The sequence below is a fragment of the Bacillus sp. ABA4_010 genome, from assembly GCF_056159105.1.
This window is the reverse complement of the sequence record NZ_JBSWUN010000003.1, coordinates 1,210,484-1,325,826: the sequence shown is the minus strand read 5'-3', so window position 1 is coordinate 1,325,826 and position 115,343 is coordinate 1,210,484. Positions and strand designations below refer to the sequence as shown.

General features: G+C 40.9%; 110 protein-coding genes, 4 pseudogenes and 3 riboswitches (2 of these 117 running past the window's edge). Of the genes and pseudogenes, 33 read left to right on the top strand and 81 right to left on the bottom strand.

Translation table 11 applies throughout. From position 1 onward, the window contains the following. A protein-coding gene (locus ACXAEO_RS07710) for a bifunctional diguanylate cyclase/phosphodiesterase (protein WP_474879889.1) crosses the window boundary here: on the top strand, positions 1-2,477 show its 3' portion. It extends 424 nt beyond the left edge of the window; the window shows 2,477 of its 2,901 coding nt (coding positions 425-2,901); its start codon lies off the left edge, out of view; the stop codon is at positions 2,475-2,477. A gap of 124 nt (positions 2,478-2,601) precedes the next feature. Next, the gene (locus ACXAEO_RS07705) at positions 2,602-3,156 is read left to right on the top strand and encodes a CBO0543 family protein (RefSeq protein WP_474884029.1); all 555 of its coding nucleotides are present in this window, start codon (positions 2,602-2,604) and stop codon (positions 3,154-3,156) included. Positions 3,157-3,158: 2 nt separating this feature from the next. On the opposite strand, the gene ACXAEO_RS07700 is transcribed toward ACXAEO_RS07705, so the two are convergent. The 16 genes from ACXAEO_RS07700 to ACXAEO_RS07625 form a co-directional block, all read right to left on the bottom strand. Continuing rightward, complete coding sequence (locus tag ACXAEO_RS07700; protein ID WP_474879888.1) at positions 3,159-4,661, bottom strand: aminotransferase class V-fold PLP-dependent enzyme; 1,503 nt, start codon at positions 4,659-4,661, stop codon at positions 3,159-3,161. Between the two features lie 123 nt (positions 4,662-4,784). Continuing rightward, positions 4,785-5,372, bottom strand: coding sequence for a TetR/AcrR family transcriptional regulator (locus ACXAEO_RS07695; RefSeq protein WP_474879887.1), 588 nt, complete (start codon positions 5,370-5,372; stop codon positions 4,785-4,787). A gap of 42 nt (positions 5,373-5,414) precedes the next feature. Then, a complete protein-coding gene (locus tag ACXAEO_RS07690; protein WP_474879886.1) occupies positions 5,415-6,287 on the bottom strand; it encodes a DMT family transporter in 873 nt (290 codons plus the stop codon). A gap of 431 nt (positions 6,288-6,718) precedes the next feature. Further along, entirely contained in the window at positions 6,719-7,447 is a 729-nt protein-coding gene (gene nagB, locus ACXAEO_RS07685; RefSeq protein WP_474879885.1) for a glucosamine-6-phosphate deaminase, read from the bottom strand. A gap of 146 nt (positions 7,448-7,593) precedes the next feature. Continuing rightward, on the bottom strand, positions 7,594-8,541 hold the full coding sequence (locus ACXAEO_RS07680) for a shikimate dehydrogenase family protein (RefSeq protein ID WP_474879884.1): 948 nt from the start codon (positions 8,539-8,541) through the stop codon (positions 7,594-7,596). 19 nt (positions 8,542-8,560) lie between these two features. After that, a complete protein-coding gene (locus ACXAEO_RS07675) occupies positions 8,561-9,532 on the bottom strand; it encodes a phosphotriesterase family protein (RefSeq protein ID WP_474879883.1) in 972 nt (323 codons plus the stop codon). A 47-nt stretch (positions 9,533-9,579) separates the two neighbouring features. Beyond that, positions 9,580-10,566, bottom strand: coding sequence for an ABC transporter permease (locus ACXAEO_RS07670; protein WP_474879882.1), 987 nt, complete (start codon positions 10,564-10,566; stop codon positions 9,580-9,582). Positions 10,567-10,595: 29 nt separating this feature from the next. Continuing rightward, entirely contained in the window at positions 10,596-12,077 is a 1,482-nt protein-coding gene (locus ACXAEO_RS07665) for a sugar ABC transporter ATP-binding protein (protein ID WP_474879881.1), read from the bottom strand. Between the two features lie 71 nt (positions 12,078-12,148). After that, positions 12,149-13,165 (bottom strand): substrate-binding domain-containing protein, encoded by a 1,017-nt coding sequence (locus ACXAEO_RS07660; RefSeq protein WP_474879880.1) that lies wholly within the window; start codon positions 13,163-13,165, stop codon positions 12,149-12,151. A gap of 64 nt (positions 13,166-13,229) precedes the next feature. Then, complete coding sequence (locus ACXAEO_RS07655; protein WP_474879879.1) at positions 13,230-13,886, bottom strand: bifunctional 4-hydroxy-2-oxoglutarate aldolase/2-dehydro-3-deoxy-phosphogluconate aldolase; 657 nt, start codon at positions 13,884-13,886, stop codon at positions 13,230-13,232. A 55-nt stretch (positions 13,887-13,941) separates the two neighbouring features. Next, a complete protein-coding gene (locus ACXAEO_RS07650; protein WP_474879878.1) occupies positions 13,942-14,877 on the bottom strand; it encodes a phosphoglycerate dehydrogenase in 936 nt (311 codons plus the stop codon). Positions 14,878-14,894: 17 nt separating this feature from the next. Further along, positions 14,895-15,545 carry an HAD family hydrolase gene (locus ACXAEO_RS07645; RefSeq protein WP_474879877.1) on the bottom strand — a complete coding sequence of 217 codons (651 nt, stop codon included), beginning with the start codon at positions 15,543-15,545 and terminating at the stop codon, positions 14,895-14,897. A 17-nt stretch (positions 15,546-15,562) separates the two neighbouring features. After that, positions 15,563-16,153 carry a glucose-6-phosphate isomerase gene (locus tag ACXAEO_RS07640; protein ID WP_474879876.1) on the bottom strand — a complete coding sequence of 197 codons (591 nt, stop codon included), beginning with the start codon at positions 16,151-16,153 and terminating at the stop codon, positions 15,563-15,565. After that, positions 16,128-17,687: a xylulokinase gene (xylB, locus tag ACXAEO_RS07635; RefSeq protein WP_474879875.1), complete on the bottom strand. Its 1,560-nt coding sequence runs from the start codon at positions 17,685-17,687 to the stop codon at positions 16,128-16,130. The genes ACXAEO_RS07640 and xylB overlap by 26 nt, the downstream gene beginning before the upstream one ends. Before the next feature lie 24 nt (positions 17,688-17,711). Further along, positions 17,712-18,455, bottom strand: a complete 744-nt coding sequence (locus ACXAEO_RS07630) for a GntR family transcriptional regulator (protein WP_474879874.1) — start codon at positions 18,453-18,455, stop codon at positions 17,712-17,714. A gap of 332 nt (positions 18,456-18,787) precedes the next feature. Beyond that, positions 18,788-19,606: a histidinol-phosphatase gene (locus ACXAEO_RS07625; protein ID WP_474879873.1), complete on the bottom strand. Its 819-nt coding sequence runs from the start codon at positions 19,604-19,606 to the stop codon at positions 18,788-18,790. Positions 19,607-19,780: 174 nt separating this feature from the next. On the opposite strand from ACXAEO_RS07625, the gene ACXAEO_RS07620 reads away from it, so the two are divergent. Then, on the top strand, positions 19,781-20,818 hold the full coding sequence (locus tag ACXAEO_RS07620; RefSeq protein WP_474879872.1) for an STAS domain-containing protein: 1,038 nt from the start codon (positions 19,781-19,783) through the stop codon (positions 20,816-20,818). Between the two features lie 54 nt (positions 20,819-20,872). Here ACXAEO_RS07620 and ACXAEO_RS07615 read toward each other — a convergent pair whose 3' ends face one another. The 5 genes from ACXAEO_RS07615 to ACXAEO_RS07595 all read right to left on the bottom strand — a co-directional run bounded on the left by ACXAEO_RS07615 (position 20,873) and on the right by ACXAEO_RS07595 (position 25,456). Next, positions 20,873-21,763: an acyl-ACP desaturase gene (locus tag ACXAEO_RS07615; protein WP_474879871.1), complete on the bottom strand. Its 891-nt coding sequence runs from the start codon at positions 21,761-21,763 to the stop codon at positions 20,873-20,875. A 232-nt stretch (positions 21,764-21,995) separates the two neighbouring features. Further along, positions 21,996-22,385 (bottom strand): M67 family metallopeptidase, encoded by a 390-nt coding sequence (locus ACXAEO_RS07610; protein WP_474879870.1) that lies wholly within the window; start codon positions 22,383-22,385, stop codon positions 21,996-21,998. Positions 22,386-22,416: 31 nt separating this feature from the next. Beyond that, positions 22,417-22,629 carry a hypothetical protein gene (locus ACXAEO_RS07605; RefSeq protein WP_474879869.1) on the bottom strand — a complete coding sequence of 71 codons (213 nt, stop codon included), beginning with the start codon at positions 22,627-22,629 and terminating at the stop codon, positions 22,417-22,419. A gap of 34 nt (positions 22,630-22,663) precedes the next feature. Then, on the bottom strand, positions 22,664-24,058 hold the full coding sequence (locus ACXAEO_RS07600) for a hypothetical protein (protein WP_474879868.1): 1,395 nt from the start codon (positions 24,056-24,058) through the stop codon (positions 22,664-22,666). A 159-nt stretch (positions 24,059-24,217) separates the two neighbouring features. Further along, positions 24,218-25,456 (bottom strand): BMQ_0737 family morphogenetic spore coat protein, encoded by a 1,239-nt coding sequence (locus tag ACXAEO_RS07595; protein ID WP_474879867.1) that lies wholly within the window; start codon positions 25,454-25,456, stop codon positions 24,218-24,220. A gap of 164 nt (positions 25,457-25,620) precedes the next feature. Between ACXAEO_RS07595 and ACXAEO_RS07590 the strand changes: the two genes are divergently transcribed. The 4 genes from ACXAEO_RS07590 (at position 25,621) to ACXAEO_RS07575 (ending at position 29,341) form a co-directional block, all read left to right on the top strand. Continuing rightward, positions 25,621-26,841 (top strand): hypothetical protein, encoded by a 1,221-nt coding sequence (locus tag ACXAEO_RS07590; protein WP_474879866.1) that lies wholly within the window; start codon positions 25,621-25,623, stop codon positions 26,839-26,841. 55 nt (positions 26,842-26,896) lie between these two features. Continuing rightward, entirely contained in the window at positions 26,897-27,763 is an 867-nt protein-coding gene (locus ACXAEO_RS07585) for a hypothetical protein (protein ID WP_474879865.1), read from the top strand. A 431-nt stretch (positions 27,764-28,194) separates the two neighbouring features. Further along, complete coding sequence (locus ACXAEO_RS07580) at positions 28,195-28,788, top strand: replication-relaxation family protein (RefSeq protein WP_474879864.1); 594 nt, start codon at positions 28,195-28,197, stop codon at positions 28,786-28,788. 181 nt (positions 28,789-28,969) lie between these two features. Then, complete coding sequence (locus ACXAEO_RS07575) at positions 28,970-29,341, top strand: helix-turn-helix domain-containing protein (protein ID WP_474879863.1); 372 nt, start codon at positions 28,970-28,972, stop codon at positions 29,339-29,341. 75 nt (positions 29,342-29,416) lie between these two features. On the opposite strand, the gene ACXAEO_RS07570 is transcribed toward ACXAEO_RS07575, so the two are convergent. Then, positions 29,417-29,863 (bottom strand): hypothetical protein, encoded by a 447-nt coding sequence (locus ACXAEO_RS07570; RefSeq protein ID WP_474879862.1) that lies wholly within the window; start codon positions 29,861-29,863, stop codon positions 29,417-29,419. 348 nt (positions 29,864-30,211) lie between these two features. On the opposite strand from ACXAEO_RS07570, the gene ACXAEO_RS07565 reads away from it, so the two are divergent. Then, positions 30,212-31,090: a glycosyltransferase family 2 protein gene (locus ACXAEO_RS07565; protein ID WP_474879861.1), complete on the top strand. Its 879-nt coding sequence runs from the start codon at positions 30,212-30,214 to the stop codon at positions 31,088-31,090. 75 nt (positions 31,091-31,165) lie between these two features. After that, positions 31,166-31,594 (top strand): hypothetical protein, encoded by a 429-nt coding sequence (locus ACXAEO_RS07560; protein WP_474879860.1) that lies wholly within the window; start codon positions 31,166-31,168, stop codon positions 31,592-31,594. A gap of 69 nt (positions 31,595-31,663) precedes the next feature. Here ACXAEO_RS07560 and ACXAEO_RS07555 read toward each other — a convergent pair whose 3' ends face one another. Next, complete coding sequence (locus ACXAEO_RS07555; protein WP_474879859.1) at positions 31,664-32,392, bottom strand: glycosyltransferase family 2 protein; 729 nt, start codon at positions 32,390-32,392, stop codon at positions 31,664-31,666. A 236-nt stretch (positions 32,393-32,628) separates the two neighbouring features. Here ACXAEO_RS07555 and ACXAEO_RS07550 point away from each other — a divergent pair, with 236 nt between their 5' ends. Then, positions 32,629-34,401 carry a glycosyltransferase gene (locus ACXAEO_RS07550; RefSeq protein ID WP_474879858.1) on the top strand — a complete coding sequence of 591 codons (1,773 nt, stop codon included), beginning with the start codon at positions 32,629-32,631 and terminating at the stop codon, positions 34,399-34,401. Positions 34,402-34,472: 71 nt separating this feature from the next. On the opposite strand, the gene ACXAEO_RS07545 is transcribed toward ACXAEO_RS07550, so the two are convergent. The 7 genes from ACXAEO_RS07545 to ACXAEO_RS07515 form a co-directional block, all read right to left on the bottom strand. Then, the gene (locus tag ACXAEO_RS07545) at positions 34,473-35,219 is read right to left on the bottom strand and encodes a sulfotransferase domain-containing protein (protein ID WP_474879857.1); all 747 of its coding nucleotides are present in this window, start codon (positions 35,217-35,219) and stop codon (positions 34,473-34,475) included. A 50-nt stretch (positions 35,220-35,269) separates the two neighbouring features. Continuing rightward, positions 35,270-36,535: a glycosyltransferase family 2 protein gene (locus tag ACXAEO_RS07540; protein ID WP_474879856.1), complete on the bottom strand. Its 1,266-nt coding sequence runs from the start codon at positions 36,533-36,535 to the stop codon at positions 35,270-35,272. 30 nt (positions 36,536-36,565) lie between these two features. Then, entirely contained in the window at positions 36,566-37,462 is an 897-nt protein-coding gene (locus ACXAEO_RS07535; RefSeq protein ID WP_474879855.1) for an NAD-dependent epimerase/dehydratase family protein, read from the bottom strand. Further along, complete coding sequence (locus tag ACXAEO_RS07530) at positions 37,459-38,286, bottom strand: dTDP-4-dehydrorhamnose reductase family protein (RefSeq protein WP_474879854.1); 828 nt, start codon at positions 38,284-38,286, stop codon at positions 37,459-37,461. The genes ACXAEO_RS07535 and ACXAEO_RS07530 overlap by 4 nt, the downstream gene beginning before the upstream one ends. Next, positions 38,287-39,273: a polysaccharide biosynthesis protein gene (locus tag ACXAEO_RS07525; protein WP_474879853.1), complete on the bottom strand. Its 987-nt coding sequence runs from the start codon at positions 39,271-39,273 to the stop codon at positions 38,287-38,289. Further along, positions 39,266-40,357 (bottom strand): non-hydrolyzing UDP-N-acetylglucosamine 2-epimerase, encoded by a 1,092-nt coding sequence (wecB, locus tag ACXAEO_RS07520; RefSeq protein ID WP_474879852.1) that lies wholly within the window; start codon positions 40,355-40,357, stop codon positions 39,266-39,268. Before wecB ends, ACXAEO_RS07525 begins: the two co-directional genes overlap by 8 nt. Before the next feature lie 144 nt (positions 40,358-40,501). Then, entirely contained in the window at positions 40,502-41,365 is an 864-nt protein-coding gene (locus ACXAEO_RS07515) for a peptidoglycan-binding protein (protein ID WP_474879850.1), read from the bottom strand. A gap of 219 nt (positions 41,366-41,584) precedes the next feature. Here ACXAEO_RS07515 and ACXAEO_RS07510 point away from each other — a divergent pair, with 219 nt between their 5' ends. After that, entirely contained in the window at positions 41,585-42,355 is a 771-nt protein-coding gene (locus ACXAEO_RS07510) for a sulfite exporter TauE/SafE family protein (protein WP_474879845.1), read from the top strand. Between the two features lie 77 nt (positions 42,356-42,432). Here ACXAEO_RS07510 and ACXAEO_RS07505 read toward each other — a convergent pair whose 3' ends face one another. Beyond that, positions 42,433-43,506, bottom strand: a complete 1,074-nt coding sequence (locus ACXAEO_RS07505) for a GGDEF domain-containing protein (RefSeq protein WP_474879843.1) — start codon at positions 43,504-43,506, stop codon at positions 42,433-42,435. A 173-nt stretch (positions 43,507-43,679) separates the two neighbouring features. Then, entirely contained in the window at positions 43,680-44,297 is a 618-nt protein-coding gene (locus ACXAEO_RS07500; protein WP_474879840.1) for an HD-GYP domain-containing protein, read from the bottom strand. A gap of 34 nt (positions 44,298-44,331) precedes the next feature. Further along, positions 44,332-44,415, bottom strand: a riboswitch (cyclic di-GMP riboswitch). 351 nt (positions 44,416-44,766) lie between these two features. On the opposite strand from ACXAEO_RS07500, the pseudogene ACXAEO_RS07495 reads away from it, so the two are divergent. Then, positions 44,767-45,819: pseudogene (locus tag ACXAEO_RS07495) on the top strand (cache domain-containing protein); the annotation flags it as partial. Next, on the top strand, positions 45,820-46,767 hold the full coding sequence (locus ACXAEO_RS07490) for a methyl-accepting chemotaxis protein (protein WP_474884027.1): 948 nt from the start codon (positions 45,820-45,822) through the stop codon (positions 46,765-46,767). It abuts the pseudogene before it with no gap. 66 nt (positions 46,768-46,833) lie between these two features. Here the strand turns inward: ACXAEO_RS07490 and ACXAEO_RS07485 are convergent, their stop codons facing one another. The 3 genes and pseudogenes from ACXAEO_RS07485 to ACXAEO_RS07475 form a co-directional block, all read right to left on the bottom strand. After that, on the bottom strand, positions 46,834-47,781 hold the full coding sequence (locus ACXAEO_RS07485) for a methyl-accepting chemotaxis protein (RefSeq protein ID WP_474884025.1): 948 nt from the start codon (positions 47,779-47,781) through the stop codon (positions 46,834-46,836). Beyond that, positions 47,773-48,786 (bottom strand): annotated as a pseudogene (locus ACXAEO_RS07480) (HAMP domain-containing protein); the annotation flags it as partial. The pseudogene ACXAEO_RS07480 and the gene ACXAEO_RS07485, both read right to left, overlap by 9 nt. Positions 48,787-48,937: 151 nt before the next feature. Further along, the gene (locus ACXAEO_RS07475; protein ID WP_474879837.1) at positions 48,938-49,279 is read right to left on the bottom strand and encodes a hypothetical protein; all 342 of its coding nucleotides are present in this window, start codon (positions 49,277-49,279) and stop codon (positions 48,938-48,940) included. A 428-nt stretch (positions 49,280-49,707) separates the two neighbouring features. Here ACXAEO_RS07475 and ACXAEO_RS07470 point away from each other — a divergent pair, with 428 nt between their 5' ends. Beyond that, positions 49,708-50,106, top strand: coding sequence for a cytidine deaminase (locus ACXAEO_RS07470; protein WP_474879833.1), 399 nt, complete (start codon positions 49,708-49,710; stop codon positions 50,104-50,106). Positions 50,107-50,176: 70 nt separating this feature from the next. Here ACXAEO_RS07470 and ACXAEO_RS07465 read toward each other — a convergent pair whose 3' ends face one another. The 6 genes from ACXAEO_RS07465 to ACXAEO_RS07440 form a co-directional block, all read right to left on the bottom strand. Continuing rightward, positions 50,177-50,464, bottom strand: coding sequence for a hypothetical protein (locus tag ACXAEO_RS07465; protein WP_474879830.1), 288 nt, complete (start codon positions 50,462-50,464; stop codon positions 50,177-50,179). A gap of 71 nt (positions 50,465-50,535) precedes the next feature. After that, a complete protein-coding gene (locus ACXAEO_RS07460; protein WP_474879827.1) occupies positions 50,536-50,910 on the bottom strand; it encodes a hypothetical protein in 375 nt (124 codons plus the stop codon). Between the two features lie 86 nt (positions 50,911-50,996). Next, positions 50,997-52,112 carry a GerAB/ArcD/ProY family transporter gene (locus tag ACXAEO_RS07455; RefSeq protein WP_474879824.1) on the bottom strand — a complete coding sequence of 372 codons (1,116 nt, stop codon included), beginning with the start codon at positions 52,110-52,112 and terminating at the stop codon, positions 50,997-50,999. A 29-nt stretch (positions 52,113-52,141) separates the two neighbouring features. Further along, positions 52,142-52,375, bottom strand: a complete 234-nt coding sequence (locus tag ACXAEO_RS07450; RefSeq protein WP_474879821.1) for a hypothetical protein — start codon at positions 52,373-52,375, stop codon at positions 52,142-52,144. Position 52,376: 1 nt separating this feature from the next. Then, positions 52,377-53,570, bottom strand: coding sequence for a Ger(x)C family spore germination protein (locus tag ACXAEO_RS07445; RefSeq protein ID WP_474879818.1), 1,194 nt, complete (start codon positions 53,568-53,570; stop codon positions 52,377-52,379). A 24-nt stretch (positions 53,571-53,594) separates the two neighbouring features. Then, positions 53,595-55,172 (bottom strand): spore germination protein, encoded by a 1,578-nt coding sequence (locus ACXAEO_RS07440; protein WP_474879815.1) that lies wholly within the window; start codon positions 55,170-55,172, stop codon positions 53,595-53,597. A gap of 289 nt (positions 55,173-55,461) precedes the next feature. On the opposite strand from ACXAEO_RS07440, the gene ACXAEO_RS07435 reads away from it, so the two are divergent. Together ACXAEO_RS07435 and ACXAEO_RS07430 are read left to right on the top strand one after the other, a co-directional pair. After that, positions 55,462-55,896 (top strand): DUF1641 domain-containing protein, encoded by a 435-nt coding sequence (locus ACXAEO_RS07435; protein ID WP_474879812.1) that lies wholly within the window; start codon positions 55,462-55,464, stop codon positions 55,894-55,896. 50 nt (positions 55,897-55,946) lie between these two features. Then, on the top strand, positions 55,947-57,131 hold the full coding sequence (locus ACXAEO_RS07430; RefSeq protein ID WP_474879810.1) for an NAD(P)/FAD-dependent oxidoreductase: 1,185 nt from the start codon (positions 55,947-55,949) through the stop codon (positions 57,129-57,131). Positions 57,132-57,192: 61 nt separating this feature from the next. On the opposite strand, the gene cyoD is transcribed toward ACXAEO_RS07430, so the two are convergent. From cyoD to ACXAEO_RS07410, 4 genes are read right to left on the bottom strand one after another with little or no spacing between them, the layout of a single operon-like run. After that, positions 57,193-57,498: a cytochrome o ubiquinol oxidase subunit IV gene (gene cyoD / locus ACXAEO_RS07425; RefSeq protein WP_474879808.1), complete on the bottom strand. Its 306-nt coding sequence runs from the start codon at positions 57,496-57,498 to the stop codon at positions 57,193-57,195. 1 nt (position 57,499) lies between these two features. After that, entirely contained in the window at positions 57,500-58,099 is a 600-nt protein-coding gene (gene cyoC, locus ACXAEO_RS07420; protein WP_474879804.1) for a cytochrome o ubiquinol oxidase subunit III, read from the bottom strand. Next, the gene (qoxB, locus tag ACXAEO_RS07415; protein ID WP_474879802.1) at positions 58,099-60,054 is read right to left on the bottom strand and encodes a cytochrome aa3 quinol oxidase subunit I; all 1,956 of its coding nucleotides are present in this window, start codon (positions 60,052-60,054) and stop codon (positions 58,099-58,101) included. Before qoxB ends, cyoC begins: the two co-directional genes overlap by 1 nt. Positions 60,055-60,083: 29 nt before the next feature. After that, on the bottom strand, positions 60,084-61,010 hold the full coding sequence (locus ACXAEO_RS07410; RefSeq protein ID WP_474879798.1) for a ubiquinol oxidase subunit II: 927 nt from the start codon (positions 61,008-61,010) through the stop codon (positions 60,084-60,086). Between the two features lie 291 nt (positions 61,011-61,301). Here ACXAEO_RS07410 and ACXAEO_RS07405 point away from each other — a divergent pair, with 291 nt between their 5' ends. Together ACXAEO_RS07405 and ACXAEO_RS07400 are read left to right on the top strand one after the other, a co-directional pair. After that, entirely contained in the window at positions 61,302-62,036 is a 735-nt protein-coding gene (locus tag ACXAEO_RS07405; protein WP_474879795.1) for a polysaccharide deacetylase family protein, read from the top strand. Between the two features lie 360 nt (positions 62,037-62,396). Beyond that, complete coding sequence (locus tag ACXAEO_RS07400; RefSeq protein ID WP_474879792.1) at positions 62,397-62,582, top strand: YolD-like family protein; 186 nt, start codon at positions 62,397-62,399, stop codon at positions 62,580-62,582. A gap of 46 nt (positions 62,583-62,628) precedes the next feature. On the opposite strand, the pseudogene ACXAEO_RS07395 reads toward ACXAEO_RS07400, so the two are convergent. Both ACXAEO_RS07395 and ACXAEO_RS07390 read right to left on the bottom strand, forming a co-directional pair. Further along, positions 62,629-64,254, bottom strand: a pseudogene (locus ACXAEO_RS07395) (terpene cyclase/mutase family protein); the annotation flags it as partial. Beyond that, positions 64,254-64,505 (bottom strand): hypothetical protein, encoded by a 252-nt coding sequence (locus tag ACXAEO_RS07390; RefSeq protein WP_474879790.1) that lies wholly within the window; start codon positions 64,503-64,505, stop codon positions 64,254-64,256. The gene ACXAEO_RS07390 and the pseudogene ACXAEO_RS07395, both read right to left, overlap by 1 nt. 220 nt (positions 64,506-64,725) lie before the next feature. On the opposite strand from ACXAEO_RS07390, the gene ACXAEO_RS07385 reads away from it, so the two are divergent. Beyond that, positions 64,726-65,163 (top strand): CHRD domain-containing protein, encoded by a 438-nt coding sequence (locus ACXAEO_RS07385; protein ID WP_474879786.1) that lies wholly within the window; start codon positions 64,726-64,728, stop codon positions 65,161-65,163. Positions 65,164-65,224: 61 nt separating this feature from the next. On the opposite strand, the gene ACXAEO_RS07380 is transcribed toward ACXAEO_RS07385, so the two are convergent. From ACXAEO_RS07380 to ACXAEO_RS07330, 11 genes are all read right to left on the bottom strand, one after another. Next, on the bottom strand, positions 65,225-65,983 hold the full coding sequence (locus tag ACXAEO_RS07380) for a sugar phosphate isomerase/epimerase family protein (protein WP_474879782.1): 759 nt from the start codon (positions 65,981-65,983) through the stop codon (positions 65,225-65,227). An 84-nt stretch (positions 65,984-66,067) separates the two neighbouring features. Further along, positions 66,068-67,036: a sugar phosphate isomerase/epimerase family protein gene (locus tag ACXAEO_RS07375; protein ID WP_474879779.1), complete on the bottom strand. Its 969-nt coding sequence runs from the start codon at positions 67,034-67,036 to the stop codon at positions 66,068-66,070. Between the two features lie 110 nt (positions 67,037-67,146). Continuing rightward, positions 67,147-68,160 carry a Gfo/Idh/MocA family protein gene (locus ACXAEO_RS07370; RefSeq protein WP_474879776.1) on the bottom strand — a complete coding sequence of 338 codons (1,014 nt, stop codon included), beginning with the start codon at positions 68,158-68,160 and terminating at the stop codon, positions 67,147-67,149. Positions 68,161-68,173: 13 nt separating this feature from the next. Then, a complete protein-coding gene (locus ACXAEO_RS07365; RefSeq protein ID WP_474879774.1) occupies positions 68,174-69,199 on the bottom strand; it encodes a Gfo/Idh/MocA family protein in 1,026 nt (341 codons plus the stop codon). A gap of 217 nt (positions 69,200-69,416) precedes the next feature. Then, positions 69,417-70,139, bottom strand: a complete 723-nt coding sequence (locus ACXAEO_RS07360; RefSeq protein WP_474879771.1) for a ThuA domain-containing protein — start codon at positions 70,137-70,139, stop codon at positions 69,417-69,419. A gap of 139 nt (positions 70,140-70,278) precedes the next feature. Beyond that, a complete protein-coding gene (locus ACXAEO_RS07355) occupies positions 70,279-71,313 on the bottom strand; it encodes a LacI family DNA-binding transcriptional regulator (RefSeq protein WP_474879768.1) in 1,035 nt (344 codons plus the stop codon). 163 nt (positions 71,314-71,476) lie between these two features. Continuing rightward, positions 71,477-72,517: a LacI family DNA-binding transcriptional regulator gene (locus ACXAEO_RS07350; protein ID WP_474879765.1), complete on the bottom strand. Its 1,041-nt coding sequence runs from the start codon at positions 72,515-72,517 to the stop codon at positions 71,477-71,479. 285 nt (positions 72,518-72,802) lie between these two features. Further along, positions 72,803-73,858, bottom strand: coding sequence for a phosphatidylglycerol lysyltransferase domain-containing protein (locus tag ACXAEO_RS07345; RefSeq protein WP_474879762.1), 1,056 nt, complete (start codon positions 73,856-73,858; stop codon positions 72,803-72,805). A 338-nt stretch (positions 73,859-74,196) separates the two neighbouring features. Further along, positions 74,197-74,436 carry a hypothetical protein gene (locus ACXAEO_RS07340; protein ID WP_474879760.1) on the bottom strand — a complete coding sequence of 80 codons (240 nt, stop codon included), beginning with the start codon at positions 74,434-74,436 and terminating at the stop codon, positions 74,197-74,199. A 36-nt stretch (positions 74,437-74,472) separates the two neighbouring features. Further along, positions 74,473-74,745: a hypothetical protein gene (locus ACXAEO_RS07335; protein ID WP_474879757.1), complete on the bottom strand. Its 273-nt coding sequence runs from the start codon at positions 74,743-74,745 to the stop codon at positions 74,473-74,475. A gap of 118 nt (positions 74,746-74,863) precedes the next feature. After that, complete coding sequence (locus ACXAEO_RS07330) at positions 74,864-79,114, bottom strand: cation-translocating P-type ATPase (protein WP_474879754.1); 4,251 nt, start codon at positions 79,112-79,114, stop codon at positions 74,864-74,866. A 164-nt stretch (positions 79,115-79,278) separates the two neighbouring features. Here ACXAEO_RS07330 and ACXAEO_RS07325 point away from each other — a divergent pair, with 164 nt between their 5' ends. Then, entirely contained in the window at positions 79,279-79,728 is a 450-nt protein-coding gene (locus ACXAEO_RS07325) for a hypothetical protein (protein ID WP_474879750.1), read from the top strand. A 74-nt stretch (positions 79,729-79,802) separates the two neighbouring features. Here ACXAEO_RS07325 and ACXAEO_RS07320 read toward each other — a convergent pair whose 3' ends face one another. From ACXAEO_RS07320 to ACXAEO_RS07295, 6 genes are all read right to left on the bottom strand, one after another. After that, positions 79,803-80,162, bottom strand: a complete 360-nt coding sequence (locus ACXAEO_RS07320; protein ID WP_474879746.1) for a hypothetical protein — start codon at positions 80,160-80,162, stop codon at positions 79,803-79,805. A 254-nt stretch (positions 80,163-80,416) separates the two neighbouring features. Further along, positions 80,417-80,626, bottom strand: a complete 210-nt coding sequence (locus ACXAEO_RS07315; RefSeq protein ID WP_474879744.1) for a hypothetical protein — start codon at positions 80,624-80,626, stop codon at positions 80,417-80,419. 301 nt (positions 80,627-80,927) lie between these two features. After that, the gene (locus tag ACXAEO_RS07310; protein WP_474879741.1) at positions 80,928-82,619 is read right to left on the bottom strand and encodes a methyl-accepting chemotaxis protein; all 1,692 of its coding nucleotides are present in this window, start codon (positions 82,617-82,619) and stop codon (positions 80,928-80,930) included. A 183-nt stretch (positions 82,620-82,802) separates the two neighbouring features. Further along, a riboswitch (cyclic di-GMP riboswitch) is annotated at positions 82,803-82,888 on the bottom strand. Positions 82,889-83,080: 192 nt separating this feature from the next. After that, positions 83,081-84,088: an ABC transporter substrate-binding protein gene (locus tag ACXAEO_RS07305; RefSeq protein WP_474879738.1), complete on the bottom strand. Its 1,008-nt coding sequence runs from the start codon at positions 84,086-84,088 to the stop codon at positions 83,081-83,083. A 31-nt stretch (positions 84,089-84,119) separates the two neighbouring features. Beyond that, positions 84,120-84,878 (bottom strand): ABC transporter permease, encoded by a 759-nt coding sequence (locus tag ACXAEO_RS07300; protein ID WP_474879735.1) that lies wholly within the window; start codon positions 84,876-84,878, stop codon positions 84,120-84,122. Continuing rightward, positions 84,811-85,653: an ABC transporter ATP-binding protein gene (locus ACXAEO_RS07295; RefSeq protein ID WP_474879732.1), complete on the bottom strand. Its 843-nt coding sequence runs from the start codon at positions 85,651-85,653 to the stop codon at positions 84,811-84,813. Before ACXAEO_RS07295 ends, ACXAEO_RS07300 begins: the two co-directional genes overlap by 68 nt. A 582-nt stretch (positions 85,654-86,235) precedes the next feature. Here ACXAEO_RS07295 and ACXAEO_RS07290 point away from each other — a divergent pair. Next, on the top strand, positions 86,236-86,859 hold the full coding sequence (locus ACXAEO_RS07290; protein WP_474879729.1) for a YitT family protein: 624 nt from the start codon (positions 86,236-86,238) through the stop codon (positions 86,857-86,859). 423 nt (positions 86,860-87,282) lie between these two features. Then, entirely contained in the window at positions 87,283-87,873 is a 591-nt protein-coding gene (locus tag ACXAEO_RS07285) for a hypothetical protein (protein WP_474879727.1), read from the top strand. 40 nt (positions 87,874-87,913) lie between these two features. Here the strand turns inward: ACXAEO_RS07285 and ACXAEO_RS07280 are convergent, their stop codons facing one another. The 5 genes and pseudogenes from ACXAEO_RS07280 to ACXAEO_RS07260 all read right to left on the bottom strand — a co-directional run bounded on the left by ACXAEO_RS07280 (position 87,914) and on the right by ACXAEO_RS07260 (position 91,752). Beyond that, positions 87,914-88,402, bottom strand: coding sequence for a methyl-accepting chemotaxis protein (locus ACXAEO_RS07280; protein ID WP_474884022.1), 489 nt, complete (start codon positions 88,400-88,402; stop codon positions 87,914-87,916). A 276-nt stretch (positions 88,403-88,678) separates the two neighbouring features. Continuing rightward, positions 88,679-89,140: pseudogene (locus ACXAEO_RS07275) on the bottom strand (protoglobin domain-containing protein); the annotation flags it as partial. A gap of 93 nt (positions 89,141-89,233) precedes the next feature. After that, positions 89,234-89,317: riboswitch (cyclic di-GMP riboswitch) on the bottom strand. Positions 89,318-90,041: 724 nt separating this feature from the next. Next, positions 90,042-91,109 (bottom strand): M14 family zinc carboxypeptidase, encoded by a 1,068-nt coding sequence (locus ACXAEO_RS07270; protein WP_474879725.1) that lies wholly within the window; start codon positions 91,107-91,109, stop codon positions 90,042-90,044. Positions 91,110-91,401: 292 nt separating this feature from the next. Next, positions 91,402-91,548, bottom strand: coding sequence for a hypothetical protein (locus ACXAEO_RS07265; RefSeq protein WP_474879723.1), 147 nt, complete (start codon positions 91,546-91,548; stop codon positions 91,402-91,404). A 36-nt stretch (positions 91,549-91,584) separates the two neighbouring features. Further along, positions 91,585-91,752, bottom strand: coding sequence for a hypothetical protein (locus ACXAEO_RS07260; RefSeq protein WP_474879720.1), 168 nt, complete (start codon positions 91,750-91,752; stop codon positions 91,585-91,587). A gap of 340 nt (positions 91,753-92,092) precedes the next feature. Between ACXAEO_RS07260 and ACXAEO_RS07255 the strand changes: the two genes are divergently transcribed. The 4 genes from ACXAEO_RS07255 to ACXAEO_RS07240 all read left to right on the top strand — a co-directional run bounded on the left by ACXAEO_RS07255 (position 92,093) and on the right by ACXAEO_RS07240 (position 95,094). Further along, positions 92,093-92,836 (top strand): IclR family transcriptional regulator, encoded by a 744-nt coding sequence (locus ACXAEO_RS07255; protein ID WP_474879718.1) that lies wholly within the window; start codon positions 92,093-92,095, stop codon positions 92,834-92,836. Between the two features lie 13 nt (positions 92,837-92,849). Continuing rightward, positions 92,850-94,037 carry an MFS transporter gene (locus ACXAEO_RS07250; RefSeq protein ID WP_474879716.1) on the top strand — a complete coding sequence of 396 codons (1,188 nt, stop codon included), beginning with the start codon at positions 92,850-92,852 and terminating at the stop codon, positions 94,035-94,037. A 14-nt stretch (positions 94,038-94,051) separates the two neighbouring features. Then, entirely contained in the window at positions 94,052-94,507 is a 456-nt protein-coding gene (locus tag ACXAEO_RS07245) for a heme-degrading domain-containing protein (protein ID WP_474879713.1), read from the top strand. A 236-nt stretch (positions 94,508-94,743) separates the two neighbouring features. Then, positions 94,744-95,094: a winged helix-turn-helix transcriptional regulator gene (locus ACXAEO_RS07240; RefSeq protein ID WP_474879711.1), complete on the top strand. Its 351-nt coding sequence runs from the start codon at positions 94,744-94,746 to the stop codon at positions 95,092-95,094. A 401-nt stretch (positions 95,095-95,495) separates the two neighbouring features. Here the strand turns inward: ACXAEO_RS07240 and ACXAEO_RS07235 are convergent, their stop codons facing one another. From ACXAEO_RS07235 to ACXAEO_RS07225, 3 genes are all read right to left on the bottom strand, one after another. Next, on the bottom strand, positions 95,496-95,684 hold the full coding sequence (locus ACXAEO_RS07235) for a zinc-binding dehydrogenase (RefSeq protein WP_474884019.1): 189 nt from the start codon (positions 95,682-95,684) through the stop codon (positions 95,496-95,498). 15 nt (positions 95,685-95,699) lie between these two features. Beyond that, complete coding sequence (locus ACXAEO_RS07230) at positions 95,700-96,668, bottom strand: LLM class oxidoreductase (protein ID WP_474879708.1); 969 nt, start codon at positions 96,666-96,668, stop codon at positions 95,700-95,702. Positions 96,669-96,736: 68 nt separating this feature from the next. Continuing rightward, on the bottom strand, positions 96,737-97,939 hold the full coding sequence (locus ACXAEO_RS07225; protein WP_474879704.1) for an MFS transporter: 1,203 nt from the start codon (positions 97,937-97,939) through the stop codon (positions 96,737-96,739). Positions 97,940-98,334: 395 nt separating this feature from the next. Between ACXAEO_RS07225 and ACXAEO_RS07220 the strand changes: the two genes are divergently transcribed. From ACXAEO_RS07220 to ACXAEO_RS07200, 5 genes are all read left to right on the top strand, one after another. Further along, on the top strand, positions 98,335-99,591 hold the full coding sequence (locus tag ACXAEO_RS07220) for a DUF5068 domain-containing protein (protein ID WP_474879702.1): 1,257 nt from the start codon (positions 98,335-98,337) through the stop codon (positions 99,589-99,591). 425 nt (positions 99,592-100,016) lie between these two features. Beyond that, a complete protein-coding gene (locus tag ACXAEO_RS07215; protein WP_474879700.1) occupies positions 100,017-100,568 on the top strand; it encodes an ECF-type riboflavin transporter substrate-binding protein in 552 nt (183 codons plus the stop codon). 74 nt (positions 100,569-100,642) lie between these two features. Continuing rightward, on the top strand, positions 100,643-102,355 hold the full coding sequence (locus ACXAEO_RS07210) for an ABC transporter ATP-binding protein (protein ID WP_474879698.1): 1,713 nt from the start codon (positions 100,643-100,645) through the stop codon (positions 102,353-102,355). Continuing rightward, positions 102,346-103,173: an energy-coupling factor transporter transmembrane component T family protein gene (locus ACXAEO_RS07205; protein WP_474879695.1), complete on the top strand. Its 828-nt coding sequence runs from the start codon at positions 102,346-102,348 to the stop codon at positions 103,171-103,173. The genes ACXAEO_RS07210 and ACXAEO_RS07205 overlap by 10 nt, the downstream gene beginning before the upstream one ends. A gap of 552 nt (positions 103,174-103,725) precedes the next feature. Further along, positions 103,726-103,872: a BH0509 family protein gene (locus ACXAEO_RS07200; protein WP_474879693.1), complete on the top strand. Its 147-nt coding sequence runs from the start codon at positions 103,726-103,728 to the stop codon at positions 103,870-103,872. A 250-nt stretch (positions 103,873-104,122) separates the two neighbouring features. Here the strand turns inward: ACXAEO_RS07200 and ACXAEO_RS07195 are convergent, their stop codons facing one another. The 3 genes from ACXAEO_RS07195 to garR are packed head-to-tail and all read right to left on the bottom strand — an operon-like array spanning position 104,123 to position 107,815. Continuing rightward, positions 104,123-105,475: a GntP family permease gene (locus tag ACXAEO_RS07195; RefSeq protein WP_474879690.1), complete on the bottom strand. Its 1,353-nt coding sequence runs from the start codon at positions 105,473-105,475 to the stop codon at positions 104,123-104,125. Between the two features lie 22 nt (positions 105,476-105,497). Further along, a complete protein-coding gene (locus ACXAEO_RS07190; RefSeq protein WP_474879686.1) occupies positions 105,498-106,922 on the bottom strand; it encodes a four-carbon acid sugar kinase family protein in 1,425 nt (474 codons plus the stop codon). Further along, on the bottom strand, positions 106,919-107,815 hold the full coding sequence (gene garR / locus ACXAEO_RS07185) for a 2-hydroxy-3-oxopropionate reductase (RefSeq protein ID WP_474884018.1): 897 nt from the start codon (positions 107,813-107,815) through the stop codon (positions 106,919-106,921). The genes ACXAEO_RS07190 and garR overlap by 4 nt, the downstream gene beginning before the upstream one ends. Before the next feature lie 490 nt (positions 107,816-108,305). On the opposite strand from garR, the gene ACXAEO_RS07180 reads away from it, so the two are divergent. Then, entirely contained in the window at positions 108,306-108,920 is a 615-nt protein-coding gene (locus ACXAEO_RS07180; protein ID WP_474879682.1) for a GntR family transcriptional regulator, read from the top strand. Between the two features lie 131 nt (positions 108,921-109,051). On the opposite strand, the gene ACXAEO_RS07175 is transcribed toward ACXAEO_RS07180, so the two are convergent. The 3 genes from ACXAEO_RS07175 to ACXAEO_RS07165 form a co-directional block, all read right to left on the bottom strand. Then, positions 109,052-109,726 carry a GTP cyclohydrolase II gene (locus ACXAEO_RS07175; RefSeq protein WP_474884017.1) on the bottom strand — a complete coding sequence of 225 codons (675 nt, stop codon included), beginning with the start codon at positions 109,724-109,726 and terminating at the stop codon, positions 109,052-109,054. Between the two features lie 89 nt (positions 109,727-109,815). Beyond that, positions 109,816-110,913, bottom strand: a complete 1,098-nt coding sequence (locus ACXAEO_RS07170) for an FAD-dependent monooxygenase (protein WP_474879679.1) — start codon at positions 110,911-110,913, stop codon at positions 109,816-109,818. A gap of 43 nt (positions 110,914-110,956) precedes the next feature. Continuing rightward, positions 110,957-111,808 (bottom strand): VOC family protein, encoded by an 852-nt coding sequence (locus ACXAEO_RS07165; RefSeq protein ID WP_474879675.1) that lies wholly within the window; start codon positions 111,806-111,808, stop codon positions 110,957-110,959. Between the two features lie 772 nt (positions 111,809-112,580). On the opposite strand from ACXAEO_RS07165, the gene ACXAEO_RS07160 reads away from it, so the two are divergent. After that, on the top strand, positions 112,581-112,727 hold the full coding sequence (locus ACXAEO_RS07160) for a BH0509 family protein (RefSeq protein WP_474879671.1): 147 nt from the start codon (positions 112,581-112,583) through the stop codon (positions 112,725-112,727). Between the two features lie 312 nt (positions 112,728-113,039). Here ACXAEO_RS07160 and ACXAEO_RS07155 read toward each other — a convergent pair whose 3' ends face one another. The 3 genes from ACXAEO_RS07155 to ACXAEO_RS07145 all read right to left on the bottom strand — a co-directional run. Next, positions 113,040-114,071 carry a LacI family DNA-binding transcriptional regulator gene (locus tag ACXAEO_RS07155; RefSeq protein WP_474879669.1) on the bottom strand — a complete coding sequence of 344 codons (1,032 nt, stop codon included), beginning with the start codon at positions 114,069-114,071 and terminating at the stop codon, positions 113,040-113,042. A 226-nt stretch (positions 114,072-114,297) separates the two neighbouring features. After that, entirely contained in the window at positions 114,298-115,263 is a 966-nt protein-coding gene (locus tag ACXAEO_RS07150; RefSeq protein ID WP_474879667.1) for a sugar ABC transporter substrate-binding protein, read from the bottom strand. A 49-nt stretch (positions 115,264-115,312) separates the two neighbouring features. Further along, a protein-coding gene (locus ACXAEO_RS07145; RefSeq protein WP_474884014.1) for a sugar phosphate isomerase/epimerase family protein crosses the window boundary here: on the bottom strand, positions 115,313-115,343 show its final stretch. 953 nt of this gene lie beyond the right edge of the window; only the last 31 of its 984 coding nucleotides appear in the window; its start codon lies beyond the right edge, outside the window — the gene reads right to left on this strand; it ends in the stop codon at positions 115,313-115,315.

Genomic DNA, 115,343 nt, shown 5'->3' with positions numbered 1-115,343 from the left:
TTAATGTGTTAATCGCCCATTTAGGGATTTTATTGTTCGACTCTGTTTTACGCTCAAAGTCCCGACTGCAAGTATCCTTTCGGGAAATTTTATTTAATTTGCTGTTGCTGTTCTTTTTAGTCCCCCTTCTCTCCTTTTTGGTTTTCATTGGAAATGAGGAGATTGAAAAAGTACAGGAAGACATTGAAGAGCGAATTGACGATACAGCCAATGCGCTTATCATTCAAATGAATAACTTATACCATCGTCATGCCGCGCCTCTTACAGGCATTGCCAACAGCCTTGGAGTCATGGAAAAACGAGATGCTAGTTCCCTTCAATCGGATTTAATGATGGTCCAGCAATCTTTTCCTTCTTTTAAAATTGTCTATGTAACAGACGAACATGGAGAAGTGATGAGTAAACAATCGCGTTATGCTTTGAGAGATTATCCACTTAACTCTTTGCTCTACCCGTTCAAGCAAACGATGAACGGCCCATTTTTATCGAATGTGTTTGCAGCTGACCCATCAGCTTCCACCCCATTTGTTGCTATAAGCGTGCCGATTGAAAAACAAGGCTTTTTTAAAGGGTATGTGGTCGGCTATATTAAGCCTGTTACTTTTTTACAGACGATTCAAGAAACGGTAAAAGGAAATACGAAAGTCACATTTGTCGACCAGCAGGGACATGTCATCGTCTCCAATGATCGACAACAAAAGACGGTAGCACCAATCATCCATTCAGATGATGTTCTTTCGTTCGATCGTCTTCATAGTATGTATACAGATGGCGGGATTCCAGATTTATGGGAGTGGACTGAATTTTCATACAGCCGGCAAGTTCTCATCGGCTCTGAAGTTCCGTGGAAAGTGTATATTGAAGTACCGGTAAGTGATTACAAAAAAGAATTGTACGAAAAATACATTGGCTTGTTGTTTGCGGCGTTTCTTTTCTCCACCATTGCGTTGCTTTGTTCGTACATGCTGAGCTACTGGATTCAAAAGTCGCTTAAAGAAGTAGCGGCGTTGACGACCAATTTACCGGAAAAAATTCAACGCAACGAGAAAATTGATTGGCCGCGTGCATTCATTGCGGAAATTACGAGCATTATTGAAAATTTTAAAAGCACAGAGAACAAACTACAAAACATGTTCACTGAAGTCGTGGAAGCACATAAGCACTTAGAATATTTAGCTCACTATGACCCATTGACCAATGTCCATAATCGCGCTTACGTATTAAGTGCTTTTGAGAAAATGGCGACCGCCTCTTCTGCTAATGCGAACATTGCTATCTTTTTTATTGACCTTGACCGTTTTAAAATTGTTAATGATACGCTTGGACATCAAGCAGGGGATGCTTTACTCATTGATGTCGCCGAACGTCTGAAAGCGGTCTGCGGGATGCCTCATATTATTTCCCGCCTTGGAGGCGATGAGTTCATGATTCTGATTCCAGAGCTGAACGATTCAAGCGAGGTGGAAGCTCTTGCGCAAAAAATGGTGGAGGCTCTTTCAAATCCGTACTATTTAACAGGCGGCGAATATCATTTAACAGCAAGTATTGGCATTAGCATGTATCCCGACGATGGAGAAGATATTCATACATTAATCAAAAATGCTGACTTAGCTATGTACGTGGCAAAGGATAAAGGGAAAAACAATTATCAGTTTTATGATCAATCCATTCAGCACTCTATGTTGAAAAAGGTGGAGATTGAAAATGAATTGCGTCACGCGATTGAACGTCAAGAGCTGCATTTATACTATCAGCCGCAAATCGACTTAAAAACAGGAGAAATCATTGGTGCTGAAGCTTTATTACGCTGGATTCACCCGACTCTCGGATTCGTTTCACCAGCTGATTTCATTCCCATCGCCGAAGAAACTGGACTAATTATCGATATCGGAGAATGGGTGTTAGAAACGGCCTGCCATGAAGCGAAAACATGGCATAATGCGGGATGGGATTCATTAAATGTGTCTGTCAATATTTCAATGAAGCAATTTATGCATGATAACTTAATCCCTTCGATTACGTCCGCCCTGCAAGCAAGCGGTTTGGATGCGCGTCATTTGAAAGTGGAAATTACAGAAAGTATTGCCATGTCACAACCGGAAATGGTTCAAGAAAAGCTTCGTCTGCTTAAAAAGTTTGGTGTTGAATTGGCGCTTGATGATTTTGGAACGGGTTATTCATCGCTTCATTACTTAAAGAATCTTCCGGTTGATTTCTTGAAAATTGACCGTTCTTTCATTCAAGATATTCATGCTAAACAAAATGATGTGGCCATTGTGAAGGCACTGGTAGACATGGCCCACAGTCTCGGAATGACCGTTGTCGCTGAAGGGGTCGAAAGTAAAGACCAACAACAGACCCTTCAAGATATTGCTTGTGATCAACTGCAAGGGTTTGTGTTCAGCAGACCGCTTCCAGGGTTGCAACTGCAGGCACTGTTTCAAGAAAATCTCTCGATGGTTTCATCAACCGCTTAAAGTAAAGCCGGCCGTCATGCCCCTAGGGTATAACGACCGGCTTTTATTAAACATTCGGATAGAAAAGAAGAAATTTGTATAAAATAATGTCATCATCTGTTTGTTCAAAGGATTGAGTGTATTGATGAATCAACATAACTTAATGAAAAGCGAAGATTTCTTAAAGAAGACGATTTCATTGCGTGAACGCCATTGGCAGGAAGAAGCGGTTTTTTCCTTTAGCTGGTGGTTTTTATTGTTTTCTTTTCTACTCTTACTAATTGTCTGGCTCAAGGTTGTAGACAAAAGCAAGCTTAGCAGAATCTTGCTGGTCGGGACATTTACGTTCATTATTGCCAGCTTTTTAGATATTTTAGGAGCCGAGTTTCTTTTATGGGACTATCCGGTCATGCTTTTTCCATGGGGACCGCGCCTATTAGCGGTCGATATTATGATTGCGGTTTTTTATATGCTCGTTTATCAGTTTTTTACAAGATGGCGTTTCTTTCTCATGGCCGCCTTTCTATTGTCCATGCTGTTTACATTTGTATTTGAGCCAATTGCCGAATGGTTGAACATCTATCATGTCATTGCTTGGAAAAAATGGTATTCCTTTTGTCTCTATATTGTCATTTTGGCACTCGTGAAAGCACTCGTCGATTGGATTTACAAGTTTCAAGCCCGTTTTTCCGAAGAGTGAACTCATTCGTTCAAGCGAAAAAGGGCGTCTATATCCCCTCTTTGATGATGAACATAAAAATAATCATTGCTAGTCGGGTCATATACATAATCGTTCTTCCATTGTTCAATCTGTTTGATAATTTGGTTCATTGCGTGGAGGAATCCATAGATTTCTTCATTCGTCATCGTTGGATGAAGAGAAAAGCGAATCCATCCAGGCTTTAAGGATAAATCCCCTTCGTCAATTTTATCCGTAATAATTTTCGAGTGCTGCTGGTCAAGATTGAAGAGGAAATGTCCGTACGTACCGGCACATGAGCATCCGCCCCGTACTTGATAGCCGAACCGATCATTTAAGAGTCGAACAATGAGATTGTAGTGAATGTTTTCCACACAAAACGAAACAATCCCTAACCGGTTGTGTTTCCTTTCTTCTAAGACGTGTATTCCGTGGATTGCCTTTAAACCTGAGAGAAGAATGTGAAGCAATTCTTTTTCCCGTTTGATTATGTTAGACACACCCATTTGTTCTTTTAATTTCACACATAATGCAGCTCGTATTCCTTGCAAAATGCCAGGTGTTCCCCCGTCTTCTTTTATTTCGATATTAGCTACATATTGATGCTCTCCCCATGGATTGGTCCATGTCACCGTTCCACCCCCTGGATGATCCGGTATTTGATTTTGATACATTCTCGAATCAAACACGAGGACGCCGCTTGAACCTGGTCCTCCTAAAAATTTATGGGGAGAAAAGAAAATACCGTCCAGCTTTTCCATCGGGTCTTTTGGATGCATATTAATGTCTACATATGGAGCAGATGCTGCAAAGTCGACAAAGCATAAGCCTCCATGTTCATGCATTTTTCTCGCTAATTGATGATAAGGGGACAAAATACCCGTCACGTTCGAACACGCGGAAAACGAGCCGATTTTCCATTTTCGATGCTGAAAGGCTTGAAGCTGTTCCTCCAGTTGTTCAATATCAACTTCTCCGTCATTTGGCTCGAGTATTACAACATCACCAATGGATTCAAGCCACGTCGTATGGTTCGAGTGATGTTCCATATGCGTAAGAAAAATAACCGGCCGCTCTTCCTCTGGCAATACAATAGTATTCTTCCATTTTTCTGGCAATCGAAACCCTAATATTCGAAGCAGCTTATTAATCGCCGATGTCATCCCGAACCCGTCGAGGATGATGACATCATGCTCATCAGCTTGAACATGGTTTTTAATAATGGTTTGTGCTTCTTTATACGCACAAGTCATGATGGAACTTGTGATGTTAGATTCGGTATGGGTGTTCGCCATGAACGGGCCAAATACTTCCGTTATTTTTCGTTCAATCGGAGCATACAACCGTCCGCTTGCTGTCCAGTCCGCATACATAATCGTTCGTTTTCCGTATGGAGAATCAAAGGATTGGCCGTTTCCAATAATTTGCTTTCGGAATGGCTGAAAATACGTTTCAAGATTACTCTCAAATTCGTATGTCCTGCTCCCGACACTTGCTTTAATCAACGCTCTCCCTCCTTTTCGTTCTTTTCCATGTATTATCATATGATGAAAAAAAGAGAGCGGTTATGCCGAACATTCTAGACCTTTGAAGGATGATTCAGGAGATTTAAAGAAAACAGCCCTACGTCATGAATGGCGTAAGGCTGTTTGAATGATTAATTGAGCGGTCTCTTTTGCTGAAGCAATGCCGTTAGGTGATAGATTCATTGAGTACGTCACTACGACTCCTTCATGCAGTACGAGTAGCAGTTCTCCTACTTGTTCCGCATTTTGAAGTTTTAATTCTGTTAAAAATGTAACAAACAGCTGTTTCAGCCATCTCTTCTCTTCCATAATGACTTCTCTTCCTGGATGAGACTCTTCTGATAGCTCCGCTAATGCATTTACAAAAGCACAGCCTCGCTGATTTTTCGTGATTAACCAATGCTCTAATGCATCAAACACACTTAAAATTTTTTGTAGCGGCTGATCATCCGGTATCCGGTTCAAATAGTCTTCTAATTGCGTTTTCCATTGCTGGTCCCGATTTTTCAAATAGGCGACGATTAACTGATCTTTCGAACCAAAGCGATCATATAACGTCTTTTTCGTCACACCAGCTTCATTAGCAATGGTTTCAACCCCAATGGAATGGATTCCCTTCCAATAAAACAAATGGGAGGCTGTTTCTAAAATTTTGACAGCCGCAGGGGTCATTTTTGTCTGTTCAGTCATCTACCTTCCCCCTCTTAACATCCTGTTTTCTTATGTCAATGGTTACGCTTGATCTATTCTGACGACCCATACACTTATTAAACATAATACCATGCCGACAATCGTTAAAAAACCAATTCGATCGCCGAACATAAGAAAAGTCCATAGCATTGTGACAGGAGGTGTTAAATAAATAAGACTGCTCACTCGTGTCACACTGCCTAATTTCAAATTTAACCAATAAAAGCCGTAGCCGCCGATGGTTGAAAAGCCTGCAAGCCATCCTACCGACAGCCAAAAACCTGTAGTATGAGGCGGAGTTGTATGGTTTGTCATGAAAGCAATACCTGTGAAAAGAACGGCGCTGATGAACGTTTGAATAAACAATGCATCACCGAGCGAGACAGATTGCTTTCGATTTTTTTCATATAAAGTGGCACATACTAAACTAATCATAGCGAAAAACGACAAAGCATACGCCCATAAAGGGACTTGAGCGGATGTGCCTAAATCTTCATAGACGACAAATAACACTCCGAAAATTCCTAACAGCAACCCTCCCCATTGCTTTCTCGTAGTTGTTTCTTTTAAAAGCGGACCTGCTAAGGCAGCAGCTGTAATTGGCTGAAGGGTCGTGATTAAGTTAGAAGTCCCCGCTGAAACCCCATGTTCAACAGATAAAAACACACAGTACAGATAGCCGCCTTGAGCAAAGAGACCAATCAGTGCTTGAGAAAGAATGCTCTTCAATGATAATCTTTTTCGTTGTGTCCAAACCCACCAAGTCCCTAAAATAACCGTGGCGACGATGAACCGCCACATTAATACGGTCATTGAATTCGCTTCAGCCGTCCCTAATCGTGCGCCAATAAATCCGGAACTCCACATCATCACAAATCCAACCGCCGCTAAGATGTTCACCTGTTTTGCCCCCATTTTTGATCTCCTCCAAAAGTAAACTGTTCGGTATAGTACGTTTCCATCTAACCATACCGGTCGGTTTACTGTCAATGATAAAACTTGAAGGATAACTCATATTTTGTGCCATTTTGCTTTTCCTTGATTGCATTAAAAAAAGCTATGCACCATTGCACAGCTTTTTCTCATACAGCTTAACTGCCATTTATAATAACTCCGCCATATACCGCTTCTTTGCCACAAAGTACGCCCATTCTTTAAAGCCAATTTCTTTCAGTCGCTGTTGAACAAGTTCGAATTCATCTCCAACCCGCTCTGGTGTATGAACATCGGAGCCAAATGTTACTTTTACCTTGTGAAAAAGCGCGCGCTCCAGTAAATCGTCTCCTCTTTAGAAGATAGATTCATTGAATGAAAGAAAACCCCCACCGATGGAAGTGTAGTTTCCTTTATTGGAATGTATCAATCGTACTTCGATCAACAATGACGGTTACATTTGGATGCTGATGTAACACAGATGCAGGAAAATTGATTGAAATCTCTTGTTGTAAGAATACTTTATAGGCTTCTGATTTTCCCTCTCCGGTCACCATTAAAATAATTTCCTTACTCTCCATCATAGTCCCTATCCCCATTGTAATAGCGGTTACAGGTACTTCACTCGAGGTTGGAAAATGACGGGCGTTCATTTGACGGGTTTCTTCGGTCAATTCGATAAGATGAGTGGTCGACTGAAAAGAGGTACCTGGTTCATTGAAGCCGATATGCCCATTATGACCAATTCCTAACAATAGCAAATCGATGGGGCCAACGTTTTTAATTACATGATCATAGCGCTCGCATTCATGGTAGGTATTACTTGCTAAACCATTTGGAATATGTATGTTTTCTCTTTTTATATCAATATGATTAAATAAATGGTGATTCATGTAATACATATAGCTATTAAAATCGTCTTTCCCTAACCCTACATATTCATCAATGTTAATTGATTGAACTTTTTCGTAAGATACTTTGCCTTGTTTAAAATCTTTGACCATTTCTTTATACGTACCAATTGGGGTACCTCCCGTTGGTAAACCAAGAACAAGATTTGCTTTTTGGTGGAGTCGCTGAAGCGTCAATTCCGCTGCTTTTTTACTCATTTCCTCATAGTTTACGGTTTCAATAAATTTCATTCTAATCACCCCGCTGATTTTCTAGACAATGTTCCATTTTAATGATGGTACTAATTTGAAAAAGGGAATCTTTTCGGAATCACTCCATATAGGATTCCCCTTTCGCTTTCTATAACGGGTACTCTCTTTTTCTTGTTAAAAATTCTTTATTTTACAGCATTCAAATCGGCTGCAATCACTTCAAGAATTTTAAAAGTTGGTTCATCCATATTTACGTTAAATACTTCCGAGATAACTTGTGTCCAGCCGTGGATAAAATAAATCCAGCCATCCTCAACATGGAGTTGATTTACATCACCCTGCTTAATGGCTTGATGCATAAATAATAGATCGCCGCGGTAATTTAATTCCCAGACAAGACTGTTTTTAGGGAAAAAGCCGTCATTTGTAAGCGGCGAACCAGGACGATCTTTTCCTAATCCTGTTGCATTAACCACAAAAGAATAGGGCTTTAAACCTTTTAATAGACGATCGTTTTCTTCAGTTGTTTCAGCAAGATGATATTCAATCGGTACTTCTGTGTTTACTTGTTCTATAATACGTTTCATCGAATCTAAACGAGGTTGACTGCGATTTGAAACATAAATTTTAGACGGTACATTGCGGCCATTTTTCTTATCAAGCAAATTGGAAGCAATTGCGATCGCACTGCCTCCAGCTCCCATAATGAACACTTCGCCGTTGTGCTGTTCCCAATAGTTTTCTGGTATGAATGCTTGCATAGCAAGTCCGCTTGAAATATGATCTTTTGCATGTCCAATCAACTTACCGTTACGTTTTGAAATACATGAAAGTTCTCCAAAAAGCTGGGCATACGAATCCAGTTCATCAAATAAATCTTTAGCTGCCTCATACAGATCGATTTTATGGGTTGTGACTAAAGCGCCCATTGACAGATCATCACTTTTTAAAAATTGTACAACTTCACGATATACACTGCGCTCGGCATGAATATCAATATCAATCCCTTTTATCACGACATCTTTTAACCCAAGCGCTTTTGCCCAAAGTGGAAATAGTTTCATAATGGATGATTGAGATGTTGTGACGCCAATAAAGTAAAATGTAGGTTGTACAGCAGCTTCAAATTTCATTTTCCAGTTCCCCCTTTGATTATGTAGCTGTTTGAACAGCTAATGCCCTTCCAGCATTCCAGTTTGTTAGTTTATGAATTGCTTGTTCATTAACACCTTGTTGATTTAACGTATAAAGGAAATCATCCAAAATATAATCAAGTCCTATTTCGCCGCCGTAGCTTTTTAAACGCTGTCTTGTCGTATCCAAACTGATTAATAATGAATCTTCATACCCTTGTTCAACCATGTGATAAATTAATTTTGCCTCTACTTCATCGCTATGATATTTCAATCTTCCAACCGTATCGTATTCAAGGAAAACGCCCGCTTGAGCAATTTCGCTATGCAGTTGATAATCATGGTGTGTTCGGTCAAGATGACATAAAATGATGCTTGTTGGAGAAATACCACGATCTGTCAAGAAGCGGATGACTTCAAATGGATCGGAGTTTTGTTCAATATGAACCATAATGGGCAGTCCTGTCTTCAAGGCAGCTTGGGCTGCTGCCTCGAACAAATTAATGTAATGACCCTTTATCCCGAATGAATCCACGGCAGTTTTAATCATCCCAGACTTCGCCTCAATTTTTCTTACCGGAAGATGACGATCACCATCTATATACATCCCATGTTCGATTTCTTCAATAAATAAGTCAGCTAATTGTTCCACTGAAAAATGATGAATCCAATGATTCTCCCAATAGAACATCAATTTATGAAAACCAGTGGAAGCGATAATGTTGAGATGGGTATCTACCGCTGCTCTCATGAGCCATTCAGCCATTCTTCCCGCTCCAATAGGCTGGGCATCGACAATGGTTTTTCCGCCTTTTTTCTTGAAGATCGAAAGCTCATCTACCGTTTTGTCATAATCGTTTATAGATAAGGCAGGATTCTTCTCTGTTGCAGCATTCACTGCAAGAAATAAATGTTCGTGGCATTGACAATGCCCAAGTAAATTCACATTTTGTTTTCCGAGCACGGTTTGTACATATCGTTCAGTTATCATGAATTTTTCTACATCCTTTTCTAAATTTCATGATTCTATTTTTTCTACTATGAGCGGCGTTTTTGAATTTGATCAAAGAACACAACCGCTAGTAATAAGAACCCGATAGCAATCTGCAACCAAAAAGGTTGGATTCCGAGAAGATTTCCGGCATTTCGAAGAGTCGACATAATAAACGCGCCAATGACTGTACCGATGATACTCCCTTGTGCCCCGAATAAACTTGCGCCACCAATAACCGCTGAGGCAATAGCATCAAGTTCGTACCCTTCACCGGCTGTCGGAATACCGCTCGCAAGGCGTGTCGTTAAAAGAAAACCAGCAATGGCTGATAAAATTCCCGCAATTCCATACGCACCATATGTCGTCATCCGAACATTTACACCGGATAGACGTGCTGATTCTTCACTACTTCCAATACTAAATAAATTTCGCCCAAACACGGTAAAACGAATCATTAATGCACCAAGAACGGCAATGATAATCATAACCATTAATAAAAATGGAATGCCAAGCACCGAGGATTCTGCAATTTTCGTTACTTCTTTAGGCAAACCGCTTATAATCCGTCCTTCGCTCGTTAACAGCGTAGCACCGCGTACAATCGTCATCGTTCCCAGTGTTGCGATAAACGGGGTGATTTTTGCCTCATAAATAAGGGCTCCATTTAGTGCACCAATTAACAAACCGACTAGCATCACAACAATGAACGTCACAAACAGCGAGTGCCCTGCGACAAGAAACTGTGCGGATACGACACTTGCAATTCCTAATGTCGCACCAACGGAAAGGTCAATTCCTTTTGTAATAATAACAAGAGTTTGAGCAATGGCTACAATTCCAATAATCGCAGTCTGCCTTCCAAGGTTGGATAAATTATCAATAGATAAAAAACGAGAATCTAAAATAAAGATAACGCCCCACATGGCAAGTAAAACGAGAGGCAATGAAAGTTTTGAAATTAACTCTTTCATATTTTTATTGTTTTTCAGCGGATAACTTTTTGCTGGTAACGAGACGTCTGTTTTTTGCATGTATTTTTCCCTCCAATCATTTCGGCACTTTACTTATAAGCAGCTCGCATGATTTCCATATCGTTGAAATCATCACGAGAAAATTCACCTGTTATTCGCCCATTGCTCATAACTAAAATGCGATCAGCCACTTCCATAATTTCTGGTAAATAAGAAGAACAATAAATAACCGATTTTCCTTCGTCTGCAAGTTGGCGAGAAATGCGGAATATATCACGTCTTGCCCCCACATCAATCCCTGCTGTTGGTTCATCTAAAAGCAAAACATCTGTCGTGTCATCAATCCACTTGGCTACCACCACTTTTTGCTGATTTCCGCCACTTAACCCGTCAATGTGCTGATTGAGACTGCTGTATTTAACATTAAAGCCTTCTAATAACTCAAGAGCATGTGCTTTTTCATGTTGTGGAGAAGTAAAGCCGGCTTTCGCAAAGTTGCGATAGGTCGCGATATTGGCATTGACAAAAATGGACATTCTTGGCAAGTAACCTTCTGTTGCACGATCTTCAGGTACAAAGCCAATCCCTTTTTTAATAGAATCGCGGGGGGATGTCGGTTTAAAGGCTTGACCCTTCAGATAAACTTCTCCAGATTGAGGTTTCATTTCACCAAAAATTCCTTTTAGCATTTCGCTTTTTCCGGCTCCGACAAGACCAAACAATCCCACCACTTCTCCCTGATTCACATGAAACGAAATATCTTTATAATAAGGTTTGTTCGTAAGGGTGTTGACACGAAGCGCTTCCCCTTTTAACTCAGCAGGATAATAGACATCATCATTTGTATGAACCTTCCCTGAAATGGCTTCAATTAGTTCTTCATTCGTTAATTGATCAACTGACTTTGTCCATATTTTGCTTCCATCTCGTAAAACTGTTGCACGATCACAAATGGCGAAAATTTCTTCTAATTTGTGAGAGATATAAATAATGGAGACGCCTTTAGCCACTAAATCTCGTAAAATCTTAAATAAACGCTGCACATCATCTTCTGCCAATAAAGCAGTTGGCTCATCTAAAATTAACACATTGGCGTTTTTTGATAAGGCTTTGGCGATAGCGACAATTTCTTGATCGGCAATTTTCAAATTGTTTAAGCGTGTCATCGGATCCAGTTCAATCCCCGCTTTTTCGAGGGCTTGATGAGTTAATTCCTTTGCTTTTTTGTAATTCACTACACCATATTTACGCGGCAAATTGCCCATTAAAATATTTTCCATTACCGTTACGCCAGGGGCCAGCTTTAAATCTTGATACACAACAGAAATTCCTAATGCATCTAGTTCATTTACTTGTATAAAAGAATGACTTTTATTGCTCACTACAATTTCACCGCCGTCCGGACGGTATGCCCCAGTCAAAATTTTGATTAACGTACTTTTTCCAGCGCCATTTTCTCCTAGCAAGGCATGGATTTCACCTGGTTGGACGTCAAAGTCTACTCCTTTTAACGCATACGTCCCTTTGAATGTTTTGACGATGTTTTTCATTTCAATCAATGACTGATTCAATTTCCAAGCCTCCTTTTACATAGATTCCTAGAAAGAAAATAGTTTCTAGGAATCTACAATCTGTAACACTCCTAGCGTTTTTCTGGATATAACAGTTTTTGAATTTCCTCTTCTTCGAAGTTCTCCTGCGTTACAATGGTCGCTCCCGTATCAATTTCTTTTTCCGTCGTTCCCCCTTCAATCGCTGTCACGACTGTATTGACACCTTCATAACCCATTCCAAACGGATCTTGAACAATTAGCGCATCAATTGCTCCCGATTTTAACGAATTGATTTCTTCTTCATCGCCGTCATACGCAATGACAGGCACTTTATCCGTCAACTTCCGCTCCGTAACTGCACGTGCCACACCAATTCCCGTGTGATTATTATCTGCAAAGAAGCCTAGTAAATCCGGTTTGCTTGTTAAAAGGTCTTCTGCTGCTCCCAATGCTTTTGTAATATCGTTGTCAACATAGCGAATTTCGAGCGGTTTAATATCCGGGGCGATTTCCTTTAATCGATCAATAAATCCATTGTCGCGGTCGATTAATACTTGCACACCGGCCATTGCACTAATAATCGCAACCTCTCCCTTTAATTCTTTTCCTTGTGCTTTTAATTCTTCTACAAACTGATCGGCACCTAATGCGCCGCCTTTTACATTATCAGTTGCCAAGAAACTGGCGAATTGGTCCGTATTGACACGATTGTCTACTAAAACGACCGGAATATCTGCGCCCATCGCTCTTTCAATTCCAGGAACGCTCGCATCAGAACTTGTTGATGCAATAACAATTCCATCCGGCTTTTGGGAAATGACATTTTCTAAAATGGCAATTTGATCATCGATGTCTGCTTCAGAAGGCGGGCCATATGTAGTAACATGAACTTTTCCTTCTGAATCCTTTGCTGCTTTTTCTGATCCTTGCAAAACAGTTTGCCAAAAATCGGAATCAGTTGCCTTTACGATAACAGCAATTTCATATGCGTCTTTGCCACCGTCTTCTTTCTTTCCTGAATTGCTGTCGCCTCCTGTTGATTGACTGCAAGCAGATGCAAAGACTAAAGGAAACGCCAAAGTGAATAATAACCCCCATTTTTTCATGTACAAATTCCCCCTGTGTTTTTTGTAATTGAACTCGCTTTTATAAGGAGGCACTCTCCCTCCTTTAATTGAATACGGCTTTCCCTCTTACAAATTCAACCTGTTGGATTAGCTGACGGGCATAAGCGGAAATTTTCGATTCATCCAAATCTTTCCCCCCGGCCTTTGCTAAATTGCTGCCGATTCCCACTGCCACCGCACCTGACTTGATCCATTCGGCAATGTTTTGTTCATCCACGCCTCCTGTTGGCATAACATTGACTTTTGGAAGCGGTCCTTTCATATTTTTAATATATGCTGGACTAGCCTGATCGCCTGGGAACAATTTCACGATGTCGCACCCCATCTCAAGAGCCTGAATCGTTTCATTGATGGTAAAGACCCCTGGCATAACTGGGATTTGATAGCGATTACAAACTTTAATAATCTCCGGATTAAAATATGGACTAACAATGAATTCTGCTCCCGCGTGAATGCCGTTGATAGCCGTTTCCGGATCAAGAACTGTTCCCAAACCGATTACGGCTTCCTCTGCCCACGGCTGCTGTTTCATTTCTTTTAATACATCAATCGCTCCAGGAACTGTCATCGTAATTTCAATTCCTCTAATCCCTCCGTGGAAAGCGGCTCTTGCGACTTTCAGAACTTCTTGTCGATTTCCTCTTAATACAGCCACAACACCTGATTCTACTAACGAAGAAATGGTTTGAATTTTATCCAACTGCCTTCTCTCCTTTTGAGTGTCGAAGTCGGAGGGGATCCCTCATGACCAATGACTAAGCTTTTTGAACGTTACTAAAATACTTCAAAACATTTTCGGTCGATTGCCTTGTCATCCTTTGCACGGCTTCAACGCTGGCTGAAGCATTATGTGGTGTTAAAATGACATTGTCGAGCTGGAATAACATTGAATGTTCCGGAGGTTCATGTTGGAAGACATCCAATGCCGCACCAGCAATCTCCCCATTTTTCAATGCTTTGTATAAAGCCTCTTCATCAATAATTCCCCCACGAGCTGTATTGATGAGTAAGCAGTTTTCTTTCATTTCGGTGAGCTCCGCCCCACTAATTAAATGTTTTGTGTCAGGGGTAAGTGGCAGATGCATGGTTATAACATCACTTTCTTTGAATACCGTTTCTAAATCAGCAAACGTAACCCCAGCCTGTTCAGCAAGTTGATAATTCGGATAAGGGTCATAAGCGACTACTTCCATATCAAACCCTTTTGCCCGTCTTGCCACCGCACTCCCGATTGCCCCCAGTCCGAGAATGCCAAGCTTCTTTCCGAACAGTTCCATCCCCACTGTTTTTTTCCATTTCCTGTTCATCACTAAGTCGCGATGGCTATTGGCAATATGTCTCGCTAATGACAGCATTAAACCAAAGGTATAATCGGCAACAGCTTCTGTATTGACACCAGGGGTATTCAGGATGGTAATGCCTTTTTGTTCAGCACATGCTCGATCAATATTATCCGTCCCAACTCCATACTTTGAAATTAGCTTTAATTGTTCTGCCTTTTCTAATATCCTTTTTGATATATGATCAGTACCTATCAATAAGGCATCTGCATCTTTCACAATGGCTATCAATTCCTCTTCAGAAAGTGGCCCCTCTTTTCTAATTACTTCCATGTCATTATTTTTCCACATATCCCAAACCTCTGGATCGAACATTCCGTACGATCGCGGTGTAATCACAACTTTTGGCATTTTCCTCACCCTTTTGTCTATTCCAATAAATTTAATAAATCCGTAAATGTATGAATATGGTAGTCTGCTTCTGCAATCTCTGATACATCTCCAAAGCCAAAATGACAACCAATCGTTTTTAGCCCATTTTTCTTTCCTGCTTCAATATCTGAAGTACGATCTCCAATCATGACGGCATCCTTCCCCGCTTCTTCTAGTAGCATGGAAACAAGCTCAACTTTATTTTTTGTTTGATGAAGCCCAGCACTATAAACTCCATTAAAATACGATTGTATTTCATAGCGTTCTAATACTCTTTGTACATAGAGAGCACCGCCGTTGCTAGCCACATATAAAGAATATCCCTTGTTCGCAAGTTCACTTAATGTCTCCTTAACATCAGGAAACAACTGTCCCTCTATGCCTAAAAGCTCTCCTTCGATTTGCTCTAACAAATAAAGGGCTTGTCTAATCGTATTTTCGGATGCCTTATCAAGTAATGATGTGAAGATGTCTTTACCAGTTAAACCAATTAAAGACTTGATTTGTTCATCCGTCCAACTTTGGTCGGAACAAATCCCTTCTTCTACTAATGCTTGCAATGTCTTTTTAAATGTTTGATAGGATAGTTGTTCACTGTCAAATAATGTGCCATCTACATCAAAAATCAATGTTCGTTCCTTTAACATGTGAGGGAACCTACCTTTTATTGAACGGTCTTGTAGCGAGGGTTATCGATTAGTTTGGCTTCGCCATTCTCTTCCACCGATAGTTTGACAAACCCTTCTGTTTCAATTCCGCCGTAATCATGACCCGCATCTCCTGGATACGCAGCAAAGAAGACAAATGGCTCATCACCTGTATTAACTGTGCGGTGTGCCCATTCTGGAGCAACATATGCAACAGTTCCCGGAATCATTTCAATCATGTCAAATTCACCGTCTTTTGTCTGTAAAATCAATTGCCCTTTTCCTTTCAAACAGAAATAAATTTCGGCACGATCTAAAATTTCATGATAATGTCCTTTTGTCATAAAATATTCGTCTCCGACTTTTCCCGGGTACAAAATGGTGACACAATGCTGAATATGCGCAATGGTTTCCGGCACTTCGACATTAAACACTTCATAAATGAGCGGGTCCTCTTTCAATAGTTGGTTAGCAGCGCTTTGATCTAAATACATCTCTGCCATGTGAGACAACTTACGTGTAATGATTTTTCCTTTCGGATCAAGTTCCCCTGTATCAAAGTTGTACATGGTTGCAAATGATTTATATTTGTTGTTTAATTTCGTCATGTTCTTCCACTCCTGTTAATGTAAATTGATTTAATTGTTGGTAAATTGGAACAAGCTGATGATAAGACTCTTCGAAATTATCGAAAAATTCTTTGTACTTCTCATGATTTCTTGGAATAGGTGTATGTACAGTTGCTCGTTTCACCCATTCTTTCCCTGAAGAGAAATCTTTTAATAATCCAACCCCTACACCGCCAGCAATCGCCGCTCCCATAGAAGTCGCTTCATCTAATTTTTGCGGCACATAAATATCAACGCCATATATATCCGCTAAAATTTGCCGCCACACGTCACTTTTTGCACCTCCTCCGAGAATCCACATGTGATGAATAGGCAAATTAGCCTTTAAAAAAGTATCAAGGACAATTTTTAAATTGAATCCGACCCCTTCCATTACAGCTCTGGTCATATCACCGCGTGTATGCTTCATATGAAGCCCGATAAACGCACCTCTAGCATCTGGACTCCATCTTGGTGATCGTTCACCTAACAAATACGGTAAATAAATCAATTTGTTGGCGCTTACATTGGATTCCATTGCTTCTTGATTCATGACTTCATATACGGAATGAGTTCCATATTCTTGCCTGTAAAATTGATCTCTAATCCATTGAAGTGATGCACCTCCAGCCTGCATCGTCCCATTTGGCGAATATTTCGTGCTATCTAAGTGAATCCATGTATACGTTTTCATTTCTGGGTCAAATACAGGTTCTTTGGAGGCTGCCGCTATCCAAGCAGACGAACCGATATAATTGAATGCCTCTCCCTCATCTATCACGCCTGCTCCAACTGCAGCACACACCCCATCACCGCCACCAATTACGACGGAAGTGCCAGGAAGTAACCCTGTTTCGATTGCTGCTTTCTCTGTCACTCCACCAACCACTTCTGTAGAGGAATAAAGCGAGGGAAGTTTTTGACGATCGATTCCCCATGCGTCAATAATTTCATCGGACCATTCTTTTTTAGTAATATCAAGTAGATTTGTGCCAGAAGCATCTGAATAATCGGTTGCAAATATCCCCGTCAGTTTGTAAACTAAGAAATCTTTTGCTTGTAGCATTTTATGTGCCCTTTTATATAGGTCTGGTTTATGATTTTTAATCCAGACCATCTTGGCTCCTGAATAAGACGAACTGATGCGATGACCTGTGATTTGATAGCCGCGTTTCATCCCGATAATTTCTAGTAAATCACGAGCTTCTTGTTCAGCTCGCATATCCGCCCATATAATGGCGTTTTGTAACGGCTCCCCTTGTTCATTTACTAGCACACACCCCATCATTTGACCACTAAAAGTTATACAAGCAATGTCGGCACTTGATATATCAGTTTTGGCTAATAATGATTTTGTTGATATACAAACCGCCTGCCACCAGTCATGTGGATTTTGTTCCGCCCATCCAACTTGTGGCAGTACTGTTTCATAGGCATAGAATGTGCTGGCAATAATATCGCCTTCCCTCGAGAACAATGTTGCTTTATTGCCTGTTGTTCCTATATCATGTGCCAAAATGACCGTTTTCCCCATTAAACATCCCCTCTTACCTCATTATTACTGACGTTTGTAAGCAACCCTTACTGTAAAATTACTAGTATCTCCCCGATATCTTGCAATTGAATATTCAAATAGTTGACCGTGTTGCAGAAAACCTTTTGTTCTAATTAATTGAAGAGCTGTCATTGGTTCAATGCCAAGATGATTGGCATCTTCTTCCGCTGAATTAACGGCTTCAATAATTCGATCTGCATAACCAATCTCAAAGTTGTATTTTTCTTCAAGGGTTTTGTAAAGAGAGTTCTTTTCAAAATCTTCGTCTAGTAAACCCTCTGCCATTTCACAAGGAATATAAGTTGTCACAATAACGTATGGTTCATTGTTTACATACCGCAAACGATCAAGACGATAATAGCGGTCATATTCATCCCCAAATACTTCTTTTAATGTCAAATTTGAACTAACGGTGCTTTTTTCTAACACCTTTGTACTATGTGGAACTCCTTTTTGGACCATCTCATCGGAAAAGCTTGTTAAGTTTTCTAAAAACCATTGGCTAATTTTTGGCTTTGCTACAAACGTGCCTTTGCCATGCTCTTTACGTAATAAGCCTTCTGAGACTAATTCATTAACGGCTTGTCTGACCGTCGGTCGGCTAATTTCATATTGTTCAACAAGTTCTCGTTCAGAAGGAATTAATTGCCCTGGCAACAACTCCCCTGATTCAATTGCTTTTTTTAAAATTTCTTTCAATTGGTAATATAAAGGAATTGGAATATCTTTTTGGATTGCTTGTATCACTCTAATCATCCACCTTATTTATTAGAATAGTTATCTCTATTCTAATAAAACTCCTCTATAATTTCACGCTTATTTGTTCACCTCACTTTATGTAGTAATGATATCATGTTGTCATTACCAGTTAGATTGCAAGTAATTGTTTTTCTTATAGTTGTTATGTTCATTAAACCATCAACTTCCAATAATGTCAATATACTCTTTAGAATTTTCTGATTATTATTTCCTCTATTTATTAAAGAACTAAACAAAGAAAAACCATGCAATTTTTCGCACGGTTTTTCTAACGTATGACTCTTCTACTATGAAGAATGGTTCATTCGCAAGTTGCCATGTTACAACTCCGCCATATACCGCTTCTTTGCCACAAAATACGCCCATTCTTTAAAGCCAATTTCTTTCAGCCGCTGTTGGACAAATTCGAATTCATCTCCGACCCGCTCCGGTGTATGAGCATCGGAGCCAAATGTTACTTTCACTCCGTGAAAAAGCGCACGCTCTAATAAATCATCGCTCGGATACCAGCCACCGCAATCCTTCGTTTTTCCAGATGTATTAATTTCAATGGCGATATCATGCTTCGCAATCGCTTGAAGGGTTGTTTCGACGATTTCTGTTTCAATTGTTGAAAATTCCGGATAAAACCCTTTCATTGCATCAATATGCCCGAGAATTTGAAACATCCCGCTCCGAGCCGATTGTTCAATCAGCTCGTAATATTGTTCTTTCGTCTGTACTTTCTCTTTTTGTGTGAGCCCTTCCCATCTTCCGCGCTTGAAAATACTCACATCCCCAACATAATGAACCGAACCGATAATATAATCGAACGGATACGCCTGAAACTCTTTTTCATAAATATGAGCATATTGTGGAAAGAAATCACTTTCCATCCCAAGAAGTACATGAATTTTCCCTTTGTACGCTTCTTTTAAACGCAGCACTTCCTGCACATAATGAGCGAGCTCGCTTTTCGCCATGGCGATTGTTGGGTACAGTCGGTCTTCGTCGCTGTAAAAATAAGGAGAGTGATCCGCGATGCCGATGTAGTCGAACCCCATTTCAACAGCTGTTTGTACATAATCTTCAATCGTTCCTATCGCATGCCCACAGCGCTCGTGATGGGTATGGAAATCAAATTTTATTGTTTGTTTCATGTTTTTCAGTCTCCTTTTCCCGATTATTGTAACCATATTGACGTATTTACACGCTGCCTGTCCGGCTGAAAGAAAAGCTCGATAACTATATCTTTGATTGTCATTTACTTATAGGTAGTCTTATAATGAAGATATTGTCATTCAACGACTATTATGTAAAAAAGGAGCTTTCACATGTCATTGAACACAAATTCTGAAGATAAACCCGCAATTGATGTATCAGGCATTCAATTCAAATGGGATATTGAAAAAGGCTTATTTAACTTTGAAGGCGATGATGCGGTTCTCTTTTGGATTTCCTCGGCAATGAAAACGTTTTTTGACACACTTGAAGAAGTGTCTGGAAGCGATGCGGCTGATGTTGTACTTGAAACGACTGGATTTCGTCAAGGCGCCGTCGTCAGTGAATTTTTTAAAAAAGGGAATTTAACGATCCAGGAAATCGCCGCTATCTTCCCGACTCTTTATGCTTCAGCTGGTTGGGGACAGTTTAAGTTCCAAGAAATGAATGAAGAACAAAAAACGGCGGTTATTCATATTCAAGACAGCTGGGAATATAAAATTAATAAAGCACAAGGAAAAACGTCATATGGCTCATTTCTTCCGGGTCATTTTGCTGGCTTATTGACTGGGCTTTTCGAAACGAATGTTTGGTACGAGGTGAAAAAGAGCCAAATTGAAGGAGACGAATTTTGTGAGTATCATTATTTTCCTTCTGAGATAACGGCTACTCATAACATTCACGATTTTGCGAGAAGAAAAGAAGCGAGCGAAATTCAAAAGCTTGAAGCCCTTGTTGATGAACGAACAAAAGAACTGCGCGAACTTGTCAAAGAAATTTCTTCCCCTATTATTCCAGTGCTAGAGGAAATTGTAGTCGTTCCCTTACTCGGAAAATATGATGAAGTGCGCTCGGAAGAATTAATTGAAAAAACGCTTCATAATCTTCCCGCTTATAAAGCCCGCTATCTTGTGCTCGATTTAACAGGGCTTGACCTACATATTAGCAGCTACACAATGATTTTTATTGAAAAATTAGGATCAGCTGCCGCATTGATTGGAACCGAAACCATTTTAGTTGGTATCTCCCCAGAGCTTGGAACAGCTATTTCTTCTTCCAACTTAAACTTTTCAAGATTTAACTGCTTCCAAACGTTGCAGCACGGCATTTACTTTGCTTTAGCACAGCGTGGTCGAAACATTGTCGGTTAAAACAGACCGTTCTCCAACATTACTGGAGGACGGCCTTTTCTTTACGCTAATATGTTATTTTGTTTGGTAAAAACGGTCTCGAATTCGTTTCAAGCGGGCATGGTACGTTAAAATGTCTAAGCGGGCTTTTTCTGCTTCTGGAGCAATTGGCCTCAGATTTTCGAGTTCCCAATATTCAACGATGACATCAAGCACTTGATCAAAATATTCAAGCGGCCCGTAATTTGCTTCTTTCGCAATAATCGCCATCCGGTCTTCAAAATCGGGCATGACGGTCCCTGGCATTTGGAAGTTTTTAATAACATGCCCAAGGTAATAACAATAATTCGGTTCCAATTGAAGATGAAACTTAATAACATCCCGATAAAAGGCATAATGCAAAATTTCGTCCTTCGCCAATCTCCGAAGCAATGTTGATAAATCTTTATCATGCTCGCTCGCTTTTTTCGCGACGTTATTATAAAACACCATCGTGGCGAGTTCTTGTAAAGACGTATACACCATCGTTTCAAACGGCGTATGGAAATCAGGCGACCAGCCTCCTTCCACAGTTTGTTTATGCAACTGGTGAAGTCGCTTCGGATCGACACTGCGTGTAATCAACAAATAGGTTTCTAGTAGATTAGAATGTTGATCTTCTTCCGCAGTCCATGTATGAACAAAATCTTTAATAACCGAAAGAGACCCTTTGAACGTTTGGTCAAGATGAGAGGTAAACCACGGTAAGTTCACTTCTGTTAAAAGCGCTGTCTCTACTGCCGTTACAAGCCCAGGTGGCAATGTCACTTGACTCGGGTCCCACGGTACTCTTCGGAAATCTTGCGCTTTATCCCACGGCAAAAAATCATGATAACCCCAATCAATTTTTTCTGATCTTACTTTATGTTCCTCATACAGTTCTTTCAATTTCGGTTCCAGTCGAAAATCTAAATGATTCGTAAGCAAAAGGGTTGTCCTCCTCTAAAACTTTTATCTCTATTATATTCTAAAAAATGATATATTTCTGATAATTTTAAGGAGAAGTTGTGAAAAATTAGTGATGACAAATTTTTATATGCACAGGCAATGTATGAACATGTGAACGGCAAGCTAAAACCCGCCATCAAGTTCGTGTTACATAACCGATTGATGGCGGGTTCCTTTATAGCTGGTCAGGATGATTCCAACGAACAGAATGCTAGTCAAGCAACGTGATGGTCAATGGAGTGACTCGTTGATTTTCGATACGGTAGCATCGAACAGTCGGAGCAGTAGATAGGAAGGATACGATAAAATAGTCCGTGTGAGGGTAATGAGCATGTCGAATATCCGCTTGGGAAGGAAATGGAATTGCGGTCGGATGGGAGTGATAAATCCCCGTCCATCGTTGTGCTTGCTGCTTCATCGAGCGGAAGGTCCGAGTCATTTGATCAAGGTCCATCGAAAAGGAAGTGGGGCTTCTTTCTATGTTTTCCATCTGCCAAATGGTTTCATGTATGTGACCTCTTCCCGACACAAGTCCGCACGCTTCATACGGCAATGTTTTCCGGCAATGGTCCATCATTTCATGGTAAGCAGATGTTTTCATATACACAACGGGTTGCTGAAAGGTTGTTGTCTTAGCGACCGCAGCAACTTCTTTTTTTCGTTTGAGTCGCTTTTGGGGCAGAGGGCTGGTAATATCGCTTTTTCGGTTCATTCGCTTCGAAAATAGCGGGTTGCTCACTTCGCTTCACTGGAAGCTTTTTATTCTTTTTCCCGTCTGCTTTTTTCCCTGCTGGTACGCTTTTTAATTTCGTATAGGTTTCTCTAAGCTGTTGAAATGTCATCACATTGCATCACTCCTACATAATAGATGATTTACACTTATTTGAATGGGTTAAAGGGAGACATCCGAGCTTGTGCTTGCGGATAGTAACGTTTTAGCATTTCTGTCGGAGTCCCCCTTTGTTCTTGTTCAAGTTGCCTCGCACCACTTATTAGCCGTCGTTGTTCTTGCTGATTCGTTGATTTGCTTCCCCTTGTCTGATTCAGCATATGTTGAAATTGTTCACGGTATTGTTTTTCTGGAAGACCTTGCTGCCTCTGTTGTCGTTGTGCTTGTTGTGTCTGCTGGGCTTGTTGGGATTGTTGACGTTTAAGCTGCTCAAACTTTGATTGATAGCTTTTCTCTCTTTCTTCCAGTTCTTTAATCGTTCCATTCATTTCTTCGATTTGCTGCTGATAAGAAAGATGCTGATTTTGATATTGCTTAATTTCTGTTTCTAGCTGTTTTAACTTGCTCATGTAAAGTTCTTCTTTTGCATGGAAATTTTTCAAATGTTCGTTAAGCTCTTTTATTTGCTGAAAATGTTGTTGTTCCTTTTCTTCATAACGTTGAACATACTCATTCATTTTGCTCCACTTTTGTTCATATTGCCCGATTTCTTGCTTTAACTCTTGTACGGTACTGCTCAATTGTTCCATTTTTTCAAGATATTCTTCATCTTGTTCTTTGCTCCATAAATTCCAAACCATTTGAAGCCAGCTCCCTCTTTTTATCGTATTCACTTCATGCTGCTTTTGCTTAGGCGACTCAACCCAATTATTACTCACATCTTCAACCTGCTGTGCCCTCTCAGTCGATTCGTATTTCTTGTTACATAGTTCTGTTGCCTCGTTTTGTAATGAGGCGACTAAGCTTTGCTCTTCTAATGTTTCATTGAAACATGATTCACGGTGTTCATAATATAATAGTGTTTGCCATTGCAATTGCGACAGTTCTTGACATTCAAATTGTTTTTCCATCAACACCTTTTCTAGAGCGTTCATCTTTTCTTCAGCATTTAATAATTGTTGTGTTTGCTGATCTACTATTTGGAAAAGCGTGTTCGTTTTTTGTTCTCGTATGTTCATTTCTTGCCGCAATTGTTCTTGTTCCTTTTTCAGCGCTAGTATGCTTTCTTTTTTTCTCTTCATTTCTTGTCTTACCTTAACTTCATGCCCTTGAGTGCTTTTTACAAAATGGCGTATGCGGTTCACAGATTCAGCTATTTGTGCCAGCTTTTCCTCTTGAACAGCACTCTCAGTGGAACATTCGGCTTTTTGGATACTTTCAAGTTGCTCCGTTATGTGAATATTCTCTACACTATCATGTTGTAAACCGAATTTTAATTGCTCAATATACTGTTTAGAGGTAAAAAGTTTTTGTTCAATTCCCTTCATTTTCAAGAAAACATCGTTAAATGGCTCTTCCTTATAAAAATGGATGGTTTTCTTCAACTATTTTACCCCCCCTTATTTATAGACGGCGCCCTTTTATTACTATATGCTGTTTTTTGTTCGACGTGAAATGAATTTGTTTTTGTTCAAGTTTTAGAGGTTTCCACAAAAAAAAAGAAGGGTTCCCCCTCCTTTGTAGCCCTCATAATATTAATGATATTAAATTAAGTCGCTGCTAATAACATCTGGGAAAGTAACACAGTCTTGAACAATTAACTCTTCGTCTGGTACAAATCCAGCACCTAAGCCTAGTGTAACTAATGGAGCGCCTGCTAAGTCTAATAATGTAATAGCGTAAACATCAAGGGCTGCTCCAGGATTTTCAACAAGTGTCATCGTAAACGTTACATCTCGGTTGCCTGTACCGGCATCTTCAAAGTTGACAATTCCTCGACCTGTAATGTTCATCGTTACAACACCCGTTACTGGAACGGCTGCACATGTCGGCATATTGATTTCAGTAGCTCTAAATGTAAAGCCTTGGTTAGCTGTTCCCGTTGGACCGAGGCCAAGGTCTTCAACAATCCACTCGATCGTGCTGCCTGTTAAGCTACAGTTGTCACAAATCTCTGCATTCAGCTCAGATGTATATGCTCCTGCTGTTAAAGCAAGTGGGAATAAAGTAGCGCCAAACGCGATATCTGTTAACGGAGATAATGCTGCTGTATCGGCAAATGCTTGACAATCACAGCTCGGACGTGGGAATACTTCTGATCCGCAGTTAGTTGGCCATTCAAATGTCGGGCAGATTCCGCCAATAGGAAGTTCAATGTCGTTTGGACGCGGGAAGCAGAATTTAGCGAGAACTTCTAATCTTACATCTGCTTCAACTTGAACTTCATAACAAATGTCAAGCGCAATTTGAAGCCCAAGATCTGGAACGGCTGTCTCGATAAAATCTCGGTTGCAGTTTAGCTCAATTAAACGGCAAGAAATGTTATCACTTGTGAATGGTTCTGGTGCGCAAACCGCTAAACGCTGGGATTTACCGATAGTTGGACGGAATTGGCAAATGGTAGCACCTGCGCTATCAAAGATGGTAACTAGTGGTCTGACAGTAAAGACAACTTGAATAACTGCCAAATCTGTTGTGACGCCATTGACCGGAACAGAGCGTCTTTCAATTCTGGACGAAACAGCACAGGATACATTATCATTCATGCTTGGCGTACCATCGATAGGGAAAAATCCTCCTACTTCAGGAACTTCACAAACAACTTCAAGCGGTGTTCTCCCTTCGGAAACAGCTAAATTGACAGCTGCAGCGCATTCTGGAGGTAATGTAATGGCTGAATTTGTATATGTTGCATCAAACACCCAGTCGTAAACTTTCGGTACACGAATGCATTCTTCTTGCAAGTTGTTAGGGGTCAACTGCGACCCTCTAATTGGTTTCAATATAATCATCCTTTCCAGCATGTGTTTTTACACTAGCATTGTATGGAATTCCACCCCATGTGGTTCTAATAAATAAGCCCTTTTTAAGGGAGCAGCTCATAAAATTTAAGTCTTTTCATATAAATGATACATATCCGACAAAAGCAAAAAAGGAGACACGATTTATGGATATTTCGATTTATATCGACGATGAGCGGCAGGCAGTCATTTCGTATTATTCTGTTGTCGGCTTCCGCATGTTTTGCAAAGAGCAAGGACTGTACACGACATGGAATCCCGAAGCCAAAAGAATTGACGTGTTTTCTTGGCCAAAGCAGCCACATCTCTCGCTATTTGCAGCTAACAATCATCCATTAAGTGTTGATATATTAGAAGAAGTCAATCAATTTCTAGCCGTCCATGGCATTGAAACAGCTTTGCAAAATGAACGCCATTCCATAGTAGGCTCCGAGCTTGAAATTCAGTTGGAAATGTTAGAAAACAATATGTCCGCACGAACATTTCTTTCGATTGAGTATGGTGGTCGTGTCAATGAGCGGCTTTGGAATATCGTTCTGAGCGAATTGAATGAATCAAAATGGGCTTTTGAGTTAAAAGAAGGTCCTATCTCCTCTTCCTCTGTCCCATGTTTGCACGTTACATGCAGTATCCCGAAAAGCGAGCATCCAGCTCTTTTAAAAGAAAAACTGGCCATGTCGTTAACAAGAGTCCTTCTTCAGTACGTTCAACCTTTATTGGAAAAAAGGCTTTTGTCGTATCTTCCGACAGAAATGCTGAAGAATTGGATTAAAAATATAACGCATTTTGACACACCTCCAAAAGAGACGAACGTTCATGAAAAAGAAGAAGTCGTTCATAAGGTGACGAAAGTGTCACCAGCGACAACCATTCTAGAGGAACGTAAGCCTATTTCTTTGACGAGAGCGGAGTTATTTTTTGATGTCACCATCCTTCCGCCTCAAGCTGATGATATGAAAGAATTTTTAATCAATGGCAGTCTATATATGAAAAATACTGGCACAAGCGTATTGCGCTCCCCTGTTATTTGTATAAAAGTAACCCCTGCAGAAAGTGCCGCACTTCAAGGTCAAATTATTCCGCCTAGACTCGTATCGGGATTATCAACAAAAAGCAACGGGGCAGAAAAAGGCTGGAAGTACGTGTATGAAGATTGGCGGGAAAGAATTCGTACAAAGGGAGAATATTGGATTACCCCTATTCAGCCATTAGAAATTCTTCCAAATGAAATCGCTGCTTTTAACAGTTTGAAAATTTCAATTGAAGAACCGGAAAAAAGCGGCTACGTTTTAGTGGAGGGATTTGCCTACTTTAACGAAGGACAGCATCAATTTAGTGCTCATAACCGAGTTTCTTTTTCGTTTTAAAGGTGAACGTAACAGGTACTTTCGTTATGAAGATCACGAAGGCTGGGAGGTTACAATGGAAGTAGACAACAAATGGCAAGTGAGCAGCTCGAATCCTTTCATGCTTGAACAAACGATTATTCATTTGAAATCAGAAGTAGCTAAACATAAAGCGAAAATTCAGGCGTATCAAAATGACTTTCATTATAGTCAGATTGAAGCGTTAAAGAAAGAAAATGGAGAATTACATGAATCACTCTTGAACTGCACACAACAATTGGAACAACTGAAAGAAGAAAAGCAGACGCAAGAAATGGAGTTTCAGCATAAAGAAAAGACTCATATTGAACAAGAACGAGCGCAGGCTGAAACTATCCGGCAACTGCAGCGCGATTATGAGAAACAAATGAACGAACTGACCAATTGGAAGCAGCTAGAAAGTCGCTTAACAGAAGAATTAAAGATGGTGAAGCGCTCGAATGTAGTGCTGGAGGAGCAGATTAAAAACAAAGACCGATCGATAGAGAGCTTGCAAAGTGAAGTAAAGAAATTGGAACAAAGTGTTGTCACATTGAAAGAGCAAAAACAAGAAAAAGACCAACTCCTGACGACTCTTCAAAGCACATATGAACAAGAAGCGGCGAAACAACAGCAATTAGTCGAGGAACGGCTTTCTGAACAGATGGCTCATAATGAATTGTTTGCACAAATAGAAGCCTTAAAGCAAGAAATAACAGTCATTGAAAGCGGTGAAACACCGCCTTCTTATATGCCCAAAAAAGAAGAACGTGAATTTCAGCATCAACTTGAACAGGCGCTTTTGCAAGTAAACGATTATGGAGAAAAACTTGCCGCAAGCATTTCACTTATTGTTCAGTTGGAGGAACATATTGATGAATTGACCGATGAAATGACACAATTAAAAAGCCTTCTATCTAGATGACTCTAGAAGCTTCCAGTTGGTTGGAGGAACGATGATGATGGTTCTCGATTAAGTGAAGATGTGCCAAATGTACAGTAAACCTACGATATGTTGGATATGTAAAAACGCCTCGTAAATTTCACGGGGCGTTTTTATACGTTTATGAACTCAACGAGAACTTGTCCAATTTGCGCTCTCCCATTTACATAATAAGGAAAATGATAATTGGTGGGTTACCGCGGGATAAAAGTTGTCAACCTTGTTTCTTTTCATAACGAACAAGCTAACCTTCTTTTTCACTGTTGCTTCTATGCATAGGACTATTTCCCTTCACATATACATGTAATTACAAAAGTAGGCATTACATTTGTTTTTATCTCATAAACGCCTACCTCACAGCATTTTGAAATCGGTTTTGATTATAAACGGCTTTACGAAAGGGAGGACGAAGAATGCTGACAGCTAGAGATTACAACATCATTAAAACGTTAACTCGTTTTCGCTGCCTTTCTCGCGATCAAATTGTGTCGCTTTTTTTTGGAGAATTGAAAAACCCAGTTACATCTGCCAATTATGTGCTTAAAAGACTAAGGCGTGAAGGGAATATTATCGCAAACACAGAATATAGTCCATATGTCTATTTTCCTAATCCCTCGCCCATTAAAATAGACTCGCAAAAAATTCCGCACTACTTGGCTATCGCGCATTTTTACATTAATTTATGCAAGCATGAAACGCCTCATATATTTATGGTTGAACCTCGTTATGGACCAGCATTTATGCAGCCAGACATTTTTATGGTGTGGAAAAACGAACCCTTTTTCGTAGAAATTCAAAACTCGATTTATTCATCAAACGTTATGAGAAAGAAAATGGACCGATATCAACATTATTACGAATCCGGCGAGTGGAAAAAACAAAGTGAGTTACAGAAAGAGCCTGTTTGCTTTCCATCTATTTGGATTGTCGCTAAAAACACGTATTCTTTCCCCTCTCATAACCTTCCAATCATCCAAACAAACGATGTGGAATCTTTCGTTCATTAACACTCCATATTCAGACCATATTTTTATATATGCAAGAAATTGGTTTTAGATACCAATTTCAAAATATTCTCTCCATATTTTCTTATTTTACCAATTATTTATTTATAAAGCATACTTTTAAAATTTTGAGTTTATAATAAAATTTGCACGTTTAAATAAACATATGGAGAGGGGGTCGCAAATGAAATACTATTCTAAAATAAAAGAAGTCAGAAAGAAAAATGGAGACACGTTGAAGGGATTAGCGGAAAAAGTTAACTACGATTACAGCAACTTGTCAAAAATTGAACGAGGATTATACGAACCGTCTTTATCTTTATTAAAAAAAATTGCAGAAGTTTACAATATAAGTGTCTCTTATTTGCTAAACGGTGATCAGCACAGCTCGGAAGAAGCAAGTTTTATGGAAAACTTAGACTTGTCGTCAAAAGAGCTCGGCAATAAGTATGACGTGTTGCTAGATGGTAAGAAATTATCAGAAAATGAGCTCGATCTTGTCGTGGAGGTCATTCGTAAGCTTCGCCAAGCAACTGATCATGCCAAGAAGGAATAATGACTTTTTCCATTTTTATATAGTTGTAAGTCATCAAACAATGCTCTTCTAAATTGAAAGGACATTTAATCCCTATCACTTTTTGTAGTGAGCAGACGGCATAATGACATGATTGAGCAAATGAAGATCATACTTTTGAAGCAGTTCAATATTTAAGGGAAAACATCTGCCTTCCCCCACCATTTCGCCCTCTTTTTGATTAACTGGATGCAAAAGCACCAATAGAAAGATGTTCTTGTTTTTTAAAGGAACTAAATAACAAAACGCCTCTTCTCCCTCCCATGCCTTGTTGAACATTTCAGTTAATTTCTCCATTTGCTCTTCATAATTGACCAATTCTTGCAATTGCTTTCCGTCCAGTTCAGAAGGAGACAGTTGCAATATATCCAAAATGTTAGCACTGACTTCTGTAATGACAAATGTTTCACCAGTTTTATGAAAGCAGAATCTCATCTCTTCATGAAAGATTTCATATTCATCTAACAACTTTCTGATAAATTTAAGAATGTTAATTTCCCCCATACAAACCCTTCCTTTTCACTGACAAATTGACGGTTCGATTTCCATTTAGAAAATTTGCGGGTTCAATTAGTCACCTAAAACTGCCGCCCTGTATGAAATCCTTTAGAAAATATACAGCATTTTCATGTTAATTTTTTACATTTATATTATATCGTAAATATGTGGATTTAGCACGTATATATATGGGAAACTTCTGTCGTTGGGGATTTTCTTTCATCTCCCACTTACATTTCTACGATCACGTCAAATTTTGAAGTGTGGGATAAATACGCGGCTTCTTCCCTTTGAATGTCCCCTTTTATTTGTTTCACATATACATATAGAGAATCCAATAAAAGGAGCCGTTCCATGACAATACCTACTTTCACCACTATTATATTCCCCGTCAAAAATGAAGGGGCGCAGGTTGAAAACACGGTAAACGCTTTGTTTTCTGTTCAAACATCAACTCCGTTTGAAGTTATTATCGTCAACGATGGGTCTATAGACGGGTGCTGCGACTTTCTTCAAACCTCTTTTTGGAAAGAGCGAATTCAATTGATTAACACCCCTGGCATCGGTCCGGCAAATGCGAGAAATGCAGGAGCGGAAAAAGCATCAGGGGCTTTCCTTCTTTTTTGTGATGCTCATTTGGAATTTGCGGACGGATGGATCGATCAGCTTATCGACACACTGTTGTCGGGAATCACTGATGCAGTGACTCCTGCCATTGGGGCGATCGGACATGAGACTTTTACTGGATATGGCCAAAGTTTAACATCCAAGCTTCGAGTGATCTGGAATACCAAAAAAGAGCATGTATTCGAAACAGCCGTCTTACCTGGGGGGTGTTTTGCTATTAAAAAAAGCGTATTTGAAGACGTTGGCGGCTTTGAAACAGGTTTTCCAACATGGGGCCATGAAGATGTAGAATTATCGATCAAACTTTGGCTTTTCGGTTATCGCTGCCATGTGCAGCCAAAAGCGAAGGTGTGGCATTTGTTTCGACATGTTCATCCATACGACATTCAACATCAAGACATTTACTACAATTTTTTAAGAATGGCTTACTTACACTTTACAGCAGCCCGTATTCAAAAGTGCAGAAAAATGATGCACAACGTGGACAGTCAAGCAATTGAAGAAACATTAGTTCAAACAGAGATTGTTCAGCAGCGCATTCATTATTTACAGAGGCGGAAGTATGATGATGACTGGTATTTTCAAAAGTTCAAAATAGACTTCTAATCTCCGCATCTATACAAGCATAAAGAGGTGCTAAGAATATATTATCGTATACTCATGAAGAAGGGAGGATAAAGAGTGGCTAAACTACTAGACTCTAAAACATCCCAAAACGCCAGCTATGCAAATTCTCTTTCTATTCCTGTTTCAACTACACCAGAGCTATTCGCGCGGCTTACATTGAATGCAGCCGAAGCGACCGGTACAGTCCGAACACAATTAGTCGGAACTGTTGCTGTCCAAGTACCTCTTTTGCCTGTCACGACTAATGTTACAGTAACCATTGTAAGAGGAACCACTTTGTCTGATTTAGTGATTTATACCGCACAGGAGAACTTAGATTTATCCGTTCTAGGACCGCAAGTGTTATCGTTTACCGCCTCGGATTTTAAAGTGCCAATCCCGTCTAATAATCAAGTTGTCTACACGGCTTTTATAAGTGCAGGTTTACTCGGAACAATCCGGGTTGGACCGGAAAGTCTTAATGCAACGATGTACTCCGATTAAGTAAAAACATTCATTTAGGAAGTGAACGAAAGCAGTGTCTTCATCCCCCTCTTTCGTTCACTTCTTCGTTCACGAGTTGTTTTTCGTTTTTCTTATTTGTTCTGCTAACAGCTGCTCCATCCTTCCTCTATGGCGTCTGATGACCAATTGGCGTTCCTTTTTAATAGCAGCTGCATATTTTTTTGACCCCATCTCGTTATGCACTCGGTAAAGCAGCAATGATTCGGGTACATAATGAACATCAAAATGTTGGATGATTCGAAGCCATAAATCATAATCATGAGTATAAGGAAGGGCTTCGTCAAACATGCCTATGCGCTCAAATACTGTTTTATGAATCATAACGGAACAGCCGTTAATAATATTTCCCATGCTCATTCTTTTAAGGAATTCAAGTCGATTGGCAGAACCCACTCCTAATGAAGAATGGATCATCGTTCCATTCTCGTCAATCGAAGAAAAATTTGTATAGCTAAAGGCCGCCTTCTTCTCTTTCATGAAGGCGACTTGAATGGCCGTTTTTTCACCTTCATATAAATCATCTGAACTGAGCCAGCAAATATAGTCCCCAGTTGCTTGCCGAATCCCTGTATTCAATGCGCTTGCTGTTCCGCCGTTTCTCTTTTCGATATATTGAATATGATGGGTGTACGGAGTAATTTTTTCCGAATGCTTCGTTGATCCGTCATTGACCACAATGATTTCTATTTCCTTGTATGTTTGATTAAGCAAACTGTCCAATGCCTGATTGATATACGGACAATTATAGAATGGAACAATAATGGAGACTTTTGACAAACTTCATCTTCCTTTCTGACATGGAAATGAACATCACGATTGTAACTATGAAAGAAACCACTTCTACACGTCTGTATCTGTATATATGTAGGTAATATATGCTAGAAACCGGGTTCCGGCACACTTCATAATAAAGGAAGAAACAACTGCGACTGTTTGGTTCGCAGAAAACATCCCCACCCATTTACACCATCGGTTTCATGATCAACATTTGAAAATCTGGAGGGATTGATTTTATGCATAGCAACACCTTTCTTGCCTTCAATGGACAGAGTACGATTACGACTGAACCATTATTGTTCACCAACATTCAAAATACGTTTACGATAGAATTTTGGGCAAAGCCTGAAGCCCCTTGTGGCATAGAGAGAGAGTCACCAACGGGAATTACGAACAGTCACCTTCATCGCTTTGCCGTAACACCTGTTTTCGGGGCATATGGAGATGGCGATCATTCAAGAGCGGGTGTAGGATTGTCGGTCGGAACAAATGGGGTTTCTGTTTATGAGCATACAACGAATCACCTCACGGCTACACTCGTAGCAAATACAGCTTTAGAAGATTGGACACATATTGCGGTCGTCTATGTGAATAAAATCCCTTCTCTTTATCTTAATGGCCAATTCATTAAGCGTGGGGTCAAGAGTGTGAAAGAAAAAGTCGTCCCTTCAGCTATGTTCGGAGGATTGTCTCCTTACGGGTTCTATATGGGAGGAATGAAGGAAATACGAGTATGGGATGTAGCGAGAACGGCCTCTGACCTTCAAGCACATATGCACGAAGAGCTTACCGGTCATGAACCAAATCTTTGTGCATATTGGAAATTGAACGAAGGTGCTGGAAATACGATTCAAGATTTGACGGTCCAGCAAATGAACGGAACACTTAAGGAGACTGAATGGAAAACAACGCAAGAAAATGCCGTTAATCAAGACATTCGCCTTCTTTTTACTTTTTTTGTTCCCAGCGGCGGAGTGGAAACATTAAACAGGCAGCGTTTTTATGCGTTACATCGAAATGGCGTAAGCTGTGATTTTTTATATACACAGCCGGGTACAGGCTTACAAAACCAAATTGATACATCTATTTTTGTGACGAAAGACGAAGAGGAAATAAAAAGGATTGTCCTAGCTGGAAAGTATGACGCGATTGTCGTTGGATCTGACTTACAATTATTACAAAAATTAAAGAAAATGGGGTATCAAGGTGCCCTCATCTATGAAATTCAAGGTCTTGGTTTTAATAAAGAATACGCAGAAGATTTCTTGAAAAATCATGCACACGCCATTATTGATGAATATTGTGATGCCATTTTATACCCTCAAACTCCGCATCTCATTGCAGCATTTCAAAAATATTTTCCTTCTAAGAAACAATACTGTTTTCATAATTGCTTTAATACAAATGACTTCCACTATCAACAACATCCTAAAACGAAATCCCCCATTATCGGATGGGTCGGAAGATTGGAAGAAAATAAAAATTGGCGTGATTTTCTGGCAATTGGAGCAGAACTAATTCGGGAAACCCCCTCCATTCAGCTTTGGATGTTTGAAGATAATACACTAAGCGAGAAATCAGAACGAATGGCGTTTGAACAAACTGTCCAACAATTAAATTTGCAAGAACATCTAACGGTTTATGCTAATCAGCCGCACCACAAAATGGCCGATTATTTTTCAATCATTGGCGATTCGGGAGGTTTTTTATGTTCAACATCAAAAGTAGAAGGCTTCGGATACGCTGTCCTTGAAGCGATGATATGTAGGTGCCCTGTTCTGTCAACAGACTCTGACGGAGTACGAAGCTTTATCCACCATAATGTGACAGGAAAGTTTTTTGATTTAGGAAATATTTCTCAAGCGGTTCGCGAGGGAAAAGAATTGTTAGTTGATGTACCTTTACGAGAAAAATTGAGAAACAAAGCCGTTGAACATATTGAAACACACTTTTCCTTAGAGACGTACCGAGAAAACTTTTTAAATATGATCGATAGTTTAAAAAATTAAAAAACAGGTCGCAACCCTTGCTTGCCTATCATTCAAAAAAGATATGCTGCAGGGGTTCACCTGTCTTTTCATTACCATAAATGGTCTTTTTCATAGTTGAACTGAATTAAAAAGTCTCCAGCTGTTTTTTTCATTGCTTGCTTATGCGCTTCCGTAAATTCTTCTCTCCACCCTCCAACAGTACCTTTACGAAACGTCCATGATTTTTCGGGATTGATGTTTTGCTTCATAAAATGAAATAGCCGCTCCTTCTCCACCTCTTCTATTTTCTTCTCCCATAAAAAATCAATGATACGATAAATAACTTCTCTTTGCGATTGTTCGCTAGCCATTAACTCCTCATAGCGCATACTGCATACCGATTTATCTTGTTGCCATCGATATATCCCTTCAAATTCTGCGAACACACCTGGATATCGCGTCATCCCCCAGCTATTGTTTCGTTCTTCTCCTATTAAATCAATGCCTTCAATGATCGCCATCAATTGTTCATCTTTCGTTAATAAGCGGTGTTGAAAAACAGGGAAAAGCGGGTGAGTTGGTAGTAAGCGATTGATAAAATGTCTTAATGACACCGTAACGTCCCGAATATCACGGTAAATAAAAACTTGTTTAATAGCTGAAGCATTCAGCCGTTCGGATAATTCATCTGTATAAACAAGATGACCCGTAGTATATTGCCCTGGCTGAAGTTGCAAAAAATCTTTTTCAGGAATTCTTATCATCCCAGGGATGCCTTCAATAATTTGCAGCAATAAGTTCGTTCCGCTTTTAGGAACGGAATTTAGAAGAATTTTTGGTAATACAGGTTCGTTCAAGTTCTTAACCTCCTATTTTGTATCGATGGCTCACGTATGGCCTGCTGATGTTATTGTCCGCTTCTATTGACCATTTCTCTTAATTGTTCAGTTCGATACAGCTCATTAAACAGCGGATCTCCCAGTTTAGTCGAATGAATGCGGAGGCCTATTGGTCCGTTGTTCGATTGAAACACCTTTTGATTAGCTGATGGTAGCGCACCGTTTAAGAAATAAGAAGAGACAACATTCATGGTAGCTACTTGTTCAGCCAAGTCTTCATGTGCAGCCATCAAATTCGCAAGGGCATCCAATGCTTTTGGAAAAGGAGCATCCCCGTATAAAAAGGTAAAAGGAGTATCAGCCATGGCGATTCCAATCTTTAATGCCTCATGCAAGCTTATATTTGGCATCGCATGGAGTGACACACGAGGGTCGGAAATTTTTTTTAATACGTGAGAGGCTATTTCTTTTTCAGATAAATCTAACACGATGAGCTTATAGTTACTGTAAGCTTGTTCCAGCATCTTTTCGTACTGTTCGATCACTTCACTCTGCACATGTTGAACAGGAAAAAGAACGGTCGTTTCAACAGGAACTCTTCTTCTCAGACGCGCTTGATGTTTAGCTAAATTGAACATATACCGCCAGCGTCGGTGTTGTGCGACAGAGCTCTGTAATTGAGCTGAAATGCTATGAATAGATGCGACGCGGTAATCCATCAATTCAATCGGGATATATTGAATGTCACAATGTTCGGTTAGACGAAGCCAATACTCGTAATCTTCTACCGGTTCCATAAAGTAGCCAGCAATCATTTCTGCATATTTCTTTTTATACATAAACGACGTTCCGATATAGCAAAAGTCTAATAATTTTTCTTTCGGCTTTTCCTGCATTTTGCGAAAAGCGGGCAAATTTTCATTTAAAATATGCTTTCCTCTTTCATCAATATGGCGAAAACTGCTATAAGCTAATCCGAGTTCATCCGACCCTTCCGCAAGTACCGCCCTTAATGTTTCAATGAAATGAGGGAAATAAATATTATCGCTCGACACCCAAGTAAAGTACTTCACTTCTTCAATCGACCGTAACGTGTCGAACCCTGTGTTAAGCGCTTTAGAGACGCCTTCATTTTTGTCTTTAAAAATGAGCTGTACGCGCCGATCTTCTTTCGTCATTTCTCGAATGATTGCATTCGTCTCCTCAGGCGCCCCATCAGACACAACGACAAAGTGATAATGCTCATAACTTTGTTTCAAGACCGATTGTAAAGCCAGTCTCAAATAATGAGGGTCTTGCTTATAAACCGGCATAACAATCCCAACATCCCTCATTTAAATTCCTCCGTATTGTTCATTTTCAATTTATTGATTGGCACGATAAAAATCGAGCGTATCTTTTAAAGAGGTGGCCAATGGAATGGCTCGTTTCCATCCAAGTTTTATTAATGGTTCAAGAGTGCTTTTCACAGGCTGTTCTCGATGATTAGGCATCTCTGTTCGAATTTCAAATTCAACAGCCGCAAGTGATTGGAAGTGATTCGTAATCTCCTTTAAAGAGCGGCTCTTACCTGAAGCAACTTCATAGGTCTCGCCTGACACTCCTTTTTGTAAAAGCAATTCATACGCACTTACAGCATCCCGAACATCCACGAAATCCCGCTGTGCCTGCAAATTGTTCACTTCAAGTATTTTTTCCGCTGTCCCCCGCTCCATATCGACGATTTTCTTTGCCAATATGGAACAGACACCGTTAGAAAAGCCAGGGCCGATTAAATTAAAAGGTTTAGCGATGACGATATGCATGTTATACAGTTTCTCCCAAGATTTCGACACGGTTACTTGAAGGGTTTTGCTTAAACTATAAGGATGAGTGAGAGTAGACATATCGTTTAGATGAAACTGAAGAGCAGAACCGACGATTACACTTTTACAGTCAGGGCAACTTGTTCGCAATGCTTCAAGTACATAAAGTGTGGACATCATATTGACTTCTATCGACTGAGAAGGATTCAGCCACGATTGACCAACATGGTTTTGACCTGCTAAATGGAGAAGATAGTGAGGTTGAATATGTTGAACTAATGTATTTACAGCTTCCTTATTGGTGAGATCGCACATCTCCATGCGAATGGAATCAGACAAGGAAGGCTTTCTTGATACGCCGATAACGTTAAATCCCTTTTGGAGAAAGTGGCAGCAGGCATGCCATCCAGTAAAGCCGGATGCTCCTGTAATCATTAATGTCGGCTGGTCGTTCATCGAGCTTGCATCCAATTTTTCAATTCCGATAACATTTGTTTATACGATGGCACTTCATAGCGAAAATCGGTTCTTGTGTTTTGAATTGTCCGGTCAAGTACGATAGTTGAATCAGGCATTATTTCTACGTCTGTTTTTTGAAAAACATCTTGCATTTGTTTCAGCAAATCATACTTTGATATCTTTTCGTCTGAACAAAGGTGATACAACCCTGTCACCTTTTGCTGAATCATGGCTTCAACCGCTTTCGCCAACTCAAGAGTGGTGACGCCATTCCAAAGCACTTTTTCATATCCCTTGATTTCACCAGATTGTTTCATAAACCATAAGAACAAGCCAATTCCGTTTTCTTTCAATTCCGGTCCAATAATGGATGTGCGAATGGTTAAATGTTTATCGTCTATGACCTCTCCCCAACGTTTGGAACGGGCATAGGCAGTGATGCCATCTGGAATGTCATGTTCGGTATAATTTCCTTTCATCCCTGAAAACACACAGTCTGTACTTATATGAATGAGCTTCCCGTTCTGACGTTCAAGTAACTTAGTAAGCTGATGCGGCAGTAAACTATTAACTTGAGTAGCAAGCATCGGATTGTTTTCCGCACGGTCGTTTAAAATACCGATGCAATTAATGGTAATATCCGGTTTCACGTACTCAATGATTTCCTCTAGTTTAGTAGAATTAGTGACATCTAAATACAGACCATTTTGATCATGTATATCCCTTGATGTGTAGAAAACGGTATATTCAGGACGTTGTTGAAAATAAGCTGCCATCACATGTCCAGCCATTCCTTTTCCACCAAGGATCAGCATGTTCATTTAAATAAACCTGCCTTTCTTTAAAATATCTTTAATCTCATCTTTGTTCATCAATCCTTTGCTGGAATTATAACTAATTAAATTGGCCGCTTTGTACGCTGCATAATGCTCTTTTAAACCATCAATGTGAATTTGCGGTAAAATGACAAAGTATTCCTCGTCATAAGCAATCGTCGTCGTGCTTTCATACTCGGAAAGAAGCAGTTCATGAATCTTTTCCCCTGGACGAATGCCGAGTATTTCCACTTCCACCTTTTCTTTATTGGACGCTTCCATTAATACATGAGCAAGGTCAAGAATTTTACATGCAGGCATTTTCATGACGAAAATCTCCCCACCTATGCTCTCGAACGTTGCTTTAAATACAAGTTTAATCGCTTCCTCAATAGTCAAGAAAAAGCGCGTCATTTCTAAGTCAGTAATGCCAATTTTCCCTTTTTCCTGAATTTGCTTTTTGAAGACATGAATCACGCTTCCATTTGTCCCAAGTACATTTCCGCCCCGTATACAAACAAATTTCGTCTCTGTTTTTAGCGTATTGGCGTGAATAATTAACCGCTCTCCCATCGCCTTTGACAGCCCATAAAAATTGGAGGGATTAGAAGCTTTATCTGTCGAAATATAAACAACTCGTTTAACACGACAGCTAACAGCCGCATCAATGACATTTTGTGTACCGATGACATTCGTCTTTAACGCTTCAATTGGCTGGTCTTCACAAACTGGGACATGCTTTAAAGCCGCTAAGTGGAAGATATAATCGACACCTTGGCATACTTCTAGCAATATATCTTTTTCCTTAATGTCTCCGATAATAAAATTTAGTTTCGGATGACTATCAAATTCTTGTTTCATTGTAAATTGATTGGATTCATTTCTTGAAAAAATGCGAATTTCTTTTGGATTATATGTTAGCAGCTGTCGAACAAGTTCATATCCCCATGAACCTGTTCCACCTGTTACTAAAATGGTTTGATTATTAAACAACTTCTAGCCCTCCTAGTAATATTTTAATGACTTTATCCGAAACATTCTCATCATGGTACCCTTCTGGATAAGACCAGTCTTTCGGCTGATTCACCATAATACGAACACAGTTTACAATTTGCATCGCGTTTATGCCTGATAGCATATTACTTCCACATGCAATAGTTTCAGGTCTTTCCGTTGTCTTGCGGATAGTGACGGTTGGAACATGAAACAAACAACATTCTTCCTGAACCGTTCCACTATCTGTTAATACACAAAAGGCATTTTTTTCTAGCTTAACAAAATCGAAAAATCCAAAGGGCTCATGGAATTCAACGAACGGATGAACTTCTAGGAACGACGTGCTTTCAATACGTGATCTAGTGCGAGGATGGATACTGCAAATGACTCTTTTTTGGAAAGTTTCCGCCACCATGTTAATGCCTTTCATAATTTCAAGTAAACGATCTTCGTGATCAACATTTTCCGCTCGATGAATCGTAGCTAAAAAATAACCTTCTTTTTCTACCTTTAGCTTTTGAAGAATAGGACTTTGCTCAATCTCTTTTTTATAATGCTCAAGAACTTCATAAATCGGGTTTCCAGATATAAAAATACGATTGCTTGGGATGCCTTCCTTCAGTAAGTTTTCTCTACTTTGAGGCGTGTATGGTAAATTAAAGCTCGAGATGGCATCAATCACTCTGCGGTTTTTTTCTTCTGGCACTTCGAGGTCAAAGCATCGGTTTCCAGCTTCCATATGAATAACCGGGATTCCCATTCTTTCCGCTAAAATTGCACTAAGGCCACTATTTGTGTCGCCTAGCACTAACACCTTATCTGGCTTCTCTTTTCGAAAAATAGTCTCTAAATTTACATAAATAGCCGCCAACTGTTCTCCGAGAGATTGCTGCTGCTTCAACAATACATAATCAGGCTGTCTAACGTTTAATTGTTGAAAGAACACTTCACTTAATGATGAGGTGAAATTTTGGCCCGTGTGTACTAAAATATGGGTTTGGGCATACTCGTCCAACTTCTCTATAATGAGACTTAAACGTATAATCTCAGGGCGAGTTCCTAAAATCGTTATGACTTTCATTGTGTGCGCTCCTTACTTAAGTTATTTCTGTTCAGCCAGATACTGCCCTCCTCTCCTTATACTGTATGCTCTCCCGTATCTGTTGCTATAGGCGAATCTATTAACTTTCCATTCTGACTAGATTCTCATAGCAGGCCTTTTCCATTACCCTCTTTCCTTCATCTCGTTATATATTTTTACAATCGTCTCCCCATAATCCTTTCCTGGAACGGCCCATTTTCCATTCAATGCTTCCCATGTTTTGGCGCTTCCACGTTTAACAAATTTGAACCGGGGATCAACAAGGGGCTCCCCTGAAGGTAATGGCATCGTTGTGGCATAGGCGAATAAATGCTGCAAATGGGCAAGCACCCCTTCTCTTTCCGTTTTGAAGCTTGCCCCCCTGTTTTCAGAACTGGTTGCTCCCAATCCGGCAAAATTATGTTGGGTTCTGTTTACGGTACCGGTAAAACGAAAGTAATTGGTTTCAAGCAGAGATTGGGCGAATGCAACATCTCCTCTAATCCCGTAAAGCTTGCCGAAATCGATATAATATTTCCCTACTAGTGGTGCATTAGGATTGATTCTCGTAACGAATTGATTCAATTGTTCAGCGGATAAGACAGAAGAACCTATAATGGAAATGTCTTGTGTGAATGGACTGACCACAGTAATAGGTTCTGGAATAATAGCTACGTCAAACCCAGCTTTCTTGGCCTGTTCTTGAAGCTTTTCTGCCCGTTGCTTATCTTGAAAGACCCCAATTTGGACACGATATTGATAAATTGGAAGCGGGTTCGGACCATTTGGAACTGGAGTTTCGTTCTCGTTCGCCTTCTTTGCCATTGCCTCGTTCAGCGCCTTTGTCGTTACAGGTCCAACAATCCCGTCGACCGTGATTTTCTTGTTTTGTTGAAACTGTCGAACTGCCTTTTCAGTTAGTGGTCCAAATATCCCATCGATTGCGCCATTGTAAAACTCTAACTCTTTTAAATCTTGCTGTAATTTAATAATGGTTTCCCTCCGCATATTGTCATACCTCCTGTCATATATACTAATCTATGAAAAGAGAAACAAAGGAGTATAGACGAATATGGGAGTAAGTGAAAATTGTTTATCATATGATGCCATTAGCTGAGGCAATCCGTTTATAAAATCATACTGTGATAATGAGGATTGAATCTTGGAGTGAAAGTCTTATTCTCGTTTGAATAAAGACTATCTTTTAATAAAGACAGGAGAAATAAGATGAGCATCGAGATTACCATCATGGGATTACTCGTCGGCTTTCTCGTAGGTCTGACAGGAGTCGGAGGAGCCGCACTATTAACCCCCGTATTAATATTCGCAGGGATTCAACCATCCATTGCGATAGGGACGGATTTTATCTACAATTCCATCACGAAGCTATTCGGAGTAGTGCAGCATTGGAGACAGAAAACGATTGATTTTCAATTAGTGAAATATTTGGCATTGGGAAGCATCCCGAGCTCTGTTTTGGCCATTGTTAGTTTGTACGCCTTTCCACTGTTCCAGCAACATCAAGAGCCCATTTTGAAGCATGTACTTGGATATGTATTGGTATTGGCAGCAACTTCCATTATCATTCAAGTTTTTTTCAATAAACGTTTCTTTTTTAATCGCTGGCAAATGCAGCCACTCTCTCAAAAGCGGGGATTGACAATCTTCATTGGGGCTGCATTTGGGTTTATTGTTGGGCTGACTTCTGTTGGGTCTGGATCGTTATTTGCCATTGCCATGTTGTATGTATATAAGATGAACCCTGTTCAATTAGTAGGCACTGACATTGCCCATGCGTTTCTTTTAGTGACTGTTGCAGGGCTGATAAATGCCGGACTTGGAACCGTTAATTATGTGCTAGCAGCTAATTTGCTGTTAGGGTCCATTCCCGGTGTCATTATAGGGAGTAAGCTATCTGCCAAGGTTCCAGCGAAACCGTTAAGACTAGCCGTGGCTGTGCTTATTTTCATGAGCGGATTCGGTCTCATTTTAAAATGAAAAGAACGTTACCGAAACCACATGAAAAAAGGAGCATTCTTGTGATAAGAAGCTCCTTTTTTTATGGATTTTTCTAATTATAATGCCCATACTTGATTGCGACCGTTTCGTTTCGCCTGGTAAAGGGCTTTGTCCGCTTGTTGGAAAATATCCTCCCCTTCTATTTTGACACTGCTAGGAAACGTTGCGGTTCCAATGGAAATCGTAATATGGATCGTTGACTGATCAGGCAAGATAAAGTCATGTATTTCGACTGCCTTGCGAATTCGTTCACCAATTTCTAACGCATGGGCGGCCGAACAATCAAGAAGCAGCACACTAAATTCTTCCCCGCCGTTTCTTGACACAATATCAAACGAGCGAGCAGTTCGAACGAGCACTTCTCCTAACTGTTTTAAGACTTCATCTCCACCAGGATGGCCGTATGTATCATTGACTTTTTTAAAATGGTCAATATCGATTAAGAGAAGTGATAGCTTTTCATCCTTCTCTTTCGACCGCCTTAAAGCCTCATTGTACAAGGCATCAAATTGGCGGACATTGTTCAAGTTCGTTAAGTAATCAGTCGTCGCACTTTTTTCGAGCTGCCAAAATAGTTCATTCGACTTTTCAATATATTCGGCCGTCATATAAATAAATAAACTGCCAATGAAGGAAATGCCGACTTGAATCGGAAAAATCTGCCACACTGTTTCTGCATCTAAATTAATGCTTAAGCCAATAAAAATGAATATTAAAGAAATAAAGCATAGGAGCATCATTCTCGGGAGCCTGTTCATCTGTAATCGTACCGCCAACGCACAAATCAGCCCTGTTGTTAAAATAATTGCCGCCCCAGTAATGGCCGATTGACTCATACCAAATAACGTAATCCGGGTAATCGCGATGACAATGCTCGAAAGAACCGCTGGAATCCATCCGACATAGGCTGCTGCGGTAATCGGAGCTAAGTGCCGTAAATCGACCCTCGTTTCCTCGTTGACCGAGATGGCAAAAAGCATGACAATGATGCCTAATACCCCGAACAACCCACCTGACCATACGGCATAGGCTTGACTATGTTTAATCGCTGTATATTTTTTCGACCAAATTCCTGCAAGAAAAAGGAACGTAATAAAAATGCATATATTGACAAAAAACTGGGCCAACATCCCGGCTTCCTCCTAAAAAGAGTCTCTTAATTTCTATATCTTTAGCTTAATTCATATATAAATTGATCTAGAAAATTCGACATAGTCAAAGAACGGTTATGCCAAATTTTCTAGACCTAAGCGGATGTCACACTCAAACATTCAAAGGGTACACGAACCGCTTCAAGATTTTTCTAAATGGATGGATCTAGTTGCTCCTTTTTCACCATATGGATGAAGCGATCAACTAAGTTGCGGTCATAACATGTTCCGGCTAAAGCCGTCAATTCTTTAAAAGCCTCTTCGCTTGTGAGCGCTTTAGAATACGGACGATCGCTCGTCATCGCCTCATAGCTGTCCACAATGCGCAGCATTTTGCAAAATAGCGGAAGTTGGTCATCTGTATATTTGTAAGGATACCCGGAGCCGTCTATGTTTTCGTGATGAAGTGACGCAAACGTTGCGTCCACACCACAATCGTCTAAAAATTTCTTGATTAAAACCTCTCCGTATAAAGGATGGTTCATCAACTCGCTCCATTCCTCTGTTGTCAGTTTCGTTTCCTTTTCTAAGATAGCAGAAGAAATGTAGAGTTTGCCAATATCATGAAGAAGGATAGAGTTAATCAATCCATTTCGAACTTCTGAAGAAATATGGAGATGTTTGGCAAATTGAAGAAACAGTACGGCGGTATTAACAGAATGAATATACGTATGAAAATCATGCTCCCTTAAGGCTTGTAGTAAAAAAGAGATTCGTTGATTCATAGAAAGAGTAGAAAGACGATGTTCCAGCATAAAAGCCGTTGTCATGGCAAGTTCCTCCTATACGAAAAGTAGTAGTGATTGAGGATTAGCCGGTTGCACCACTCGCTCCGCACAGCCTAAGTGCCCATTTAACGGCCTATGCATCAACGCTTTCTAATCTATAAATGTATTATCTTTTATATCGGAATAACGAGACATAATTAAAGCGTATTTAAAAACATATGATTCTTTAAATAATCTGTTATACAAAAATATTAAAAGAAAGCTCCTTAAATGTCCAATAAATCCCTCTTGATTTTCCTTCTTTTATTTATATAGGTTCCCTGTAATCATTCGACACCTCTTCAGTCCATCGAGAAGCAGCACCATCGTTGATCCAGCCCGTTCTTTTGGGTATGTCGAATTTTCTAGATCGATTTATATAGAAAAATCTAAACTGAAAATTTCAATTTTTCTTTTGAACTTGTAAGAAATCTTGGAAAAATATATAATTTTTTCTTGCAACTACCATCTTATGAGGAGGACTACTATGAAACGAAGTTTGCAAAAACAAATCCTTTACCCGGTTTTGGCTTTGCTTTTTATAACAGGCATCGTCTTAGCCGTCATTAACTATAAAATGAGTGTCGACCTATCTGTGGACCAATCGACCGAGCAGATGAAGACGGCATTAGATCAGGCCGACCAATTAGTCCGCATGTTTCTCGATGAACATGAGCGAGATTTATTACAATTAACGAGTATGGATACCATTGAAAACTATGGAAACAATCCGGCGGACTCGCAAGGAAACGTGCTGTCTCATTTTGAACGCTTCCATGAAGCCTCTCCTAATCTATTAAATAGCTATTTTGCAACCGAAAAAAACGACATGCTCCTTTACCCTGACACCGAGCTTCCAGAAGGATACAAGCCGACAGAAAAAGACTGGTATAAGCGTGCCGTTGCCAGCAATGGAGCTGTCATTTGGGAAGAACCATATACGGATATTGCCACAGGAAAAACCGTTATTACGGCACTTAAAGCGGTTATAACAAATGAACAAACAATTGGTGTAGTCGGCATTGACATTGAGATTAACCACCTCTTCGAATTAATTGAAAAAATCAAATTCGGAGACACCGGCTATGCGTTCATGGTTGATAAAAATGGTAATATGATGGCACATCCTGATTCATCCGTGCGCGGAAAAAGTGTATTAGATGAATCATACTATCAGCAAATGCAAAAAGCTGGCAAGGCAGGAGTCGTCTATTATACATATGAGGGAGATCAAAAGCTTTTAACGTTTAAAACGGATGAGAAAACCGGGTGGAAACTCGCGGGAACGGTGAAAATGGATGAATTTGAAGCAAGAGCGGAAAGTCTCTTGTCCCCGCTTGTCATCACTTTGCTTGTGATTGCCCTTCTTGCTTCTATTCTTTCCTACTTCTTCGTCCGAAAGATGATGAAACCGATTCGATCGCTTCAACATGCGATGGAAGAAGTTGAAAAAGGGAATTTGACGGCTCAAACAGACGATAGTCGTCAAGATGAAATTGGGCAGTTGGCAGCAAGCTTTGCCAATATGACAAATGAAATGAAAACATTAATTAGGCATATTCACAAGTCTTCTGAACATGTCACAGATGCATCGCAAACGCTCATGGCAAGTGTGCAGGAAAATACGGCCTCAGCGAATGAAGTGGCGGTGACGATGCAGCAAATTGCCAGCGGCGCTTCTAATCAATCAGAGCTGATGGAGTTAAACGGAGAAATGATGGCATCTTTAAGTGAAGAAGTGCAAAAGATTAAAGAGCAAAGTCATGATATACAGACAAAATCAATGGACATGATGCGCGTTGCCCAGTCAGGTATTCAAACAGTCGACTTACTCGATGAGCACTCTCAAAAAACGAGCAGCATGAATGAAAAAATGATGGAAGTCACAGCGAATTTAAGCAATCGTTCACAAGATGTTGGGAAAATTGTCAATACGATTAGCGGCATCGCCTCCCAAACGAATTTGTTAGCGTTAAATGCAGCAATTGAAGCAGCTCGTGCTGGTGAACATGGAAAAGGATTTGCCGTCGTAGCGGATGAGGTGCGAAAACTTGCAGAACAAACCGAGAATGCGCTACAAGAGATTGCCAATATTATTGAGCAAATTCAGCAAGAAACCGATATGACCTTCCGTTTAATGCAGGAAGCAAACGGTGTATTTCGTGAGCAAAGCGAAATAGTCGTTCAAACGGAACAAGCATTTACTATGGTAAACGAAACCATGCTTCGGAATAATGAACAGATTCAGCAAATTGTGGGCAACATTAACAGAATTGCTTCACAAAAGGAGCGAATCACATCGAACATGGCGCAGATGAATGCCATTAGTCAAGAAACAGCCGCTGGAACGGAACAAATATCGGCGTCCATTCAAGAACAAACCGCTTCGATGGAGCAGTTAAGCAAGCTTGCCTCAGAACTGGAGAAATCTTCTGCGAACATGGCCGAACAGCTTCATCGTTTTCACATTTAAGATAGAATGAAAAAAGGAGGAACCACAGCGGTCCCTCCTTTTTTTCATACACAAAGTTATCACAACCTACATTTTAAACTGCTTAACTGTCTGTTCTAAATCAGTGGCCAATTCGCTTAAATCTTGAATGGACTGGGTAATTTGTTCAATCGATGACAACTGCGTATACGCAGATTCAGCCACTTGGTTCGCGGCGGCAGAGGCTTCGCTTGCCATGCTTGCAGATTGTTCCACAGAGACTGTGACTTCCTCCGTACTAGCAGACATTTGTTGAGAAGTAGCCGCTACTTCTTGAATTTGGAACGTTACTTGTTCGATCGACATAAGAATATGTCCAAATGCTTCCTCTGCAGTGTTCACTACTTGCAGGCCGCTTGCCGCTTTTTCTTCTCCTTCTTTCATGACAGCAACAGCTTTATGTGTATCACTTTGTACAGCCATAATTAGCTCGGCAATTTGATGAGCGGATTGCTTCGAATCTTCTGCTAGCTTCCTTACTTCATCTGCTACCACCGCAAATCCGCGTCCATGCTCTCCCGCTCTTGCCGCTTCAATCGCTGCATTTAACGCAAGCAAATTCGTTTGCTCGGCAATTTGAGTAATGACCTCAATAATTTGGTCAATTTGTTGCGAATGATGTCCGAGGAGCTTTACAAGAGAACCACCTTCTTGTACAGAATGGCTAATTGATTGCATTTGTTCAATTACATCGTGTAAAACGGCCTGTCCTTCTTGCGCATTTTTCGACGCTGTAGAGGACGAATCAGATACGGAATTGGCGTTCTCTGCAATCCGCTGCACCCCTGTTGAAATTTCTTCCATCGCCCGTGCCGTTTCTTCCGCATTTGTTAGTTGTGTTTCGGAACCTGCTGCCACTTCTTGAATAGCCGCTGTTACTTCTTTCGTCGTTTGCGCCGTTTTCTCTGAATTCACTTGGAGCTGTTCAGCAGCATTGGTTAAGTGCTGTGCGGACTGATGAAGTTTACCTAAAAGCTCGCGAAGCGAATGCAGCATATCATTGAAACTTGTTCCTAATTGGCCAAGTTCGTCATTCGTCACAACTTGCACTTGTTTTGTTAAGTCCCCCTTGCTGACTTCTTCTGTCACGGCGGCCATTTGTCTAATTGGTTTCATAATAGAACGAATCACACCGTAGGCAAAGAAGGCGCTGATAATGGTCATAACAACTATGACAATGAGCATTAAGTTCAAAATTGGTTCTGCGGTCTCTTTCGCATCTGACTGATTCATCGTCCCTGCTACTATCCACCCCGTCGTCGGATTTGTCGCATATAGCACTTGCTTTAATGTACCGTCATGCTCATAGGAAACTTGTCCTTGATTGGCTGTTGTGAGAGAATTCACGATTTCAGAAGGCAAGTCACTGCCAGGTTCAGCTGTTGGGTGAAAAGCAATTTTGCGATTTGTATCCAAGACGAATGGATAACCGTTCTTTCCGATTTTCGCCGTTGAGATCGTGTCGTTCATGACATCCATTTCGAGGTCAAAAGCGACGACCCCGGCCTTATCTTTCAATGCAACGGCAACCGTGACAACATGTTTGCCAATCGAGTCATCGAAATAAGGTGACGTGATGACAGGCGTCCCGTTTGCCGCCATTGCTTGCTGGTACCACGGTCTTTCTCGCGGGTCATAATCATCTGGCATATCGGTCGCCGGTTCATCTGAAAACGTGCCATCTTCTCTACCGATATAAACAGAAAGCAATCCCGTCGTCGCACTGTAAAATTCACGTAAATGCAGGCGGAAATTCGTGGATGCATCTTCTTTCACTGCACCTTCATTTAATTCAGACGCCAAAAATACAGCCTGTTCTAGCTTTGGCTGAATGGTCGCATCAATTAAACGATTCAGGAAAAGAACGTTTTGTTCGGCACTGACTAAATTTTCTTGCTCTAAACTGCTTTTTGCACTTTGATAAGAAGCAACACCAATAAGAATGCTTGGAATGAGAAAAATGGTGGCAAATGATAGAATAAGCTTTTTTCTAAGAGACATCTTTCTTCGTATGTTTTGGTTCATCTTTATGTTGTTTTTCGTTCTCGTTCTCGCTTGCATATAACCCTCCAAGATGTTGTTCAATGTTTCATATACTAGTAATCCGCCTCTTTTTTCAGAGATAATGGGGAAAAGAAGCGTAAAATCCCTATTATCCTTGTAGCTTCGATAATTCCTCTTTCTTGACACGTACAGTCACATATTCATCGACCGGACCTGTCCCTCTTTGGCGATGTTGGATGACTTGCATCTCCTCACTTGCTCCTCTTTTCGGTTTCATAAAGAGAAAGCCGACAAAGGAAAGAACGGCTGCACAAAGAAAAGCAAATGTTAACTGAATCCAATATCGTACATATGTATTCGTTTCGAATGCTTCCATGACTTGTTGACCTGTTGTTTGATACGCAATGAGATAATTGCATATACTAACTAAAAATAATATGATCGACCCGCCTAACGAAATTAAAAAAATTAGGCTGAATAAATTTTTCATGTTGCTTTTTGCCCCTCTCTTTATGATAGTGAACGCATTAATTATACCACAAAAAATACCAACCCCTTTTTTAACATTTGCTTGTTTTCAAATTGAAAATGTGTTTTTTCCAAGCATATAAGGTTTTTTTCGGATAAATACTAAAAAGATTTCCAGCCTGTACATTTTTAGTTGAAACTTTATTGTTTTCGAAGTATAGTGTAATTGTCGGAGGTCAGACATCTTTAAGTCGAATGGAGAGCGAGTGGTTTCACTTTTCCCCTGATTTTGATGTCATTTTATGTAACCGTTATCAAACCAAATGGCGGATATTGATTCTAGATGAACGCTTATAGTACACTTTGTATACGGCTACATCGACCATCTAACATAGTGTGCAAGCTTTGAATGTCATTGTATGGATAACCTTTACGAACGGAGTGAATGACGTGACCTATCAAACGTTAATTAATGAAGCCATTGAGGCTCGCAAACAAGCTTATGCTCCTTATTCCACATTTCAAGTCGGCGCTGCTGTCTTAACAACAAGTGATACGATTTACCGTGGATGCAACATTGAAAATGCTTCATACGGATTAACAAACTGCGCGGAAAGAACCGCTTTGTTTACAGCTGTGGCAAATGGTGAAAAAGCGGTAAAAGCTATTGCCGTTGTCGGAGATACAGACGGTCCGATCTCTCCATGCGGCGCATGTCGTCAAGTCATGGCGGAGTTTTGTGACGAAGATACAACGGTGATTTTAGCTAACTTAAAAGGTGATGTACTCGAAACGACCATTAAAGATTTACTTCCAGGTTTTTTCTCGCCTCGTGATTTAAACGGCTGATGGCCCGTACTCGAAAAACAGCGGATTCACTAGTGAATCCGCTGTTTTTCTTTCTTCTGATAATTGTCCTTTATTCTCCTATATTGCCGATCAAAAGAATAAAAGCTAACACGACCAGCAAAAAGCCGCTCCCTGCAACGGTTGTAATGCTCCTTAACACCGCCCATTTATTATTAATTTCTTTAAATCCAGCCGTTCCCATAATGAACACGCATAATGTTAAAAACAACAGCGGCCAAAATGGATGAAACCCGCTGACTTGCATAGCCATGCTTTTCAGTGAAACTGATGTGGAAAAGGCATAGAATAGCAAAAAAGATACGAGCGACAGTCGGAAAGCCCATATGTTCATATCCATGCCCCATCCCCCTTTAAAAGAATTGACTTATTATAGCATAAAATTCTAACTATAATGAAGAGTTAAATTATTTATGCTCCCTCTTTCGGAATAGCCCCTAACCCTTCTAAGATGACTTTTGCATCCACATTTAAATAACCGATAACATCCTCTCTCAAAAACAAGGGTGCATGCTCTTTCAAAATCAATTTAATGTCCCTAATGTCAAACTTCATGGCATAAGAATTGACGGCACTGATGGTCGCCAGTTCCTGACGAGTAAGCGGTTCATAATTGGCGTTCAACCGTTCGGAAAGGAATTCAAATAATTCACGCGCATTTCCTTTTAAAACATGTTTATGTTCAACTAACAAAGATAAATTTTCTTCAATGTATCGTCTTGCCGTAGCAAAATCCAGTTCTTCGACACTTTTATTAATTTGGGCAATTAGTTCTCTAAGCTTCATAATATTCTCTTCTCCTCTTTCAACAATCATCTTTCTTACGTATTATCGGCTTCAAAGTGTTTCTCGTTACAAGGAAGGCGAGATTTTTACGAAGGTGGTGAATCTTTTGGCGGGAGCTCTTTTCGGATATAACTTCCCACGAGGAGGGCGAGCGGTAAAAGAATGCCAAACGTCATCGTGTATGGAACCCATGTATCTCTATCCCATGTTTGACTGTAGTCAAATGTCGGATAAACGATGAGGGATGAAATGATTAAAATAAGACCAAGTGGCAAAGCAAGTGGTCGAATTTCGCGCAAGTTAAAAATTTGACTGATGCCAATCATCAATGCATACATATAGATGACCAATCGGAAATAAAGCGAGATAAACCAAACGATGGCAATGACCGCTTCGATTCTTTGCAAAAAGTGACCGATGTTAATTTTTTTAGCAAGTACGTAAGTTGGATATAAATTTCGTGCTGTCAAATCTGGTCCAAGCACAAGGAGGCTCAAGATAATCGTCGTAAATAGTACAAGACCACCAAGCAAAGCGCCGAGCAACAACGCTTTTCCTGCCTGTTTAGCATTATGAACATAGGCGGGCGCAAGCATTATTAAAATAAAATCTGGTAAAAACGTGACACTAATAAACATGAGGGTTGCTGTTATAATCGGCTTTACTCCATTTGATAATACAGGTTGTAAATTTTTAACATCAACATCTGGGATGCTTAAACAAGAGAGAATGATAAAAAAGAGAAGAAACCATGGAAATAACAGTTCTGCTGTGCGGGCAATGGTTTCCAATCCGAACCGCATTCCCATAATCACAATTAAACTAAAAAGAAGATGGATTGCTTCAATGGGCGTATCATTTAAAATTTGTGTTCGCATAAAATCGCCTAAATAATAAACGACCGTTGCGGGACCGCCGAAAAATAATGTGACGAGAAAAAATAGACTGAGCGCTTTTCCAAGCCATTTTCCAAAAACCGTCTCCATCATCTCGACTAAATTGCGGTTGGGCAATCGTTTCGCAATTGCTATGTATAAAAAAATAAGAAGCACACCGATTCCGTTGCCGATGAGAGCTGCCAGCCACGCATCTTGTTTAGCGAGTTCGGCAAGACCCGATGTCACAATTAAGACAGCACTGCCGACTGTAAACAACGTTGTTAAAATCATGAGCTGACTTGCTGAAATTTTACCGCCCTCCATCTTTTTCCACCTCTTCATATCGTATCTTTCTATTCTAATAACCGAAACAGCCAGCTTCCGAACGGCTCGAACATGACAGACATTGCTTCAAGTGGTGTTGGAATCGAAACATGCAATGCTTTTGCGATACTTAGTGCGCTTCCGATTACAAGCAAGGTCAAAAAGGCGGCAATGTCTCGCCTCTGCTTTTTTTTTAGCAACGCAGGCAGTTCCAGGAACGCGATGAGTACCGCAACGAACAAGATGATGAGAGCCGCTACCACGTTATTCTTCCATTCCTTCCAACACTGAATTTTTTACTGTACCAATGCCTTCGATTTCTACCGTCACATCAATGCCGACTGGAAGGTCAACAAAGATGTCATTCCATTCCTTTTTTACTTTTTTCCAATAATCTGGGTCTTTCCGGTTTATCGCTTGTCCGAACCCAAAAATATCGGTTTGAAGCTCCTTCGCACGTTTAACGGCGGCCTCGCTGTTTTCTTTTAGCACTTGTTCCGCCTGTTTTTCCAATTCTTTCAATGCACCCGGTTTCATTAAATCTAGATTTGTACACTGAACCTCCCCTACTGTTCCTACAGCCTTGATAGTGACTTCCATCTTCGCTTCGTCCTTTTCGACGTTCCCCTTCATGTCTGATTTTGCCCTCAAAATCTCAATGCCAATTTTCCCCTTATCAGAGCAAGGCACTTCCACAATGGTGCTTTCCAGCTTATCGATAATGTCAATATAGCCTTTACTTTCCGTTTCATTCATCCAGCCGACGAGCCGATCTTTTTTAAAAACCGCAATGCCTTCATATTGCAGTCTTGTATCCGGATCAATTCGCCCTAAGTTCGTTCGTTCTTCTCCTTCTTCCTGTTTCCCAAGCACTTTCACCCCGGTCAACACTGGATTTTTCCCTTCTTGAATCAAACTGGCAATCATCTCATCCAATGTGACAGCAATCGTTGGTGCCCACGTTTGTTCCGATACTTCAAGCGATGAAAATAGCTTATTGGAAGGGATTTTCTCAAGCGGGAGTACTACTTTCAACACCTCTTCTGCTTTCGCATTGGAAGCAACGGCTAAATAAAAGTCGGTTCGGGTTTCATGTCCTCTTGACAATAAATCTAATACTTCGCCAATGCCTTCTTCTGCCACTTTTTCACCGATAATGACCATTCGAAGGTGGGCGACATAAATTTTCCGTGGTGAAAGAGTTGTCACTCTGCGGATCGCTTCAAAGAGGGTATCGCCTTTTTCCTTAAACATGACGGTTGACAAAGCCTTTCCTCCTACCATATTTGATGCCACTTCGCCAGGATTGACGACTTGAAAAGACACGACATATTCATCCCCTTCTTTATCAATGCCCATTCCAACAGCGATGGCGAGTGTATTTAATTCTCGGCGGTTCCAACAGCCCGTCGTCACTAGCAAAAAAATGACAACGATAATGAGAGCTTTTTGCTTCACGTCTCTACCTCCGCCTCCTCTCGTCTACTTTTGCTTGTTCGGTTTGGAAGGCGGTTTATTGTTCGCCTTCACCGAATCTCCTTTTGTCAAATAGTGAGGTCGCAGCGAACCTTTCCAAATCGGCAGTCGCAAAATCCCATCTTTTTGTTCAGATAGATGAAACGGTGCGAATGGACTCATGTAAGGCACACCAAATGAACGAAGACTACATAAATGAAGAAGCATGGCAATGATGCCGACAAGGATGCCGAACAAACCAAAAGCAGCCGCAAGCCCCATTAACAGAAAGCGTAAAAAACGGACAGTAATGGCAATATTGAATGAAGGCAGGACGAAATTAGAAATCGCTGTAATCGCCACGACGATAACCATCGCAGCTGAGACAATTCCTGCCTCTACTGCCGCTTGACCGATTACGAGCGCACCGACAATCGAAATGGCCTGTCCGACTGCCCGCGGCATACGAACTCCAGCTTCTCTTAAGATTTCAAAAATAACTTCCATCATAAGAGCTTCGACAAAAGCTGGAAACGGGGTTCCTTCCCGCTGAGCCGCTAAGCTGATGAGCAGCGGTGTTGGAAGCATTTCTTGATGATAGGTCGTAATCGCAATATATAGCGAAGGCGCCAATAAAGCGATAAAAAACGCAAGAAAACGCAACGCACGAAGAAGCCCAAAATCAGAACGATGATAATAATCTTCTGCAGCTTGGAAATATTGAACAAACAAGACGGGAACGACAAGAACAAATGGTGTTCCGTCCACTACAATCGCAATGCGCCCTTCTAAAAGAGATGCGGCCACGACATCAGGCCGTTCTGTATTGTAGACGGTCGGCCATGGTGAATATGGCTCATCTTGAATGAGCTCTTCAATATTTCCGCTTTCTAAAATGCCGTCAATGTCGATTCGGTCAAGCCGTGTATGCACTTCTTGGACGATTTTATCGTTGGCAATCCCTTTTATGTATACAATGGATACATTCGTTTTCGTTCGTTTCCCAATTTTTTTGCTTTCAATCCAAAGATGCTCGTCTTTAATTTTCCGACGAATGAGGGCCGTATTTGTTCGTAAATTTTCGGAAAACCCTTCTCGCGGACCGCGAATGACCGTTTCAGCCGCCGGCTCTGTTACCCCGCGATCTTCCCATTTCCGCAAAGAGATAGACAAGCCGCTTGAACAGCCCTCCACTAACAAAATGGTATGACCAGACAACAGGGCGGGAAACAACTCCTCATAGCCGTTCACCACTTGCGTATCGCTTGTAGAAAGAATATGTTCTTTTAAAATATGAAGAGGCTGCTCACCTGCCGCGAGCTTTTTTTCCCATTCTGTTTTTTTCTCATGAAGCATAAGCGGCTCCATGATGAATTCTTGAATGGCTTGTGTATCCGAAAGTCCGTCTGTATAAAAAAGGACGAGCTTGTCTAGTCCGAACGTCACTTCTTTCGAAATAATATCTTCACTGTAGCCTAATTGTGTTTTAATTTTTTGGATACTTTCAGGTAAATGCTTGTGTAACGGTTCGTTTGACTTTCCATTAGTTTCTTGGGTATTCTCGACATGCCTTGCTGTTTTTCGTTTCCTTTTGAAAAAGAACATCCGCTCCATACCCTCCGACATTACTTTTACATTTACTGCCATTATCGACGAGTTTGGCTGCTTCTAAACGATGGCGAGCCAATTTTTCTTTGAAACGCAGCGCCCCCATTCCTTAATTCTGACTGAATATCAACATCTGATTTTCGCAATGCTTGGCTAAAAAGTGACATCTTGTGTAATATTTCACGAATACTCTTGAGATTTGTATAGGGAGAGAGTTATCATAGAGAAAGAGGATTCATATGTCCTGTATATTAAGGAGCAATACTATCGAAGAGGAGAATGCAAAATGCCTGAAACATTGACTCAAACAAAACCTGAACAAGAATCGGTTACATTATCTGTTCGTCAAGAACAATTGGATATTCTTGATCAGTTACTAAAGCCTGAAGTACAAGAATCTTTAACGACTCTTGTTGAACAGCTTCCAAAATTGACAGAACTGGCAACCGTTCTAACGAAGTCATATGACTTTGCTCAATCAGTGGCTACGGATGAAGTCTTGAAAAATGACACAGTCAGCGCCATTAAAGAGATCGCTGAACCAGTAGCAGACACAGTGAAACAAATTGCAGCAACCGCGATTGAAGCGAAAGATCGCGCAGAGGAAAGCAATGAAGTAATCGGTCTTTTCGGTTTATTAAAAATGCTAAAAGACCCGCAAACACAAAAACTTTTCCGTTTCGTAAACGCTTACCTTGAAATTAGCGCTCGCAATAAATAACTAGATTTATAAGGTTCTAGTCAACTTAGTAAAAGACGGGGGAATAAACTATGTCAAAACATATTGTCATCTTAGGTGCAGGTTACGGCGGACTTTTAACCGCTTTAACGGCTCGTAAATACTTAACGAAAACAGACGCAAAAATTACGGTTATCAACCAATACCCGACACACCAAATCATCACAGAGTTACACCGTCTTGCGGGTGGAACGACGGCTGAAGGTGCTGTTTCTTTATCATTAGAAAAGCTTTTCAAAGGAAAAGATATTGACCTTAAAATCGCAAAAGTGGAGTCTTTCTCTGTAGACAGCAAAGAAGTGAAACTGGCGGACGGCTCTACTTTAACATATGATGCTCTTGTTGTCGGTTTAGGAAGCACAACCGCTTACTTCGGTATTCCAGGACTTGAAGAGCACAGCATGGTATTAAAATCTGTAAATGATGCAAACAAAATTTACAATCATATTGAAGCTCGCATTCGTGAATATGCGAAAACGAAAAATGAAGCAGATGCAACAATTCTCATCGGCGGCGGCGGCTTAACTGGCGTAGAATTAGTTGGTGAGATTGTCGACAACATGCCAAAAGTGGCGAAACAATACGGCGTCGATCCGAAAGAGTTGAAAATCATGCTTGTTGAAGCAGGTCCGAAAATTCTTCCAGTGCTGCCAGACCATTTAATTGAGCGTGCCACAGCAAGCTTAGAAAAACGCGGCGTTCAATTTTTAACAGGCCTTCCTGTCACCAATGTAAGCGGCAATGAAATTGACTTAAAAGACGGTCAAAAAATCGTTGCGAACACATTCGTTTGGACAGGCGGCGTTCAAGGGAACCCGCTCGTTGGTCAATCTGGTCTTGCTGTAGACCGCGGTCGTGCAACAGTTAATGAATACCTTCAATCAACTTCCCATCATGACGTATTTGTCGTTGGTGACAGTGCGGTGGCATTCCCTGAAGAAGGCGGCCGTCCATACGCACCGACTGCGCAAAACGCATGGCAAATGGGTGAACTTGTTGGCTACAACGTATTCGCATACTTACAAGATAAAACGTTTGAAAAGTTTGCACCAGTGAACTCTGGTACACTTGCAAGCTTAGGCCGTAAAGATGCTGTTGCAACAATCGGCGCAAACGAAACACCGCTTAAAGGCTTACCAGCAACGTTAATGAAAGAAGCAAGTAACGTTCGTTATTTGTCACACATTAAAGGGTTGTTCAGCCTCGTTGCTCATTAATTTAAATTGATAGAAAAAAGGAACGCAGTTCATCCCTCGCGTTCCTTTTTTTATGCGAATGTTATTGTACTTGCGAGTTGAATGTCATAATCCACAGTGAACCGGCAACGATGGTAATCACGAAAATCACTCCAAGCACTAATGCCATGACGTTATAACGCGGCTTTTCTCCGTCTTTTATATGCATGAAGAAAAACAGCTGGACGAAAAACTGAAGGACAGCCATTCCCATAATGATGGTCGTCAGCGGTCCTCTGCTGAATGTACCATTCACAACCATAATAAGTGGGATAATCGTCAAGACAATCGAAAAAATGAAGCCGGTGACATACGCTTTGAGCGAGCCGTGATGTTCTTGATGCGACATATTACATCACCCCCATCAAATACACAGCAGTATACAGGAAAATCCAGACAACATCCAGGAAGTGCCAATACAAGCTGATGATGGTAACTTTGCGCTTGGTCACATCCGTAATGCCGCGGCGTTTAAGTTGAACAATAATGGCTGTCATCCAAACTAAGCCGATCGATACGTGAATGCCGTGCGTGCTGACAAGTGTATAAAAGGCCGTCAAAAACGCACTTGTTGAAATGGTCGCTCCTTCATGGACCATCACGCGAAATTCATTGATTTCTAAACCGATGAACGCCAAGCCTAACAGAGCGGTTACAATAAGCCACCCTATTAAACTTTTCGTCTTCCCTTTTTGCATCGCAAGCACAGCTAAACCACTTGTAAAGCTGCTTGTCAATAAAATGAGCGTTTCAGCGACGAATCCAGGAATCTCAAACAATTCCTTGCCGGTCGGACCGCCTGCTGTATGATCCCAAAGGACCGCATATGTCGCAAACAGCGCCCCGAATAAAATACAGTCTGTAACAAGAAATAACCAAAAACCAAGCACTTTCATTGATTCATGATCTTCATGATGATGCTCGTCATGATGTACTGCAGCATGCGCCATTATACGACCCTCCCTAACGAAGCTTCTGTTCTTTTAATCTCGTCAACTGGTATATAGTAATCTGAATCATATTGGAATGAACGTGCAAGTAAGCACCCTCCTACTCCGATCAGTCCGAAAATCGCCATCCATACCCAATGGAAGGTTAAACCGAAACCCGCGATGAACCAAAAGACGGACATAATAAATGGAATGCCGGAGTTTTTCGGCATATGAATGGGCTGAAGGTCGGGTTGTTTCTGAACGCCATGCTCTTTCATCGTCCACCATGCATCTTGCCCTTTTCCTTCCGGCACAACCGCAAAGTTGTAGAGCGGCGGTGGTGACGGGATGGACCATTCTAACGTACGACCATTCCACGGGTCACCTGTTATGTCACGCTCCCCGTATTTAATACCGTGAAGAATTTGTGCAACTTGGAATAGGAAGCCAATGCCCATGAAAAACGCACCGACCGTAGAAATCACGTTTAGCGGCCCCCAGCCCATATCAAAATCATAAATGTAAATACGGCGAGTCATGCCCATGAACCCTAACGCATATTGCGGCATGAAGCATACATAAAACCCAATGTTCCATGTCCAAAACGCCCATTTTCCGAGGCGATCATTCAATTTGAAGCCAAACATTTTCGGCCACCAATAATAAAGACCTGCGAAGAAGCCGAACACCACTCCGCCGATTAACACTTGGTGGAAATGTGCAATTAAGAAATAGCTGTTATGGTATTGATAATCTGCTGGTGCGACGGCGAGCATCACCCCTGTTGCACCACCGACGAGGAAGCACGGAACGAAGGCAATCGTCCATAGCATCGGCTGCGTCATTTGAATGCGGCCGCGGAACATCGTAAACAGCCAATTAAATACTTTTACCCCTGTTGGAATCCCGATGGCCATTGTCGTAATCGCAAAGAATACGTTAACGTTGGCACCTGCTCCCATCGTAAAAAAGTGATGCACCCAAGTGAAATAAGAGAGCACGCTAATAATCATCATGGAAAAAACCATCGATTTATAGCCGAAAATTCGTTTTTTCGAGAACGTAGCCACTATTTCAGAGAAAATACCGAATGCAGGCAGCACAACGATGTATACTTCTGGATGTCCCCACATCCAAATTAAGTTGATGTACATCATCGGATTTCCGCCGCCAGTCATCGTAAATAAATGACCATCAAAGAAGCGGTCTACGAATAAAAGCGCAAGCGTGACGGTTAAGACTGGGAATGCGAAAATAATAATGATACAGCTTGCCAATACAGACCAAGTGAATAATGGCATATCCATCAGTTTCATGCCTGGTGCACGCATTTTTAAAATCGTGACGATAAAGTTAATCCCTGAAGCTAAACTTCCAATCCCGGAAATTTGAATGCCCCAAATGTAGAAGTCCTGACCAGGTCCTGGGCTGAACTCCATACCAGAAAGCGGCGGATAACTAAGCCAGCCCGCTGCCGGCGAACCGCCGATGACAAATGATAAGTTAAACAACATGGCCCCGAAGAAAAACAGCCAAAAACTGACCGCATTTAAAAACGGATAGGCAACGTCACGCGCTCCGATTTGAAGCGGAACGACGATGTTAAAAAAGGCGAACATAAGCGGCATTGCCATGAATAAAATCATAATCGTGCCATGTGTTGTGAAAATTTCATTGTAATGGTGGGAATCTAAAAACTCCCATTGTGGAAATGCAAGCTGAATCCTCATTAACAGGGCATCGACCCCGCCGCGGAACAGCATCAGCAGTGAAGAAAGCATATACATAATCCCAATTTTTTTATGGTCAACCGTTGTGAGCCACTCGCGCCACAGCCATTTCCATTTTTTAAAGTACGTTAACACAAAAATAATCCCGATGGTCGTTAATACAATCGCGACATCCGCTCCGTAAATGAGCGGTTCCCCCGTTACAAAAAATTCCGATGCAAACTCTTTCAATTGATTAAGCAAAGAGGACTCCTCCTTTCGTTCATTTCCGTTTATTTACTGTCAAAATCCGGTCCGTACCGCAGACCGCAAAGCGCCTCTAGCGCCGTTTTCGCGTTATGTTCCATATATTCCCCGCCGTTTTTCATGACAGTGTCGTAAAATAAAAGCGGTGGAATAGAAGAGAAAGATAGTTGTTCCGTCACGCCTGGTTTCGCTAATTCGGCATAGCCCATTTCTGTTAACGGCGGCGCTTCTTCTTTAACGCTTGCCACCCATTGATCGAACTCTTCCTGCGGCTTCGCAATGACTTTAAAATTCATATGCGCAAACCCTTCTCCTGTAAAGTTCGCTCCTGACCCGAAGTATTCACCCGGATGATCTGCTTGAAGCCAAAGCGGCATCGCCATCCCTGGCATTGTGTACACTTGGCCGCCAAGCTGCGGTACCCAAAAGGAATTCATCGGGGCATCTGACGTTAAAACAAATTGAACCGGCATATCTTCCGGAATTTCCACATAGTTGACGGTTGCAATTTTTTGTTCCGGATATTGGAACAGCCATTTCCAATCGAGTGACGTCACTTGAATCGTAATGGGCTTCACATCTTGGTTAGGCGGTTCCACGAGCTCATATGTCGTTTTGGCCGTGAAGAATCCGAGAATGCCAATAATAACAATTGGAATCCCCCACCAAATCACTTCAAGTGTTTTACTATCATCCCAATCTGGTGTGTATGGTGCTGTATTCCCCGGTTTATCCCGATAACGGAACACAATATAGACGAGAAGACCGAGGACAGGGATGACGACAATGGCACATAAAATAATGGAAAAAATAATAAGGTCATATTCTTTTTGCGCCACTGGTCCTTGCGGCTTCAAAATGAAATAGCGGTCATCACATCCTGCTAGCAAAAGCATCGTTAAGACGGCCGTTATCCATCGTTTGCTGTTATCAAGCAGCATTTGCTTTTTCAAAGCATTCCTCTCCTTTCTCACATCCCGCATTGTGTGCGGATACATTTTCATGGTTTCATCCATTACATCTGATTACCTGATGAATGATGTCTCCCATACTTCTCATAAATTATCATGATGTTTCATAAGACGATGTGACTTTTATCACATCTCCATCAAAAATGAAGGAGGTTTGTTATTTTTGACACAATTTATTCTTATTTTTGGAAAGGTCTGTTAAGTTTGAACGGAGCATAAAAAAACTACGTTCCGGAACAATAGGAACAAAAAAGTGATGAAAGGCGGAACAAGATGAAGCGGTTCACATGGGTGTGTATGATCGGGCTCTTGCTCTTATTTCCATTGCACGGAAATGCAGACGGGCATGTGCCCATTTTGGTTTACCATTCGATTGATGAATTTACAGGGAGCGGTTCTAAAGAGTTGTACGTCACCCCTGAAAGTTTTGAACGACAAATACGCTATTTAAAAGAAAACGGCTATACCCCGCTAACATTTGAACGATGGGAGGACATTGATAACGTACAAAAACCTGTATTCATTACAATTGATGACGGCTATGAAAACACTCTTAATGCGTTTCAAGTGTTCCAAAAACTGAAGGGTGACACGTTTCAGCCCACCGCCACCTTATTTGTCATTTCTGATTTTATCGGAGGGCCTGGGCGGCTATCGAAAACAACATTAAAAAGCTTGGCGGATTCTGGTTTTTTCTCCATTCAGTCACATACAGCCACTCATCCTGATTTAACGAAAAAGGCAGATTTTCCGTATGAGCTGAAACAATCAAAAGAAAAAATTGAAACCATTACCGGAAGACCCGTCATCGCTTTCGCTTATCCGTACGGAAATTTTAATGATCGGGCGGTTGCCGAAGCAAAAAAGTATTATCAGTTTGCCGTGACGACAACACCAGGAGCGTATGTACCAATGGGTATAAAAAATGAGCGATATGTGCTGCCGCGTATTTACGTCACATATTCGACTTCACTCGAGGAATTTGCCCGAGCGCTTCAGCCGAAATAAAAGGAACTTCCATCGGTAGAGACTTTCCTTCCTCTCCTACCGATGGTTCGTTGACTGATCTAACTTTTACGTTAAAAGGTGAACCGTTGCTAGATAGCGCTTTCTCCTCCACTTAAATTTCTCCGATTCCTCCAACTTTTCTACCTGCCCATTAATGTGAGCTACAGAAAAATGTACCCCTAGATCATGGTTTTGTTCAAACTTTCACGAATTGTTCAAAATTAAATGTAAACGCTTTCTAATTTTTGTGTATAATGAAGATAACACAAGAAAAAGAAGTAAATCATGAATGCTACTAGACTAACAAGTCCGTAAATAGACGATTTTATACACATTATTGTGACGAAAGGAGATTTCAACATGATTTTAAAAGCATTGCGTTCAACACTTCCGATTACTATTAACTATTATCAAAACGGATCGCTCCAAACATGTACAGGGCGTGTATGTAACCTTAATTTAAACGATCAAACGCTATCAGTAAAAGATGATAAAGAAAAAATCTTTTCCATCCGGTTAGCCGGCATTAAAGAAATTTACAGCTAACAGACGAAGGCCGCTTTCATGAGAAATGATAGCGGCCTTCTGTATATTACGAGAGAAACTTATGTTTGTATGCTGCCAGGACAAGCAGTCCCCATGCATCGTTTAAGCTAGGATAGTAGAAATACGCGTTGCCGGGAAGTCCTCCGCCTGTCGGGTACGTGTTCGTCCACTCCTCTTTTTGGAGTGATTGGATAACGTATTCTATTCCGCGCGTTAGTTCAGTTGTCGGTTTTTCTTCCAGTGCAATGAGCATCTCGAGTGCCCAAGCAGCTTGCGAAGGTGTACTCGCTCCAAGTGGAATGTATTCTTTCTTTACATCACTCATCGCCGACTCGCCCCATCCACCATCCTTATTTTGAATCCCCCGCATCCAGTTTTGTGCCTTTTTTATCGCCGGATCATTCTTCGGTACACCTGCTGCCAACAGCCCTAGAACGGCAGCGCTAGTGCCATGAATAAAGGAAATGCCCCATCTCCCAAACCATGACCCATCCCCCTTCTGTTGTCTTTTCAGCCATTTGACCGCTTTTTTGACAGCTGGATGGTCTTCTTTCAACGCAGCATCTGTTCCGAGAAATTGCAGCACTCTTCCTGTGAGGTCGGGCGTGGACGGATCAATGACAAAATCAGCAGCCCCTTCAAACGAAATGAAGGTCATCATTTTTTTATCCGTGTTTTTTTCGAACGCCGGCCATCCTCCGTCGTCATTTTGCATTGACAACAACCAGTCTAACCCGCGGTTCCATGCTTGCTCAGATGATCGCTGATTGTTTGCGGCTTTACTTAGCGCCCTTAGCGCCATCGCCGTACAATCTAAATCAGGATATTTTGTGTTCACATCAGAAAATCCCCATCCGCCTGGTTCTCCTTCGGGGTTATGGATACGCCAATCCGTTTTTTTATTTTGCTGGCGGGAGACTAAATAATGAACGGTCTTTTGCACAGTGGCATCTGTTGCTGGTACGCTTGCTTCTTGAAGCGCATAGCTAATTAACGCTGTATCCCAAACGGTTGATGTTGCCACTTGCAAGTGAACATGCCCGTCTCGTTTGCACAGCAATGTTTTGATCCCTTCGATCGCTTTTGCTACAACAGGCGACTCTTTCGTGTACCCGAGAGATAAGAGAGCGAAAATCATTAGCATCGTAGACGTGGAATATGTGAGCAGCGTGCCGTCCGGTTCAAGTCGTTTGAGCATGAACAACTCAGCTTTTCTGACTGCTTTTTTTTGCAAGCGGCGAGAAAGAAATGGAACGGTTTTCGCTAGTACCTTCCATGATTGAATAACGATGGAAAGCGGCGAAAATGACGGCTTTCGTTCTTTCTTTGACAAAAACAAGTCGGAAAGGTCTGGTGTGTGTTCATGTTTCAGTGAAAAATGTTGATGCGCAGCAATCATTAACGGAACGAGATGTACGCGGGCATGACCTGACAAGTCGAATAAATTAACGGGAAACCACGTAGGAAGGAGCATTACATCAATTGGAATGACATTTTTTTTAGGCCAAGGAAGCTGCCCTGTTAACACGAGAAGCGCCTCTGTTAATAAACCGGTCACGTTTTGCGCTCCGCCATGCTGTAAAATGAACTGCTTTGCTTTTTCCATCTTCGGATGTTCTTTTGAAAGATAACGAGAATATAAAAGAGCGTAATACGCCTCGACGGTTGCATTTAAATTTCCATTATCATCGTGAAATAATTTCCAAGCTCCGTTCTCCGCTTGAGTAGCAAGACCGGCTCCGCTAGTTTTTGAATGAGTGCCTCTTCTTCCATTTCAAGTGTCCTTAGCAGCACAATTGCATAAGCATCCGCCGTAGGACCGCTCTCCAAACAATATCGCCATGCCCCATCCACGCTTTGGTATTGACGAAATAAGTCAATAAGATGATGGATGGTGGCTTCCACCTTCTGTTTTCCTGCCAATTTCTCTCCCTCCTCTTGCTCCGTGACAATAAAACGTCTTTAACAGCCTATGTGTTATGCCTGAAAAATGTTCAAAAGTTGAAAAGAGAATATTAGCTGTACCGTGATACGTGTCCAACCCTTTTTATTTCTTTCGAATAAAATATATAAAGCCTTTATGGTTAAAGGTTTTACTGCTCATACTGGCAGGAAAATTATGATAATGGCAGGAGGGAAGAAAATGTCACAATTCTTTTTTGCTCGTTTAAAAGGGCGAAATGAGGTGCCTCCCGTTCGAACAGACGCATTTGGAGTGGCCAAATTCGTCACGAATAAACGGGGAACGAAGCTCAAGTTTTTCTTACAAGTAAATGACATTCGAAACTTTGTTCAAGCACACATTCATTTTGGCAAAGAAGATGAAAACGGCCCCATTCTTGCATTCTTATTTGGAGCAGATGCCGCTACATTAGCAGAACAAAACGGTATTACTACGCGAAAAGGTGTTGTTCAAGGCATCATTACAGATGCCGACATTGTAAAAAATAATGTCGGGGTTAAAAGTGTTGAAGACTTGATTAAACTGATGGAGTGCGGGAAAACGTATGTGAACGTTCATACGGAGCAAAACGTGAATGGAGAAATTCGCGGGCAAATTGAACTGTTGCTTCAAAAATAAAGTTTGAACATCAAATAAAGCGCACTGAATCTAGTATTAAAGGTTCCGTGCGCTTTATTGTCTATGAGTGATGGAGCGCTTTTTTCAAGTACGTTAAGCTGATATCGATGCTCTCGAACGGTGGGCGTTTGCATTCATCCTGCTCCACGATCCACCATTGAACATTGGACGCCTCCCCTTGTTTGAGGACGGCTTGAAGATCGACACCACCTGTTCCAAGCTCAGCAAAAAACTGCGATCCGTCTGTCGTCATATCTTTCAAATGGACTAACGGGGTTCTTCTTTTATAGCGTTCTAGCCATGTGACAGGATCTTCACCTGCACGTGTTAGCCAGTATACATCAAACTCTGCCTTCACCCATTCTGGATTCGTCTCATCTAAAATGGTTTCAAGCGCTGTTTTCCCATTAGAAAGACGGAGTAATTCAAAATCATGGTTATGATAACTTAAGGTGATGCCTTCTTTCTGGCATGCTTCGCCGGCTTCGTTCAATAAACGGATTAATTGAAAGTAGTCCGATTCTGTTCGTTTTTCCGGAAGCAAATACGGGCAAACAATATGCCGGCTTCCTATGGTATGCTGCTCATTGATGACAGCGTGTAAGTCTTGTTCCAGCCTGTCGAGTGAGATATGACTTGAAGCTGCTTGTAATCCAAGGTCATCCAGCACCTTCTTTACATCTGCAGGAGACAAATTCCCATATCCGGCAAATTCAACTCCTTGATACCCCAATGAAGCCACGTTTTGGAGTGTGCCGATAAAATCTTGTTCGCTCTCATTTCGTAATGTGTACATTTGAACTGCAATCGGAATCCCCATTAAATCTTCTCCCCTTTACCGGTTTCGTTAAAATGAAGCAAAAAAAGGAGGTTTCCTCCCCCCTCCTCTTTTACACGTTGTTGCTTAAACCCACCACATTTGTGACGGCGTTTCTTCAATTAAGACAGACTTCAAATTTGTGACCGCACGCTTAAAGCCTTCGTCAATTGACATGATTGGGTCTTCATGCTCAATGCTGACGACATAATCATAGCCATATGTGCGCAGGGCACTCATCATATCTGACCATTCCTGCAAGCTATGACCGCAGCCAACCGAACGGAATGTCCACGCTCTCGTTTGCACCTCGCCGTACGGCTGCATGTCCGTTAACCCGTACATATTCACATTATCTTGATCAATGTACGTGTCTTTGGCGTGGAAATGGTGGATTGCATTAGCTTTCGCTAAAATTTTAATAGCCCCAACTGGGTCGATTCCTTGCCACCATAAATGACTCGGATCTAAATTCGCTCCAATCGCCTCACATGTTTCTTCACGCAATTTTAACAGCGTGTACGGCGTATGAACGAGGAAACCGCCGTGAAGTTCGAGACCGATTTTTACGTTTTTCTCTTGGGCAAATTGGCCAACTTCTTTCCAATAAGGAATCAGTTTTTGTTCCCATTGCCATGTTAGCACATCGCCATACTCATTCGGCCATGGCGTCACAGGCCAGTTCGGATATTTCGCTCCTTCATGGTCGCCCGCTGTTCCAGAGAAACAGTTCACAACCGGTACGTTCATTAATGAAGCTAGTTCAATTGTTTTCATTAACGTCTCATGCGACTCTTTCGCAAACGCCGCTTCTGGTGAAATTGGGTTTCCGTGGCAACTGAAAGCGCTAATAATTAAGTTGCGATCCTCTAACTTTTGAAGATACTCTTTGCGCAATCCTTCGTTTTCCAATAATGCATCTAAGTCACAATGCTTGTTTCCAGGATAGCATCCTGTTCCAATTTCCACAGCATGAAGACCTGCCGCCTGAACTTTATCCAACATTTCGTCAAAAGATTTATCTGCAAACAATACAGTAAATACGCCTAATTTCATGTAAAACTCTCCCCTCGTTGTATTAGCTAGTAGCTGTTAGCTATCAGCTATTAGGTATTAGGTATTAGCTAGTGGCTAGTGGCTAGTGGCTAGCAGCTAGTGGCTAGTAGCTAGTAGCTAGTAGACTCATAAATTTGATCAATGATTTGCGATACTTGCAGAGCTTCTTGCGGTTTGACGACGAGTTCAGCTGTTCCGAGGCATGCTTCGACGAAGTTTTTTGCCTGTGGCAAGCCAGGATTGTCTTCGCCTTGAATCCAGCCCGCTTCTGTATTCAGCAGCATCCCGTTCTTTGTTGTATATAATTCAAATGGAAATACGCTAATGCCGCCTTCTGTGCCAGAAATACTCACATGCTCTTCATCGTCTTTCACATTTGCTGCCCATGACGTTTCAAGCAGTAACGACGCACCACCTTCAAACGTGATATATGCTGTTACATGGTCGTCTACATTAAACGTTTCATGATTAAATGAACCCCATTGGTTCACTTGATTCGGTGTTTTGCTTAGTGCGTTGTACGTACGGCCATTAACTGATACGTGATTCGGATTGCCCATAAGCCAAAGCGCCGTGTCTAAAAGATGGCATCCATAATCGATTAAGCTTCCGCCACCTTGCAGTTCCTTGTTTGTAAAAACGCCCCAGCCCGGCACTTTTCGGCGGCGCATCGCTTTTACTCGCACGACAAGGGGCTCCCCGACTTCAGTCATCATTTGCTTTGCTGCCTGCACTTCTTTCATAAAACGGTAGTGATAAGCAATTGCCAGCACCTTCTCCGCTTTTTCTGAAGCTGCGATCATCGCTTCACATTCCGCTGCGGAAAGAGCCATCGGCTTTTCACATAAAACATGAACGCCTGCTTCCATCGCCGCAATCGTAATTTCTGCATGAAATTTATTCGGTGTACAAATACAAACAGCATCGACTTCAGCAAATAAATCAGCATAGTGCTCAAATGCATGTGGAATGCCGTATGTATCAGCAACTTCCTTCGCTCGCTCTGCGTGAACATCACTCACGGCGGTGATTGTACATATATCGTGCAATTGTTGAAAAGCAGGGATGTGGCGACCTGTGGCAATGCCGCCCACCCCGATGATGCCTATTCGAAGCTTACTCATGATGACACCCCTTTTACACTCGTGTAATTTGTTTCGTTTCGTTTGATTCAAGTGCCGCTAAAATGACATTTAATGATTTCATTCCTTCTGCACCGTTTACTAAAGGCTCCTTGTCGTTTACGATGCAATCGATGAATTGTTCCACGACATGAGAGTTTTTCTGGCCGCCTTCATCGTTTGACTGAATTTTGCCAAGCTCATATTTCACGACTTCTCCGTTAGCATATTGAACAACTAATGAATAGTTCGGATCATCCTCTAAACGAAGAATCGCTTTCTCACCGTAAATAACCGTTGAATTGTCTTCGACTCCATTGTAAGCCCAGCTTGCGGCTAATGTACCGATAATCCCGCTTTCGGTTTTCAGTACACATACAGCGTTATCATCAACATTGCCAAAATCTTTTGCGCTTGTTTCAACAAACGCACCGACTTCCACCATTTCTTCACCGAGCACATAACGGAGAAGATCGGTTTTATGAACACCTAAATCACCCATTGCTCCGATGAAAGCTTCCTCTTTTTTGAAGAACCAGCTTTCCTTTCCGTCCACGCTCCAGCCTTCTGGTCCGCCGTGACCAAATGCTGTGCGGAAGCTGTAAATTTTGCCGACTTCGCCACTTTCGATTAGCTGGCGCGCCTTTTGATGGGATTTTACGAAGCGCTGATTATGGGCAATCATCAGCTTTTTGCCGCTTTCTTCTGCCGCTGCAATCATTGCCTCTGCTTCTTCTTTTGATGTCGCCATCGGTTTTTCACATAAAACGTGAACGCCTGCATGAAGCGCTGCAATTGAAATAGGTGCATGTAAATAGTTTGGTGTACATACGCTTACCGCATCCACTTCACCGCTTTGGACAAGCTCTTCATAGCTTGTATATGCTTTTACCCCGTATTTTTCCCCTACTTCATTTGCGCGAGCTTCATTCGAATCGCAAACAGCTGTCAATTCTACATGCTCATTCATTGCATACTCTGGTAAATGACGGTGCTGAGCAATACTTCCACACCCGATAACGCCTACTCGTACTTTTTTCATTTTCATTTCCCCCTTATAGTCACTGTTCATTTATATCTTTCACTCAATACTTTGACATCGTTTCATTTGATGAAAGGTGTTCATACTAAGTTTTTCAGACCTCTTAAATGAGCCCTCAAAAGTTCACATAGGCTGCTGGCAAGAACCCGCAAGGGCGCTTGCCGGCAGCTTATGCGTCACTCATGTAACATAATGTTACATGAGTGACGTGGATCTACTACTTCGCTGAAATCGTTTCGAGCGGCTTTGCGTTGCCGTACACTGGACGTTTCCGGTCAACCGGCTGTGCCCATTTCACGCTGTTAATGATCACGCGTTGAATGTCTTTATGGTGATAAGTCGGGTATGTTTCATGACCTGGTCTGAAGTAAAACACTTTCCCGTTTCCACGCTGATATGTGCAGCCGCTTCGGAACACTTCTCCGCCTTCAAACCAGCTTGTGAAAATAAGCTCGTCCGGTGCTGGGATATCAAAATGCTCACCATACATTTCCTCTTTTTCAAGCTCGATGTATTCACCGATGCCTTCTACAATTGGATGACTTGGTGCGACAACCCAAAGACGCTCTTTTTCATCGGCTTCACGCCATTTTAAATCGCAGCTTGTTCCCATTAATGTTTTGAAGATTTTGGAGAAGTGACCAGAGTGAAGAACAATCAGACCCATTCCATCTAACACGCGTTGCTGTACTTTTTGAACGATGTCGTCTTTTACTTCTCCGTGTGCAAGATGTCCCCACCAAATGAGAACATCGGTGTTGTTTAACACATCATCTGTTAATCCATGCTCCGGCTCATCAAGGGTTGCCGTTTTCACATCGAAGCCTTCTTCCTGTAAAAAACTTGCGATGGCACCGTGAATACCTTCTGGATAAATATCTCGGACAACCGGATTTTTTTGCTCGTGGCGATTTTCATTCCATACTGTTACTTTTAACATGTTCAACACCTGTCCTTTTCTTAATATGTAACACCTATTCTAGTTATCTATTATTTTTGAACCGGTTAACCCATTAGAGTTAACCGGTTAACTTACCAAATATCATACTCCAGTGATAGGATGAACCAAAAGATATCGTTTATACCTTTTGATTCATTTCTTTTGTTGAGTCTCGCACAACTAATTCTACAGGAAGTGTAATGGTTTCCATTGTTTGAATATGGCCTTCAATGGCATCAATGAGTGTTTGTGCCGCAATGGCCCCTTTATGGAAGACGTCCTGCCTAATCGTCGTTAAGCTTGGAGAGGCGTACGTACTAATGATCAAATCATCAAATCCAATGACTGAACAATCATGTGGTACCTCAATCCCACACTCTTTCAATGCTTTAATCATGCCCAATGCTAAAATATCCGAGCTTACAAATATCCCTGTCGTTTTAACAGACTGAGCGATATGAAGCCCAATTTCATATCCTTTTTCAAAGGAACTTTCGTTTGCTTCAATCATTTGTGCTGCATCTAATGATAGATTGGCTTCTTGCATTGCTCGCTTAAATCCACGTAAACGATTGCCATCAATGGAGCCTCCGAGAGCAGGAGCAATAAAGCTAAGAGATGTATGACCTAGTTCGATTAAATGTTTGGCGGCTAAATAGCCCCCTTGTTCATCATCGATGCGAACGTTGTGATATAAATCGGCATACGCTTCATACGTGTCAATTAAGGCAATTGGAATGGATAACGCTTTCATTTCGTCGAAAATCGTTTGCGGAAATGAGTTTAAAAAGAGAATTCCATCTAAATTACGCTTTGTAATCCAGTTTTTACAATCTTCTGGCTTTCCGATACCGGAAATAAGAAAATCGTACCCTCGTTTGCGTGACACATATTCAATGCCGCTAATCAATTCGCTATAATAATGATTTCCCTTAAAAACAGGGGCAAGTGAATCGTCCACTAAAGGAATCATCACACCAAGCATGCTCGACTTTCGTTTAGATAAGCTAATCGCCGTAAAATCAGGGTGGTAATTCAGCTCTTTAATAGCTTCCAGTACCCGCTCCTTCGTTTCAACAGACACTTTATTGACGCCGTTGATCACATAAGAGACAGTAGCTGCTGATACTCCTGCATATTTGGCGACATCGCGAATGGTGACTTTTTGCTTCATGTCTCCTCCAGTTAAACGGTTAACTTGATTTGAATTTAGTATATATGAAAACGGTTTCTCGGTCAATTGTTTTAAGAAAATATTTTCTAATTTCATTGTAAACGATTGGGATGAAGCGGGGAACCGTTCTCCAGCCTATGGTCTTGATGCCGATTCCCTTCTTCTACCTATTTTTCATCTTACCGCCGCAACTTTCCCGAATAATAAGTTTTGTTGGCAGGACCACCTGCATCGGAATCTCTCGCCCATTTAAGCGATCCATCAGCAAATTAACCGCCGTTTTTCCCATTTGTTCCGTATACACTTTCATCGTTGTTAAAGGCGGTGTGACAAATGCGGAAATTTCGATGTCATCAAATCCGACGATGGCGACATCTTGCGGAACTTTCCATCCTTGTTCATGAAGGGCGCGAATTGCTCCGATGGCAATGCGGTCGTTTGCAGCAAAAAAAGCACTTGGAAGATTCCCTTTTTGCAACGCTTTTTTCATCAATTCATAGCCGCTCATAATCGTCCAATCATCGACCCAAACGTGCTCAGGATTATAAAGGCCCCGCTCTTTCATGACTCGTTTGAACGTCTCTTTCCGTTTTTCAGGCAGCTCTTCACTCCGTTGAACTTTGAATTTCTCTAAAAACTCGCGGCCGCCGAGATAACCGATATGTTGATGCCCGAGTTCAAATAAATAGTCGAGCACCATCTCCGCCGACTGCTCTAGCTGAAAGATGACTGAATCATATTGCTGAATGTCCGGTGATGTATTAACAAACACAACTCGGTCGTTTTTAACGTTTAAATATTGAATTTCACCTGCATCAATCTTTCCGACAACAATTAATCCGTCAACATCTTGAAAGTCTACATCATCAGCATCGACATTCATTCTAACGACTTTTGTAATATCCGTGCCTAATTCCAAACATTGCTTTTCAATTCCTTGACGGATGGATAAATAGTACGGGTCATCGCTTTCGTATTCTTTGGAACACCATAAAAGCAGCCCGATTTTCGTTTCTTTCAGTTTATCCCCTTGCTTTTTTGCATTTCTTGTACGCGGTGGTACATATTGCAGTTTGTTGGCAATTGCATAAATCCGCTGGCGTGTTTCGTCCGTTACGGAAAGGGTTTGATCATTATTTAACACCCTTGATACTGTCGCAACCGAAACTTTAGCCAAAGCCGCAATCTCTTTAATCGTTGCCATTTCCTCACCTCAAACGATTCTTTATGTATGCAGCTCATTTTCTGTTTCATCATATGGGCTGAGTTTGCCGCAGTTGTTCGTTCGGCAGTATGTGTTATCTTCGTTATTATACAACAAAAGCTTTGTGAAAGCATGCCGTTCTTTCAGACTGCCTTTCATGCAACCGTACATGGCGGCAGTTTGAAATAATACGAACTGAACATGACCTCCAACAAAGCTCATGAAGGAGTTGATTCATATAACGCCTAACAATAGGTGGATCTGTACGTTGCCACTCGACATGTCTCAACCTGCTTTTCTTTTTTTGAGCGGCAACCTTGGCGATACAGAATCAAGGTTAAATTGATGACGGTGTACAAGTAAGAATAGTTGGAAGGCGACAACCGAAAGCATCGATTTTTTATAAGCTAAATATTTCGGCTCCCATTCATCCGCAAACTTTCCTTTGTATTCATGTAGTCCCCGAAATTTATAGAACGCGTCACCATGACGGAAAACGAAGCGAGCCACCTTTTCATAGAAAAAGGAAGAAGGATGAACACCGACATTCGCAAGCGGGGCCATGCCAAGACTACAGCGGTCATATCCGTTTTCTTTTGCCCAAAATAAAATGGAGATAAACAGCATATCCATTGTGCCATGCGGACGGTCTGCTGTATGCCTCATTAAGTCAATCGTCAGCAGCTGTTCGTCGTCCGTACGATCGCTTGCTAATGTAGCAAAGGCAATAATCTCCCCTGTTGGATTTTGAAGAATCGATACTGGAAACCGCGAGACGTATTGTTCATTAAAAAAGCTCACAGAAAAGCCTTTCTCTTTTCGGTTGCACAGCCATGAATCAGACACTTCCTTCAATTCATGAAGCAACTCTTCTGAATAAGGCGGCTGTAATACGTTAAATTGATAACCTTGTTTCACAAATTTATTTCGTCTCGTTCGTAAGCGAGCACCTTTTTTTCCTTCGAGTGTAAAATTAGCCAAATTGACAATTGCTTCTTCTCCAAGCTTGAAAAAACGATACCCCATATCATGATAATGGGACAAAAAATTAGCACTAATTTGATAATAAACCGGAATATGCCCAGATGATGCACTAAACATTTCGAATTCTTTTATAGCGTTTGCAAATTCATCTCTTTTTCCGATTGGATCTCCGAGCACGACAAATTTCTTTCCAATTTTTTGATAGGAAATGACCACTTGCCCTTCTGCTGCGATGTAAATTTTCTTATCTTTCAAAAAAATCAAATGGGCAACATGGCTTCCCCCATGCTCTTCCAAAATGGGCGCGATCGTCTCCAAATCTGCGTTTGAACAAGAAAGCTTTTTATCCACTATCATTGTTTCCCCCTATAAAGTTCTCCTGCTTTCAAGCATAACATGGAATGACATAGGGAAAAACCCTCAAAAATTAGGATACTTCCGAAATGACTTGATTTCCTCCTATTCAATCTGTCTAAAAAACCGTCATGTTGAATGGAATCTTCGTTAAAAAATCGAATTCCTTTCTTCTGCCAAGCCGATGTTGAGATTATGGTGTATGGAGAAAAGTCAAAACCGGGGCGTGAAGGACGAAAATGGATACATACGAGGAGCGAAACGCCAAAAGAACCGAACAAAACTATGATGGACTGTTGGTGCTAAACATCCGCCATGTCACCGACAGCCCTCACAGTTCATTAAAATTTTCTCAATTTCGGAAAAGAAATCAATCCGAGAAGATTGACATTGTTTTCTTTTCCTTTGGAACGAACCCGGTTGAAAAATGTGCCGAGAAATTCTTCCCAAATGGTCCCGACCATCTTTTTAGAGGCTGGATTGCTTCTTAAAGACTGGACGGTGACATTTAACGCCGTATCCAAATGGGACAGCGCTTGTTTTAAATGACTAATGACTTCGTTTTGCTGTTGTTCACTCACAACACTTACCTCCTGCCGAAACGTAATTTCCATGGCTTAATGGTAGCTTACGGCTTCTTTTACTTCTTCAATTTCTCCGTCATACTCAATAAGCATATCGTTATCCATCTGCTTTTTCATTCGCTCGAATTTTACTTCCGCTACGATGTCTTCAATGCCTTCTTTTGTTGAAACAATTAAGTATCTCATATTTCTTGACAGTCCCCGTACAACGGGCTGAAGTGTCTGTTTGGCAATCGGTAAAAGTGCGGTTGAGGCAATGATGATTGCGGAGCCGACAATGACTCTTTGTAATCCTCGTTCAATCATAATAATCCTCCTATGCTCGGTTTTTCATGAAGCGAAAAAGGGTATGGGAGGGGTTCACTTGTAACACTCGGCGAATCCCCCATTTGGCATTAGTATAGCCAATCCCTTTTTTCCAATACTAGGCAGCAGTCAAATAGGTTCCCGGAAGCGCTTCATGTCTTCTCGTTCGGTTTTCTAATACTTTCACCACTGCCTTCACGACAACAGCCGAGCTTGCGGCTACGGCAAGAATTGGGCCCCAACTGTAAAGTGGCAACGCAGTTGTTTTAAAGATACCTGTTAACGGCGGAATATAAATGGTGCTCAACAGCGCCAGCCATGATGCCCCTAATGCCCCAATAAGGAAGCGGTCTTTCGTCCAATCACGTATCGTTTCATCCGACTCATTTTGACGCCATGAGAACGTTTGAATAAGCTGACCTGCAACGAGCGATGCAAATACGGTCGTTTGAGCTGTGAGCAACGATGCACCGGACGCTAACGTGACAGCGAACAAGCCAAGAGAGCCGAGGCCGAGAATGGCCCCGCGTGAGATGACTTGTGTGTACAAGCCTTTATCCGCGATTTCCTGGCGTTTCGTTACTTTTGTTTTATTTCCTGGATTCATCGCCAGTACCATGGACGGGAGTGCATCTGTCAGTAAATTCATGACAAGAATTTGAATTGGCACAATGGGAAGCGGCAGTCCGGCAATAACAGCCGTGCTTGTGACGATAATTTCCGCCAAGTTTCCGCTAAGCAAACAGCCAAGTGCTTTCCGAATATTGCTAATGATGGTGCGCCCTTCTTTCACTCCTTCGACGATAGAACCGAAATGATCTTCTTTTAAAACGATGTCCGCTGTTTCTTTTGTTACTTGTGTTCCCGTTTGGCCCATCGCAATTCCGACATCCGCGCGTTTAATGGCAGGTGAATCGTTGACTCCATCACCTGTCATGGCCACAATCTCTCCTTGCTTTTGCAAAATCGAGACAATGCGCAGCTTATGTTCTGGTGTTACGCGGGCAAAAATACTCGCATGTTTTATTTTTTGTTCAAGTTCAGCATCATTTAAGGCATCAAGTTCTGTTCCTGTAATAACAAGGTCCGCCTCTTCACTTAAACCGATGCTTTTGGCAATTGCCAATGCCGTGACTGGATGATCGCCTGTAATCATAATGGGTTTAATCCCAAGCTGCTTTGCTTCATGAATGCTTGCCGCGACATCTTCCTTCGGCGGATCAATCATACCAGCCATTCCGACGTAAATTAAATCAGATTCATGCTGATCCGTGCAGGACTGATAATCGTCAATCGGGCGGTAAGCGAATGCTAATACTCGTAATGATTGCTCGGCATAATGTTCGTTTTGCTCAATAATGCTTTGGCGAATCTCAGCATTCAGCTTATATTTTTTCCCGTTTTTCTGGTAATGACTGCAATGATTTAATACTTTTTCAACGGAACCTTTCGTTAAAACGAAGCAATTTTTATCTTCTTCGCTTTCCCGACAAACGACAGTCATCATGCCTGTATTGGAGTCAAACGGAATTTCATGCATTCTTGTCCAATGAGCATGGTTGTCCATGGTCATTTGTCGTTTTGCGGCAGCTGTAACAAGCGCTCCTTCAGTTGGATCGCCTTTAATGGTCCACCGTCCGTCTGTTTGTTCCAATGTGGTGTTGCTGCATAATAAACCGATTCGTAACAAATGCTCCAAATCTGGCGATGTTGCTTCGTTGCCGTCTTGATCGGCAATATTTCCTTCTGGATGATAGCCATTGCCGGTGACAGTAAATTCTTTATTGATCGTAGCAATTTTTTGAACGGTCATTTCATTTTTCGTTAACGTTCCGGTTTTATCAGAACAGATGACCGTTACTCGTCCTAGCGTTTCAAGCGACGAAATTTTTCGCACTAACGCTTTTTGTTTCGCCATGCGGAAGATACCAGCTGTTAGTGCAACGGTAATCGTCACAGGAAGTCCCTCTGGAATGGCCGAAGCCGTTAATGCAAGCGATGAGGTCACCATTTGCGAGAGTGGTATGCCGCGAATTAACCCAGCGGCAAAAACGACCGCTCCTGCGGCTAATGCTCCCATCATAAATTTTTTACTGATGGACGCAATTTGTTTTTGCAACGGTGTTTGGTGATCAGTCTCTTCCGACAACAAACTGAGAAGATGGCCCATCTCTGTCGCATTTCCTGTTTGAACGACCACAGCCCGGACCTTTCCTCTTGTTACATGTGTGCCCATATACAACATATTCGCTCGTTCGGACAAAGCGGTTGTTTCATCAGAAGCGTCCGCATTTTTTGGAATCGGCAAAGATTCACCGGTAAGCGCCGATTCATTGACTTCTAAATTCCAGCCTTGAATGATGCGCAAATCAGCTGGTACGCGGTCGCCCGCTTCCAATTCTACGAGATCTCCTGGCAATAATTGTTCAGCTGAAATATCTACTTTTTCACCGTTGCGAATGACAACACAATGAGGTGGAATAAACTGTGTCATCGTTTCAACTGCTTGTTCCGCTTTCCGCTCTTGCAACGTGCTGATCGCTGCATTTGCAAGAAGAATAGCCGACATCGCCAAGCCATCAAACAAATGACCGGTTGCTAAACTTAACATCGCGGTTGTGCCTAAAATAATCGTCGGAAATTCCTTAAACTGACCAAGGTAGCTTTTCAGCCAATGAGGCTTTTCCTTTTGCTTTAATGCATTTTTTCCGTATGTTTCATATAAAGAAGAAAGCTGATGGTCGCCGAGTCCGAGTGCCGAGTCTGTATGTAGTACCTCCGTTACGTCGTTGACATTTAACGCATGCCACGGAAGACTGTCATGTTGACCAGCGTTGCTTGCTTCTTTTGCCGGCTTCAGCTTTTGTTCAGTCCATGTTTTAGACTTTGATAAAAATTTGAGTGTTAATGCGTCCGATACTAAATTAACAATGGGCGCACTAATGAATAATGGAATAGAAATAATCGTCCCCGCAACATTCCAAACGGAAGACACTTTGACATTCCTTTTCACCATCCGCTCTAGTTCTCCAGCAATGACATAGCTTTTTGTCAGCTCTTTTAGCTGTGAAATCGAAACAGACGGGTAATAAGAGACGATGTTTTGAACATGTGAAGGGTCGCTACTGTCTGTGACGAACAACACTTCTTCTCTTGATTTTGGGAAATCCTCATCAAGTTCTGTTACTTCAAGGTGATACGTTGTGCGCAAATGTTTACGAAGTTGCCCGATGTCTTCTTGTTCCTGATGCAAAAAGGCAAGCTTCGTTCCCGGGCGGATTTTTTGAAAAAAAGACACGCATTCTTCTTTTAATTCGCCGTTTTCCAACATAGATGACGCATGTGAAAAAACCATTCCCTTTAGTCGAGATAGTTGATACATCGAGCCGTTTTCTGGCAGGAATTGATGATTTTCTTTCGCTACATAATCGGCTTGCTTCCACGTATATTCAGTCGACGTCAGAACAGCACGTGGATTAGCCGCTAGTAAAACCGCTAACGGCGATAAGGGGTTTCTCGTTAGCAAAAAACTTGTTCCCGCTGCTGCTACCCCCCATGCTGTCGTTCGCTTGCAATATTTTTCAAGTTCTGGCGATACATAATCTTGGTCGAGCAGTGAAGCGGCACCGCTTTGCCGCCGTTTCCAATTTAAATATTGTAAAATGCTGATTCCTGCTAAGACGACGACATTTTCACGTATGAGAGCTAAACTTAAAGCGGCGGCACCAAACAATAAATCCATGTTCAATTTCCCCTGCTCTCCAAGCCGCTTCAGTCCCCTTCTCAGCATTGGATATCCAGTACCAATCGCTAAAAAACCGCTAATGAAAAAAGGGAGCGGATGGCGTGCTAATGCCGATCTCCCCCTGAATAATTGTTTCATACTAAGTACGCCAAGACCACCGACAGCGAGAGCTAGTCCGAAAGGAACCTGCTCTTTTTGCCTAGCATTAGCCGGCATCGCCTTCAGGAAAGCAGGGTTGAATGATGGAGAAAAAGCTTCCGATGCGGCCGCCGCTTCTGCATAGGCTTCTTCTACAACTTCGACTTGTTTTTTTGCCTCAGCATGTTCTTCAGCTTCACGGGAAGTTGTATCAATGGAAGTGCCTAACGTTTTCTTCCATAACACTTCTTCAAATTTTTGAATATACAAACACAGAACGTCCGGTTGGATTTGTTCTTCATTGTACATTAATAAAATATTTCCGGTATTCGCATTGGCTGACACGACTGTCACGCCTTCAATTGTTGAAAAAATTTGTTCAAACTTGCGGGCCGTTTCCGGATTTCCTTTTAATCCATACAGCTCAAGCCGAATCCTTCCCGGAATGATGTGGGAAAATCTCTCTTTGACTACAACTGTCTCCATTTCCCTCCCCCTTTCGGTCATGTCTTCCATAAATGTGTTTATTGGGTATAGGAGCTATTTTGAACGAGAAAACGGTATTTTATTCAAAGTGAGTTCTTTTTTGAAGGATAAAATAAGCAAGATTAGGTAAAAATGAATGTACATATCAAGGAGGTTTTGGATACATGTTAAAAAAAATATTTTCCCTCAGCAATCCAGTGGGGCTTGCGATTACATCTGCTACACTCATTCTCGCGCTATCACCTGAAGCTCGACGCGGGACAAAAAAATTGCTGGTCAAAGGAGCAGGAGCAGCCTTAGCGCTTGGAGATCAAATGAAAGGAATGACTTCAGGCATGCGTTTGCAACTCGGTTCTTTTATGGAAGAAGCACGGATTGAAAAAGAGCATATGCTTCTTTCAGACGAAGCTCAATCGCTTAGAGCCGGATTTGAAGAAGGAGTGGAAAAAGTTAAGGGAGCGAGTAAAAAAGCGGAACATACCTTCCGAAACATATTCGATGATGTCATTCCCTCTCAAGATACCCCAACACCGGAAGCAATGGCTCCCTACAACGTCTTAAATGACGAGACCGTTCGAAATAAACTGAATGAAATCGAAAACCAGCTTCACTAATGGAGCTGGTTCATCCATGAAGAAAGGCTCTGGCCCAACTTTCAATATTACGGTAGGACCATACGGTTGGAAACTTAGTGCTCACTTTTAGCCGCCAGCTTTAGCTGTGTACCGCCATGCCCTGTCAGTAATAACGGAGCTTGCTTAAAGACGATATTGCCAACTTGATATCCTGCATAGCTTCCGACACGATTGCCGACCATGAAGCCAAGGAAAGAACCGACAATTGTGCCAAGCCCAGGAAGAACGGCACTTCCTAATACCGCGCCATACTCCATACCTGCCATGATGCCAATGGCCCCTGTTACATTACGTGTCGTATGTACACTATAATCAGACGTCGTCAATTCCCTTTTCATATAAGATTGGGTATCCTCTAGTTGGGAAATTCCTCCCGATACAACACCTGACCAAAATGATGCGCCTCGATACATAAAGAAAACCTCCTTTTATTTTTAATAGGGTGCCCTAAAAGAAGAGTTCTATAACCGAATGAATCTTCCATGATAGACCCCCTTCTATATAAATCGATTTAGAAAGTTGTTTGCATCAATGATGGTAATGCTTCTCGCTTGAATGAAGATGTGCGGAATGAGTAAGGTGAACCTATATAAAAGCGGGATTACCAAAAAAACGAAACGCCAACCTCTATTGTAGAGAAATGGTCGTTTCGTTTTTGGCTGTGCGATTAGCGGGATGCTTTTGGCGGCTGACATACGTCACATTTACGCTGGTGATTATCTTTGAATTTCTTAAACGTTTTTTCAAAGTTACTTCCACATGAACATTTAAAAAGTAATTTTTGAGAAAAACCGTGATATTCCGTCGTTAATAACTTACTGTCTGAATTGTTTTCAACAAACTCTTTAATTTTACCGATTGTCCATCGTTTATTCATTTTGTTACACCTCCATATTCTCTAAGTCTGCGGAGGCTTTCTTCGGCATCCGTTCATTTAGAAATCATTCTAAAGCTCTTAATTATAACATGAGCCTATACACAATGAAACAGATGAGGGGAATGTCTGAAAAGAGAAAAAAACAACCTCTTTTCAGACATTCCCCTCAAAATGGATCGTGACGAAAATTCGTGAATACTGCAGGTTTTGATACGCGATCCATTTCATATGGAACAGAAAAAACTATTTGATGAAGGATTTAGGACTTATTGGACAGCTCTTTTTTTAGAAAAGCATAGGATTAAATTTTAAACTTGTTCACAAGGGCCTTTAATTCTTCTGCCATCGTGGCAAGCGATTGAGCCGATGCTTCAATTTCTTCCATCGATGCTAACTGCTCTTCTGTCGATGCAGCGACTTCTTCAGAACTGGATGCATTCATCTCCGCTAATCCTGAGATTTCAGACGCTGATTGTGACACCACTTGGAGGCTTGCTGACATTTGTTGAACCGTTGCCGTTACGTCTTCGATTTGTGGTGCTATCTTTCTTGTGCTGCCTAATATTTGAACAAATTTATTAGATGTTGCTTCTGATATTTCGACACCTTGCTTCGCATTTTCCATTACTTCATTCATAATTGCAACAGACTCTTCTGTATCTTTTTGCACGATGTTCACTAAGTCAGCGATGCTTTGAGCGGACTGCTGTGATTGCTCCGCCAGTTTTCTGACTTCATCCGCTACAACCGCAAAACCTTTTCCATGTTCGCCTGCTCTTGCCGCTTCAATCGCTGCATTTAAGGCCAATAAATTCGTTTGTGCGGCAATGTTGCTAATGACATCTAATATATAGCCGATTTCTTTCGAACGCTCAGATAAATTGGAAATCACTTCATTCGAACGGCTGACTGATTCATGGATAAATCGCATTTGTTCTAAATTTTTCTCGACAAATCGTCCGCCTTCTTCCGCTTCAACAGTTGTTTCGTTCGATAGACGGGCTACTTGATCAGAGCTTTGAGAAATTTGGACAATGCCTTCAAGCACTTCTTTCAGAGATTTGGAGTTTTCATCAAGTCTTAATGTCGTCGCTTCTGCCCCTCCAGCAATTTCTTGAATCGCCGCGGCCACAGTTTCGGCTGCTCGGTTGGACTGGCCGGCACTTGCATTTAATTGCTCCGCAGAAGCTGCCACTTGATCGGAATTAGCCGCAATTCCTCCAATCATCTCACGTAAATGCTCCGTCATTTGCTTGAATGATTCATTTAAATCATATAGCTCATCTTTCCCTTTAATACGCACCATTTCAACATTTAACTGACCTGCTGCTACTTTTTTCGTTACCTCATTCAACTTAATAATGGGGGTAGAAATTAAATGTGAGCTAATGAATCCATTGGCTATCGCTATTAATGAAGCGATGATGCTTAAAATCATCACTTGAGTTAACACATCAGCAGAATGCTCTTTCGTTTCCTCTACTCGCGGAATCATAATATCGTTTTTCAGCCAACTGCTCATCGACTCCGTGTTTTCTGTCAGTTCTTTGCTAATTGGGACAATTTCTTTTAACCCTTGAGCAACCGATTGTTCTTTATCGATTCCAGCTGTATCTATAGTGCGGTTAGTCGTTTCTCGGAATTCTTCATTCAATCCGCCGATAGCATTCAGCCGATCTCTTGTTTCTTGTAATGTAGCAATCTCGTTTCCTTTTTCAACTAACGCATCAATTACGGCGTTCGCTTCATTGAGCTTGTCTCGATATTCTTCCTCTTCATATAGCATATAGGCCCGGTAGTAACCGATTTGCAAAGCTGTATACGTATGAATTTCTTCTGCAATAGACCGCAACTCTGCCACTGTTCCTAATAAATAATCGTAAGACTCGTTCATCTCTTTCGCATTTTTATAAGAAAAAAAAGATGCCAAACTAAAAATAAGAGTGACGAGGAGGAAACTGCTAATGAGCTTTTTCTTGATTGTTAATTTCATCTTTTTATTACCTCCAAATACTTTTAAGTGGTGCCGACTTTTCAATGAACGCCCGTTATACTATTGCCTTTTATTGTGAGACCCCGCAGGACGTATTGCGATCCAATGACCGGGTGTTACGTTTGAACATAAAAAAACTGCTTCGTCCGTTAATGAGAGGCAGTTTAAAGGAATCTTTGTCAAAAGAGCAGCTGGCTGGCGTTGTCATTGAGACATTAGCCCCTGTAGCTTTGCGTCCTATCCTTTAAGATAGTTTGCCTATATTTAATTGTTCACTCAATCATTTTTCTCACTTATAGACTATTAGAATATTACTACAATAAGGCGTAGTTGTATAGAAATTAACGCTTTTCTTCCAAGTAGAAAATCTAATGTCCTATTTTTATAACAGAAAAAAGGACACAGGTCTCTTAACCTATGCCCTTCTTTCTACGAACTATATAGATCGATTTAGAAAATGATTATTTCAATCCTTCTAAATACTGCAGCTGAATCATGCCTTCAATGTTGTTGCTCGGAACATAACCTGCTTCTTGGCTAATATCAGCCATTTCTTGAATAACCTGTTCGTTCACGTCTGTTGTGACTTCTAAACGTGATAATGCTGCTGATACTTCTTCTTTGTTCAATTCTTTTCCAGTCAATTCTTTTAAGTGTTCCATCACAACCGTTTGACTTTCTTCTGGATTGCTTTGGATAAAGTCTACTGCTTTTTTATGTGCCTTTAAATACGCAGCGACATATTCTTCTTGTTCTTTAAACGCCTTACTTGCGGCTACAACGGTGTTCGTAGATTCTTTCCCCCAAGCAAACTCATCCCAGTTCAGCAAAAGCTTTCCTTTTGCTTGTGTTTCCAATACATAGCCCCACGGCTCTTGCGTTGCGGCTGCATCTACCGAGTTTTGAATGAATAGTGAAGTCGTATCAGCCGGAGCTGCTGCATAAAGTTCTACGGTGCCTCCATTGGTCGTTGGCTTTAAGTTCACGTCTTGAAGCGCTTTACGAAGCATAACGTCCTGTGTGCTTCCGATAACTGGAATGGCTACTTTTTTTCCGTCTAAATCTTTCAAATCGCTAATGTTGGCTGCTTCACTTGCTACGAGAACAGCTCCGCCGTTAACCGCTCCTGAGATTAAGTGGTACTCTGGATTTTTTACGTAAAAGTTTAATAGAGGACCAGGACCGACTGTTCCAACATCAATCGCTTTTGTCGCCATTGCTTCCATAAACAATCCGCCATTTGTGAACGTCTTTGTTTCAAGCTTTACCTCTTCTCCAAACTCCTCTGTAAAATAACCTTTTTCTAACGCTACGATTGTCGCAATATGAGTCAAGTTAGGAAAATAGCCGATTTTGACCGTTTTTTCTCCCGATGATTCTCCTTCTGTTCCTGACGATTGGGCGCATCCGCTCAAAATTCCAATAAATAAAGCGGATAAGAGCAGCGCAACTAATGATTTTTTCCCCATGTTTGTTTCTCCTTTTATATGACTATATTTTTTAACGTTGGCTAATCCCCCATTTTAATTGAACATTTCGTTCTAAACGGGAGAACACGACATTATCAACAATCGTTCCAATAACCGCGATGATGATCATGACAGAAATCACTAAGTCCATTTGTCCAAGTGATCTTCCCATTTCCAGCAGCTGACCAAGTCCGCCGCCCCCACCAAGCAATTCTCCGGCCATTAATGCACGCCAGGAAAAAGCCCAGGCAATTCGCAATCCGGAAATAATTTGTGGAACGGAAGCAGGTAAAATGACGGTACGGATAAAGTGAAAACCGCTTGAACCATATGTTTTGGCGACACGTTGATAGAGCTGCGGAACATTTTTAAACCCGCTTGTGGCATTAACGGTCATGGTCCACGTCGCCCCGATTGTGACGATGAATAAAATGGACAAATCATTCAGCCCAAACCAGATGATAGCGAGTGGAAACCAAACAATACTTGGAATAGACTGCAAAGCGGTGACGATAAATCCGAGTGTATCCTCGACCAGCTTATAACGCCAAATGAAATATCCGAGAATAAGACCTGTAATAATCGCAATCGCAAATCCAAGCACAATGCGTCCGAGACTTTTTAAAATGGCCCCTGTTATTTGGCCGCTGACGATACCGTTAAACAATGTTTCAAACACTTGAGTTAAGCTTGGAAACATAAATGACGGGAGACCTGAAAATTTAGATGTGGCTTCCCATATCGCCGCTATGATTGCGATGAAGATGATCCGTCTTAAAGCTGTAGTCATCCCCCATTTCCTCCTTCAGCACTTTTTCAATTTCTTCCTGTAAGATGGACAGCACTTTTTGCTCGGTATTAAGGGTAACGCTGTCCGGCATGACGCCATCTTTCGTCGACGGAACAGAAATGATTTGCTTAATTTTCCCTGGACGAGTCGCAAACACGACAATTTGCTCTGATAAAAGAACCGCCTCGCGAATATTGTGCGTAATGAAAAAAATCGTCACCTTCGTTTTCCGCCAAATATCCAGCAACTCTTTATGCAGTACCATTCTCGTCTGTTCATCAAGCGCAGAAAACGGTTCATCCATCAATAAAATATCCGGTTCCATCACGAGCGCTCGGGCGATTGATACCCTTTGCTTCATTCCGCCTGAAAGCTGATGCGGATATGCGTCTACATACTTGCTAAGATGAACCATTTTTAAGACATCGAGTGCTTTTGCTTTCGCTTCTTCTTTCGGCATCTTTTTCAATAAAAGTCCATACGTTACGTTTTCCAGTACTGTTAACCATGGAAACAAACCTGCTTCCTGAAACACGACGACCCGTTCTGGACCCGGCTTTGTCACCTTTTGACCAGCGACTCGTATTTCGCCTTGATCTGCTTTATCAAGTCCTGCAATTAAGTATAAGAGGGTCGATTTCCCACAGCCTGATGGGCCAACAATGGAGACGAAGCTGCCCTTTTCTACTGACAGGCTTATATGATCGAGTACCTTGACGCTCTCTTTTCGCTCATTGACAAAGCTCTTTTCAATGCCATCTATCGTTAAATACATGAATTCACCCCGCCATAATTCCGATTGGATTAATATACTTTATTCTTATTTACTAATAATGATTAATCCTACTGTTTTTGTCAACTATAAAAAAATAAAAATTCTAACTTTTTAAACAAAAATTTTTCAAGCTATGATCGAGACTGTCTTTGCGATGCGTTTTCTTCTTTTTTATGTTGGCAAATTTGAATACATGTATCGCTAACAATGGGCATGAAAAAAGAATTCATTCGAAAAGAAAACATATTCTTTCCTCTATTTCATGCTCATATGGTAAAATAGATATATATATTTCCTTGAAAGGATTTTGATACCATGCTTGCTCAAAGGAGCATCTGGCACAGGCAAGATTCATCGTATACGTAGCGTTTTTGTTGCTCATTCGACTGTAGTCAACAAAAACGAAAGTGGGCGACATTATGTTGGAACAACGACCTCGTTATTCCTTTTGCTATATATAGGGTGGTAGTTAGTTGATGAAACTAACTGCACATAAAAGGGCTTTCGCTCTTTGCTGTATATGGCGTAGTTAGTTTCCAAACGGAAAAGATCAAAAAAACTAACTACGAAAGAGGAATAACTATGACATGGATTCGTTGGCGAGAAACAGGTATCATTATTTTAGGTTCATTTATATTGGCGGCAGCCTTTTATCACATACATGTGCAAAACCATTTGGCTGAAGGGGGCTTTATCGGCATTGCTTTATTAGTGAAGCAACTCTTTAACATTTCCCCGTCTATCACGATGCTGCTGCTCGATATTCCGTTAATTTTACTCGGTTTTAAATTACTTGGAAAACGGCTTGTCATAAAAACGATCATTGGCGCAACTTCTTTCTCTGTTTTCTACGCATTAATGGAGCGTTATTCTCCGTTTGAAGTGAACTTGTCACAAAACTTGTTCATCGCAGCGGTCATTGGCGGTATTCTTGTAGGATTCGGTCTCGGATTGATTTTACGCCACGGCGGTGCCACGGGTGGAGATGACATTTTGTCTATCCTTATTAGTAAACTATCCCGTCTTTCAATTGGAAAAGTATATTTCCTATTTGATGGTATCGTTGTATCGATTTCACTTATTTACTTGAACTGGCATCAAGTTGCTTATACTGTTCTATCGATTGCAATCTGTGCCTATATAACAGATTTAATCATGACCTACCAAAAGAAAGATTCTGCTGAAAATGCAAACGCATATATATAAGAAAAAGTCCGCCATTTCGGTGGACTTTTTCTATTGGCGCTTTTCTTTTTGCAGTGCGGCGATGGCAAACAATAACAAATACCTCTCCTTCGGTGTTAATCTCAGCCATGCTTTCACTTTGTATAGCATAATAGCCCTCCCCTCCTTCTTAACTGCCTACATCCACCTCGTGAAACGATAAGAGTGGATGAACTATTGCGTTCTATCCATTTTTTTCCCGGTGCATACATCCCTAAACTTTTCTAAAAACATAATCGTTCGGCAAATTCCTCAGAAAACCGTTGATATGACTTTGTTTTCAAGAAAAGAACGACGGATTTTCTCGCATCATGTATAATATTAGAAGAAAATGAAGAAAAAGGTGTCTCATGTGGCTCATTCATCACTAGCATGCTGACACAAAAGTATGGAGGAGGGATTTCGTTGATTTGGCTATACATTGCGTTATTTATTACCGCTCTTATTATGGGCATACTGAACGTTTCTCAATCGATCATCATTGTTACTTTTATTGGATTTCTCATTCTTTCATTATGGCTTTCATTTTATCCAATTTTATTTGAAAAAGATGAAAAGAACATTATGAAATTTCTCGGCAAGTCGAAACAGGCACATTATCAATTTCTTTATCATTTTTTCAATGATGACATCCAAAAAGCGGAAGCGTCTCTTCAACGCATCCGTACTAAGCGTATGCAGCAAGCAGCCCAACTTCTCCTTTTCACCAAGAAAAAGCAATATGCAGAAGTAAAAGCGCTGCTTCTAGAAATGAAAGATGAAGATGTGAAATGGTATTACAGCGCGGTCGTTGCCTATGAAGAACAGGACAACTCTAGTTATGAGAAATATAAGGGGAAAATACGAGATCAAGATTATGTCACTTGGCTTGAGGTTACAGAACACGTTCAACAAGGCCACAAAACTGAGGCACTTGCGATGCTGGACGAACAACTTGGAAAACTAAAAGGTTTAAAACGGTTGTCTGCTGTTTATTATCGGAAGGAGATTGCCTAAAATGAAAAGAGAGGCTGCTCTTAGTCAACCTCTCTTTTTCTTATGCTAGTTCTGCTGTTTCAGTTAGGCGTTCAGCAGATTCTGTGACACCGGCAGTCGTATGGCCAATTTCCTTAATAGCCGCTACCAATTCGTCCATTTGATTTTTGACAAGGTTCATTTTTTGAACATTTTGATGAATGGATTGCGAAATGTGCTGGAACGACTCGCTTGTATAAATAGATGTTTCGTTCCCCATTCGAACAGTCTCATTAACCGTTATTAACGTTTCTCTTACATGCTCGGTATATGTATTGGATGCTTGTACAAGCTCTTGTATTTTTCCGACCGATTGTTTCGTTTCTTCCGCTAGTTTCCTTACTTCACTTGAGACGACGGCAAAGCCTTTTCCGTGCTCGCCAGCTCTTGCTGCTTCAATTGCTGAATTCAGTGCAAGTAAATTCGTCTGATCAGCGATACCTTGCACTATTTTCACGACAGATGTAATATGTGAGGAAGATTCGGATAGTTTTTTCACAGAAGCATTCATCTTTTCTATGCTATTGCTAATGATTTTTATATTTTGGACAAGTTCCTCGATTTTACTTTGTCCTCCCTTGACAAAAGTTTGCGCTCGCGTTGAATCTTCATTACTTTCAATAACCATTTGATTGACCGCATCACTGTTACCAATCAATGTTTCGACCGCTGCTTTTGACTGTTCTGCAAGAGACGTTAATTCAAGACTTGTATCTACGATTTTTCTTTTTATTTCTTGTTTGGCTGCCTCATATTGTTCATCACGCCTCTTTACATTTTCCCGTTCATATGCCTCGAGAACAATTTGTTGTTCTAAGTTTAATATTTTCGTGACAGCTGTTGTGAATCGAGCTGCTTCTTCTTTAGTATTAACTTCTCTAGCAATGATATGAATTAAAGAGTGCTGAACATTTTGAAAAGCGCCCATATACCAGGCCGGCTTTAGACCGATACGGTAATGAACTTGGGCAATTTTAAGGCGTTTAATTAAAAACTCTTCGTCAATCTCACCACCGAATAACTCTACTAAATGAACTTTTAACGTCTCTCTCAGCCGATCAATAGTAGAATGCTGGCCAATAATGTCTTTTAACTCACGTATTTCGGTAATCGTTTGATAAAAATCATCGACAAGGACGTGAATATGCTCCTTTACAACCGGTTGCATACATTTGGCCATTTGTAAATCCGCCTTACTCAATCGAATCATGTTTATTTTTTCGACTATTCCTTCATCTTGGATGTTCATCACCACATCCAATTGTTTCGCTTTTTGTTCCCATGTTTGTGGTTCTTTTTTTATAAGTCCAAACATCGCCATAAAATAAATCCTCCCACAATTTAGTTTTATGGTCGGTTGCGCTTCCAGCTCTTAACCACCCAAGCGCCCATATACAGGTGATTCCTCTTCGCTCCCATAGGTATAATTTCTCACAAAAAGATGTTTTTAGAACTAACTACTATTATTTTATAGTATATTATTACTATTCGGGAGTCTTTTTATAAAAATAATATAGCAAAACAAACCGCCGTTTTATGACCAGAAGGGAAAAACACCCCCTATCATGATTAATACAATGGCTAACAAACCTATCGACAAGATAATGTATAGCATTCCTACAATCAAATTTTCGGTCATGTTTTCCCCTCCATCAATGTTTTGGGCGGTCGACTCCTTTTAAATGATATGTATGGGAAACGACAAGAAGCGGCCTTGTCTATTCCAAGAGGAAGTACAAAGCCGCTTACATTATTTCTTCATTCATGATAAATGCTAACCCTTTCCGTACATCTATATTATAAGGAGGAACTCCCCATGGCAAGAGAGTATTTTAATGATGGCATTTCGGATACCCAGCAACTCATTCAGTTGCCTTCGCCTCACTCAAATCATTGGCATCACACCTTCCCTTTGTCCTTTTGTTGCTTTTGTTAGAGCTTCTCCACATCTCCCCTTTCGTCGTATAATTGGTGAGATTGTTGGTGGTGTATGTATGGTGTATCTTTATCATACAAGAAATCTGGGCACTTGTAAATACTAAATATTATAAATTTTCTGATTTTTAAAGAGGTGTATTAAAAAATTCTATTCTTCCTTATTTTATTAAAAAGAAGACCCGCAATGTGTACAAGTCTTCTTTTTAGTAAAATTATTCGTTATCGTCTTCTTCCCCTGTTCTTGTTGTTTGGAAAGGAAGCGTGTCCCAAAAGCTAGTGTCCGCGGATTCAATGGATCCATCCGCAATGGCTCTTACCGTTGCATCCAAGGTCGTAATGGTTTGCTTAATTAAATACCCGTTGCTTTTTTGCCCTAGTGCGTACGACTCAATATAGTGATCGGACATCCCACGCATTTCAAATAGAAGCGTAGAAATGTCATAACGAACGGCGATCCCGTTTCGTCCGATATTTTTACTAGAGCCACCATTGTATTTCCCTAAATGTCCCCAGCCTGTCTTTTCAAGCGCACCATATACAACAGCCCCGAGTTTTTTGGAGTCTTCTACTACTTCTTGTTTCACTTCACCACTTGTCGGGTAAAGGATGGAGCCAGACACAAGCTCACCTTCTGTTTCACTCATCGCCCCTTGATGATGTAAATCAATCATATAATCAATGTCATATTTGGCCAACACATTTTCGTGCAATGCTTTCGCTTCTGGTTCCATATCGCTAACAGACTTATCATGTTCCCGGTTTAAGTCTACCTCGTTTGCATTGTATCGTGTTAAATGACGATCGCCGTCTGCTAAGTAGTCATCAAGTGAAAAATCAACATCCCCCATTGCACCGTCCGCATTCAGCATCGGAATGACGAGTACGTTAACATTTTCTAAAACGCCTTTCGTTTTGTTCGTTCCTAAATGTTTAATGAATTCTAGTGCTCCTTCGGTCGTAAGCTGTTCGTTTCCGTGTTGCTGCGTTAAAAACAAAATTGTTGGATTAGTAGGATCCGATATGTATTTCGCCATGTAAATATCTCGCCCTTTTACCGTTTGTCCAATGACTTCAAGTTCCAGTGCGCTCTGTTTTGCATCTTGCTTTTGAAGATAATCAACCATGCTTTCATACGTATGCAATATTGACGTTTGAATGGAACCATGTCCAGGATTCGGCCCATTTCCCACTGCTCCTACTGGAACTGCAACTGCGGTCACTGCTCCAAATGCCATTAAACTAGATAACGAAACAGATAATACTTTGTTTTTCAAACTCATTAACGTTTCCCCCACCCTATTGTTGAATGTCATACTTCTCTATTATCCTGTTTTCTATTAATCGTGTTAATAGTGTATCTCGCCTATTCCCTCGACATATTTCGAGTAGCGAAAGATATGTCCATTGATACATATGTACAGTCTAAGTTGGAAAAAGCCGCGGCATGAGTTCAAACAATAAACGTGGCGAATTGACCTACAACTATCTTCTATTCGTCAGCTATTTCAGAAAAAAATGAAAAAACATAAAAAGAAGCGGAGCAAAATCATTCCTTTTTCTCCACTTCCTTTATCATAATCTTACATGAGACAAATCTACTTGACGTTCTTTCTGTTCTTCTCTTTTTTTATCGTGTCGTGCTAAAGCCTTTCTTTGTTCATCTATTAAATAAGCCGCGCGAATTTTAATCTCTCTTTCTTTTTTGCTCTTTTTCTTCAACTGAATCCCCTTCTCCATTCCACCATCCAATTGTTTTTATTTCACCATGGTCCATATAAATAACACCGTTTTTATCATCAAATCCATAAGAGGCAAAAATACAATTAAAGCGGTAACAAAAAGAACGAACATTATTTTGCGTTGTTTCGCTGTAAACTCGTCTAGAAATAACTCCTTTAGCTCATTAATTACATCAAGACCCATCCCTATGTCCTCCTCTAAAAGAATCATCCATTAGATAATTGTGTATAAAAAAGTTATTTGAGACTATTGATTTTCATTATGTATATATCAATTATAGTACTAATTGCTTATCAGTCAATAAAATGGCGTCATTTTTTGTCGGAATAACTCGAATATAGTCAACTTTCCAATAAAAAAACTTCTATTAGGGGGCGGTTTTCTTGCCCGATAATGCGGAATAAAACTGAAAATTTTTATCTCCCCCTCTACAACCTGTTTCACATATAGAAACAATTCTTCATTATTTGAAATTCTTTCTTCCACCAACTATGATTCAAAGTGTGCAAAGGAGGCACGGCTCATGAGTCAATATGAAATGTCAACGTTGAAAAAAGGTTTGCAAATCCTTGATCTCCTTCAAGAAAAAGGAGAAATGTCTCTGACGCAAGTGATGGAACATTTTCATTGGAATAAAACGAGTACTTTTCGGCTGTTATTTACATTAGAAACGATGGATTATATTCAAAAAACACAAAATGGCTTTCGTTTAGCGAATAAACTCTCAGGTCCGAGGCAGCCTCATAATCCAAAAGTGGATTGGGTCTCCGTTCCTTCACTTTATACGCTCAGCCAAGAGCTAGGTGAAACGCTCTACATTGGCCTTATCGATGGAACAGATGTGGTGACGACGCAAATTGTAGACGGTACACACTCGATGCGCATTCATTCACAAATTGGTGATCGTGACCCGGCCCATGGAAGTGCCTTAGGAAAAGCGATTCTTGCATTTATGGAGTCAGATCTACAACAGCGTTTTTTACAGCACTTGCACTATGAAAAGTCCACGGTGCACACGTTTGATGACCGGCAGCTCTTTCTTTATCATTTGAAAGCTATCAAAGAGCAAGGGTATGCGGTCGATGATGAAGAAACCGAAATAGGTGTTCGCTGCATTGCCGTCCCGATTTATGAGCATGGACGTGTAGTAGCAAGTGTCGCCATTTCAGGTCCGGCAAGCCGTCTGTCGAAAGATTTGGATAAAACAATCAGTAAGAAACTCAAACAATGCAGTCAACATATTACCACACAACTAGAACGACCATAAGGAGGTTATCTACTTGAAATCATTCACACCGAAAAGCTTGGTAGCACTCCTTTCCTTGGCGATTAGTGCTTTTGCTATCGGAACAACGGAGTTCGTCATCGTCGGATTGCTTCAAACCGTCGCAGCCGATTTATCCATTTCGGTGACCAAAGCTGGGACACTCGTTTCCGGTTATGCAGCCGCCATTGCGATTGGAACTCCCATTGTGACAGCTATGACAAGCAAACTTCCAAAGAAAGGATTTTTATTAAGTTTGCTCGCTCTGTTTATTTTTGGAAATATTTTGTCTTCCGTAGCGGATACGTACACACTACTTCTCTTATCACGAATTGTAACAGCAGTCGCCCATGGGGTATTCTTTGCAATTGCCGCAACCGTGGCAACCGAGATTGTCCCAAAAGACAGACAAGCACAAGCAATATCTATTATGTTTACTGGGTTAACGGTCGCGACAATTCTCGGCGTTCCGTTTGGCACGCTCATTGGCCAGCAATTCGGGTGGCCGGCGACCTTCCTTGCCGTAGCCGTTCTTGGCATCATCGGTTTGGCAGCCAACTTGTTCGCTCTCGACAAAATTGATCAAAATAAGGAGAGATTAACCGTTCAAGACATTGGAAGACTTATAGCCAACCCGAGAATTATTATGGCTTTACTCATGACATCTTTTGGCTTCGGCGGTACGTTCGCTTTATTTACGTACTTAACTCCGATTCTTGAACAAGTAAGTGGCATTTCTTCTAATGATATTTTCTGGATGCTGCTTCTTTACGGCATCGCGACAGCTGCGGGGAATATGATTGGTGGAAAAATCTCGAATCATCATCCAGTTCAGGCATTACGCTTTGTCTTTCTGTTCCAAATCATCGCCTTACTGCTGCAAATAGTGCTGTTGCCGAACAAATGGTTAAGCTACGTATCTGTCATACTGCTTGGTCTATTTGCTTTCATGATGTCCCCAGGTGTACAGGCCTATATGGTAGGACTTGCTGAAAAACTCGTACCGAGTGCGAAAGACCTTGCTTCCGCTTTAAATATTTCTGCCTTTAACATCGGCATTGCCGGTGGATCAGCGCTTGGGGGCTTGGCTATTGATTACATGAACTTGCTCGATACCGCTTGGATTGGTGCGATTATGGTTCTTGTTGCCTTTATTTTAGCGATCCTTAACTATCGATTAGATAAAAAACAACAACTTTATTAAAGGAGAATCCAAACATGAATACAGAACAATTACAACAATTAGAAGAAAGTTTAACATTTCCATCCTTCACAAACGAAGATGCTTTAAACTTAGGCTTAGAGCTCGTAACTCTCGCAAAGGAAAATGGTGTGAACATTGCCGTCCATATTGAGCGGAACCGTGTACCGTTGTTTACTCACTTAATGGACGGAACATCGGAAGAAAACGTGTACTGGCTGCACCGCAAAAAGCGTGTTGTCGACCATTACAATCGCAGCACTCAATTCATTGCGACCCGCTTTCAGGAAAATGGGTTAACACATGATGAACATTCCCTGTTGGACCCGCACCAATATCAAGCCATTGGCGGCTCTCTCCCGATTCGCGTTGCAGGAGCCGGAGTCATCGGAAGTGTTACTGTCGCTGGCCTTACCCCGCAATTAGATCACGACTATGCGGTCGCAGGTGTTCAACGTTTTTTAAATAAATAAAGCAATTGCCCCACTCTATCACTCCCGAATCCATAAAGAGTGAGAGAGTGGGGCCCCTCTTTTTGTTTATATTTGCTACTACATTCATCACTTTTTTCATCCTATCCACATACATAGCGATCTACTCGCAAAAATAAAGCGGTGTATGTTATATTAATACGTATGGAATGAATGTCCACTACACATTATGTTAGTATATACGGTATAAAAAGATTCTATGAAGGAGTGAAGGTACATTGAAGACGTATAATATTCCGGTAGAAGCCGCGTTGGAGGTTATTGGCGGAAAGTGGAAAGTTGTCATTCTTTGCCACCTGATTGATTACGGGACACTCCGTACGAGCGAACTAAAACGGCGAATGCCAAACATTACACAAAAAATGCTGACTCAGCAGCTTAGAGAGCTTGAGGCAGACGGGGTCATTAGACGAATCGTTTATAACCAAGTTCCCCCGAAAGTGGAATACGAACTGACCGAATATGGAACGTCCCTCACCCCTGCCTTGAAAATGCTTTGTACTTGGGGGGAGCAGCATATTGAAAAAACGGTTTCAGAAGGAGAAGACGTTTTAATTATTTCCACTTAAAACAGGTTATCAAAGCTTAAAAAAAGAATCTGTTTATTAAGTCCTAAAAAAGGATATCTCTATGTTTTATGCAAAATGGACCGATATGAAAATTCCGTAATATCACGAGTTTTCATATCGGTCCATTTTTCTGAGTGTGCTCGAAAAGGAATGATTTTTTCCTTTTTAGGCACACTCATTTCCTTTTTAACGATTAAAAAAATGGTGGCACAATTCTGCCAAGAGGGCGTGTGATGTTTCAAAGGATTCATCTTTTAACATGTCTTTTGTCGACTGTGTAAACATACTTGGTGTGGGTTCACCTTCATCTTCAATTAATTTTGTAACCATTTCCTTTGTAAATTCTAAATGAAACTGCATGCCTAATACATGTTCATTGTATAGAAATGCTTCGTTCTCCGTTAACGTGCCAAAACAATCTTCCCTCTCGTCCGCTCAGAGGCGCTTAGTTCATGGGCAGCTTTGACCCCTTCTAGCGTGAGTGGGAGTTCATGTCCGATAACGGGTTTGATTTTTCCCGCTTCGATGTATTGTGTTAAAATATCAAGCTGTTTGCCGTTCGGGTCTGTAAAAACATAACGGGTTGTAATGTTTTTCTTGTCCTTTCATTTGTCTCCCACCTTCATCGCTGGAAAATATGGAAGGACTTCTTGTCCTAGTTCATGAATCACTTCTTCTGCCGGTCTTTCACTGTCAAATAAGGCAAAGAAGAGATGGTTCACGCCAATTTCTTTATAAATGTTTAACAATTCCACCAACATATTTCGCCCTACTCGGAATCCTAATCGAATCGGAGTCGGCCTTTCATTCGGGTCTTCCGCTAAGTCTAAATGCATGGGCTGTGAAAACGGTTTGAACACACCAGGATGATATTGTTCCACAAGCGCTCGCCATTGTCGAATGCTCTCCGCTTGAAGGCGCGGCGATCTCGGATAATACATCCATCCGTCTCCATGTTTCGCAAACCAATCCATCGACTGCTGGGCATATCCCGTAATCATCGTTGGGATTCGCTTGATGGGCTTCGGAACTAAATTCACACCTTGAAGTGTTCCTAACGAAGAATAAATGGAAGGATATTCTTCATATAACGCTTTTTCCAAATAGTGAAAAGCTTCTACAAAACGTTCGCCTCGGTCGTTATGTGTCATATTCAACCCATAAAAATCCGCTCTTCGGTCTCCAGAAGACACTCCCATCATTAATCGCTCAGGAAACAGCTGGTCAAGTGTCGCCATTTCCTTTGCTACGCGCAGCGGGTGACGCAATGAAAGGACGACAGCGGACGTTCCTAATGCAATTTCTTTCGTTTGACTCGCTAAATAAGTCAAATAAATCATCATATCATATATTTGACCTACCGCCGGATCACCAAACGATGGATCCTCCAATAGAACATCCCGAAACCACAATCCGGTAAAGTCATACTTTTCCGCTAATTGCGCTAACTCCACTTGCTTTTCCATTGTCGGTGTATGAAAGCGGTAATTTTCTAACGGAATATGAAGCCCAAGCGTGAGCTCTCCTTCTCGATACATACGCTGATAACCACGGTGATTCGAAAACATGTTCATTGAACTCTCTCCTTTTCCTTATAGGAAAGAGAAGAGCTGCCACAGCCCTTCTCTTTTTCATGTCAAAATTAACTCGCTCTTCTTTCCAGCGCTCGACTCCAAGACGTTAATAACACTGCACCTAGAACCATCACACCGCCAATCCAAGGTGTATGAATGAGACCGATGGAGTCAACAATCAAGCCGCCGACAAAAGCCCCGATCGCAATTCCAAGGTTGAAGGCCGCAATGTTTAACGCAGATGCGACGTTGACAGCAGATGGAACGTGCTTTTCTGCCAAATTCACGACTAAAATTTGAAGACCTGGCACATTCATGAAGGCTAACAGTCCCATTAAAAAGATCGTAATAAGCCCAAGTACTTTAAATGGTGCGGTAAAAGTTAAAATGACTAAAACAATGGCTTGTACAAGGAACATCCACCAAAGCGCTTTTAATGGATTTTTGTTGGCTGCTTTTCCACCAACTGTGTTTCCGATTGCAACCGCAATTCCGTATACAAGTAAAATGATACTCACTACTTTTGGCGCAAAGCCTGTAATATCTTGTAAAATCGGTGTTAAATACGTGAAAGCAACAAATGTCCCACCATATCCTAACGCCGTAATCGCAAACGCCAATAATAACGGACCGTTTGTTAAAATCTTTAATTGATCACTAAACTTAGATGGCGGTGCATCTTTTAAATTATTTGGAACTAAAATGGCACTCGCAATAATCCCAATCACGCCAAGAGCCGCTACGCCCCAGAATGTCGCTCTCCAGCCGAATGACTGACCAATAAATGTCCCAAGCGGAACACCTGTCACGGTCGCAACCGTTAAGCCTGTAAACATAAACGCAATGGCACTTGCCCGCTTATGTTCCGGCACGAGATCCGCCGCGATCGTTGAACCGATCGAGAAAAACACCCCGTGTGAAAATGATGTAATAAAACGCGCAACGAGCAGTAAGCCGAAGCTTGATGACATGGCGGCCGTTAAGTTTCCGATAATAAAAATGACCATTAACGCCATCAACAGCGATTTGCGGCTCATTTTATTCGTCAAAGCCGTTAAAATCGGCGCACCTAAAGCGACCCCCATCGCATAGCCGGAAATTAACAATCCAGCTAATGTAATTGAAATATTTAAATCATCTGCAATCGACGACAATAAGCCCACTGGCACAAACTCGGTTGTCCCGATGCCGAAAGCACTAATCGCCAGCGCCATTAACGCGGGCGTGCCGCCTTTCTTTTCTTGAGCTTGGTTGTAAGCAACTGTACTCAATGATAACTCCTCCTAACCATTTTAATTCTTTTAACGCTCACCTGCCCTGATGGACAAACGTGAATGTCAAGTACAGTTGCTATTATGCTCTCATACATTCTAAAAGAAAAGTACGTACTTTTAAGTGATATAGGTACTAAAAAGTGCCTATATTCTCTATTAAACAATGAATCTTATTGGAAAAGCGTATTTCTTCATCCTATCTTTTGAACCCCACTATCCGCTAAATTTAATTAAGCAAAAATACCCGAACACAAGACTATCTTCTTAATTTTTTTATATTAAAGATGATTCATTTCCCTTATTTTGGGTAAATAAATGTTAAAAATAGGGTACACTTATGAATTTAGCTTTATAATGTATCCGTACTAACTAACGAAAAGGTTGTGAAAATCGTGGGGAAGAAAACCATATTATGGGCATCTGCCGTTTCTGCCGTGCTTCTCTTAGCAGCATGCGGAAATGAAGAAGAAGTCTCAGGGACACAAACAGAAGAGTCAGCACGGAAAACAGAGGAAACAAATGTTCAAACAGAAACAAACGAAGAAGCAACATCTGAACAAACAGCCGTAAAAGCAGAAAACGACATATTAAACCCGACTGTTGCTGAGGAATCAGAAGGCAATGTAGAAGTAATCTATACAAATAAAGAGCCTAACTACACCCATGATATGAATGGATTTACAGTGTCTGTCAATGAGTACCAAATTGTGAAAGTAACGGACATGAATGAATACTCTAAAATCTTATTTGATGATCAAATGGATGGCTACGTTGTCTCATCGAAAGTGACCATTGAAAACGGAACGGATAAACCCATGTATTATAACAACTACCATCGCATTCAATTAAGCAATGATCTAGATTTCATTCAGTCTGAATGGAAAAACTTCGTACCAGAAGATCAGCGAATTCATACAATCAAAAAAAATAAAGAAAGCTTTACGTTATTTGAAGCTGGTGAAAAAGTAACAGGTTTAGTGACCTTTACGTTAACGAATGATGAATTCGATAAACTGAAAACAGTGAAACCGAAGTACATAATTGAAGGAGGATTAGCGGACAACGACCAATACAAAAATAGTCTTCAAGAAAAATCACCAGCGTACGATTTTATTTTCAATGATGAACAAGCGAAGGAAACCGCCGGGCAGCCTCTCTTCTATCAAGATCGCCTGACGACAGATAATTGGGCAGATAAAACGATGATTTTTGAACAATCCGAAATTAACGAAAGGCAGCAAATCGGCGATGTGAAAGTAACACTTGAAGGGGTACAATACACAGAAGTCATTCCGACAGAAGGGAATAAAGAGATGTTCCGTGATTTTGGAGACAGCGGTGTTGTAGCGTTAACCGCCAGACTGTATATTGATAATCAATCAACTGAGCCGGTCACTCTGACAAACATCGGTACGATTCTAAATGTCGACGACAACCGGGCAAGAGTATTAAGTCAAGGAATGGCAGAGCCAAGAGATCCACGTGAAATCGCACCTGGGGAATATGGTGAAAAATTGCATGTCTTCCTATTCCGAAAAGATGAGTTTCAATTGTTCAAAACATTCACAATGGAATTTGGGCCGTTTGTTGCTGAAAACGGAGAACCTGCATTTAAAGGCCGACAAGCAACTTTTGTTTTACCTAGATAGTTTTAAAAAAGGCATTGTCTATTGGTACGAAGGACAATGCCTTTTTGTTTACTTTTTACCTATAGATTTTAAGCAGAAGAAAGATAGCATCATAGATTGTGCTTTCGGCGCTGTACTTAGTATGAAGATTTTGCTACCTGAACGTTAAATATCTCCATTTAAACAATCGTTCGTAATTCCCTTTATTCGCTTAAAAAAATTTGACGAAAGTTGACGGTTTTTATTTTCGAACTTAAAGGAATGTGTTATGATAAACGAGCAGAATTGATCGTATAGATTACTAACAGTCCGCTTTTTTTCGATATATTTATATCGTTATTTTTTTTGGCTTTATCCATCTTCATTTAAAGCATTATGGCACTGCCTATCCTTATACGATTTATGCAAAAAATGATAGATAACTAACTACATAGGAGTTGATTTGATTGAACAAAACGCTCTCTACAAAGACGATTGTCGCAATCGGGATTGGAACAGCCGTATTTTTAATTTTAGGCCGTTTCGCTTCTCTCCCATCAGGTATCCCAAATACAAACATTGAAACATCTTACGCGTTTTTAGCGTTAATGTCTGTCATTTATGGACCTGTTGCGGGTGCGCTTATCGGATTTATCGGCCATGCATTAAAAGATGCCATTATGTGGGGATCTGTTTGGTGGAGCTGGGTCATCGTGTCTGGTGTCATCGGTCTGCTGATTGGATTAGGTGCTCGCCGCATTAACATTAGTGCCGGCGAATTTGGGACGAAGCAAATTGTTACATTTAATATCGTTCAAGTAATTGCCCAAGCCATTGGCTGGTTCTTAGTAGCTCCAATGCTGGACATTTTGATTTATGCTGAACCTGCGAATAAAGTATTCACTCAAGGTGCAATCGCTGGGGTTTCCAACATGATAACGGTTGGGGTCATCGGTACGATTTTACTGACAGCTTATGCAAAAACACGCAGTAAAACAGGAAGCTTAAACGTAGAATAATGATTTACCATTTTAGCCGGAGGCAGTTGTTTCCGGCTCTTACATTTTTTGTATAGATTGACGGAGGAAACAGGATGTCAAAAACGATCTTAGAATTTAAAAACTTTTCGTTTAAATATCGCAGTCAAGCACAACCGACGTTACATGATATTAATCTAGCCATCCAAGAAGGAGAAAAAATTCTCATTGTCGGCCCTTCTGGATCAGGAAAAAGCACGTTAGGTCTTTGTATTAATGGATTAGTTCCTCATTCATACGAAGGCGAAATAACAGGTGAGCTTTTCATACACTCAGAAGATGCGACGAAGCATGATATTTTTACTCGTTCAAAAATGGTCGGAACGGTATTGCAAGATCCGGATGGACAATTTATCGGTTTAACAGTCGGTGAAGACATTGCATTTTCGTTAGAAAATGACTGTGTCGAACTAGACAGCATGAAGCAGCGCGTAAAAGATGTGGCAAAGTTAGTGGAGATGGACGACCATTTATCATACTCTCTTCACCACTTATCTGGCGGGCAAAAGCAGCGCGTCACCCTTGGCGGAGTAATGGTAGATGATGTCGACCTTTTATTGTTTGACGAACCATTAGCGAACCTCGACCCTGCAACAGGAAAATATGCGATTGAGCTTATTGATCGTATTCATAAAGAAACGAATAAAACAATCGTCATTATTGAGCACCGTCTTGAAGACGTATTGCATTGCGATGTCGACCGCATTATCGTTGTCGACAATGGCCGCATCGTCAGTGATAGTTCTCCTGCCGAGTTGCTTTCTTCCAATCTATTAGAAGAAACGAACTTGCGGGAGCCTTTATATGTAAGAGCGTTAAAATATGCAGGCTGTGACGTCACACCAGCTATGAATCCCGCTCATGTTTCTACCCTTTCCATTGAAGGATGCGAACAAAAACTAAAAAATTGGTATGAGTCAACAGCTAGTCAAGCGGACATTCAACCTTCCGCTCCATTATTAGAGCTGCAAAACATCTCCTTCCAATATCATAATGGAAAGAAAATATTCAATGACTTATCTTTAACGATTTCAAAAGGCGAAATGGTAAGCATTGTCGGAAGAAATGGTGCCGGAAAATCGACGTTAACGAAAATCATCTGCGGATTTGAACAAGCTCAAAGCGGGCGTATTTTATTTGACGGTCAAGATATCACGAACGACACGATTAAAGAACGCTCCCTTCGAATTGGCATGGTGATGCAAAACCCGAACCATATGATTTCAAAGCATATGATTTACGATGAAGTCGCATTAGGGCTTGTCGTACGAGGTGTCCCAGAAGACGTCATTAAAGAACGCGTTGAGAAAACGTTGAAAATTTGCGGATTATACCCATACCGAAACTGGCCGATTTCTGCGTTAAGCTTTGGACAAAAGAAGCGCGTTACGATTGCCTCTATTCTTGTGCTTGACCCAGAAATGATTATTTTAGACGAGCCAACAGCTGGTCAAGACTTTAAACATTACACCGAAATTATGGAGTTTTTAGTCGAATTAAACAAACAAGGCATTACGATTGTGATGATTACACATGATATGCACTTAATGCTTGAATATACACCACGAACAATAGTTATTGGCAACGGCGGAAAGATGGCGGATGATCAATCGGTTCAAATTTTAGCCAATCAAGCGATTCTTGATGAAGCGAATTTAAAAGAAACATCGTTATTTGATTTAGCGACTCTTTCCGGCATTGACGATCCCATTCAATTTGTTCAACGATTTATCAGCTATGATCGAGAGGTAAGAAAGATATGGCAGTAGAAATGCTATCTTATATAGAGCGTAAATCTCCCATCCATGCCTTAACGGGCGCGACCAAATTACTTTGTTTTGTTATTTGGTCATTTGCGGCGATGCTGACATATGATACGAGAATTTTAGTCTTCTTGCTCATTTTCAGTATGGCTGTATTTAAAATGTCCAAAGTGAAAATAAAGGAAGTATCGTTTGTTTTACTATTTATTCTCGTCTTTTTAATTATTAATAACATCGCGATTTACTTATTTTCACCACAGCAAGGTGTAGCCATTTATGGAACGAAGCATGTGTTACTTGGTTCTGGTCATTATGCGTTAACGGCCGAGCAGCTGTTTTATTTAGTCAACATTACGTTAAAATATTTTGTCGTTATTCCGATTGCCCTTCTTTTCATTGTGACGACAAATCCGAGCGAATTTGCTTCGTCTCTGAATCGACTTGGAATTAGCTATCGCGTAGCATTTGCCGTTTCATTAGCGCTTCGCTACATTCCAGATATTCAAAGAGAATATCGAACAATTTCCCTTTCCCAGCAAGCGCGCGGCATTGATATGTCGAAGAAAGAGAAGTTATTTAAGCGAATTAAAAACATGGTATCGATCATTACCCCGCTCATTTTTTCCAGCTTAGACCGCATTGAAGTTGTCAGCAACGTCATGGAACTTCGCGGCTTCGGAAAAAACAAAAAGCGGACATGGTATCATGCCCGCCCTTTCCAAAAAAGTGATATCATCGCGATTGCTTTACTCGTGCTCATTCTCGTCATTTCCTTAGTCGTGACATTTATCGATGGCAACCGTTTTTATAATCCTTTTCTATGAGTGAAGTAGACAAGCCGTGTTGGCTTGTCTTTTTTTATTGGTCACGATGGGGAAAACAATATAAATATTTTCATAATGTTCTCCTTCGTATCACCTAATATTTAATGAAAAAACGATAATCCCGTAATTCAACCTTACATTGTTTTGTACATTTTACTCCCTTATTTCTCTACTTGGCATCAAAAAAAACGCACTTAACTTACTTATGATACGGTTCACTTTAATAAGTCGCGACATCTTCGTTCAATTAAGAAACATCACAATCGTTGTTCTAAACAACTTGAATTTCCCCACCTAAGCGGATGGCACCAACCCCGTAAGGGGGGTGTCATCCGCTTAGGTCTAGAAAAGTGGACATGACCAAAGAGCGGTCATGTCCACTTTTCTAGATCGATTTATATAAATAACATTTCTATATTATTCCTTGAAAAATCATCTCAAATTGATATTTGTTTAATCTCACATTGAGATATATAATAAAAACAAGAAAAAGAAAACGCTTTCAAATATTTAACTAATTCATCACTTCTGATACGATAGGGAGGAATTAAGATGAGCCAAGCTGAACGAAATTCTAAAGTACAAAGCTTACTTGAGCAAAGCAAATTTAATGAAAAAGAAATTTCTAACATGACAGATGCACAGATTGAATATTATCACTGGCTCTATTTTGATGATTCTGTTTATGACTATATGTAACTCTTAATATAAAACATAAAAAGCGGGAAACCTTAATCACTCAAGGTTTCCCGCTTTTTATCGCTTCTAGAATTTTGTCCTTAGGAAAAGAAAAGTGGCCTCTAATACAACAACATACCCTATCGAGCAGATTTTTTGTATAGTCTACTCAATAGGGTATGTTGTTAATTTGCCACGTAGTTTTTTAGTAGTTGTTACCGTTAAAATAGCGGGTGGGGAGTATTTTCCGCTGTTTTAACTTTTAAACCGATCAAATCCCTGGAAGGATTGGGGCCAATAAGCTTAAAAGATAAACCGTTGCGAGTGCTGTTAAACCAGCTAGGAATCCGCCAATGGTCCATGCTTTAATGGTTTGTACAACCGTTAATTTCCCGAATTTGTTTACAACCCAGAATCCGGAATCATTCGGCAAGGATAATCCAATCCCCCCTGCACAAATCGCAAGGCCTAATAAAATTGGGGATACGCCTAAATCTGCTACTAATGGTCCCATAATACTTGATGTTGTTACAAGAGCCACAGTTGCTGAGCCTAAAGATGCACGTAAAATTTGAGAGAAGAGGAACGCTAACAGTAACGTTGGGATGCTTAGCCCTTGCATGGTTTCAATTAAATGCTCACTCATTCCGCTTGCCTTCATAACAGCTCCGAATGCTCCACCTGCACCAGTAATAAGCAAAATAATTCCTGCCGAGTTAATTGCTTCAGAGTAAAGCTGAGACTTTGGTGTTGAAATATAAGGCGATAATACAATAATGGCGATAATCACACTAATAAATAAAGCAATGTTTTTCTCGCCGACAAATCCAAAGAACGTGGAGAGCGCTGTATCTGGTGCCATAAGCTGTGTTGTCGTATTAGCTAAGATTAACAAAATTGGTAACGCTAACATAAACATCGACAGCCCTGTTGAAATTTCTTTTTTCGGTGCATCAATGGCTGCTGCGATTTCTTGTTCAGCACCTAAATCTTCTCCAGTTGGTGTTATGCGTTTTCCAATAAACATTCCATACATGTAACCGCCGACTAATGTTGCCGGAATCGCCACTAAAATACCGTAAAGAATGAATAATCCTAAATCCGCTCCTGTATTCTCCGCTACCACAAGCGGTCCAGGTGTTGGAGCAATCATGTTATGAGAAACAATTAACCCGACTCCTAATGCTGTAACGAATGAAAGAACTGTAATCCCTGTTTTCTTTGATAAAGTTTTAATCAACCCGCTTAAAATAACGAATGCCGCATCAAAAAATACTGGAATGGACACCACTGTACCTGTTAACGCTAACCCAGCAGGCGATTTTTTAATTCCGAATGCTTTTAACACCGCACCTGCAATTTTTTCTACTGCGCCTGAAGCGGCTAAAAATTGTCCAAAAATGACCCCTAAACCAATCAGAATTCCTACACCTGTTAAAGTGCCTCCAAATCCTTCACTCACCACTTTCGGAATATCAGCAGCTGGCATCCCGATCGCAATTGCCGTCCCAATCGCAACGGCAATTAACGATACAAATGGTTCCAGTTTTACTTTTAAAATAAGGACAAATAGAGCGACCAATGATAGAGCAAAAATAACTAATAGCATATTTCCTGTCACCATAATGTACAACCCCTTTTTTGTTTTAGGTTAAACGCTCGACAACTTCTTTTAACGTAGACACCTCTCCTACATTCCCTGGGAAGATGACATAAGGAATATAAGGGAATGTACTTTCTCCTTCTGTTTTCCAAACGGGGACTCCAGGCGCAATCTGACCAAGAACGGTTGCTCGTTTAACTCGTAATCCATTTGTTCCGATATCACTCGATGTAATCCCGCCTTTCCCAATAATAAAAGAAGGTCTATAAGCAAAGTCTCGAACAATACTCGTGACAGCATCAGAAATATCGACGGAAAGCTTCAATTCTTCCTCTTTCATTCCTTCACCAAGATCAAGGCGCTCTCTTCTCGTATAAATAACCGTGGTAACACCTTGCGACACTTTTTCTTCTGCTATCGCTCTTACTCTATTAATCTCCTCTTGGAAAGCTTGCTTGTCCAAAACGAGATGACAGTCTAATTCAATAAAATACAAATCTGTTAATGAACGAAGAGCCTCTAGCTGGTCGGTTGTTTTTTGCACATGTGACCCAACTACAATAAGTCCGCCATGTGTAGAGGTAGAATCTACACATTCTTTTTTTGTTAATAACGGGCGAGATGGAATATTGCCAATGATTTTTGTGAAAGTTGCTGCTGTGCGATAAAGGAAACGCTTACCTTTTTGCAATGCCGCAATCAATCCGATGGTAAATACTTTTACATCATCTTCATTCAGTGCATTAACCACAACTTTTTTATAATCTGTCACGTTCATCAACTTCTCGGTAATTGTCTCAATGGATAAGCTCCGCAGTTCATCTAATGAGATATACGCCGTATCTTCCTTACGATATTCACCGTTTGTTTTTTCTTCGATATATTCACCAAGATCACTCGATTGATAGCCGAATGTTCGGTCAAGCGCAAACTCTGTTTCACCTGCTGGTACAAGCTTCTCACCGTATTGCACATAATGAATGTTATCCACTGTTAAGCGTCCGCCTTCTTTAAAAAACGGCAGTAAAATCTCTCCGTCTATCATTGTCCCTTTTTCTTCTATCTTCTCTTTCATAACAGTTGTCTCGAGAGGATAATGACCACGAAGGGTAGAATCACCACGACTAATCAGTAAATATGGAATATTATGTTTGCGAGAAATGCTCTCTACTATCTCTGCAATATGAGCATGTACTTCCCTTGTCTCTTCCTCAGTAAAGGCTCTTGAATTCGTCAAAATAAAGAACATTTGATTTTCTTCTAAAAACCCAGTTTCAATTGTCTCTTCTTCCCAATCAGTATACACCGATACTCCATGTACGGTCTGCACTCCTGTCGGGTCATCATCAAGGACAATCACTTTATGATGGAAATGTTCTCTTGAACTTTCCCACGCTTTCTTGAGCTGTTCTTGATCATAAGTCGGATATTGTGACTGAACTAAAGCTAAATCACGTTCATTTCTCATACTGTAACACCTTTCTTTACCTCTACATTCGCAAGCTGTTCATAGTACTGAATCATTCCGCCATGATCATCTGCCCCTTTTCCAGCTACTTGTAAAGCATGATAGATTTCTAGAACTGAACTAGAGATTGGCAGTGGAACACCAATGCTGTGTGCTGTTTCCATCACATTTTTCAAATCTTTCATATTAATATCAATTCGGCCCCCAGCTACGAAGTTTCTTTCTAAAATCAGCGGAACTTTCGCATCAAGAACGGCACTTCCAGCAAGTCCGCCGCGAATGGCTTCGTACATTTTTTCAACATCGATCCCTGCTTTGGCAGCTAAAACGAGCGCCTCAGACATCGCTGCAATGTGAACGTTTACAAGAATTTGATTAGCAAGCTTAGCTGTGGTTCCACATCCATTCCCCCCTACAAGGGTAACGTCCTTACCTAAGCATGCAAATATAGGTTGTACTTTATTAAATACATCTTCCTTACCGCCAACCATAATCGCAAGCGTTCCATCGATTGCTTTTGGTTCTCCACCACTAACAGGAGCATCCAGCATCTCAATTCCCTTAGCCTCTAAAGCGTTGGCAATCTCTTTTGAAACAACAGGTGAAATGGAACTCATATCAACAACTACTGCCCCAGGCTTTGCACCATGGATGACTCCGTTCTCACCTAAAACGACGCTTTTCACATGTTCAGAATTCGGAAGCATCGTAATAATAACATCACTTGTTTGCGCTGCTTCTTTTGGAGAATGTCCAGCAGCAGCTCCACCATTCACAAGCTCTTTTACAGCGCTTTCATTTATATCAACAACCGTTAATTCATATCCATTTTTCATTAGATTCATTGCCATAGGTTTTCCCATAATACCTAAACCGATAAAAGTTACTTTCATCATTGAGTCCTCCCCTTTTTTAAACCGCTTTCATTTACAACTTCATTGTACACCATATAAATAATTTTGTATACAAAATTATTAAAATAGTATTCATTTTTGTGATGATGCATACAAAAAACTGTTTTTCTTTTTTAATTCCCCTAATTTTTCTAATGATTCTTTAAGCTGGAAATCGATCTTTTTGTTCCTACGATTCATAACTTTTCCCTGAATTACTCGACATTGCTTTATTTAATGAAAGGACGTTCATAAAAGGAGGTGTCACCCGCATAGGTTTAGAAGGTTCTTATCCCTTTATATAAATAAATCATTCATTCCTCTTATTGGAGTGCTAAAAAAAGTAAGCTATAATACTAAAGAAACTCCCTTTCATGGGAGCGGCCTGTGAGTACGGGGGTAACCTTGTTTTTGGAGATGAAAGGAGGAAAAGTTACTGCATGCCAGAACAAGATGAAAACGTAATACATAGTTGTAGTAGCTATTTGCTTTGAAAAGTCAACCATCTCGACTGAACTATATGGAAGCATACGAACGAATCCGTGATAAAATACTTAACGGTGAATTAGAAGGCGGCACAAAACTTGTAGAGGAGCGACTTGCAGAGGAATTTGGAGTAAGTCGAACACCTGTAAGAGAAGCCATTCGCAAACTTGAACAAGAAGGCCTTATTCAAAAAAAGAGAGTCGTCAGTCCGTCTGTTACAGATTTACGTCATTTGTTTCAAGTTCGAATTCTCCTCGAAGGAGATTCAGCTCGTTCTGCTGCCTCATTTATGTCAGCAGAAGAATTAGAGAAACTAAAAGGATGTATTGATAGAGCCAAAAATGGTGATGTGAACGAAATTATGAAGGCAAATGAAGAATTTCATAATATTATTGTAGCGGCCAGTCATAACCCTGTCATGATTGACATTATTAATCGAATGCAATCCATCATTTATCTATTTCGGAAAACTGTCGTCTATCAAAAACGGCCAAACCTTTTAAATGAACATGAAAAAATATACGAAGCCATTTGTCATCATGATGGCGATCTAGCCGAACAATTAATGAAAGAACATCTGCAAAAAGACCTGGAATTTTGTTTATACTTATTAAAATAAGAAAAAAAGTGGCCACGTAAAGGTTATTGAAACATAACTTTTACGTGGCCACTTCTCATGTCACACTTCCAAAAAACGCCAGTCAAAATGGAGATTTTTGGAATCTCCTTCTCTATTCCTCATCGTCTCGGTTAAACTAAATGCCCTGACTTCTTCACTTTCGTCTGCAAGTAATATTCATTGTACTCCGACTTGTCGCCCCATAGCGGTGTTCTTCCTGAGACGGGCAAGCCCGCTGCTTTTAAGGCTTCCAGTTTTTTCGGGTTATTCGTAATGAGCTTGACAGGCATAGAGCGCAATGCTTTTAATACCGCAATCGCTTCTTCATAATTTCGTGAGTCATCTGCGAAGCCAAGAGCTTCATTTGCTTCGACGGTATCATAGCCATTTTCCTGCAAAATATAAGCCATCGCTTTACTGAATAAGCCAATGCCTCGTCCTTCATGGTTCGCTAAATAAAATAATGCGCCGGCACCGTTCTCGACGATCATGTTCATGGACTGCTCTAGCTGATAGCCGCAGTCACAGCGCTTGCTTCCAAATATATCGCCCGTATGGCAGATGGAATGCATACGAATTAACGCATCCTCTCCATATTCAAAATCACCGTACGTTAGCACACTTGATTGCTGGTAATCAGCCAAGTTGGCAGATGATAATCGGTCAATCACTTCTTGATAATCTTCTACAGCTTCATCGGTCTTCAGCCAGCTATACCATTTAAATTCAACGGTTTTACCCGATAAATTCACCGGCAATTTAATCGGTCCGACTAAATAAATCGCACCTTCCCCTGTTTTTATCATCTGTATTTTATCTTCTAATACAGATAGAATGGTTGATTTTACTTGTAATTGTTCCAACACGGTTCCTCCTGCATATTTCACCGTCTCGACTAATGAGATAGCACAGCGAAATGTTCTTTATATGTTGCTTCTTTTATAAGTTGCTGCTCTTGCAGTGCTTCGACCGCTCCACGGCGCAGCTGTTCAAATTTTTTCAATTGAGCTGCACTGACATCTCCATGATGAAGAGCTTCAGCAATCACTTCACTTAACACATGTGCATCAGCTAAGCTGGCATTAATTCCATACGCACCAGTCGGACTCATTGTATGAGCGGCATCTCCGATAATCGCAAGACCATCTTTCACCCATGTTTCGCATTTTGTGCTATAAACTTTTAATAAAATAAAATCATGCCACGACTGGATATAATGGTCAACATTTTCGCTCAGTTCAGGAAATGCCTCCATGACCTGCTGGATAAACGGTTCAAATGACTGAGCTTTTAAGCGAGGATACGACTCCTCCTCAATATTCCATCCAATTTGGACATAGCCGCCAACTTGAGTAAATAACGCAACTTGCTTATCATTTACTAATGCCTGTTTAATGGTCGGTTGCCATCCTAACGGCGTCGGGATTTTTGCCCAAAGTAAGTCGTACCCGTGTTTTATAGTGGAAAACGGAATGCCTGCTAATTTTCGAATGGTAGAAAACCGGCCATCTGCCCCAACGACAACCGAGCTTTTAATGACGATTTCCTCATTGCCCTTTTTTGCTTTGACCCCTGTCACCGCACCATCCTCATTCATCAACAATGAGGTCACTCTCGTTCCCATCATCCGCTTATAATGAGGAAAGGCGTCAGCTGCACGAAGCAATACACTTAATAAATTCTTTTGCGGAACATGAATTCCGACATGCTGTTCGCCAACTGCAGGAGTGATTTCCTTAAACATATGGCCATCCTGCCAATATTCTACTCGTTCCATGAATAAAAGGCCTTCTTGCTCTACTTGTTCATACAGATTATGAGCGCGCAAAATGGCTTCCCCTTCTTGATTCAAATGCTCGCCGCGAAACTCCTTATCGATTCCTTCATGGCGCTCAAGAATAATGGTTGAAAAATTGTTTTTCGCAAGTAAATAGCCTAAAAGCGCCCCGCCAGGACCACCACCAACAATGCAAACATCTGCTTCAAGCTTCATTGTTAAACCACCTATTACTCTCCTAATAATAGAGAATACTTTCTTACATACTTAATTCGATTTTGTTCCCTGAAGGGTCTTCTGTCAATAAAGCTCCTTGCTGTTCCGTCACAGTTGCTCCCATTGCACTAATTCGCTCGATCGCTTCTTGGCGTGTCTCCTCATTTGGAAACACGATGGTATAGAAACTCATACCAGCACTGTTTTTAGCAGGAGCTGGAGCCCCGACACCATGCCATGTATTTAATCCAATATGATGGTGGTAACCGCCAGTCGAGATAAACAATGCTTGACCGCTATATCGAGATACAATGTCAAAGCCAAGACCTTCGCGATAAAACTGCTCGATTTTGTCTAATTCAGCGACATGCAAATGAATATGCCCCATAATTGTACGAGCGGGAAGACCTTCCCATGGTTGTCCGTCATCTTCTTTTACAATGCTCTCTACATCCATTGGCGCAGTCGCCATCTCAATTTTGTCTCCGTTCCACTTCCATGATGATGACGGACGGTCAGAGTAGATTTCAATGCCGTTTCCGTCGGGGTCAGCGAAATAAAGGGCTTCACTCACAAGATGATCGGAACCGCCTTGAAGTGGATAGTCGATTTTCATCATGTGTAACATAAACTTAGCTAAATCCGCACGGCTTGGCAGCAATAACGCATAATGGTAAAGCCCTGTTGTACGCCGCTGCTTCGGAAGCACATTTTCCGGCTGCTCTATTAGAACAAGCGGTGTTTTCCCATCTGCTGATAAGGAAGCTTTTCTTTCGGTTTGTTCCAATACTTTAAAACCAATGATGGTTTGATAAAATTCAAGTGAACGCTGTAAATCGGTCACGTTTAAATGTATGTGACTAACAAATGTATGTGGTTTTTCATGAAAAGTCATGTAGTTATCCTCCAACGATATCAGATTCATTTAGAAAATTCGAGGGCAAATTCAATTGTTTTTAATAATCCATTATAAATGTTCACCCATGTATAAAGCGAAAATATATAGTTCTTATTTTAAACGTTAGTTACTTTATATAACTAACTATATTTTCGTTATTTAGTTTTGTCAAATATATTGATAATCAAGTATTATTTATTGTGAACGTTTCTCAATGTTGATATAGTGACGTTACAACCTTCTCTAAAAAATTATATAGAAAAGAGCCGTGTGCGAGCTAAGCTGATGACGCTAAATTACAGCTTATTAATATTCAGAAAATTAAGTATTGTCAGATTAATGAAAGTGGTATATAATAAATGTAACCAGAACAAGAAACCATTCAGTACCACCTTCAAAGCGATTTAGTTGTTTTCCTACATATTTAAAAGAACCGTACGTTTGGAGATGCGTACGGTTCTTTTATGTCCTAAGCGGACGGTGCTACCATTCCTTTTAGTCTATATTTCAATGCTTGCTCCATTCTCCAAACTCTCTATAGTTATTAATTATCCACTAATTTATTCTGTGAAAAATATAATTCACTTCCTGGTAATCAATATGGCTCTACAATTGAAAAATCTCCAAATAAATAACATTCCTATATTATTTCTTGGAAAATCATCTCAAATTGATATTTGTTTAATCTCACATTGAGATATATAATAAAAATAAGAAAAAGAAAACGGTTTCAATCATTTAACTACTTCATCAATAGGGAGGATTTAAGATGAGCCAAGCTGAACGAAATTCTAAAGTACAGAGCTTACTTGAGCAAAGCAAATTTAATGAAAAAGAAATTTCTAACATGACAGATGCACAGATTGAATATTACCACTGGCTCTATTTGGATGATTCTGTTTATGACTATATGTAACTCTTAATATAAAACAAGAAAAAGCGGGAAACCTAATCACTCAAGGTTTCCCGCTTTTATGTTTCACATTAATGGATAGTAAGTCGTCCATTCTACGGAGTCGAACTCCACACCTCTGTCAGCACATACATCCCGTCGTTGCTCTGATTGGCTGTTTCGTCTCGGGCAGCCTTTTTATTTTATATTGTCGAGAAGAAAATAGTTTTGTGACTCAACACGAAAAACCTTTACCCTATTGCATATGGAGTAAAGGTTTTTTAGAGCTTATGAATGACTGTCTTTGCGCTCATTTGCGTAAAAAGTGGAATAACATTACACATTCATTCCACACGATTCCCGAACAACTAACGTAGGACTGATTTCAAGTTTTTGCTTCATCGATGACTCTGTTGAGTTTAATTTCTCGATTAATCGCTTACATGTTAGTGCAGCAATTTCTTTAGTCGGTTGATGGATAGTCGTTAAGTATGGTTTATAAAAGGTACATAATTCAATATCATCAAACCCTATAACGGCCATATCGTTCGGTACGTTAACACCCGCTTCCTTTAAAGCAAGCATCGCTCCCAATGCCATTAAGTCATTTTGCGCAAAAATAGCTGTAACATCGTTCAACATGTCTTGATGATCTTTGATCACCTGATACCCAGATTCAAAAGTAGTGTCTCCATAAAATAACATCTGATCATCATATGGAATATGATAATCATGTAGCGCTGCTTTAAATCCTTCCGTCCTTAACTCAAATTCTCCACCTGTATGGTTAGCTGAAATGCACATAATTTTTTGATGCCCTTGCTTAATAAGGTGGTCGACCGCTATATATCCTCCTTTAAATTGATCAACACATACAAAGTCGACATCCTTTGTTTTATAAAAAGAGGGAATGTATTTGCAGAAAATAAAAGGAACATCTGTTGTTTCTAATATCGTAATAGTCTCTTCATCTAAGTCTGGCTCTAAAATGATAAGGCCATCTACTTTTTTAGCTGTAATGAGCCGTTTAATATTATTTTGTTTTGTAAATCGATTCTCAAAAAAGGATACAATAACATCAAATTCTAATCGCTCTAAACTTTCTATTAACTCATTTTGCCAAGATCTAAAGTGCATCTCTCCTCCAAAAAAAGCTAAACTTTTCGGGAGAATGACACCAATTGTATAGGTTTTGTTGGCGCTTAAACTTCTGGCGTGAGCATTAAATTGAAAGCCGTGTTCTTGTGCAATTTTCAATACTTTTTTCTTTGTTTTCTCTGAAATCATCGGGCTGTCATTTAAACATCTCGATACTGTAGATTGGCTGACATTCGCCAGTTTCGCAATATCTTTTGTCGTAATCGCCATAATCGCTCCATGCCTCTTTTATTTTTTATTTTATGCATTCGTATGCGTTCTATCTTTTACCATCTTACAATATTGAGAATCGTTAATCAACGGTTATGTTCCCGCCTCATTTCTTCGTTGCTTATAAACTGAGGGTGTCTGAACAGGAGTGATTTTCCCCTTTTCAAACACCCTCGATGATCTTATGAAGATAGAAAACACGTTCTAAAAAGAGATTGGCAAATCGTTAATTTACAAGGTCATTAATTTTCGTAATCGCTTCTTCTACATTTTCCTTCGTAATAACCTTCGCACCAGAATCGATTCGTTGTTCTACCGCTTCGCCGTTCATCGCTTTAACCGCCGCTTCCACTCCTAAATAGCCAATGTTATATGGATCTTGTGCAACTTCCGCAATCAATCCGCCTGATTGGATAGACTTTAACCCTTCAGATGTTCCATCAAAGCCGACAATCATAATGTTTTTAGATTGCACTGCTCGCAAAGCACCTATTGCCATATCCTCACTTGATGAAAACACGGCTTTAATATCAGGATGTGATTGAAGAATGTTCTCCATGACGCTCATCGCTTTCACTCGATCACTATCCGCCGGCTGAACCGTGACCACATCAAGCCCTGCTGCTTCTAACGCTTCTTGTGCTCCGTTCGTGCGGTCATCATGTGTTTTGCTTCCTAACTGTCCACGAATAATGGCAACTTTGTCCCCTTTTTTCAATTGACTCGCAATGTATTCGCCACCCATTTTACCTGCATCAAAATTCTCAGTTCCTACAAAACTTACTTTCTCTGGATATTCTGCATCACTATCCGCTAAGACAACCGGAATGTTTTCATCTCTCGCTTGTTCAAGAACATTTAGGACCGCCGTTGGCTGACTAGGGGCTAATACTAAAGCACCCGCACCATTTGTAAGCTGATCTTGAATAATGGAAACTTGCTGTTCTACTTGCGTTTCATCAGCAGGCCCCATTACACTAACATCCACTCCATATTTTTTAGCCGCATCCTCTGCTCCTCGCTCTACTAACTTCCAATATTCACTATTCAATGATTTGAGAACAACCGCAACTTTAGTTGAACTAGAGTTCGAATCCCCTTCACTTGCACCTGACTCTGAACTGCTGCAACCGCTTAATAATACGCCAAGTCCTAGTGCACCAACTGCTAGAATGGAACTAAATTTCTTCATACCCCTTATCCCCCTAGTAAAATTAGTTATTTTATAAGATAATCTAAAATCAAACCATTGTAGATATGCCCTTTGCTTGA

Excerpts from the sequence above, each read along its gene's own strand:
- ACXAEO_RS07705 (WP_474884029.1), top strand. The coding sequence starts at position 2,602 with ATGAATCAACATAACTTAATGAAAAGCGAAGATTTCTTAAAGAAGACG.
- ACXAEO_RS07695 (WP_474879887.1), bottom strand. The coding sequence starts at position 5,372 with ATGACTGAACAGACAAAAATGACCCCTGCGGCTGTCAAAATTTTAGAA.
- ACXAEO_RS07690 (WP_474879886.1), bottom strand. The coding sequence starts at position 6,287 with ATGGGGGCAAAACAGGTGAACATCTTAGCGGCGGTTGGATTTGTGATG.
- nagB (WP_474879885.1), bottom strand. The coding sequence starts at position 7,447 with ATGAAATTTATTGAAACCGTAAACTATGAGGAAATGAGTAAAAAAGCA.
- ACXAEO_RS07680 (WP_474879884.1), bottom strand. The coding sequence starts at position 8,541 with ATGAAATTTGAAGCTGCTGTACAACCTACATTTTACTTTATTGGCGTC.
- ACXAEO_RS07675 (WP_474879883.1), bottom strand. The coding sequence starts at position 9,532 with ATGATAACTGAACGATATGTACAAACCGTGCTCGGAAAACAAAATGTG.
- ACXAEO_RS07670 (WP_474879882.1), bottom strand. The coding sequence starts at position 10,566 with ATGCAAAAAACAGACGTCTCGTTACCAGCAAAAAGTTATCCGCTGAAA.
- ACXAEO_RS07660 (WP_474879880.1), bottom strand. The coding sequence starts at position 13,165 with ATGAAAAAATGGGGGTTATTATTCACTTTGGCGTTTCCTTTAGTCTTT.
- ACXAEO_RS07650 (WP_474879878.1), bottom strand. The coding sequence starts at position 14,877 with ATGCCAAAAGTTGTGATTACACCGCGATCGTACGGAATGTTCGATCCA.
- ACXAEO_RS07645 (WP_474879877.1), bottom strand. The coding sequence starts at position 15,545 with ATGTTAAAGGAACGAACATTGATTTTTGATGTAGATGGCACATTATTT.
- ACXAEO_RS07640 (WP_474879876.1), bottom strand. The coding sequence starts at position 16,153 with ATGACGAAATTAAACAACAAATATAAATCATTTGCAACCATGTACAAC.
- xylB (WP_474879875.1), bottom strand. The coding sequence starts at position 17,687 with ATGGGGAAAACGGTCATTTTGGCACATGATATAGGAACAACAGGCAAT.
- ACXAEO_RS07625 (WP_474879873.1), bottom strand. The coding sequence starts at position 19,606 with ATGAAACAAACAATAAAATTTGATTTCCATACCCATCACGAGCGCTGT.
- ACXAEO_RS07620 (WP_474879872.1), top strand. The coding sequence starts at position 19,781 with ATGTCATTGAACACAAATTCTGAAGATAAACCCGCAATTGATGTATCA.
- ACXAEO_RS07610 (WP_474879870.1), bottom strand. The coding sequence starts at position 22,385 with ATGAAAACATCTGCTTACCATGAAATGATGGACCATTGCCGGAAAACA.
- ACXAEO_RS07590 (WP_474879866.1), top strand. The coding sequence starts at position 25,621 with ATGGATATTTCGATTTATATCGACGATGAGCGGCAGGCAGTCATTTCG.
- ACXAEO_RS07585 (WP_474879865.1), top strand. The coding sequence starts at position 26,897 with ATGGAAGTAGACAACAAATGGCAAGTGAGCAGCTCGAATCCTTTCATG.
- ACXAEO_RS07580 (WP_474879864.1), top strand. The coding sequence starts at position 28,195 with ATGCTGACAGCTAGAGATTACAACATCATTAAAACGTTAACTCGTTTT.
- ACXAEO_RS07575 (WP_474879863.1), top strand. The coding sequence starts at position 28,970 with ATGAAATACTATTCTAAAATAAAAGAAGTCAGAAAGAAAAATGGAGAC.
- ACXAEO_RS07570 (WP_474879862.1), bottom strand. The coding sequence starts at position 29,863 with ATGGGGGAAATTAACATTCTTAAATTTATCAGAAAGTTGTTAGATGAA.
- ACXAEO_RS07565 (WP_474879861.1), top strand. The coding sequence starts at position 30,212 with ATGACAATACCTACTTTCACCACTATTATATTCCCCGTCAAAAATGAA.
- ACXAEO_RS07550 (WP_474879858.1), top strand. The coding sequence starts at position 32,629 with ATGCATAGCAACACCTTTCTTGCCTTCAATGGACAGAGTACGATTACG.
- ACXAEO_RS07540 (WP_474879856.1), bottom strand. The coding sequence starts at position 36,535 with ATGAGGGATGTTGGGATTGTTATGCCGGTTTATAAGCAAGACCCTCAT.
- ACXAEO_RS07535 (WP_474879855.1), bottom strand. The coding sequence starts at position 37,462 with ATGAACGACCAGCCGACATTAATGATTACAGGAGCATCCGGCTTTACT.
- ACXAEO_RS07530 (WP_474879854.1), bottom strand. The coding sequence starts at position 38,286 with ATGAACATGCTGATCCTTGGTGGAAAAGGAATGGCTGGACATGTGATG.
- wecB (WP_474879852.1), bottom strand. The coding sequence starts at position 40,357 with ATGAAAGTCATAACGATTTTAGGAACTCGCCCTGAGATTATACGTTTA.
- ACXAEO_RS07515 (WP_474879850.1), bottom strand. The coding sequence starts at position 41,365 with ATGCGGAGGGAAACCATTATTAAATTACAGCAAGATTTAAAAGAGTTA.
- ACXAEO_RS07510 (WP_474879845.1), top strand. The coding sequence starts at position 41,585 with ATGAGCATCGAGATTACCATCATGGGATTACTCGTCGGCTTTCTCGTA.
- ACXAEO_RS07505 (WP_474879843.1), bottom strand. The coding sequence starts at position 43,506 with ATGTTGGCCCAGTTTTTTGTCAATATATGCATTTTTATTACGTTCCTT.
- ACXAEO_RS07500 (WP_474879840.1), bottom strand. The coding sequence starts at position 44,297 with ATGACAACGGCTTTTATGCTGGAACATCGTCTTTCTACTCTTTCTATG.
- ACXAEO_RS07490 (WP_474884027.1), top strand. The coding sequence starts at position 45,820 with ATGACAAATGAAATGAAAACATTAATTAGGCATATTCACAAGTCTTCT.
- ACXAEO_RS07485 (WP_474884025.1), bottom strand. The coding sequence starts at position 47,781 with ATGCTGCATTCGCTTCGCGAGCTTTTAGGTAAACTTCATCAGTCCGCA.
- ACXAEO_RS07475 (WP_474879837.1), bottom strand. The coding sequence starts at position 49,279 with ATGAAAAATTTATTCAGCCTAATTTTTTTAATTTCGTTAGGCGGGTCG.
- ACXAEO_RS07465 (WP_474879830.1), bottom strand. The coding sequence starts at position 50,464 with ATGGATATGAACATATGGGCTTTCCGACTGTCGCTCGTATCTTTTTTG.
- ACXAEO_RS07460 (WP_474879827.1), bottom strand. The coding sequence starts at position 50,910 with ATGAAGCTTAGAGAACTAATTGCCCAAATTAATAAAAGTGTCGAAGAA.
- ACXAEO_RS07455 (WP_474879824.1), bottom strand. The coding sequence starts at position 52,112 with ATGGAGGGCGGTAAAATTTCAGCAAGTCAGCTCATGATTTTAACAACG.
- ACXAEO_RS07440 (WP_474879815.1), bottom strand. The coding sequence starts at position 55,172 with ATGTTCTTTTTCAAAAGGAAACGAAAAACAGCAAGGCATGTCGAGAAT.
- ACXAEO_RS07435 (WP_474879812.1), top strand. The coding sequence starts at position 55,462 with ATGCCTGAAACATTGACTCAAACAAAACCTGAACAAGAATCGGTTACA.
- ACXAEO_RS07430 (WP_474879810.1), top strand. The coding sequence starts at position 55,947 with ATGTCAAAACATATTGTCATCTTAGGTGCAGGTTACGGCGGACTTTTA.
- cyoD (WP_474879808.1), bottom strand. The coding sequence starts at position 57,498 with ATGTCGCATCAAGAACATCACGGCTCGCTCAAAGCGTATGTCACCGGC.
- cyoC (WP_474879804.1), bottom strand. The coding sequence starts at position 58,099 with ATGGCGCATGCTGCAGTACATCATGACGAGCATCATCATGAAGATCAT.
- ACXAEO_RS07405 (WP_474879795.1), top strand. The coding sequence starts at position 61,302 with ATGAAGCGGTTCACATGGGTGTGTATGATCGGGCTCTTGCTCTTATTT.
- ACXAEO_RS07400 (WP_474879792.1), top strand. The coding sequence starts at position 62,397 with ATGATTTTAAAAGCATTGCGTTCAACACTTCCGATTACTATTAACTAT.
- ACXAEO_RS07385 (WP_474879786.1), top strand. The coding sequence starts at position 64,726 with ATGTCACAATTCTTTTTTGCTCGTTTAAAAGGGCGAAATGAGGTGCCT.
- ACXAEO_RS07380 (WP_474879782.1), bottom strand. The coding sequence starts at position 65,983 with ATGGGGATTCCGATTGCAGTTCAAATGTACACATTACGAAATGAGAGC.
- ACXAEO_RS07375 (WP_474879779.1), bottom strand. The coding sequence starts at position 67,036 with ATGAAATTAGGCGTATTTACTGTATTGTTTGCAGATAAATCTTTTGAC.
- ACXAEO_RS07370 (WP_474879776.1), bottom strand. The coding sequence starts at position 68,160 with ATGAGTAAGCTTCGAATAGGCATCATCGGGGTGGGCGGCATTGCCACA.
- ACXAEO_RS07365 (WP_474879774.1), bottom strand. The coding sequence starts at position 69,199 with ATGAAAAAAGTACGAGTAGGCGTTATCGGGTGTGGAAGTATTGCTCAG.
- ACXAEO_RS07360 (WP_474879771.1), bottom strand. The coding sequence starts at position 70,139 with ATGTTAAAAGTAACAGTATGGAATGAAAATCGCCACGAGCAAAAAAAT.
- ACXAEO_RS07355 (WP_474879768.1), bottom strand. The coding sequence starts at position 71,313 with ATGAAGCAAAAAGTCACCATTCGCGATGTCGCCAAATATGCAGGAGTA.
- ACXAEO_RS07350 (WP_474879765.1), bottom strand. The coding sequence starts at position 72,517 with ATGGCAACGATTAAAGAGATTGCGGCTTTGGCTAAAGTTTCGGTTGCG.
- ACXAEO_RS07345 (WP_474879762.1), bottom strand. The coding sequence starts at position 73,858 with ATGATAGTGGATAAAAAGCTTTCTTGTTCAAACGCAGATTTGGAGACG.
- ACXAEO_RS07335 (WP_474879757.1), bottom strand. The coding sequence starts at position 74,745 with ATGATTGAACGAGGATTACAAAGAGTCATTGTCGGCTCCGCAATCATC.
- ACXAEO_RS07330 (WP_474879754.1), bottom strand. The coding sequence starts at position 79,114 with ATGGAGACAGTTGTAGTCAAAGAGAGATTTTCCCACATCATTCCGGGA.
- ACXAEO_RS07325 (WP_474879750.1), top strand. The coding sequence starts at position 79,279 with ATGTTAAAAAAAATATTTTCCCTCAGCAATCCAGTGGGGCTTGCGATT.
- ACXAEO_RS07320 (WP_474879746.1), bottom strand. The coding sequence starts at position 80,162 with ATGTATCGAGGCGCATCATTTTGGTCAGGTGTTGTATCGGGAGGAATT.
- ACXAEO_RS07315 (WP_474879744.1), bottom strand. The coding sequence starts at position 80,626 with ATGAATAAACGATGGACAATCGGTAAAATTAAAGAGTTTGTTGAAAAC.
- ACXAEO_RS07310 (WP_474879741.1), bottom strand. The coding sequence starts at position 82,619 with ATGAAATTAACAATCAAGAAAAAGCTCATTAGCAGTTTCCTCCTCGTC.
- ACXAEO_RS07305 (WP_474879738.1), bottom strand. The coding sequence starts at position 84,088 with ATGGGGAAAAAATCATTAGTTGCGCTGCTCTTATCCGCTTTATTTATT.
- ACXAEO_RS07300 (WP_474879735.1), bottom strand. The coding sequence starts at position 84,878 with ATGACTACAGCTTTAAGACGGATCATCTTCATCGCAATCATAGCGGCG.
- ACXAEO_RS07295 (WP_474879732.1), bottom strand. The coding sequence starts at position 85,653 with ATGTATTTAACGATAGATGGCATTGAAAAGAGCTTTGTCAATGAGCGA.
- ACXAEO_RS07290 (WP_474879729.1), top strand. The coding sequence starts at position 86,236 with ATGACATGGATTCGTTGGCGAGAAACAGGTATCATTATTTTAGGTTCA.
- ACXAEO_RS07280 (WP_474884022.1), bottom strand. The coding sequence starts at position 88,402 with ATGAATGCTTCTGTGAAAAAACTATCCGAATCTTCCTCACATATTACA.
- ACXAEO_RS07270 (WP_474879725.1), bottom strand. The coding sequence starts at position 91,109 with ATGAGTTTGAAAAACAAAGTATTATCTGTTTCGTTATCTAGTTTAATG.
- ACXAEO_RS07260 (WP_474879720.1), bottom strand. The coding sequence starts at position 91,752 with ATGGGTCTTGATGTAATTAATGAGCTAAAGGAGTTATTTCTAGACGAG.
- ACXAEO_RS07255 (WP_474879718.1), top strand. The coding sequence starts at position 92,093 with ATGAGTCAATATGAAATGTCAACGTTGAAAAAAGGTTTGCAAATCCTT.
- ACXAEO_RS07245 (WP_474879713.1), top strand. The coding sequence starts at position 94,052 with ATGAATACAGAACAATTACAACAATTAGAAGAAAGTTTAACATTTCCA.
- ACXAEO_RS07230 (WP_474879708.1), bottom strand. The coding sequence starts at position 96,668 with ATGAACATGTTTTCGAATCACCGTGGTTATCAGCGTATGTATCGAGAA.
- ACXAEO_RS07210 (WP_474879698.1), top strand. The coding sequence starts at position 100,643 with ATGTCAAAAACGATCTTAGAATTTAAAAACTTTTCGTTTAAATATCGC.
- ACXAEO_RS07205 (WP_474879695.1), top strand. The coding sequence starts at position 102,346 with ATGGCAGTAGAAATGCTATCTTATATAGAGCGTAAATCTCCCATCCAT.
- ACXAEO_RS07200 (WP_474879693.1), top strand. The coding sequence starts at position 103,726 with ATGAGCCAAGCTGAACGAAATTCTAAAGTACAAAGCTTACTTGAGCAA.
- ACXAEO_RS07195 (WP_474879690.1), bottom strand. The coding sequence starts at position 105,475 with ATGGTGACAGGAAATATGCTATTAGTTATTTTTGCTCTATCATTGGTC.
- ACXAEO_RS07190 (WP_474879686.1), bottom strand. The coding sequence starts at position 106,922 with ATGAGAAATGAACGTGATTTAGCTTTAGTTCAGTCACAATATCCGACT.
- garR (WP_474884018.1), bottom strand. The coding sequence starts at position 107,815 with ATGAAAGTAACTTTTATCGGTTTAGGTATTATGGGAAAACCTATGGCA.
- ACXAEO_RS07175 (WP_474884017.1), bottom strand. The coding sequence starts at position 109,726 with ATGATAAAAACAGGGGAAGGTGCGATTTATTTAGTCGGACCGATTAAA.
- ACXAEO_RS07170 (WP_474879679.1), bottom strand. The coding sequence starts at position 110,913 with ATGAAGCTTGAAGCAGATGTTTGCATTGTTGGTGGTGGTCCTGGCGGG.
- ACXAEO_RS07165 (WP_474879675.1), bottom strand. The coding sequence starts at position 111,808 with ATGACTTTTCATGAAAAACCACATACATTTGTTAGTCACATACATTTA.
- ACXAEO_RS07160 (WP_474879671.1), top strand. The coding sequence starts at position 112,581 with ATGAGCCAAGCTGAACGAAATTCTAAAGTACAGAGCTTACTTGAGCAA.
- ACXAEO_RS07155 (WP_474879669.1), bottom strand. The coding sequence starts at position 114,071 with ATGGCGATTACGACAAAAGATATTGCGAAACTGGCGAATGTCAGCCAA.
- ACXAEO_RS07150 (WP_474879667.1), bottom strand. The coding sequence starts at position 115,263 with ATGAAGAAATTTAGTTCCATTCTAGCAGTTGGTGCACTAGGACTTGGC.